This is a genomic window from Pseudomonas sp. P135 (assembly GCF_020312125.1).
Taxonomy (GTDB): domain Bacteria; phylum Pseudomonadota; class Gammaproteobacteria; order Pseudomonadales; family Pseudomonadaceae; genus Aquipseudomonas; species Aquipseudomonas fragariae.
Map to the genome: position 1 here is coordinate 403,347 of NZ_JAGPYR010000001.1, position 114,417 is coordinate 517,763.

Annotated in this window: 107 protein-coding genes, 3 tRNA genes and 3 pseudogenes (2 of these 113 running past the window's edge); 39 read left to right on the forward strand and 74 right to left on the reverse strand. The window is 58.9% G+C overall.

Going from position 1 to position 114,417, the window contains the following annotated elements; genetic code table 11:
* A pseudogene (locus KBY08_RS01715) lies at window positions 1-53 on the reverse strand (DUF4113 domain-containing protein) (its annotated part extends 280 nt beyond the left edge of the window); the annotation flags it as partial.
* 6 nt (window positions 54-59) lie between these two features.
* Between KBY08_RS01715 and KBY08_RS01720 the strand changes: the two are divergent.
* Window positions 60-173 (forward strand): annotated as a pseudogene (locus KBY08_RS01720) (site-specific integrase); the annotation flags it as partial.
* A 199-nt stretch (window positions 174-372) separates the two neighbouring features.
* Here the strand turns inward: KBY08_RS01720 and KBY08_RS01725 are convergent.
* The 17 genes from KBY08_RS01725 to KBY08_RS01805 form a co-directional block, all read right to left on the reverse strand.
* A tRNA-Lys gene (locus KBY08_RS01725) sits at window positions 373-448 on the reverse strand.
* 63 nt (window positions 449-511) lie between these two features.
* Window positions 512-1,201 carry a 7-cyano-7-deazaguanine synthase QueC gene (queC, locus tag KBY08_RS01730; protein WP_003390955.1) on the reverse strand — a complete coding sequence of 230 codons (690 nt, stop codon included), beginning with the start codon at window positions 1,199-1,201 and terminating at the stop codon, window positions 512-514.
* 1 nt (window position 1,202) lies between these two features.
* Entirely contained in the window at window positions 1,203-1,850 is a 648-nt protein-coding gene (gene queE, locus KBY08_RS01735; RefSeq protein ID WP_004406110.1) for a 7-carboxy-7-deazaguanine synthase QueE, read from the reverse strand.
* Between the two features lie 170 nt (window positions 1,851-2,020).
* Window positions 2,021-2,839, reverse strand: coding sequence for a tol-pal system protein YbgF (gene ybgF, locus KBY08_RS01740; protein WP_057449775.1), 819 nt, complete (start codon window positions 2,837-2,839; stop codon window positions 2,021-2,023).
* A 6-nt stretch (window positions 2,840-2,845) separates the two neighbouring features.
* On the reverse strand, window positions 2,846-3,349 hold the full coding sequence (pal, locus tag KBY08_RS01745; protein WP_003314369.1) for a peptidoglycan-associated lipoprotein Pal: 504 nt from the start codon (window positions 3,347-3,349) through the stop codon (window positions 2,846-2,848).
* Between the two features lie 52 nt (window positions 3,350-3,401).
* Window positions 3,402-4,652, reverse strand: coding sequence for a Tol-Pal system beta propeller repeat protein TolB (gene tolB, locus KBY08_RS01750; protein WP_218961292.1), 1,251 nt, complete (start codon window positions 4,650-4,652; stop codon window positions 3,402-3,404).
* Window positions 4,653-4,699: 47 nt separating this feature from the next.
* Window positions 4,700-5,770 carry a cell envelope integrity protein TolA gene (gene tolA, locus KBY08_RS01755; RefSeq protein WP_004406115.1) on the reverse strand — a complete coding sequence of 357 codons (1,071 nt, stop codon included), beginning with the start codon at window positions 5,768-5,770 and terminating at the stop codon, window positions 4,700-4,702.
* Window positions 5,770-6,234 (reverse strand): protein TolR, encoded by a 465-nt coding sequence (gene tolR / locus KBY08_RS01760; protein ID WP_002554654.1) that lies wholly within the window; start codon window positions 6,232-6,234, stop codon window positions 5,770-5,772. Before tolR ends, tolA begins: the two co-directional genes overlap by 1 nt.
* A 14-nt stretch (window positions 6,235-6,248) precedes the next feature.
* The gene (gene tolQ, locus KBY08_RS01765; protein WP_002554655.1) at window positions 6,249-6,944 is read right to left on the reverse strand and encodes a protein TolQ; all 696 of its coding nucleotides are present in this window, start codon (window positions 6,942-6,944) and stop codon (window positions 6,249-6,251) included.
* Entirely contained in the window at window positions 6,934-7,401 is a 468-nt protein-coding gene (gene ybgC, locus KBY08_RS01770) for a tol-pal system-associated acyl-CoA thioesterase (protein WP_004406122.1), read from the reverse strand. Before ybgC ends, tolQ begins: the two co-directional genes overlap by 11 nt.
* Window positions 7,402-7,535: 134 nt before the next feature.
* The gene (gene ruvB, locus KBY08_RS01775) at window positions 7,536-8,597 is read right to left on the reverse strand and encodes a Holliday junction branch migration DNA helicase RuvB (RefSeq protein WP_003409396.1); all 1,062 of its coding nucleotides are present in this window, start codon (window positions 8,595-8,597) and stop codon (window positions 7,536-7,538) included.
* Window positions 8,598-9,206 (reverse strand): Holliday junction branch migration protein RuvA, encoded by a 609-nt coding sequence (ruvA, locus tag KBY08_RS01780; protein WP_004406125.1) that lies wholly within the window; start codon window positions 9,204-9,206, stop codon window positions 8,598-8,600.
* 85 nt (window positions 9,207-9,291) lie between these two features.
* Complete coding sequence (ruvC, locus tag KBY08_RS01785; RefSeq protein ID WP_011266999.1) at window positions 9,292-9,816, reverse strand: crossover junction endodeoxyribonuclease RuvC; 525 nt, start codon at window positions 9,814-9,816, stop codon at window positions 9,292-9,294.
* 130 nt (window positions 9,817-9,946) lie between these two features.
* Window positions 9,947-10,693, reverse strand: a complete 747-nt coding sequence (locus KBY08_RS01790) for a YebC/PmpR family DNA-binding transcriptional regulator (protein ID WP_003339485.1) — start codon at window positions 10,691-10,693, stop codon at window positions 9,947-9,949.
* Between the two features lie 117 nt (window positions 10,694-10,810).
* Window positions 10,811-12,586 (reverse strand): aspartate--tRNA ligase, encoded by a 1,776-nt coding sequence (aspS, locus tag KBY08_RS01795; RefSeq protein WP_002554661.1) that lies wholly within the window; start codon window positions 12,584-12,586, stop codon window positions 10,811-10,813.
* A gap of 292 nt (window positions 12,587-12,878) precedes the next feature.
* On the reverse strand, window positions 12,879-13,223 hold the full coding sequence (locus tag KBY08_RS01800) for a ribbon-helix-helix domain-containing protein (protein WP_004406139.1): 345 nt from the start codon (window positions 13,221-13,223) through the stop codon (window positions 12,879-12,881).
* 341 nt (window positions 13,224-13,564) lie between these two features.
* Window positions 13,565-14,038 carry a Dps family protein gene (locus KBY08_RS01805; RefSeq protein WP_003314356.1) on the reverse strand — a complete coding sequence of 158 codons (474 nt, stop codon included), beginning with the start codon at window positions 14,036-14,038 and terminating at the stop codon, window positions 13,565-13,567.
* Between the two features lie 458 nt (window positions 14,039-14,496).
* Between KBY08_RS01805 and KBY08_RS26470 the strand changes: the two genes are divergently transcribed.
* On the forward strand, window positions 14,497-15,105 hold the full coding sequence (locus tag KBY08_RS26470; protein WP_004406145.1) for a cold-shock protein: 609 nt from the start codon (window positions 14,497-14,499) through the stop codon (window positions 15,103-15,105).
* 64 nt (window positions 15,106-15,169) lie between these two features.
* On the opposite strand, the gene KBY08_RS01815 is transcribed toward KBY08_RS26470, so the two are convergent.
* Window positions 15,170-15,376, reverse strand: coding sequence for a SlyX family protein (locus tag KBY08_RS01815; RefSeq protein ID WP_003364741.1), 207 nt, complete (start codon window positions 15,374-15,376; stop codon window positions 15,170-15,172).
* A complete protein-coding gene (locus KBY08_RS01820; RefSeq protein WP_111522025.1) occupies window positions 15,373-15,804 on the reverse strand; it encodes an HIT domain-containing protein in 432 nt (143 codons plus the stop codon). Before KBY08_RS01820 ends, KBY08_RS01815 begins: the two co-directional genes overlap by 4 nt.
* 855 nt (window positions 15,805-16,659) lie before the next feature.
* On the opposite strand from KBY08_RS01820, the gene KBY08_RS01825 reads away from it, so the two are divergent.
* The 3 genes from KBY08_RS01825 (at window position 16,660) to KBY08_RS01835 (ending at window position 20,915) form a co-directional block, all read left to right on the forward strand.
* Entirely contained in the window at window positions 16,660-18,006 is a 1,347-nt protein-coding gene (locus tag KBY08_RS01825) for an OprD family porin (protein WP_024639923.1), read from the forward strand.
* A 171-nt stretch (window positions 18,007-18,177) separates the two neighbouring features.
* Entirely contained in the window at window positions 18,178-19,893 is a 1,716-nt protein-coding gene (locus KBY08_RS01830; protein WP_057457345.1) for a proline--tRNA ligase, read from the forward strand.
* Between the two features lie 65 nt (window positions 19,894-19,958).
* Complete coding sequence (locus tag KBY08_RS01835) at window positions 19,959-20,915, forward strand: lipoprotein (RefSeq protein WP_003390980.1); 957 nt, start codon at window positions 19,959-19,961, stop codon at window positions 20,913-20,915.
* A 45-nt stretch (window positions 20,916-20,960) separates the two neighbouring features.
* Here KBY08_RS01835 and dinB read toward each other — a convergent pair whose 3' ends face one another.
* Entirely contained in the window at window positions 20,961-22,025 is a 1,065-nt protein-coding gene (gene dinB, locus KBY08_RS01840) for a DNA polymerase IV (protein ID WP_004406165.1), read from the reverse strand.
* Window positions 22,026-22,286: 261 nt separating this feature from the next.
* Here dinB and KBY08_RS01845 point away from each other — a divergent pair.
* The 4 genes and pseudogenes from KBY08_RS01845 to KBY08_RS01860 all read left to right on the forward strand — a co-directional run bounded on the left by KBY08_RS01845 (window position 22,287) and on the right by KBY08_RS01860 (window position 26,971).
* Window positions 22,287-22,363, forward strand: a tRNA-Met gene (locus KBY08_RS01845).
* A 205-nt stretch (window positions 22,364-22,568) separates the two neighbouring features.
* Window positions 22,569-22,645 (forward strand) — tRNA-Met (locus KBY08_RS01850).
* Between the two features lie 374 nt (window positions 22,646-23,019).
* A pseudogene (gene mprF, locus KBY08_RS01855) lies at window positions 23,020-25,637 on the forward strand (bifunctional lysylphosphatidylglycerol flippase/synthetase MprF).
* A complete protein-coding gene (locus tag KBY08_RS01860) occupies window positions 25,637-26,971 on the forward strand; it encodes a virulence factor family protein (RefSeq protein WP_004406171.1) in 1,335 nt (444 codons plus the stop codon). Before mprF ends, KBY08_RS01860 begins: the two are co-directional and overlap by 1 nt.
* Window positions 26,972-27,055: 84 nt before the next feature.
* Here the strand turns inward: KBY08_RS01860 and KBY08_RS01865 are convergent, their stop codons facing one another.
* A complete protein-coding gene (locus KBY08_RS01865; RefSeq protein ID WP_004406174.1) occupies window positions 27,056-28,951 on the reverse strand; it encodes a potassium transporter Kup in 1,896 nt (631 codons plus the stop codon).
* Between the two features lie 333 nt (window positions 28,952-29,284).
* Here KBY08_RS01865 and KBY08_RS01870 point away from each other — a divergent pair, with 333 nt between their 5' ends.
* The 6 genes from KBY08_RS01870 (at window position 29,285) to tsaA (ending at window position 34,621) form a co-directional block, all read left to right on the forward strand.
* On the forward strand, window positions 29,285-30,376 hold the full coding sequence (locus KBY08_RS01870; protein WP_111522026.1) for a catalase family protein: 1,092 nt from the start codon (window positions 29,285-29,287) through the stop codon (window positions 30,374-30,376).
* 311 nt (window positions 30,377-30,687) lie between these two features.
* A complete protein-coding gene (gene rimO, locus KBY08_RS01875; RefSeq protein WP_058398526.1) occupies window positions 30,688-32,031 on the forward strand; it encodes a 30S ribosomal protein S12 methylthiotransferase RimO in 1,344 nt (447 codons plus the stop codon).
* A 102-nt stretch (window positions 32,032-32,133) separates the two neighbouring features.
* On the forward strand, window positions 32,134-32,574 hold the full coding sequence (locus KBY08_RS01880) for a GNAT family N-acetyltransferase (protein ID WP_096104200.1): 441 nt from the start codon (window positions 32,134-32,136) through the stop codon (window positions 32,572-32,574).
* Window positions 32,575-32,666: 92 nt separating this feature from the next.
* Window positions 32,667-33,377, forward strand: coding sequence for an rRNA pseudouridine synthase (locus tag KBY08_RS01885; protein ID WP_024651778.1), 711 nt, complete (start codon window positions 32,667-32,669; stop codon window positions 33,375-33,377).
* Between the two features lie 79 nt (window positions 33,378-33,456).
* A complete protein-coding gene (locus tag KBY08_RS01890; protein ID WP_003409371.1) occupies window positions 33,457-33,918 on the forward strand; it encodes a DUF1456 family protein in 462 nt (153 codons plus the stop codon).
* A gap of 10 nt (window positions 33,919-33,928) precedes the next feature.
* Window positions 33,929-34,621, forward strand: coding sequence for a tRNA (N6-threonylcarbamoyladenosine(37)-N6)-methyltransferase TrmO (gene tsaA / locus KBY08_RS01895; protein ID WP_024643240.1), 693 nt, complete (start codon window positions 33,929-33,931; stop codon window positions 34,619-34,621).
* A gap of 96 nt (window positions 34,622-34,717) precedes the next feature.
* Here the strand turns inward: tsaA and fpr are convergent, their stop codons facing one another.
* The gene (gene fpr / locus KBY08_RS01900; protein ID WP_002554680.1) at window positions 34,718-35,497 is read right to left on the reverse strand and encodes a ferredoxin-NADP reductase; all 780 of its coding nucleotides are present in this window, start codon (window positions 35,495-35,497) and stop codon (window positions 34,718-34,720) included.
* A 123-nt stretch (window positions 35,498-35,620) separates the two neighbouring features.
* Here fpr and KBY08_RS01905 point away from each other — a divergent pair, with 123 nt between their 5' ends.
* Complete coding sequence (locus tag KBY08_RS01905) at window positions 35,621-36,547, forward strand: LysR family transcriptional regulator (protein WP_003339525.1); 927 nt, start codon at window positions 35,621-35,623, stop codon at window positions 36,545-36,547.
* Window positions 36,548-36,565: 18 nt separating this feature from the next.
* Here KBY08_RS01905 and KBY08_RS01910 read toward each other — a convergent pair whose 3' ends face one another.
* The 4 genes from KBY08_RS01910 to KBY08_RS01925 all read right to left on the reverse strand — a co-directional run bounded on the left by KBY08_RS01910 (window position 36,566) and on the right by KBY08_RS01925 (window position 38,617).
* Window positions 36,566-36,931, reverse strand: a complete 366-nt coding sequence (locus tag KBY08_RS01910; protein ID WP_003364775.1) for a diacylglycerol kinase — start codon at window positions 36,929-36,931, stop codon at window positions 36,566-36,568.
* Window positions 36,932-37,014: 83 nt separating this feature from the next.
* Window positions 37,015-37,662: a response regulator transcription factor ErdR gene (gene erdR / locus KBY08_RS01915; RefSeq protein WP_003319664.1), complete on the reverse strand. Its 648-nt coding sequence runs from the start codon at window positions 37,660-37,662 to the stop codon at window positions 37,015-37,017.
* Between the two features lie 15 nt (window positions 37,663-37,677).
* The gene (locus KBY08_RS01920; protein WP_096104203.1) at window positions 37,678-37,860 is read right to left on the reverse strand and encodes a hypothetical protein; all 183 of its coding nucleotides are present in this window, start codon (window positions 37,858-37,860) and stop codon (window positions 37,678-37,680) included.
* Between the two features lie 46 nt (window positions 37,861-37,906).
* Entirely contained in the window at window positions 37,907-38,617 is a 711-nt protein-coding gene (locus KBY08_RS01925; RefSeq protein WP_096126436.1) for a tRNA-uridine aminocarboxypropyltransferase, read from the reverse strand.
* A gap of 255 nt (window positions 38,618-38,872) precedes the next feature.
* On the opposite strand from KBY08_RS01925, the gene KBY08_RS01930 reads away from it, so the two are divergent.
* The gene (locus tag KBY08_RS01930; RefSeq protein ID WP_004406195.1) at window positions 38,873-39,289 is read left to right on the forward strand and encodes a quorum-sensing-regulated virulence factor family protein; all 417 of its coding nucleotides are present in this window, start codon (window positions 38,873-38,875) and stop codon (window positions 39,287-39,289) included.
* Between the two features lie 193 nt (window positions 39,290-39,482).
* On the forward strand, window positions 39,483-40,595 hold the full coding sequence (locus KBY08_RS01935) for an LOG family protein (RefSeq protein WP_011266989.1): 1,113 nt from the start codon (window positions 39,483-39,485) through the stop codon (window positions 40,593-40,595).
* 13 nt (window positions 40,596-40,608) lie between these two features.
* On the opposite strand, the gene recX is transcribed toward KBY08_RS01935, so the two are convergent.
* The 3 genes from recX to KBY08_RS01950 all read right to left on the reverse strand — a co-directional run bounded on the left by recX (window position 40,609) and on the right by KBY08_RS01950 (window position 42,755).
* Entirely contained in the window at window positions 40,609-41,076 is a 468-nt protein-coding gene (gene recX, locus KBY08_RS01940; protein WP_004406202.1) for a recombination regulator RecX, read from the reverse strand.
* Between the two features lie 5 nt (window positions 41,077-41,081).
* Window positions 41,082-42,146 carry a recombinase RecA gene (gene recA / locus KBY08_RS01945; RefSeq protein ID WP_002554688.1) on the reverse strand — a complete coding sequence of 355 codons (1,065 nt, stop codon included), beginning with the start codon at window positions 42,144-42,146 and terminating at the stop codon, window positions 41,082-41,084.
* A 93-nt stretch (window positions 42,147-42,239) separates the two neighbouring features.
* Window positions 42,240-42,755: a CinA family protein gene (locus KBY08_RS01950; protein WP_032619601.1), complete on the reverse strand. Its 516-nt coding sequence runs from the start codon at window positions 42,753-42,755 to the stop codon at window positions 42,240-42,242.
* Between the two features lie 471 nt (window positions 42,756-43,226).
* Here KBY08_RS01950 and mutS point away from each other — a divergent pair, with 471 nt between their 5' ends.
* A complete protein-coding gene (gene mutS, locus KBY08_RS01955; RefSeq protein WP_177410916.1) occupies window positions 43,227-45,794 on the forward strand; it encodes a DNA mismatch repair protein MutS in 2,568 nt (855 codons plus the stop codon).
* A gap of 259 nt (window positions 45,795-46,053) precedes the next feature.
* Window positions 46,054-46,377, forward strand: a complete 324-nt coding sequence (gene fdxA / locus KBY08_RS01960) for a ferredoxin FdxA (protein WP_003314327.1) — start codon at window positions 46,054-46,056, stop codon at window positions 46,375-46,377.
* A 545-nt stretch (window positions 46,378-46,922) separates the two neighbouring features.
* Here the strand turns inward: fdxA and rpoS are convergent.
* From rpoS to KBY08_RS02000, 8 genes are all read right to left on the reverse strand, one after another.
* Entirely contained in the window at window positions 46,923-47,930 is a 1,008-nt protein-coding gene (gene rpoS, locus KBY08_RS01965; protein ID WP_003314325.1) for an RNA polymerase sigma factor RpoS, read from the reverse strand.
* A gap of 103 nt (window positions 47,931-48,033) precedes the next feature.
* Window positions 48,034-48,900 (reverse strand): peptidoglycan DD-metalloendopeptidase family protein, encoded by an 867-nt coding sequence (locus KBY08_RS01970; RefSeq protein ID WP_004406211.1) that lies wholly within the window; start codon window positions 48,898-48,900, stop codon window positions 48,034-48,036.
* A 208-nt stretch (window positions 48,901-49,108) separates the two neighbouring features.
* The gene (locus KBY08_RS01975; RefSeq protein WP_004406213.1) at window positions 49,109-49,744 is read right to left on the reverse strand and encodes a protein-L-isoaspartate(D-aspartate) O-methyltransferase; all 636 of its coding nucleotides are present in this window, start codon (window positions 49,742-49,744) and stop codon (window positions 49,109-49,111) included.
* A gap of 41 nt (window positions 49,745-49,785) precedes the next feature.
* Complete coding sequence (surE, locus tag KBY08_RS01980; RefSeq protein ID WP_004406214.1) at window positions 49,786-50,535, reverse strand: 5'/3'-nucleotidase SurE; 750 nt, start codon at window positions 50,533-50,535, stop codon at window positions 49,786-49,788.
* A complete protein-coding gene (gene truD, locus KBY08_RS01985) occupies window positions 50,523-51,581 on the reverse strand; it encodes a tRNA pseudouridine(13) synthase TruD (RefSeq protein WP_024659886.1) in 1,059 nt (352 codons plus the stop codon). Before truD ends, surE begins: the two co-directional genes overlap by 13 nt.
* Window positions 51,578-52,051, reverse strand: coding sequence for a 2-C-methyl-D-erythritol 2,4-cyclodiphosphate synthase (gene ispF, locus KBY08_RS01990; protein WP_024651772.1), 474 nt, complete (start codon window positions 52,049-52,051; stop codon window positions 51,578-51,580). The genes truD and ispF overlap by 4 nt, the downstream gene beginning before the upstream one ends.
* A 53-nt stretch (window positions 52,052-52,104) precedes the next feature.
* Window positions 52,105-52,950 carry an S-formylglutathione hydrolase gene (gene fghA, locus KBY08_RS01995; RefSeq protein WP_004406217.1) on the reverse strand — a complete coding sequence of 282 codons (846 nt, stop codon included), beginning with the start codon at window positions 52,948-52,950 and terminating at the stop codon, window positions 52,105-52,107.
* A 96-nt stretch (window positions 52,951-53,046) separates the two neighbouring features.
* Window positions 53,047-54,159, reverse strand: coding sequence for an S-(hydroxymethyl)glutathione dehydrogenase/class III alcohol dehydrogenase (locus KBY08_RS02000; protein WP_003314319.1), 1,113 nt, complete (start codon window positions 54,157-54,159; stop codon window positions 53,047-53,049).
* Window positions 54,160-54,263: 104 nt separating this feature from the next.
* On the opposite strand from KBY08_RS02000, the gene KBY08_RS02005 reads away from it, so the two are divergent.
* Window positions 54,264-55,160: a LysR family transcriptional regulator gene (locus KBY08_RS02005; RefSeq protein WP_004406220.1), complete on the forward strand. Its 897-nt coding sequence runs from the start codon at window positions 54,264-54,266 to the stop codon at window positions 55,158-55,160.
* 7 nt (window positions 55,161-55,167) lie between these two features.
* Here the strand turns inward: KBY08_RS02005 and ispD are convergent, their stop codons facing one another.
* The 23 genes from ispD to rpsB all read right to left on the reverse strand — a co-directional run bounded on the left by ispD (window position 55,168) and on the right by rpsB (window position 81,429).
* Entirely contained in the window at window positions 55,168-55,878 is a 711-nt protein-coding gene (gene ispD / locus KBY08_RS02010) for a 2-C-methyl-D-erythritol 4-phosphate cytidylyltransferase (RefSeq protein ID WP_004406223.1), read from the reverse strand.
* 13 nt (window positions 55,879-55,891) lie between these two features.
* Window positions 55,892-56,170, reverse strand: coding sequence for a cell division protein FtsB (gene ftsB / locus KBY08_RS02015; protein WP_003314315.1), 279 nt, complete (start codon window positions 56,168-56,170; stop codon window positions 55,892-55,894).
* A gap of 190 nt (window positions 56,171-56,360) precedes the next feature.
* Window positions 56,361-57,647 (reverse strand): phosphopyruvate hydratase, encoded by a 1,287-nt coding sequence (eno, locus tag KBY08_RS02020; RefSeq protein WP_003339565.1) that lies wholly within the window; start codon window positions 57,645-57,647, stop codon window positions 56,361-56,363.
* 138 nt (window positions 57,648-57,785) lie between these two features.
* Window positions 57,786-58,631 carry a 3-deoxy-8-phosphooctulonate synthase gene (kdsA, locus tag KBY08_RS02025; RefSeq protein ID WP_004406226.1) on the reverse strand — a complete coding sequence of 282 codons (846 nt, stop codon included), beginning with the start codon at window positions 58,629-58,631 and terminating at the stop codon, window positions 57,786-57,788.
* 14 nt (window positions 58,632-58,645) lie between these two features.
* Window positions 58,646-60,277 carry a CTP synthase gene (locus KBY08_RS02030; RefSeq protein ID WP_003364819.1) on the reverse strand — a complete coding sequence of 544 codons (1,632 nt, stop codon included), beginning with the start codon at window positions 60,275-60,277 and terminating at the stop codon, window positions 58,646-58,648.
* A gap of 263 nt (window positions 60,278-60,540) precedes the next feature.
* Entirely contained in the window at window positions 60,541-61,878 is a 1,338-nt protein-coding gene (gene tilS / locus KBY08_RS02035; protein ID WP_024659885.1) for a tRNA lysidine(34) synthetase TilS, read from the reverse strand.
* Between the two features lie 135 nt (window positions 61,879-62,013).
* The gene (gene accA, locus KBY08_RS02040) at window positions 62,014-62,961 is read right to left on the reverse strand and encodes an acetyl-CoA carboxylase carboxyl transferase subunit alpha (RefSeq protein ID WP_003364825.1); all 948 of its coding nucleotides are present in this window, start codon (window positions 62,959-62,961) and stop codon (window positions 62,014-62,016) included.
* Between the two features lie 128 nt (window positions 62,962-63,089).
* Window positions 63,090-66,611: a DNA polymerase III subunit alpha gene (gene dnaE, locus KBY08_RS02045; RefSeq protein WP_024659884.1), complete on the reverse strand. Its 3,522-nt coding sequence runs from the start codon at window positions 66,609-66,611 to the stop codon at window positions 63,090-63,092.
* 68 nt (window positions 66,612-66,679) lie between these two features.
* Window positions 66,680-67,333 (reverse strand): ribonuclease HII, encoded by a 654-nt coding sequence (gene rnhB / locus KBY08_RS02050; protein WP_024639907.1) that lies wholly within the window; start codon window positions 67,331-67,333, stop codon window positions 66,680-66,682.
* Between the two features lie 11 nt (window positions 67,334-67,344).
* Window positions 67,345-68,487: a lipid-A-disaccharide synthase gene (gene lpxB / locus KBY08_RS02055; RefSeq protein ID WP_024651769.1), complete on the reverse strand. Its 1,143-nt coding sequence runs from the start codon at window positions 68,485-68,487 to the stop codon at window positions 67,345-67,347.
* A gap of 2 nt (window positions 68,488-68,489) precedes the next feature.
* Window positions 68,490-69,266 (reverse strand): acyl-ACP--UDP-N-acetylglucosamine O-acyltransferase, encoded by a 777-nt coding sequence (lpxA, locus tag KBY08_RS02060; protein ID WP_003314305.1) that lies wholly within the window; start codon window positions 69,264-69,266, stop codon window positions 68,490-68,492.
* On the reverse strand, window positions 69,263-69,703 hold the full coding sequence (gene fabZ, locus KBY08_RS02065; RefSeq protein WP_002554719.1) for a 3-hydroxyacyl-ACP dehydratase FabZ: 441 nt from the start codon (window positions 69,701-69,703) through the stop codon (window positions 69,263-69,265). Before fabZ ends, lpxA begins: the two co-directional genes overlap by 4 nt.
* 109 nt (window positions 69,704-69,812) lie before the next feature.
* A complete protein-coding gene (lpxD, locus tag KBY08_RS02070) occupies window positions 69,813-70,868 on the reverse strand; it encodes a UDP-3-O-(3-hydroxymyristoyl)glucosamine N-acyltransferase (protein ID WP_111522028.1) in 1,056 nt (351 codons plus the stop codon).
* A gap of 2 nt (window positions 70,869-70,870) precedes the next feature.
* Window positions 70,871-71,374, reverse strand: a complete 504-nt coding sequence (locus KBY08_RS02075; RefSeq protein ID WP_003314303.1) for an OmpH family outer membrane protein — start codon at window positions 71,372-71,374, stop codon at window positions 70,871-70,873.
* A gap of 45 nt (window positions 71,375-71,419) precedes the next feature.
* On the reverse strand, window positions 71,420-73,810 hold the full coding sequence (gene bamA / locus KBY08_RS02080; RefSeq protein ID WP_096135100.1) for an outer membrane protein assembly factor BamA: 2,391 nt from the start codon (window positions 73,808-73,810) through the stop codon (window positions 71,420-71,422).
* Window positions 73,811-73,884: 74 nt separating this feature from the next.
* The gene (gene rseP, locus KBY08_RS02085) at window positions 73,885-75,237 is read right to left on the reverse strand and encodes a sigma E protease regulator RseP (protein WP_004406254.1); all 1,353 of its coding nucleotides are present in this window, start codon (window positions 75,235-75,237) and stop codon (window positions 73,885-73,887) included.
* 117 nt (window positions 75,238-75,354) lie between these two features.
* A complete protein-coding gene (ispC, locus tag KBY08_RS02090; protein WP_004406255.1) occupies window positions 75,355-76,545 on the reverse strand; it encodes a 1-deoxy-D-xylulose-5-phosphate reductoisomerase in 1,191 nt (396 codons plus the stop codon).
* Window positions 76,542-77,357, reverse strand: a complete 816-nt coding sequence (locus tag KBY08_RS02095) for a phosphatidate cytidylyltransferase (RefSeq protein ID WP_003415535.1) — start codon at window positions 77,355-77,357, stop codon at window positions 76,542-76,544. The genes ispC and KBY08_RS02095 overlap by 4 nt, the downstream gene beginning before the upstream one ends.
* Complete coding sequence (uppS, locus tag KBY08_RS02100; protein WP_003314296.1) at window positions 77,357-78,112, reverse strand: polyprenyl diphosphate synthase; 756 nt, start codon at window positions 78,110-78,112, stop codon at window positions 77,357-77,359. The genes KBY08_RS02095 and uppS overlap by 1 nt, the downstream gene beginning before the upstream one ends.
* 16 nt (window positions 78,113-78,128) lie before the next feature.
* Window positions 78,129-78,686, reverse strand: coding sequence for a ribosome recycling factor (gene frr, locus KBY08_RS02105; protein ID WP_004657953.1), 558 nt, complete (start codon window positions 78,684-78,686; stop codon window positions 78,129-78,131).
* Window positions 78,686-79,426: a UMP kinase gene (gene pyrH, locus KBY08_RS02110; RefSeq protein ID WP_003339591.1), complete on the reverse strand. Its 741-nt coding sequence runs from the start codon at window positions 79,424-79,426 to the stop codon at window positions 78,686-78,688. Before pyrH ends, frr begins: the two co-directional genes overlap by 1 nt.
* A gap of 205 nt (window positions 79,427-79,631) precedes the next feature.
* Entirely contained in the window at window positions 79,632-80,495 is an 864-nt protein-coding gene (tsf, locus tag KBY08_RS02115) for a translation elongation factor Ts (RefSeq protein WP_003415531.1), read from the reverse strand.
* A 190-nt stretch (window positions 80,496-80,685) separates the two neighbouring features.
* Window positions 80,686-81,429: a 30S ribosomal protein S2 gene (gene rpsB / locus KBY08_RS02120; protein WP_003314293.1), complete on the reverse strand. Its 744-nt coding sequence runs from the start codon at window positions 81,427-81,429 to the stop codon at window positions 80,686-80,688.
* A 313-nt stretch (window positions 81,430-81,742) separates the two neighbouring features.
* On the opposite strand from rpsB, the gene map reads away from it, so the two are divergent.
* From map to KBY08_RS02140, 4 genes are all read left to right on the forward strand, one after another.
* Window positions 81,743-82,525: a type I methionyl aminopeptidase gene (gene map, locus KBY08_RS02125; protein WP_011266973.1), complete on the forward strand. Its 783-nt coding sequence runs from the start codon at window positions 81,743-81,745 to the stop codon at window positions 82,523-82,525.
* 65 nt (window positions 82,526-82,590) lie between these two features.
* Window positions 82,591-85,287, forward strand: a complete 2,697-nt coding sequence (locus KBY08_RS02130; protein WP_058822131.1) for a [protein-PII] uridylyltransferase — start codon at window positions 82,591-82,593, stop codon at window positions 85,285-85,287.
* A 51-nt stretch (window positions 85,288-85,338) separates the two neighbouring features.
* The gene (gene dapC / locus KBY08_RS02135) at window positions 85,339-86,532 is read left to right on the forward strand and encodes a succinyldiaminopimelate transaminase (RefSeq protein ID WP_004406264.1); all 1,194 of its coding nucleotides are present in this window, start codon (window positions 85,339-85,341) and stop codon (window positions 86,530-86,532) included.
* Between the two features lie 131 nt (window positions 86,533-86,663).
* The gene (locus KBY08_RS02140) at window positions 86,664-87,512 is read left to right on the forward strand and encodes a matrixin family metalloprotease (protein ID WP_024641458.1); all 849 of its coding nucleotides are present in this window, start codon (window positions 86,664-86,666) and stop codon (window positions 87,510-87,512) included.
* 92 nt (window positions 87,513-87,604) lie between these two features.
* Here the strand turns inward: KBY08_RS02140 and KBY08_RS02145 are convergent, their stop codons facing one another.
* Entirely contained in the window at window positions 87,605-87,835 is a 231-nt protein-coding gene (locus KBY08_RS02145) for a hypothetical protein (RefSeq protein WP_024639899.1), read from the reverse strand.
* A gap of 232 nt (window positions 87,836-88,067) precedes the next feature.
* Here KBY08_RS02145 and KBY08_RS02150 point away from each other — a divergent pair, with 232 nt between their 5' ends.
* Genes KBY08_RS02150 through KBY08_RS02165 form a run of 4 tightly spaced genes read left to right on the forward strand, consistent with a single transcriptional unit; the run spans window position 88,068 to window position 91,166 of the window.
* Window positions 88,068-88,415, forward strand: a complete 348-nt coding sequence (locus KBY08_RS02150; RefSeq protein WP_003314287.1) for an ArsC family reductase — start codon at window positions 88,068-88,070, stop codon at window positions 88,413-88,415.
* Between the two features lie 47 nt (window positions 88,416-88,462).
* Window positions 88,463-89,497 carry a 2,3,4,5-tetrahydropyridine-2,6-dicarboxylate N-succinyltransferase gene (dapD, locus tag KBY08_RS02155; protein ID WP_024639898.1) on the forward strand — a complete coding sequence of 345 codons (1,035 nt, stop codon included), beginning with the start codon at window positions 88,463-88,465 and terminating at the stop codon, window positions 89,495-89,497.
* Window positions 89,498-89,556: 59 nt separating this feature from the next.
* Window positions 89,557-90,762 carry an aminotransferase class V-fold PLP-dependent enzyme gene (locus tag KBY08_RS02160; protein ID WP_024639897.1) on the forward strand — a complete coding sequence of 402 codons (1,206 nt, stop codon included), beginning with the start codon at window positions 89,557-89,559 and terminating at the stop codon, window positions 90,760-90,762.
* The gene (locus tag KBY08_RS02165; RefSeq protein ID WP_024639896.1) at window positions 90,759-91,166 is read left to right on the forward strand and encodes a SufE family protein; all 408 of its coding nucleotides are present in this window, start codon (window positions 90,759-90,761) and stop codon (window positions 91,164-91,166) included. Before KBY08_RS02160 ends, KBY08_RS02165 begins: the two co-directional genes overlap by 4 nt.
* On the opposite strand, the gene tcdA is transcribed toward KBY08_RS02165, so the two are convergent.
* Entirely contained in the window at window positions 91,157-91,987 is an 831-nt protein-coding gene (tcdA, locus tag KBY08_RS02170) for a tRNA cyclic N6-threonylcarbamoyladenosine(37) synthase TcdA (protein ID WP_004406281.1), read from the reverse strand. The genes KBY08_RS02165 and tcdA overlap by 10 nt on opposite strands.
* A gap of 301 nt (window positions 91,988-92,288) precedes the next feature.
* On the opposite strand from tcdA, the gene KBY08_RS02175 reads away from it, so the two are divergent.
* From KBY08_RS02175 to KBY08_RS02205, 7 genes are all read left to right on the forward strand, one after another.
* A complete protein-coding gene (locus KBY08_RS02175) occupies window positions 92,289-94,784 on the forward strand; it encodes a glycosyltransferase family 2 protein (RefSeq protein ID WP_080278052.1) in 2,496 nt (831 codons plus the stop codon).
* Between the two features lie 99 nt (window positions 94,785-94,883).
* Window positions 94,884-96,035: a succinyl-diaminopimelate desuccinylase gene (dapE, locus tag KBY08_RS02180; protein WP_003409292.1), complete on the forward strand. Its 1,152-nt coding sequence runs from the start codon at window positions 94,884-94,886 to the stop codon at window positions 96,033-96,035.
* Window positions 96,035-96,844, forward strand: coding sequence for a putative RNA methyltransferase (locus KBY08_RS02185; protein ID WP_004406286.1), 810 nt, complete (start codon window positions 96,035-96,037; stop codon window positions 96,842-96,844). Before dapE ends, KBY08_RS02185 begins: the two co-directional genes overlap by 1 nt.
* Before the next feature lie 19 nt (window positions 96,845-96,863).
* The gene (locus KBY08_RS02190; protein ID WP_011266966.1) at window positions 96,864-97,241 is read left to right on the forward strand and encodes a hypothetical protein; all 378 of its coding nucleotides are present in this window, start codon (window positions 96,864-96,866) and stop codon (window positions 97,239-97,241) included.
* A 178-nt stretch (window positions 97,242-97,419) separates the two neighbouring features.
* Window positions 97,420-99,921: a glycerol-3-phosphate 1-O-acyltransferase PlsB gene (gene plsB / locus KBY08_RS02195; RefSeq protein WP_004406292.1), complete on the forward strand. Its 2,502-nt coding sequence runs from the start codon at window positions 97,420-97,422 to the stop codon at window positions 99,919-99,921.
* 111 nt (window positions 99,922-100,032) lie between these two features.
* Window positions 100,033-100,383, forward strand: coding sequence for a YbaY family lipoprotein (locus tag KBY08_RS02200; RefSeq protein ID WP_004406295.1), 351 nt, complete (start codon window positions 100,033-100,035; stop codon window positions 100,381-100,383).
* Between the two features lie 204 nt (window positions 100,384-100,587).
* Entirely contained in the window at window positions 100,588-101,277 is a 690-nt protein-coding gene (locus KBY08_RS02205; RefSeq protein ID WP_024651763.1) for a DUF4197 domain-containing protein, read from the forward strand.
* Window positions 101,278-101,348: 71 nt separating this feature from the next.
* On the opposite strand, the gene KBY08_RS02210 is transcribed toward KBY08_RS02205, so the two are convergent.
* The gene (locus KBY08_RS02210) at window positions 101,349-102,158 is read right to left on the reverse strand and encodes a class I SAM-dependent methyltransferase (protein WP_011266962.1); all 810 of its coding nucleotides are present in this window, start codon (window positions 102,156-102,158) and stop codon (window positions 101,349-101,351) included.
* Window positions 102,159-102,254: 96 nt separating this feature from the next.
* On the opposite strand from KBY08_RS02210, the gene KBY08_RS02215 reads away from it, so the two are divergent.
* Window positions 102,255-102,878 (forward strand): hypothetical protein, encoded by a 624-nt coding sequence (locus tag KBY08_RS02215; RefSeq protein WP_004406299.1) that lies wholly within the window; start codon window positions 102,255-102,257, stop codon window positions 102,876-102,878.
* A gap of 36 nt (window positions 102,879-102,914) precedes the next feature.
* Here the strand turns inward: KBY08_RS02215 and KBY08_RS02220 are convergent, their stop codons facing one another.
* From KBY08_RS02220 to ppc, 6 genes are all read right to left on the reverse strand, one after another.
* Window positions 102,915-103,604 carry an extensin family protein gene (locus KBY08_RS02220; protein WP_004406300.1) on the reverse strand — a complete coding sequence of 230 codons (690 nt, stop codon included), beginning with the start codon at window positions 103,602-103,604 and terminating at the stop codon, window positions 102,915-102,917.
* Between the two features lie 133 nt (window positions 103,605-103,737).
* The gene (locus KBY08_RS02225) at window positions 103,738-104,601 is read right to left on the reverse strand and encodes a DUF72 domain-containing protein (RefSeq protein WP_032656414.1); all 864 of its coding nucleotides are present in this window, start codon (window positions 104,599-104,601) and stop codon (window positions 103,738-103,740) included.
* Between the two features lie 2 nt (window positions 104,602-104,603).
* Window positions 104,604-104,915: a hypothetical protein gene (locus KBY08_RS02230; protein ID WP_011266960.1), complete on the reverse strand. Its 312-nt coding sequence runs from the start codon at window positions 104,913-104,915 to the stop codon at window positions 104,604-104,606.
* Window positions 104,916-105,158: 243 nt separating this feature from the next.
* Window positions 105,159-105,833 (reverse strand): tRNA (adenosine(37)-N6)-threonylcarbamoyltransferase complex dimerization subunit type 1 TsaB, encoded by a 675-nt coding sequence (gene tsaB / locus KBY08_RS02235; protein WP_032656412.1) that lies wholly within the window; start codon window positions 105,831-105,833, stop codon window positions 105,159-105,161.
* 92 nt (window positions 105,834-105,925) lie between these two features.
* Window positions 105,926-106,573 (reverse strand): adenylate kinase, encoded by a 648-nt coding sequence (gene adk, locus KBY08_RS02240; protein WP_024639887.1) that lies wholly within the window; start codon window positions 106,571-106,573, stop codon window positions 105,926-105,928.
* A gap of 282 nt (window positions 106,574-106,855) precedes the next feature.
* Window positions 106,856-109,492 (reverse strand): phosphoenolpyruvate carboxylase, encoded by a 2,637-nt coding sequence (ppc, locus tag KBY08_RS02245; RefSeq protein ID WP_011266958.1) that lies wholly within the window; start codon window positions 109,490-109,492, stop codon window positions 106,856-106,858.
* A gap of 380 nt (window positions 109,493-109,872) precedes the next feature.
* Between ppc and KBY08_RS02250 the strand changes: the two genes are divergently transcribed.
* Together KBY08_RS02250 and KBY08_RS02255 are read left to right on the forward strand one after the other, a co-directional pair.
* Window positions 109,873-110,286 carry a DUF4398 domain-containing protein gene (locus KBY08_RS02250; protein ID WP_003409265.1) on the forward strand — a complete coding sequence of 138 codons (414 nt, stop codon included), beginning with the start codon at window positions 109,873-109,875 and terminating at the stop codon, window positions 110,284-110,286.
* A 59-nt stretch (window positions 110,287-110,345) separates the two neighbouring features.
* Entirely contained in the window at window positions 110,346-111,128 is a 783-nt protein-coding gene (locus KBY08_RS02255) for an OmpA family protein (RefSeq protein WP_011266956.1), read from the forward strand.
* Window positions 111,129-111,207: 79 nt separating this feature from the next.
* Here KBY08_RS02255 and KBY08_RS02260 read toward each other — a convergent pair whose 3' ends face one another.
* The 4 genes from KBY08_RS02260 to KBY08_RS02275 form a co-directional block, all read right to left on the reverse strand.
* The gene (locus KBY08_RS02260) at window positions 111,208-111,528 is read right to left on the reverse strand and encodes a hypothetical protein (RefSeq protein ID WP_024641454.1); all 321 of its coding nucleotides are present in this window, start codon (window positions 111,526-111,528) and stop codon (window positions 111,208-111,210) included.
* Window positions 111,525-112,421 (reverse strand): alpha/beta hydrolase, encoded by an 897-nt coding sequence (locus KBY08_RS02265; RefSeq protein ID WP_058398418.1) that lies wholly within the window; start codon window positions 112,419-112,421, stop codon window positions 111,525-111,527. The genes KBY08_RS02260 and KBY08_RS02265 overlap by 4 nt, the downstream gene beginning before the upstream one ends.
* Before the next feature lie 203 nt (window positions 112,422-112,624).
* The gene (locus KBY08_RS02270) at window positions 112,625-113,902 is read right to left on the reverse strand and encodes a flavohemoglobin expression-modulating QEGLA motif protein (protein ID WP_003433414.1); all 1,278 of its coding nucleotides are present in this window, start codon (window positions 113,900-113,902) and stop codon (window positions 112,625-112,627) included.
* 134 nt (window positions 113,903-114,036) lie between these two features.
* Window positions 114,037-114,417 carry the 3' portion of a TetR/AcrR family transcriptional regulator gene (locus KBY08_RS02275; RefSeq protein ID WP_011266953.1) on the reverse strand. It continues 345 nt past the right edge of the window, so 381 of the gene's 726 nt are visible here — the last part of the coding sequence; the start codon falls outside the window, past its right edge — the gene reads right to left on this strand; the stop codon is at window positions 114,037-114,039.

Consider the following 114,417-nt stretch of genomic DNA (forward strand, 5'->3'; position numbering starts at 1 on the left):
TTCACTACCTCGTTCGCCGCCCTGGTCATCAAGCGCACGTCGTTAGTGGGGTAACCTCCTACTACACGGGCATAATACTTAACGCATTGCTCTGCTTGAGGTATGAGAACGTAGATCCGAGCCAGAGAATAATCGGGGTTAGGGGCGAAACCGAAAAAACCCATCGGGAGTTCAGACGGCTGCTTGTCTGGGTGCACATCACACTCAATCGGTGCTTACTGCCTTCAGCCTCGAAAGACCTGCCAGCTGCCTTACAGATCGTCGCATCAGCCCCATGACGGAAGCCCAGAACCGCCATTCAACCATGACAATCCGCAACGCAAAAAAAAACCTGGAAATCCGCATTTTCATGGGCCTTCCAGATTTTCGAAATGGTGGGTCGTGTGGGATTCGAACCTACGACCAATTGGTTAAAAGCCAACTGCTCTACCAACTGAGCTAACGACCCTCTGTTGTGTGGCGCGTATATTACTGATTTTTATGAGTAATTCAACACCTTTTTTGAAAAACTTTAAAAATAGCGAGTCGGGTCTGCGATACCGGCAGCGGTAAAGCCCTCGGCGCGCAAGCGGCAGCTGTCGCATTTGCCACAGGCACGGCCCTGGTCGTCAGCCTGGTAGCAGGAAACCGTCAGCGAGTAATCGACCCCCAATGCAGTGCCTGCCTTGACGATGTCCGACTTGCTCAGATTCTGCAGCGGCGCCCTGATCGTGAAGCCCTGCCCTTCCACACCGGCCTTGGTCGCCAGATTGGCCATGCGCTCGAATGACTCGACAAACTCGGGACGGCAATCCGGATAACCCGAGTAATCCACGGCATTGACGCCAATGAAGATATCCCTCGCGCCAAGGACCTCTGCCCAGCCCAGGGCGAGCGACAGGAAGACGGTGTTGCGCGCCGGTACGTAGGTGACCGGAATGCCTTCAGAAGGCGACTCAGGCACGGCAATGGAGCTGTCGGTCAATGCCGAGCCACCAATACCGTTGAGGTTCAGGCCGATGACCTTGTGCTCCACGGCGCCGAGATCACCGGCAACCCGCGCAGCGGCATCCAGCTCGGCGCGATGACGCTGGCCGTAATCGAAGCTCATCGTGTAACAGACGTAACCCTCGGCGCGAGCCATGGCTACGACGGTCGCAGAGTCCAGGCCGCCAGACAGGAGGATCACGGCTCTTTTTTCAGTCTTGGTCAATTCACTCATATCAGCGCCCCGGCTCGTCATCCCAAAGAATTTTATGCAACTGCATCTGCAGGCGTACCGGCAGGTTGTCGGCCACGATCCAGTCCGCCAGATCACGGCCCTTGAGCTCGTGGTGACTGGCCGAGAACAGGACTTCGCCCGCACGACGATCAAGACCGTACTGGATCAGCTTGGAAACCGCCCAGTCATAATCCTCACGCGAGCAGATCACGAATTTGACCTGATCGTTCGCCGTCAGCAGCTCCATGTTCTCGTAGCGGTTACGCGAGACTTCTTTTGACCCTGGGGTCTTGAGGTCTACGACGCGACTGACACGAGGATCCACCGCCGAGATGTCCAAAGCACCACTGGTCTCCAGCGATACTTCATAGCCCGCGTCGCAAAGACGCCTCAGCAACGCAATGGCATTGGGCTGGGCGAGCGGTTCGCCACCGGTGACGCAGACATAACGAGGGCGATAGGAAGCCACTTGTCCAAGGATGTCGTCCAGCGTCTGAATAGTGCCGCCGCTGAACGCGTAGGCACTGTCGCAGTACTGGCAGCGCAACGGGCAGCCGGTAAGGCGGACAAATACGGTGGGCAGGCCAGCCGTACGGGTTTCACCCTGCAACGAGTGAAAGATTTCGGTGATGCGTAATGTGTCTTGCATATCAGCCACGGGCGTAACAGCTAAACAGGCCGTCCGCCTCCGTCAGGCACTTCAAGGGACTCGCAATCGCGGAATCCAGAAAAGCGTAAGGTGTACCGGAATTTCGGGTGCGAGATTCTAACGAAAAAAGCCGCGACTAGCGCGGCTTTCTTGATCAGCGGGTCAACACATCAAAGGCGCTGCAGATCTCGCTGCGCCAATTGTGCAGCTGAAGTGCCAGGATACTGGGCAACGACCTGCTGCAATATGCCTTTCACCTTGTCGGTATGACCCAGACGGCGTTCGACATCAGCCAGCTTGTACAGCGAATCAGGCACCTTGGCATGCTTCGGATACTGTTGACTGACTTTGGCGAACGCCTGACCGGCGCCCTGAAGGTCGCCTTTGGCCAGATTGACTTCACCCAGCCAGTATTGGGCATTGCCCGCATACGAACTGTTTGGGTATTTGCGCAGGAAAGCGGTGAAGGCCTGGCTGGCCTTGTCGAAATCCTTTGCCTTGATCAAATCGAAGGCGGCTTCGTAATAAAGCTTTTCCTTCGCCGGATCAGGAGGCTCGGTGCCTGCTGCCGGTGCCTGCTGAGCCGCGGGGGCCGAAGGCGTCCCGCCGGCGTCGATAGCGCCACCAGCAGGTTGGGAATTATTGGTAGCCGGAGCGGCTGAGCCACTGGCTATACGTTGATCGAGTTCCTGATAACGCTCCAGAGCTTCCTGCTTCATGCGCTGGATGTCATTTTGCTGGACCTCGACAACACCGCGCAAACGCGCGATTTCGTCCTGCATCTGCTGCAGCTGCATGAACAGCTGACCTTGTGCCGAGGCAGGGGCCGTAACCCCTCCCCCGGCATAGGCGCCGGACGTGCCATAACCCGCTGGCGGATAACTGCTGCTGCCAGAGCCAGAATTGTTATCGACCACAGGTGCCGCACCCAACGCTGAAAGCGGAAGGGCGAGGGCCAAAACGGTTAGAGCACGTCGGCACGTTCGCATGTCAAATTACTTACGCAGTTCGACGCGACGGTTCTGAGCCCAGGACTGCTCGTCGTTGCCGGTAGCAACTGGACGCTCTTCGCCGTAGGAAACCAGTTCCAGCTGGGCTGGGGAAACACCTTGCAGTACCAGGTAGCGCTGAACGGCTTTCGCACGACGCTCGCCCAGTGCCATGTTGTACTCGCGAGTACCACGTTCGTCGGTGTTGCCTTCCAGAACAACGCGAGCGCCGTTAGCTTTCAGGTCTTTGGCGTGCACGTCCAGGGAGCGCATGGCTTCTGGCTTCAGGTCCGAACTGTCGTATTCGAAGTAGAAGGTGGTGATTGCGCGCAGAGCAGCTTCTTCGCTCAGGGAGCCGTCAACAGCACCCGAGTTGGCGCCGTAACCAGCGTTAGGATCAACAGCAGCACCGCCTGCACCGGCATTGTCGCCGCCTTTGGACGAGCAACCTACAGCTACAGCCATGGCCAGAGCCAGCGCAGCAAATTTACCAAACTTCAGCATTTCCATCTTGAAACTCCTAATGAACCCCAGTGTGTTAAGCAAATCGTGTAGCGCCGCGTCAGTTCAGGTAAGGGGACCAGGAAGGTTCTCTGACTTCGCCTTGAGCGGTAGGAAGCGGGAGCCTTACGCGTCCGTTAATGGACACGAGCATCAAGACTCCCCGGCCCTGCTGGCGGGTGGCGTAGATTACCATGGTGCCGTTGGGCGCAACAGTAGGCGACTCATCAAGGTTGCTATCTGTGAGGATTTTTACGCTACCGCGGGCCAAATCCTGCACTGCCACCTTGAAATTAGTGAAGCCGTCCTGCCGGTGAATCATTACCAGCGTCTTTTCATCGGCTGACAATTTCGGGTTGGCGTTGTAGTTACCCACGAACGTCACGCGTTCGGCACCGCCGCCATTGATATTGGTCTTGTAGATCTGTGGCTTGCCGCCACGGTCCGACGTGAAGTATAGCGTAGACCCGTCCTTGCCGAAGAAAGGTTCAGTATCAATCGAAGAATCGTTGGTCACGCGGCTCAATTGACGCGACGCCAGATTGATTACATAGATCTCCGGGTTGCCGTCCTTGGACAGTACGAATGCCAGCTTGCTGCCATCCGGCGACCATGCAGGCGCGCCGTTCAGGCCTTCGAAGTTGGTAATCTGTTCGCGACGACCGGTGTCGATGTGCTGAACGAAGATGCGTGGACGCTTCTGTTCGAACGAGACATAGGCAATACGTTTGCCGTCCGGCGCAAAACGCGGCGACAGGATTGGCTCACGGGATTGCAACAGGGTTACTGCACGAGCACCGTCGTAATCCGAACGCTGCAAGGTGTAACGCGTGTTGTTTTCCGAGAAGCGTTCGGCCGTCACGTAAAGCATACGAGTGGAAAACGCACCCTTGATACCGGTGAGCTTCTCGAACGACTGGTCGGCAATGTAGTGCGCCATGTCGCGCAACTGATCATTGGTACCCGACACGTTACCGGTCAGCACCTGCTGCTCGGTGGCCACGTTGAACAGCGCGTACTGGATCTGCAGACGTCCGCCGGCAGGCGTGATGTTGCCGACCATGACGTACTGGGCACCCAGCGCTTTCCAGTCACGGAAGATGACTTCGCTGGCCTGGGTCGGCAAGCTGATCATGTTCTGCTTCGGGATCGGCGCGTAGTAACCGGAGTTGCGCAGATCGTTGCTTATGATTTCGGCCATGTCTTCAGGCAGAACGCTACCGCCCTGCCATCCGAAAGGCACAACAGCGATTGGCGCTGCGCGGTCACTGCCGCTGGTGACCAGAATGTTCTTTTCTTCTGCCGACACCATTGCGGATGCGAAACAGAGAACGACCAGCAGTCCTCGAAAAAGGTTGATCACAAGGCTAGATCTCCAGGTGTGAATGTCATCTTGAATGAACGATAGGGCGCGAAGTCAGCCGGCTTCAGACCCTGCATTTCTGTCAAACGTCCAATGTTCTTCACCGCAGCAACCGCAGAGCTGTCAAACGGTCCGTCACCACTGGATTTGGCAATCGATACAGAAGCAATCGTACCGTCCGGCAACATCCCGATCTGCAACGTTACCGACATGTTGTTACGTGCCGATGGTGGACGACTCCAGCCTTCCGAAGCCCTTACACGAATCAGGTCATCGAAACTGCCAGCCGTTTCATCGCCCCGCTCGTCAGCCAAAGCCTGTTGCCGCTCCGGTTTATCGGACAGCAAATCGGCCAGTGCCTGCGCCTTCTTGTCTTCAGCGGATTTACGGGCTGCTTCCTGCGCCTTCTTGGCGGAATCGGCAGCGGCTTTTTTCTTCGCGTCCTCGGCAGCCTTTTTCTTGGCGTCTTCTGCGGCCTTTTTCTTGGCCTCATCAGCAGCCTGTTTCTTGGCTTCCTCGGCAGCAGCTTTCTTGGCGTCTTCTTCGGCTTTTTTCTTCGCCTCGTCTTCGGCCTTCTTCTTGGCTATATCAGCCAGCTGCTTCTCTTCAAGCTTTTTGGCGTCGGCAACCTTCTTGGCTTCATCGGCTTTCTTGGCATCGTCAGCCTTTTTGGCCTCTTCTGCTTTCTGTTCGGCCTTTTTGGCTTCGTCGGCTGCTTTCTGCTCTTCGGCTTTTTGAGCAGACTCTTCTTTCTTTTGTTCCGCAGCTTTTACAGCTTCCTGTTTTTGCTGCTCGATCTTTTTCTGCTCCAGCTGTTCGACTTCTGTTTGTCGCGCAGCGGTTTTCTTCGCCTCACCGGCAATCTTCTGGTTGGTCTGGGTAGTGGCCTGGCTCTTGGACTTGAGCTGATAGAGCGTTGCCTGAACGATAGGCTTGGCTTCGGGCAGATCCGGAGTCATGGCAAAGCTGACGAACAGCATGCCGAAAATCAGAATATGCAATGCCACGGCCCAGACACTGGGCCAGAAGTAGCTTTCCGAGGCGGACGGCTCTCGAATCGGCTGCATCAGGGTGCCTCGGTAATCAAGCCAACATTCCCGACCCCAGCCTTCTGCAGCCCGCCCATCGTGCCCATGACCGAGCCGTAATCGACGGTCTTGTCACCACGAATGAAAACCTGCGTCTGCTTGCCTGCGTCACGACCGGCAGCGACGATCTTGGTCACTGCGGCAGTCAGCTGTGGCAGGGTCATTGCCTTGTCCATCTGCTTGTCGGTATCGACTTCGCTGCCAAGGTTCCAGTAATAGGTCTTGTCAGCCTTGATCGAAATGGTCAGGACCTGATTGTTGTTGTCTTGCGGCAAAGCCTCGCTGGAGACCTTGGGCAAGTCGACTTTCACGCCCTGGTTGATCATGGGAGCCGTCACCATGAAAATCACGAGCAACACCAGCATCACGTCGATGTAGGGCACTACGTTCATTTCGGCGACCGGCTTGCGTTTTCTGCGACGATCTCGAGCGATTAAAGCCATGGGGAATTACCTGCTCACTCTTCGCTGGTGTGCACTTTACGGTGCAGGATGGCCTGGAACTCGTCAGCAAACGTGTAGTAACGGCTGATCAAGGTCTCACTGCGCGCGGCGAAACGGTTGTAGGCAATAACGGCCGGAATGGCTGCAAACAGGCCGATGGCCGTTGCAATCAATGCTTCGGCAATACCCGGTGCCACGGTAGCCAGTGTTGCCTGCTGTGCAGTCGCCAGACCGCGGAAGGAGTTCATGATCCCCCAGACAGTACCGAACAGACCGACATAAGGACTGGTAGAGCCCACGGTCGCCAGATACGGCAGACCGGCTTCGAGTTTCTCTTCCTCGCGGGAGATGGCAACACGCATGGCGCGCGCCACACCTTCCATGACCGCATCAGGATCGACGCCGGACTGCTGACGCAGACGCGAGAACTCCTTGAAACCGGCACGGAAGATCTGCTCGACGCCCGAATCCGGATCGGGGTTGCTGCCCGCCTGACGGTACAGCTTGGACAGATCGATACCCGACCAGAAACGCTCTTCAAAGCTGTCCAGCGCACGTCGACCTGCGCGCAGCATGTTGCTGCGCTGAAAAATCACGATCCACGAAGTGACCGAAGCAGCTACCAGAATCAGCATTACCAACTGAACAACAATGCTGGCATTGCTGACCAAACTCCACATGGAGGAATGGTCGACGACGTTAGCTTCCACGCTTTATCTCCTGCTCTGAATGTATGCCCGCGCCGCTCTGGTCGGCGAAGGCCGCTCGCAGAGCTTCGGGAATGGCCCGGGGTTTAAAACTATCGGCGCGCACGCACGCCACCAGGAACTGCCCTTCACAGAGCAGCGTTGCATCCGACGCCCGCCTGATCTGCTGTTTAAAGCGCAGGCTGACGCGATTCAATTCGGTTACTTCTGCACTGACGAGCAACTCGTCATCCAGCCGCGCCGGCTGGTGATAACGAGCCTCACTGGAGTGCACGACAAATAAAAGGTTTTCCTGCGCCAGTTCGGATTGGGCAAAGCCCAATTCCCGTAGCCGCTCGGTACGAGCCCGCTCCATGAATTTCAGATAATTGACGTAGTAGACGATGCCGCCGGCATCGGTGTCCTCGTAATAAACGCGACAGCGATGTGCGAACGACTGAACCCCGTTTTGCGCGCGCATACTCTAGAGCTTACTCCTCAGGTTGCCAATCGGGTCAGGCAACTGTTTTTCAACGATTTGCCACTTAGTTACTGGTATCGGCGGCAGGACTGGCAATGTGACCACAGAGACCGCAAATAAATTGCAAGCCATTGCTATAAATCCACGGGCTCGTCGCCGAAATCGTCCGGTACCGGTATCTCGCCCATCCTCGACGGGATATTCAGGCCGAAATGCAGATACGCATGCCGGGTCACCACACGCCCCCGAGGTGTGCGCATGATATAGCCTTGCTGGATCAAATAGGGCTCGAGTACGTCTTCGATCGTATGACGCTCTTCGCTGATGGCCGCCGCCAGGCTGTCCACGCCCACCGGACCACCGTCGAACTTCTCGATCATGGTCAGCAGCAAACGCCGGTCCTGATGATCGAAGCCGTGCTCGTCGACGTCCAGCAGGTTTAGGGCCTTGTCGGCTGTCTGCCGGGTGATCTGCCCGTTGCCACGAACTTCGGCAAAATCCCGCACCCGACGCAACAGGCGGTTGGCGATACGCGGCGTGCCACGGGCGCGCCTGGCGATCTCGAAAGCGCCTTGCGGCTCGATGACCAACCCCAGAATGCCTGCCGAGCGCGACACGATCGTGGAAAGATCGGCGATGTTGTAAAACTCGAGTCGCTGCACGATGCCGAAGCGGTCGCGCAGCGGATTGGTCAGCATGCCGGCTCGAGTGGTCGCACCGACCAGCGTGAACGGCGGCAGATCAAGCTTGATCGAGCGCGCTGCCGGGCCTTCACCGATCATGATGTCGAGCTGGAAGTCTTCCATTGCCGGGTACAGCACTTCCTCGACGATCGGCGACAGACGATGGATCTCGTCGATGAACAGCACGTCATTGGGTTCAAGGTTGGTCAGGATCGCTGCCAGATCGCCGGGCCGCTCGAGGACCGGGCCGGACGTACTCTTGATCGACACGCCCATTTCCTGAGCGATGATGTTGGCGAGCGTGGTCTTGCCCAGACCGGGCGGACCGAAGATCAGCGTGTGATCCAGCGCTTCGCTGCGACCACGGGCAGCCTGGATGAACAACTCCATCTGCTCGCGTACGGTCGGCTGGCCGATGTAATCCGCAAGGCTCAGTGGCCGAATCGCGCGGTCCATCTGTTCATCACGATCACGGCCACCAGTGGCAGTTATCAGACGGTCGGCGTCTATCACTTAACCCATCCCCTTCAACGCACGGCGAATCAGATCCGCACTGCTCAAATCTTTTTCCTTGATGGCGGAGACAGCCTTGCTCGCCTCCTGAGGTTTGTAGCCCAGCGAAATCAGTGCGCTGACCGCATCGGACTCTGCCGATGCCACAGGCTCAGCCTGATTGGGACCATTGGAAACCAGCGTAAAGGTGCCTGGCAAGGCCTCCCAGGCCTTGAAACGATCCTTGAGCTCGACCAGCAGCCGCTCGGCAGTCTTCTTGCCCACACCGGGGATACGCGTCAGCGCCGACGTGTCCTGCGCCTGTACGCAACGTACCAGCTCATCGACTTCCAGACCGGACATCAGCGCCAGTGCCAGCTTGGGGCCGACGCCATTGAGCCGGATCAGCTCACGAAACAGTTCGCGCTCGCGTTTTTCGTAGAAGCCGTACAAAAGGTGCGCGTCCTCGCGGACCACCAGGTGGGTGTGCAAAGTCACCGTCTCGCCAACATGCGGCAGCCGGTACAGGGTGGTCATCGGCACTTCCACCTCATAGCCGACACCGTTGACATCCAGCACCAGATGCGGAGGCTGCTTTTCGGCGAGAGAGCCGCGTAAACGTCCAATCACGTTTCAGATCCTTTCGTGTTGCCTGTCGCTCGCGCGAAGAAGTTGAACACCGTCATCATAGAAAATAAGCGGACATATAATGCCTCTAGAGCCGCAAGCGGCCGCCGCGACTGCGCGCAGTGCCCAAGCCGTGAGGAATCAGACTGGAACGCGTATGCGCGTGGCACAGGGCGATGGCAAGGGCATCGGACGCATCGATTTGCGGCTTCTGGGTCAGCTTGAGCAGGTGCATGACCATCATCATCACCTGTTCCTTATTGGCACCGCCGGTTCCTGCAACTGCCTGCTTGACCTGGGTTGCGGTGTATTCTGCAATTTCCAGCGCCTCTTCGGCACCCGCCACGATGGCTGCGCCCCTGGCCTGCCCCAGCTTCAATGCCGAATCGGCGTTACGCGCCATGAAAACCTTTTCGATGCCCATCGTCACTGGTTCGTAGGTCTTGATGACTTCCCGCACACCGCGATAAACGATCTGCAAACGCTCATGCAGCTCGCCGCTGCCGGTGCGGATGCAGCCCGACGCGACATAGACACAGCCGCGCCCGGTGTCGCGTACCACGCCATAGCCGGTGATTCGCGAACCGGGATCGATACCAAGAATAAGAGTCATAACGCCTGCAGCTTGAGGAAGTCACGCAAAACAATAGGTGCAGCATAAAGGCAGAAGCCGGGGGCCGATAGCTGCGCGTTGCTCACAGCTTCGTTCCCCCGGCTTCCGACCTGGTGTTACCTGCAAGCGATCAGCCCAGTTGCTCCATCACTTCGTCCGGGATCTCCGCATTTGAATACACGTTCTGCACGTCATCCAGGTCTTCGAGCATATCAATCAGCTTGAGTACCTTTTCAGCGGTTTCCAGATCAAGCACGGCACTGGTGGTCGGCAGCATGACAATCTCTGCGTCTGCAGCCTTGAAACCCGCAGCCTCCAATGCGTTACGCACCGCATAAAACCCGGAGAACGATGTGAACACATCGATCGAGCCGTCTTCGTTGGTCACGACATCGTCAGCATCAGCCTCCATGGCAGCCTCGATCAGCGAATCCTCATCGACCCCGGCAGCGAAGGAGATCTGCCCCTTGCGATCGAACAGGTAGGCAACAGAGCCGTCGGTGCCGAGATTGCCGCCGCATTTGGTGAATGCATGGCGCACAGCCGCCGCGGTACGGTTGCGGTTGTCGGTCATGGTTTCGACCATGATCGCCACGCCGCCCGGACCGTAGCCCTCGTAACCCAGCTCCTCGACATCATCACCGTCGGAGGCCCCTACCCCTCGCGCCACCGCACGATCAATGGTGTCACGGGTCATGTTCGCACCAAGCGCCTTGTCCAGCGCCAGACGCAGACGCGGGTTGGAACCGGGATCACCACCGCCCTGACGCGCAGCAACGGTCAGCTCACGGATCCACTTGGTGAAAATCTTGCCTTTTTTGGCATCCTGACGCTCTTTGCGGTGCTTGATGTTCGCCCACTTAGAATGACCTGCCATTTTTCGCTCCAGATTCTTTTTGAAACACCTTCACCTTTCGCCCTGAACAGACGGGCAAAAAGCTTCACTCAATAAGGGGTAAATGCAGGGCGCATCATTGATACGCCCTGCCCGGCATCACTCGGCCTTTGGCTGCTCGCGCAGACGGATGTGCAGCTCGCGCAACGCTTTGGCATCGACAACGCCAGGCGCCTGGGTCATGACATCAGCCGCGCTCTGGGTTTTCGGGAACGCGATCACTTCACGAATCGATTGCGCGCCGGTCATCAGCATTACCAGACGGTCCAGACCGAAAGCCAGACCACCGTGCGGTGGCGCACCATATTTCAAGGCATCGAGCAGGAAGCCGAACTTCTCCTGCTGCTCGTCTTCGGCAATGCCCAGCAGACGGAAGACCGCCTGTTGCATTTCCTTGCGATGGATACGGATCGAACCGCCGCCCAGTTCGGTGCCGTTGAGCACCATGTCGTAGGCACGGGACAGCGCGGTCGCCGGGTTGGCTTCCAGCTCTTCAGGCGTGCACTTGGGTGCCGTGAAGGGGTGGTGCAAGGCGGTGAAGCTGCCGTCGTCGTTTTCTTCGAACATCGGGAAGTCAACGACCCACATCGGTGCCCACTCGCAAGTGTGCAGCTTGAGGTCATTACCGATCTTGATGCGCAGCGCGCCAAGGGCCTCGCTGACGATCTTGAACTTGTCCGCACCGAAGAAGACGATGTCGCCATCAACCGCACCAACGCGATCGAGGATGACGTTCAGGTTGTCTTCCGGGATGAACTTGACGATCGGCGACTGCAAGCCTTCCGGCCCCTTCGCGCGCTCGTTGACCTTGATGTAGGCCAGCCCCTTGGCACCATAGATGCTGACGAACTTGGTGTAGTCGTCGATCTGGCTGCGCGCCATGCTGGCGGCGCCCGGTACACGCAGTGCGGCAACGCGCCCCTTGGGGTCGTTGGCCGGGCCGCTGAACACCTTGAATTCCACGCCGGTGAGCTGATCGGCAACATCCACCAGTTCCAGCGGGTTGCGCAGGTCCGGTTTGTCGGAACCGTAGCGGCGCATGGCCTCTTCAAAGGTCATGTGCGGGAAATCACCGAACTCCAGGTCCAGGACTTCCTTGAACAACTGACGAACCATCTTCTCGGTCAGACCGATGATGTCCTCTTCATTGAGGAAGCTGGTTTCGATGTCGATCTGGGTGAATTCCGGCTGACGGTCGGCACGCAGGTCCTCGTCGCGGAAGCACTTGGCGATCTGGTAGTAACGATCGAAGCCGGCGACCATCAGCAGTTGCTTGAACAGCTGAGGCGATTGCGGCAGGGCGAAGAAGCTGCCCGGGTGTGTGCGGCTTGGAACCAGATAGTCGCGAGCGCCTTCTGGTGTGGCGCGGGTCAGGATCGGCGTCTCGACGTCGAGGAAGCCGTTGTCATCCAGATAGCGACGGATACTGGTAGTGATACGCGAACGCAGACGCAGCTTCTCGGCCATTTCCGGACGGCGCAGGTCGATGAAGCGATAGCGCAGGCGTGTTTCCTCGCCGACGTCGGAATACTCATTCAGAGGGAACGGCGGCGTTTCGGACTCGTTCAACACCTCGAGCTCGTAACCCAGAACCTCGATGGCGCCTGACGCCATGTTCGCATTCACGGCACCTGCCGGACGAGCACGAACCTTGCCCACGACCTTGACCACGTACTCGCTGCGCACGCGATCAGCGGCAGCGAAACTGTCGGCCCGATCAGGGTCGAACACGACTTGAGCCATGCCTTCACGGTCGCGGATATCGAGGAAGATAACGCCCCCGTGGTCACGACGACGGTGGACCCATCCGCAAAGGGTAATTTCCTGGCCTTCCAGACTCTCGTTCAGTTGGCCGCAATAATGGCTGCGCATCATGATGGTGTTTTCACTTCTCGTAATTCGAATTCGGTGGCGATTTCGCTCCTGGCTTGCGCTCAGAGGTACAAGGCACCGGCACAAGGCCAAAGCCAGCCCTGACCCACGCAGAGTCACGCCCGCTAGCAAGACGGAGGATTATATAGAGTTAATTGGCACCGTGCAGCCGGACGAACCTATTAACGACCGGATAAGTTCGTGACCACCCCGCGCAGCCGAGCCGTTCACTCGCGCTGCGGGGGAAAGCGCAGGCACACCTGAGCGGGCCCACAGGAATGAGGATAAAGCTATGCTAAACGTGGGAATTTTCCAGGCAGTCGCCCTTCAAAAGATGCGCCACACAGACAACACGAATCAAACCACTGAAATTCTTTACGCCCCCGTACCGCAAGTGAACCTCCCGATCAATGTAGGACAGTACCGCATTGACAGAGCACTCATTGGAACTGGCGATACCTGAAAGAATGTTCCAGTACACGTTCTCCAGACGCAGGCACGTAGCCAGACCGTTAAGCCGAACGGATTTGGAGTGTGGTTGCGCCAGCGTCATATTGAAATCCTCGACAAAAGGGTCATGGCGTATTTCCACCTCCCGATGCAGCAACTTAAGCTCTCGCTCAGCACTTCGTAACATCATAACCGTCACCTTCGAATCATTGAGTTTTAAACACCAAAAGAAATATTCAAAAACAAATAAATGTCCCGATGTATAAAACATGATTGACGATTTTATAGCCAGAAGCCCCTACACTTTGTCACTGTAGGAGATGGCTACAGGAAACAGCGGAATAGCGTTATTAACCTTGAAGGAGCCGCCAATAAAAGCGAGGAGAACTGCAGCACAACGCGCGACTGCAGGGCCTTGAATTGCCGGAGCGATTGCGCAATGAAGGCAGGTACAGGAAGTACCAGATACGGCGGGGGATCAACAGTTCAGGAGCGGGACGGGTGGCACTTGAAGCCACTCGTCCCTGGCCGTTACTTCGACTCGAGCATCGAGCGCAACATCCAGGCCGTTTTCTCATGCACCTGCATGCGTTGCGTCAGCAGATCAGCTGTCGGCTCGTCACTCACCTTGTCAAGAAGAGGAAAGATACTACGAGCAGTACGGACAACAGCCTCTTGACCCTGCACCAGACTTTTGATCATATCTTCAGCACTTGGTACGCCTTCTTCTTCCTTGATGGAAGACAGGCGCGCATACGTCGAATAAGTACCCGGTGCCGGAAAGCCCAGAGCACGAATACGCTCGGCGATGGAATCAACCGCCAGTGCCAGTTCGTTATACTGTTCTTCAAACATCAAATGCAGCGTGCGAAACATCGGCCCGCTGACATTCCAGTGAAAGTTGTGAGTCTTGAGGTAAAGCACATAAGTATCCGACAGCAGATGCGACAGACCGTCCACGATCGATTTGCGATCCTCTTCACTGATACCGATATCGATTGCCATGTTTCATGCCCTTTTGGTGAGGATTGAAAAGCAGTAAAGACCGCTACTCTATCAAGAGAACCCGAATGGCGCAGCTTTCCGTTGGTACGACGCTGGCTGCTGGCAGCGACTCACGCCAATGCCACGGCGATTCCTGCGTGTTCGCAGCGGGCTGCCAGGAGCAGAAAATTGAAGAATAATCAGCAAAATCCGCCAGAGCGCTCTGTTTCAGCATGTGCAGAGGTACTAAAGGACAACGTGATGCCAGGGACGGACAGGCACCGGCACCATTATCGATTGCTGATTTGAGTAGGATCAGGCTTTGCTGTTAAATACACGGCGTGTCGCCAACGAGTTGTCATTCAGCGCTGGCACATAGGCTGGCCCAGCGTTCGTGCATCACGCCTCATCTTGTTCAGAAGCGTACCGGACGTTACCAGCTATTTCTTGTAATCCTTCTTGCATGTGAGCTTTTTAAAATGTTGAAAATCGTCCATCTGGTAACGGGAGCAGCAGCCCTGTTGCTTTCTTTCATACCTAGCCTGCGTAGTGAAGCGGCATCTCTCTACCTGCAAAATCCTGACGCGATCTGCCTGGCTTTTCTAGGGCTGCTTAACCTGATACTCGCTCCGGTCATTCCTTACTGGAATCGAGGCCCGCGTCATAATCTGCAAAATCTGGTCAGTGCACTGCTTGTCATTGCGGTAATCGTACAAACGCTAACCTTGCTTGTTCCTCTACCCGGCATCGCAGGTCAACCCGCCATTCTGGTGAGCCTGGCTGTCGCCATCGCAGCCGTCGCCTTGCACCTGGGCGTCAGCTTTTACAGGTCTTACACGCCCTCGTCCGCGCCGCAAAGCCACGACATGGGGAATCGTGATACTGGCACCGTAAAGTGGTTCAACACCTCCAAGGGCTTCGGCTTCATCTCCCGGGATTCCGGCGACGATATTTTTGTGCATTTTCGTGCCATTCGCGGTGAGGGTCATCGCGTACTGGTCGAGGGGCAACGCGTCGAATTTTCCGTGATGAACCGCGACAAAGGCCTGCAGGCCGAAGATGTCATTGCAGCCCTGCCCCGCCGCTGATTGTTTCAAGCAACAAAAAACCGCGACCTCCTGACGGAAGTCGCGGTTTTTTTATGGCAGCCGATCAATAGTGAGGTGGCGGCGCATCTTCCTCGAAGGTCTCGAACTGACTGCCCATTTCCTCCTGACGCTTGAGCATCGCCGCCATCTGCAGTTGCAGATGATCAAGCTCGCGCCGCTGCTTTACCAGCACGTCATTGAGCGCCTGGATCGTATCGTCCTGAAAGGCCATACGGCTTTCAAGCTCCATGACTCGCTCTTCAAGGCTCATGATTGCTCCTCCTCAAATCGGAAATCATTTGTCAGTACCGGCTTCAGTTGCTGGCGGATTGCCGAGAACTGTTCGTCAGTATAAGCGATGGCAGCCTGCTTGCCCCACACGGGCGCAGGCCAGGCGGCATCGTCACGCATGCGCACGATGACGTGCATATGCAGCTGGCTCACCACGTTCCCCAAGGCGGCAACGTTGATTTTATCCGCATCGAAGAGCTCGTTCAGCACCCTGGACAGTGCAGTCGTCTCCTGCCACAACTGCACCTGATCTGCAGCGCTCAGCTGAAAGACTTCAGTGATCTCAGCCCGACGCGGCACCAGAATGAACCATGGGTAGTGACTGTCGTTGGAGAGCAGTAACCGGCACAACGGAAAGTCGCCAATCGGCAGGGTATCTTGTTGAAGACGGGAATCCAGAACGAACACGATAAAAAGCTCCTGACTGCCAGGTAAATGCACCTGCCCTGCCTGTGGCAGGGTGCTGCGATAGGCAGGCAGGATACTAGGCTTCGCGTGAGGCTTCACCTATGCACCAGAATGCACCCACCACAACGGTCGCCGCACCAATTTGACGCCACTGAATGACGGCAGATCCCGCTGCAAACAGCCACACGTTGAACCAGTGCCTTACAATTGCCTGCCTGACGTACATGAAAATGAAACATCCACTGCCTCACCATGACCGCCACCAGAGCAATGCTCCAGGTTCAGGCGAATCCGATAAGGACTGCACCAAAATCACACACTGCTGTTGCGACAGCAACAAAGCGGATTCGTTTTCTACTCAACGTGAGCCGATACCGGTAACGTTTTGGAGAATCAGGGCAGCGTTCATCCTTGGCGAGGAAAAGCCACAGGTATTTTTAAAAAATAAAAATGGCTAACAAAAACATGTAGATAGAGCAAAAATGCGATCCTGATTCTGATTTTTCACAAAATTTTTTCATTTTCGGAAACTTTGTGCACGCTTGTTGCTTTATCACCCATATGATCAAGGCACCCCTGGCGGAAAACAGGGGTGGCAGAATCAAGGGAAACAAGGCTTGCGACCCTGAGGGACGCTGTGACGGACCGCACTTTGATCAATCAGACAAGGTGCAGAATGCCACTACAGGCTAGCTCGGCTGCGCGTCGTAAAGATTCTGAAAGGATAAGGCTGTAGCTATAGCAACCCAAGTCAGCGTGATATAGATTCCGCCGACAAAAATAGAAAGAGCCGCCCAGATAAAAAAACAGGTGGGACGGCAGACAAATCTTCTAAAAACCAAAGGAGCAATCACGATGAGAGTGATGAAGTGGAGCGCAATCGCACTGGCCGTTACGGCAGCCAGCGCCCAAATGGCAACAGCCGCACCTTTCGTCAGCGATCAGGCTGATGCCAAGGGCTTTGTGGAAGGCAGCACGCTTGACCTGAAGTTGCGCAATTACTATTACAACCGTGACAAGAAAAACAACCCTGCTCCAGGCGGTCGCAGTGACAAAGACTGGACCCAAGGCATCTGGGCCAACTTCAGTACCGGCTACACTCAAGGCACCATCGGTGTAGGCGTTGAGGCATTCGGCTATGGAGGCCTCAGGCTTTGGGGTCTCGACAAATACTCAGGCTCTGGAAACCTGGTCACTGACGCCAATGGTGATAACGAGGCTACGCAGGGCAAGCTGGGCGGCGCTGTAAAATTCCGCGTATCGAAGACTGAATTGAAAATCGGCGACATGCAGCCTACCAGTCCAGTATTTGCGGTTGGCGGATCACGCCTGCTACCTCAAACCGCTAGCGGTCTAAGCCTGCAAAGCAGTGAGATTGCAGGTCTTGATCTTGAAGCAGGACACTTCTACTCGGGCACAAGCCAGGATGACACGAGTCACGACGGCAGCATCTGGGCAACTTACGCAAACGGCTTCAACGGCCTGAAAGCCAGCAGTGCAGATTTTGTTGGCGGCAAGTACGCAGTGACCGATGGTTTGGGCGTGGCTTTCTATGCAGCCAAACTCGAAGACATCTGGGATCAGTACTACGGTAACGTGAACTATGCATTGCCTTTGGGGAATGATCAGTCACTGGCTTTCGACGTCAACCTGTACCGCACCCTTGACGAAGGCAGCGCTAAAGCTGGGTCGATTAACAACACCACTTACTCGGCGTCGGCGGCTTATTCGTTCCTGGCAGCGCATACCATTACCGTTGCGTACCAGAAAGTCGACGGCGATACGCCGTTCGACTATATCGGTATAGGCGACAACAATCGTGGCGGCGACTCTATTTTCCTGGCCAACTCCGTTCAGTACTCTGACTTCAACGGCCCAGGCGAGAAATCGTGGCAAGTGCGCTACGACCTGAACATGACGCCTTACGGCGTTCCTGGCCTGAGCTTCATGACACGCTACCTCAACGGTGACAACATTGATGGCACCAAAGTAGACGCGTCCAGTGCCTATGCCAACATGTATGGAGCTGACGGCAAGCACCACGAAACCAACCTTGAAGCCAAATACGTTGTACAGACTGGCCCGGCCAAAGACCTGTCCTTCCGTATGCGTCAGGCATGGCACCGTGGTAACGATGCCCAGGCAGATGGCGACGTCAACGAGTTCCGCCTGATCGTCGATTACCCGATCTCGATCCTGTAATCACCGCTCAGCACTCGTTAATAGAAGAAGCCCGGCACATGCCGGGCTTTTTCATGCCCCCAAGAAAGCACTCCAACACCACTTGCAAGCCAGCCCCGCCCTGTACGCGACCGGCACAGCGCCGTACAATGCCAGGTCATTTCCTGTCTCAGCAACCGACAACGGCCAACCATGCGCACCAGTCAATTTTTGCTCGCCACACAGAAAGAAACCCCTTCCGATGCGGTCGTGGTCAGCCATCAGCTGATGCTGCGCGCCGGCATGATTCGCAAGCTGGCCTCCGGCCTCTACACCTGGCTGCCCATGGGCCTGCGCGTACTGCGCAAGGTCGAAGCCATCGTTCGTGAAGAAATGGACGCCGCAGGCGCACTCGAAATTCTGATGCCCGGCATTCAACCCGCAGAACTGTGGCAGGAATCCGGACGCTGGGAGCAGTATGGCCCGGAGCTGATGCGTCTGGTCGACCGCCACAACCGTGAGTTTTGCCTGGGCCCGACCCACGAAGAAGTCATCACCGATCTGGCACGCAATGAGCTCAACAGCTATAAACAGCTGCCGATCAACCTGTACCAGATCCAGACCAAATTCCGTGACGAGATCCGCCCGCGCTTCGGCCTGATGCGTGGACGCGAGTTCGTCATGAAAGACGCCTACTCGTTCCATGCCGATCAAGAATCGCTGCAGGTCACCTACGACCGCATGCATCTGGCGTACAGCAACATCTTTACCCGACTGGGCCTGAAGTTTCGCCCGGTCGAAGCGGATAACGGCTCGATTGGTGGCGCAGGCTCGCACGAATTCCACGTACTGGCCGAATCCGGCGAAGACGATATCGTGTTCAGCGACGGCTCCGATTACGCAGCCAACATCGAAAAGGCCGAGGCGATTCCTCGCGAGAAGACGCGCCCTGCCGCGACCGAAGAGCTGCGTCTGATCGACACGCCGAACACCAAGACCATCGCCCAACTGGTCGAAGGTTTCGGTCTGCCAATCGAGAAAACCGTCAAGACGCTGGTGGTGCATGCTGCCGAAGAGGGCAAGCTGATCGCCCTGATCATCCGCGGCGATCACGAGCTCAATGAAATCAAGGCCAGTCAGCTGGAACAGGTCGCCAACCCGCTGGTCATGGCGTCCGAAGCCGAACTGCGCGACGCCATCGGCGCAGGCGCGGGCTCACTGGGCCCATTGAACCTGCCACTGCCGTGCATCATCGACCGCTCTGTCGAGCTGATGAGCGACTTCAGCGTCGGTGCCAACATCGACGACAAACACTATTTCGGCGTCAACTGGGAGCGCGATCTGCCGGTTCCGACCGTTGCCGACCTGCGCAACGTGGTTGCGGGCGACCCAAGCCCGGACGGCAAGGGCACGCTGGAAATCAAGCGCGGCATCGAAGTGGGTCACATCTTCCAGCTGGGCACCAAGTACAGCGAAGCGATGAAGTGCCAGGTGCTGGGTGAAAACGGCAAGCCGGTCAATCTGGCGATGGGTTGCTACGGCATCGGTGTTTCCCGAGTGGTTGCCGCTGCCATCGAACAGAACAGCGACGAAAACGGCATCATCTGGAACGACACCCTCGCGCCGTTCCAGATTGCGCTGGTCCCGCTGCGCTACGAGACGGACGCCGTTCGTGAAGCGACGGACAAACTCTACGCCGACCTGACGGCTGCCGGTTTTGAAGTACTGCTCGACGACCGCGACAAGAAGACCAGCCCGGGCATCAAGTTCGCCGACATGGAACTGATCGGTATCCCGCACCGTATCGTGGTCAGCGACCGAGGCCTGGCCGAAGGTAATCTGGAATACAAGAGCCGTACCGAATCGCAACCGCAAGCCATTGCGGTTGCGGACGTGCTGTCGTTCATCCAGGGCAAAGTGAACCGCTGAGTCAACGTGCGCACCTGCTCGCAGGTGCGCCGCTCTTCACTCGCCCAATCCGCATCAGAGATCCCATGCTCAAACGAAGCACCCTAAGCCTCGGCAGCGCCGTTCTGTGCGGCTCATTTCTCGTCGGCGGCTGTGCCAACCAGCTCTCTCAGCGCAGCGAGCACGAGGAGCGAGTCGAACGCAAACTGCTCGAACACACCCTGCAAGTCGATATCGGCGAACCCAAGACACTGGAGTTGCCGCAACGCCGCGTGCGGATTCACGAGCACAAATCGTTCGAGGTCACCGACTTTGAAGTCACCCGCCACTATGACCGCTATACGCCTTACCAACCGTGGCGGGAGGTCTACGAGATCCCGCTCGGCGCAGTCGCTGTTGTCGCAGGTGTCGGGGCTAACGTGGTCAACGTGTTTGCACTGGGTAATCTGCCGGAAAGCATGACCAAGGACTGGATTCACTATGGCGTTGCAGGTCTCAACCCGTTCATGAACGCCCCGTCCCACGGTCGCGCCGAGCAGAATCTGGCGAGCATCGACGAGGTTCAGAAGGACAAGCGGATCGAGAACTCCACCCTGCCCTGGAATGAACGCCCAGTGATGGTCAAGGCTGGCAATGAAACTCACGAAATGAGCACCGACCGCAACGGCATCCTGCGCCTGAACCTGCTGGACAGTCCGTTTGCCGAACAGGACCTGAGCCGCATCACGCGCATCTATATCAATGTCGAAGACGATCAGGACAGCGCGCACACGAGCGCCAGTTTGCCAATCAGCCATTCGCTACGCGGCAAGTTGCTGGAGGCGCACGCCCTGATCTACGATGACCTTGAAGATGATGAGGTCAGCCAGTGGGTGCATCGCGTCAAACGTCTTTCTGACATGGGGCTGGAAGAAGAAGCCAGCGAGCTGGAACAGAACCTGATCGAACTGACGCGCAACGACCCGCAACTGCAGGGTGAATTTCTCAAATCGCTCGCCAGAGACGCTGGCCGCCTGGTCGCCGTTCCTGCCCAGAGCCAGTAAAAAAATCCCGCAACATGAAAGGCCGCGGCGTTTAACCGCGGCCAGTCATTGTCGAGAGAACAATTCCAGCTGCTCATGGGCTGCACGCAGGTCGTGCAGGCGCACGCCTATGCCCAGCAACCTGACCGGCTTGCCACCGCGGGCGAACGCCTGAGCCAGCAACTGTTCATAACTGCCCAGATCCCTTCCGGCTCCGGACTGCTCCAGAGTCGTCTGCGTAAAGTCATGAAACTTCACCTTGACGAACGGCTTGCCGGGCCGGTACTGCCCTTCCATTCTGGCCATCCGGCCACTCAAGGTTTCCAGCAGGTCGGGCAGCTTTTCCAGGCAGGCCGCCAGATCAGGCAGATCCGTGTCGTAGGTATTTTCAACGCTGACTGACTGACGTCGGCTGTCATTCTGCACCGGTCGGTCATCAATGCCGTGCGCCAGACTCCAGAGGCGCTCACCGAAGCTGCCGAACTCCCGGACCAGCGCGAGCTTGCTGCGGCTTCGCAGGTCGGCGCAGTCGACGATACCCAGCCGGCCGAGTTTGTCTGCGGTGACTTTGCCTACGCCATGAAGCTTGGTGACTGGCAGGGAAGCGACGAATTCCTCGACCTGATCCGGCGTAATGACGAACAACCCGTTGGGCTTTTTCCAGTCGCTGGCGATCTTGGCGAGAAACTTGTTGGGCGCAACGCCCGCCGACACGGTGATGTGCAATTGATTCGAGACCCGACGACGGATGTCCTGCGCGATGCGCGTGGCGCTGCCGGAAAAGTGCCCGGCCTCGGACACATCCAGAAAGGCCTCATCCAGAGACAGCGGCTCTATAAGGTCGGTGTAATCGCGAAAGATCGTGTGGATTTCCCGCGACGCTTCTTTATAGGCATCCATGCGCGGCTTGACGATGGTCAGGTCCGGGCAGAGCTTGAGCGCATGCCGGGACGACATGGCCGAACGCACGCCATAGGCGCGCGCCTCGTAATTACAGGTCGCAATCACCCCGCGCCGCTCCGCAGAGCCGCCTACCGCCAACGGTTTGCCGGCGAGGTCGGGCTCGTCACGCATTTCAATGGCTGCATAAAAGCAGTCACAGTCGATGTGGATGATTTTGCGCTGCGTCATGACCTGATGGGATTTTGCAATCAATGGCCGGGCAGTATCTCATTCGTGCCGCCAAGTAACATCCAATGATGCGAAAGGCCGCCACGAAAAGTAGTCAAAAGCCCATCACGCATGACCGAAACAGCTGCAAAGCCCCGTCATGCAAGCGCCGATGCCGTGCAGATCGATCATTTGGATCCGCTAAGCGTTTGAAGAAAAAGCACTTTTTTAAAACTAACCATTGACACCTCGTCATCTCTCTGTAGAATGCCGCCACACAGACGCGGGATGGAGCAGTCTGGTAGCTCGTCGGGCTCATAACCCGAAGGTCGTCGGTTCAAATCCGGCTCCCGCAACCAAACATCAGAAAAGGCTACTCGAAAGAGTGGCCTTTTTTGTGCGTGCCTGAAAAGCCCTCTTCTCAAGCCCTGACCTGCACGCCGCCGTGGCCCTCTGCCTTGGCTATAGAGCGTGCACAATGTGCACAATCTGCTATTCATTTGCATGCTTTGCCGATTAAGGGTTGACACTTCAGCGTTCGGCTGTAGAATGCCGCCACACAGACGCGGGATGGAGCAGTCTGGTAGCTCGTCGGGCTCATAACCCGAAGGTCGTCGGTTCAAATCCGGCTCCCGCAACCAAACATCAAGAAAGGCTACTCGAAAGAGTGGCCTTTTTTGTTTCCGGTAAAAAAGTAGCGCGGGCAACGGCTAACTGTCTGACAAAAAAGACTATTTCCAAAGCCCTTTGAAACCCTATCATCACATCTGTAACGTAATGCGTGCATTTACGACAGTTTTTGCGTGCGCTGCCGATAGGTGTTACTAAGCTGAATCACGACTGAACCGTAGCTGAACAGCATCACCCGGCTCGATTCGCCATTCGCTCGTTAGACGTTGACGCGCTAACATCCTGAAATATTTTCTGCGTAGGGATTGGTAACTTGGCTGCATACCTCCATCCTGTCGCGCACGATCCAAGGAGTGATTGATGCGCGACAACATGTCCGATTCCAATGAAACCATTGATGCAGAGCAACCCGTCAGCCCACCGCGCCATAACTGGCGGGAGCTGCTGAGCAAATACCGACAGCCCATCGGGCTGGCGGTGATGCTGCTGTTGTTCAGCCTGGCCCTTATAGCCTGCCGCCACATGCTGGTCGAAATGGACTGGTATGCGCTGCACGACTCGCTGTTCGCAGTCCCCCTGCCCGCCTTGGGCGGTGCGCTGCTCGCGGCAATCGTCGGCTATATCATTCTGATGGGCTATGAACTGTCCGCCAGTCGATACGCCAATGTCGACCTGCCTATCAAGACGCTGCTTCTCGGCGGCTTCACCTCATTTGCCATCGGCAATGCGGTCGGCCTGTCGATGCTGTCCGGTGGCTCGGTGCGCTACAGGCTTTATTCACGCCATGGCGTAGGCGCAATTGAAATCGCCCGCATGACCGTGTTCGCCAGCCTGTCACTGGGCTGTGCGCTGCCGCCGCTGGCTGCACTGGCCACGCTGAGCAACCTGTCAGGCGCGTCACTGGCCCTCAAGCTTCCCGTCGACGTGCTGGCTGTAGTCGCTACAGCGGTGTTGATCGGCAGCCTGCTGCTGGCGGTGTTAATCTACCGTCGACGCCTGCCGGAACAGGACATCCCGCACAATATTCTGGTTCGTCTCGGTCGTCGCACCTTGCGCCTGCCGGATTTGAAGCTGACGCTGATTCAGCTGGTGATCACCGCGCTGGACGTCGCCGCCGCAGCGATGGTGCTGTACCTGCTGCTGCCGCATGCGCCGCCGCTGGGTGCATTCATCCTTATCTACCTGCTGGCGCTCGCTGCTGGCGTGCTCAGCCATGTGCCTGGTGGCGTCGGCGTGTTCGAGGCGATTCTGCTCGCAGCCTTTGCCAACGAACTGGGTGCCGCCCCGCTCGCCGCTGCACTGCTGCTGTACCGCCTGATCTACGTGATCCTGCCGCTGCTGCTGGCCTGCCTTACCCTGCTGTTCACCGAGGCTCAGCGCCTGCTGCCGACCAGGCAGGCCATGCGCGTCGCCTCAGGACTGGCGGCACCGATTCTGGCACTACTGGTTTTCTTGTCGGGGGTGGTGCTGCTCTTCTCTGGTGCCACCCCTGAAATCGATACCCGTCTGGAAAACGTCGGCTTCATGATCCCGCATCGACTGATCGATGCGTCGCACTTTGGAGCCAGTCTGGTGGGCGTGCTGTGCCTGCTGCTCGCCCAGGGCCTGCGTCGCCGGCTGTCGGCTGCCTGGATGCTGACCTCTATCCTGCTGCTGGTAGGTGCAGTGCTGTCGATACTCAAGGGCTTCGACTGGGAAGAAGCCAGCATGCTGCTGCTGACCGCCTGCCTGCTGCTGACCTTCCGCCGTTCGTTCTACCGTCCAAGCCGCCTGCTAGAGCTGCCGTTCTCGCCGGTCTACCTGATTGCCAGCATCTGTGTGGTCGGCGCCTCGATCTGGCTGCTGCTGTTCGCCTATCAGGACGTGCCCTACAGTCACCAGTTGTGGTGGCAGTTCACCCTCGATGCAGACGCCCCGCGCGGCCTGCGTTCGGCGCTCGGCAGCGCCGTGCTGCTGGTAGTGGTTTCGCTGACCTGGTTACTGCGTACTGCCAGACCGGTCATCAAGCTGCCCGACGCCGAGGATCTGGACAAGGCGGCCGAGATCCTCAAGGCCTCCAAACAGCCCGATGGCGGCCTGGTGCTCACCGGCGACAAGGCGATCCTGTTCCATCCGGCCGGCAATGCGTTCCTGATGTACTCGCATCGCGGCCGCAGTCTGGTAGCACTTTACGACCCGATCGGCCCCACACAACAGCGTGCCGAGCTGATCTGGCAGTTCCGCGACCTGTGCGACGTGCACCATGCGCGCCCGGTGTTCTATCAGGTACGTGCAGAAAACCTGCCGTTCTACATGGACATCGGTCTCACGGCCATCAAGCTGGGTGAAGAAGCGCGCGTCGACCTGCATCGCTTCGACATCGACGCCAAGGGCAAGGAGATGAAAGACTTGCGTTACACCTGGAACCGGGGTGGCCGCGACGGTCTTTCGCTGGAGATCTACGAACCGGGCCAGGCACCGATCGACGAGCTGAAAGTGATTTCCGACGCCTGGCTGACGGGCAAGAATGTCCGCGAAAAAGGCTTCTCGCTGGGCCGTTTCAGCACTGAGTACCTGAAGTACTTCCGTATTGCCATCGTGCACTTCCAGGGCAAGCCGGTCGCGTTCTCCAACCTGCTGGAAACCACCAGCCCGGAACTGGCCAGCCTGGACCTGATGCGCTCTCACCCGGATGCACCCAAGCTGACCATGGAGTTCATGATGGTCGGTCTGATTCTGCATTACAAAGCCCAGGGCTACGCGCGCTTCAGCCTGGGCATGGTGCCTTTGTCGGGCCTGCAGCCGCGACGTGGCGCACCCATCACCCAGCGTCTGGGTTCGATGATTTTCCGCCGTGGCGAACAGCTGTACAACTTCCAGGGGCTGCGTCGCTTCAAGGACAAATTCCAGCCCGATTGGGAACCTCGTTATATGGCCGTGCCTGCCGGACTCGATCCGCTCGTGGCACTGGCTGACACCGCCGCCCTGATTGCGGGCGGCCTGACTGGATTGGTGAAACGCTGATGATTCGACGCTCCTGGCGCCTTTTGCTCGCAGCTCTGGTAATTGTTCTTTTAATCGTGGCGCTGGGAGTCTGGGTCTGGACCCGCCCCGCTCCGCCCGCATCACTGGAACACTCGAACCTTGACGGTGGCGCGCCGCTGACCAGCGTAACGCCGGCCACCAGCATCAAGACCCGTATCGCACTGGCCGTTACTGCTGAAGACATGCTGAGCGACAAGCAATTGCTGGCGATCAGCAAGGATGCGTCGGCACGCATCATTCAGGTGGTGCTGCCCAAGGACGACTGCGTCCTGCAACAGAAGACCTTTCAGGACGCTCTGACGAAGCTCGACGGCCCGGCAAAGGTCGTCGGTGGCATAGGCCCGGGCGCAACCCTGGCCTGGCGCTGGCTGGCCGGGCAGACCGATGACCAGGCGCAGGCCATTTCGGTAGGTTTTGCGCTCGAGCACGTGTCTAATCCGCCGCCCGTTGTGGAAGAGGACGAAAAGCCGCCGCAGATCTGCGACGTGCCGCTGCCGCAGAAGGCTGCGCACGGTCACTGGCTGGCCGCCTGGAACGACGCGCCGGATGATCCGAGCGCAGCCTTCGTGCGCGATCAGAGCAACGCCGACACCAGCATCAGCGACTACGACATCCCGTTGCCTCAGGTGCTCAATACCGAACTTCGTCATCTGTTGCTCGGCGAGAATGACAGTGGCGGACTGGGCATACCGACGGTCGAAGTTCCGGCCAGCCAGCCTTCCGACACCGTGACGCTGTTCATGTCCGGTGACGGCGGATGGCGCGACCTGGACAAGGTCGTGGCCGGCGACATGGCCAAGATGGGCTACCCGGTGGTGGGCATCGACGTACTGCGCTACTACTGGGAACACAAGACGCCGGAACAGACCGCCGTCGACCTCACCGACCTGATGAACCACTACCGTCAGAAGTGGGGCACCAAGCGCTTCATTCTGGCGGGCTACTCGTTCGGTGCTGACGTCATGCCGGCTATCTACAATCGCCTGGCGGCAGACGATCAGAATCGGGTCGACGCGATTATTCTGCTTGCCTTCGCGCGCACTGGCAGCTTCGAGATTCACGTCGACGGCTGGCTTGGCAACGCAGGCAAGGAAGCCACCACCGGACAGGAAATGGCCAAGCTGCCAGCCGCCAAGGTGTTCTGCGTTTACGGCGTCGAAGAGAAGAAAGACAGTGGTTGCACTGACACCACCGCCGTCGGCGAGGCGGTTCAATTGCCAGGCGGTCACCACTTCGATGAGGACTATCCGGCACTGGCCAAACGTCTGATCGACGCGATCAACAAGCGTCAGGGCAAGACTGCCGCTCAGTAACGCCACAGTCTGCGACAAAAAATCCCGGCACCGTGAGGTGGCCGGGATTTTTTTATCTGCGCTGCCGGGCAACCCGGCCAACGTTTACATCTCCACTTGGGTACCCAACTCGATCACCCGGTTGAATGGCAGCTTGAAGAAGCGCAGGTTGCCGTTGGCGTTCTTGAGCATGAAGGCGAACAACGCTTCACGCCAGCGAGCCATGCCATCCATCTTGGACGGGATCACGGTCTCGCGGCTGAGGAAGTACGTGGTGCGCATCGGACTGAAGTCCAGCTCCGGCAAGTGACACAAGGCCAGCGCAGCCGGTACGTCAGGCTCATCGATAAAGCCGAAGTGCAGGATCACTCGATAGAAGCCTTCGCCATAGGATTCGACTTCGAAGCGCTGAGCGGACGGCACACGCGGCGAATCTTCATACACCACCGTCAACAGCACCACTTGCTCGTGCAACACCTGGTTGTGCAGCATGTTATGCAACAGCGCATGGGGTACGGCATCCGAACGTGCAGTCAGGAACACTGCCGTGCCCTGTACCCGGTGCGGCGGTTGGACGCGAATGCTGCCGATGAAGATCGGCAATGGCAGGCCGCCCTCGTCGATTCGCTCCGCGAGCAACTGCTTGCCGCGCTTCCAGGTGGTCATGAGGATAAACAACACCGCGCCCGCCAGTACCGGGAAGGCCCCGCCCTGGAAGATCTTCGGCACGTTGGCCGCAAAGAACAGACCGTCCACCAGCAGCAGGCAGATCAGCAACGGAACAGCCAGCAATGGCGGCCATTTCCAGAGCATCAGCATGACCGTCGACACCAGAATGGTGGTGCAGAGCATGGTTCCGGTCACCGCGACGCCGTAGGCAGACGCCAGCGCGCCAGACGATTCGAAGCCGATCACCAGCAGAATGACACCCGCCATCAGCGCCCAGTTGACGGCACCAATGTAGATCTGGCCTTGCGCGTCGCTGGAGGTGTGCTGGATGTGCATGCGCGGAATGTAGCCCAGCTGGATCGCCTGCAGCGTCATCGAGAAGGCGCCGGAGATCACCGCTTGCGAGGCAATGATGGTCGCCATCGTCGACAGGCCGATCAGGGGCAGCAGCGCCCAGCCCGGCGCCAGCAGGTAGAACGGGTTACGAACCGTTTCAGGATTGCCCAGCACCAGCGCACCCTGACCGAAATAGTTGAGCAGCAGCGCAGGCAGCACAAGGATGAACCACGCGCGTGAAATCGGCTTGCGACCGAAGTGGCCCATGTCGGCATACAGCGCTTCGGCACCGGTCAGGGCAAGCACCACAGCCCCCAGAATGGCCACACCAATGCCCGGATGGATAATGAAGAAATTCACGCCCCATGCCGGGTTGACCGCTTTCAGCACTTCCGGCGACTGCATGATGCCGTAGACCCCCAGCGCACCGAGCACCAGAAACCAGGTCACCATGACCGGGCCGAACAGCACACCGATACGCGCGGTGCCATGACGCTGAATCAGAAACAGCCCCACCAGCACAATCAGCGCCATGGGCACGATCCAGTGATCGAGGCCATCGAACGCCAGCTCCAGCCCTTCCATCGCCGACAACACCGAAACCGCCGGGGTGATCATGCTGTCACCGTAGAACAATGCGGCGCCGAACAGGCCGAATACCACCATCATCATTTGCAGCCGGGGATGCTTGGCCGAAGCGCGCCGCGCCAGGGCCATCAGCGCCATGATGCCGCCCTCACCCTGGTTATCGGCACGCAGGACGAACGCCATGTACTTGAACGAAACCACCCAGATCAGCGACCAGAAGATCAGCGACAGCACGCCGAGAATCGCGTCATGGGTCACGTCCACACCGTAACCACCCTGAAACACCTCCTTGAGGGTGTACAGCGGACTGGTGCCAATGTCGCCGTAAACCACCCCTACCGCGGCGATCAGCAGCCCGATGGGCTTGGCAGCGCCTCCGGCCTCCGCATGACTGTTTGCTTGACTCATCCACTACTCCCGGAAACCAGACATGAGGTTCAACACTGAGAACATCACAAGGCGTAACAATTCAGATTCAGCCAGACATTGACATGCCTCGGCGCGATGGCGCGAAGCATAACGCAGCACTCGTCGTAATTCTTGGTGAAACGCAGATCGTCGCAACGATCCGACCTGCCACCACGCCTTGATCACTGCCTGTTGAAGGCGTTTTTCGAGGCAGCGTTTCTCATGGAACGACAAAAATATCGGCCGGTCATTAGTTAAGCCTGCCGCATCAGGGGTCTTCAAGAACCGCACCGACGCCCGGGCCCCCTGATTACCTCTGACCGAGATGCTCTGATGACCACACAAAACCTGACTGTCCAGCCTTTACCCTTCCAGCCCTCATTTGAAGTCGTTCCGGATGATGAAGCGCAGACCAGCAAAGAGCTGGTCGAAGCCATGCACTCCATCCTCGAGACCACTTATCAAGATACAGGGCACGCCATTCGCAGTGTGCATGCCAAGGCTCACGGCTTGCTTCACGGGCAGATTCAAGTGTACGGCGACCTGCCCGAGCCTTTGGCCCAGGGTGCCTTCGCCAGGCCCGGCAACTTCCCGGTTGTCATGAGATTCTCGACCAATCCGGGCGACATTCTCGACGACAAGGTATCAACGCCTCGAGGCCTGGCCATCAAACTGGTCGGCGTCGAAGGCCCGCGCTTGCCCGGCAGCGCAGAGGCAACCACCCAGGACTTTGTCATGCAAAACGCCAAGGCGTTTACTGCCAAGGACCCCAAAGCGTTCTTGAAGACCCTGAAGTTGCTGGCCAAGACCACCGACAAGGCGCCGAGCATGAAACGCGCGCTGTCTGCCGTCCTGCGCGGCATCGAGTCGGTGATCGAGTCTGCCGGGGGCGAAAGTGGCACGCTGAGAAGTCTCGGCGGGCACCCGATGACCCACATCCTGGGCGAGACGTTCTACACCGTCGTACCGTTTCTGTACGGCCCCTACTACGCCAAACTCAGTGTCGTGCCGGTCTGCGCCGAATTGATTGCACTGACCGACAAGGCTGTGGACCTGAAAGACAATCCGGACGGTCTGCGCGAAGCGGTCAAGGCGTTCTTTCTTGAACACGATGCCAGTTGGGAAGTCCGCGTCCAGTTGGCCACGGACCTGGAGAAAATGCCGATCGAGGACGCCTCGGCGATCTGGCCGGAAGACCTCAGCCCTTACGTAACCGTCGCTCGAATCGATGTGCCCCGCCAGTCAGCGTGGTCGGAGCAAAACGTCCAGGAAATCGACGAAGCCATGGCGTTCAGCCCATGGCATGGCCTTGAGGCGCATCGTCCGTTGGGCGGCGTGATGCGCGTGCGCAAACCGGCCTATGAACACTCGGCGGGCTTTCGCAGCCAGCACAACGGCTGCCCGATGCATGAACCGCGGCGCTGAGAGCATGTGACAGCCAGTCCAGGCCTGCGCAGTCGGGCCTGGACTTCATTCAAACTGTCACTGCCGCCCTTTGCAACATCGGCTATTTTCCTCAATACACTGCGTGTGCCGGCGTTACTGCCGGTCGTGATGCGATCGGCTCGGCAAGCGCTGGCCTTGGCTGCGTCTCGCGTACGTCGTAATTCTCATGCAAACGCTGGTCATCCTGCCCACTCGCCGCTAGAATTGCGCACTTTTTGATCAGAGGCGCAGCAAGCGCCCAGTCAGCGCCTGCGCTTCGCGTCCGGGCGCCCTTCACGCCGAGGTTTGCCATGTCCACCGTCACCACGCCGTCCGCCCCCAAGGTTGGATTCGTTTCACTGGGTTGCCCAAAGGCACTCGTTGACTCTGAACGCATCCTGACCCAGCTGCGCATGGAAGGTTACGAAGTCGTTGCGACCTACGAGGACGCCGACGTGGTCGTGGTCAACACCTGTGGCTTCATCGATACGGCCAAGGCCGAGTCGCTGGAAGTGATCGGCGAAGCCATCAAGGAAAACGGCAAGGTCATCGTGACCGGCTGCATGGGCGTCGATGCGAGTGTCATTCGCAACGTGCACCCGAGCGTGCTGTCGGTGACCGGCCCGCAGCAGTACGAGCAGGTGGTCAACGCGGTGCACGATGTGGTGCCGCCCCGCCAGGATCACAATCCGTTGATCGACCTCGTGCCGCCACAAGGCGTGAAACTGACCCCGCGCCACTACGCGTATCTGAAAATTTCCGAAGGCTGCAACCACAGTTGCAGCTTCTGCATCATCCCGTCGATGCGCGGCAAGCTGGTCAGCCGCCCGGTGGGTGATGTACTGGACGAGGCCAAGCGCCTGGTCAAATCCGGGGTGAAGGAACTGCTGGTCATTTCCCAGGACACCAGCGCCTATGGCGTTGACGTCAAATACCGCACCGGTTTCTGGGACGGTCAGCCGGTCAAAACCCGCATGACCGAGCTGTGCCAGGCGCTGGGCTCGATGGGTGTCTGGGTGCGCCTGCACTATGTCTACCCGTACCCGCACGTCGACGAACTGATCCCCTTGATGGCCGCGGGCAAGATCCTGCCGTACCTGGACATCCCGTTCCAGCACGCCAGCCCGAAAATCCTCAAGCTGATGAAGCGTCCGGCCTTTGAAGACAAGACGCTGGCGCGCATCAAGAACTGGCGCGAGCAGTGCCCGGACCTGATCATCCGCTCGACCTTCATCGTCGGTTTTCCCGGTGAAACCGAAGAAGACTTCCAGTACCTGCTGGACTGGCTGACCGAAGCGCAGCTGGACCGGGTTGGCTGCTTCCAGTACTCGCCGGTTGAAGGCGCGCCCGCCAATCTGCTGGACGCGGCCATCGTGCCGGACGACGTCAAGCAGGATCGCTGGGATCGCTTCATGGCTCATCAGCAGGCAATCAGCGCTGCGCGCCTGCAGATGAAGATCGGCAAGGAGATCGAAGTGCTGATCGACGAAGTCGACGATCGTGGTGCCGTGGGCCGCTGCTTCTTCGACGCCCCGGAAATCGACGGCAACGTGTTCATCGGCCTGGACGACGGCAGCACCGTTCAGCCCGGCGACAAGATCATGTGCCGAGTGACCGATGCCGACGAATACGACCTGTGGGCCGAAATGCTCTAAGTACTCTCCCTGGTCGCAAGCGAAAGCCCTGCCCTTTAACCGGCAGGGCTTTTTCGTCTCTGGCTGTTGTCTATCCAGGACCGGCTTAAAGGAGGACGCGATATGCAGCTATACACACCGGATACCCATGATTACCCGGAAATGACCGAGGTATGGGAACGCTCGGTGCGCGCCACCCATGACTTTCTGCCAGACGCCTACATCACCCGGCTCAAGGGGCTGCTGCCGCAGTATCTGGGCAGTGTGACCCTGTTCTGTACAAGGGATGAGCAGCTCAACATCACCGGCTTTGCGGGTGCGCACAAGGACAGTCTGGATATTCTGTTCATCGACCCGGACCATCGCGGCCAGAAGCTGGGCACGCAGTTGCTGACTCATGCAATCGAGCAGTTCAATATCCGCGAGCTGGACGTCAACGAGCAGAATACGCAGGCATTGGGGTTTTACCGCAGGCATGGTTTCGAGGTTGTCAGCCGCTCTGAAATCGATGGTCTGGGCCAGCCTTACCCCATGCTCAGAATGCGCCTGATCGGCCATCACTGACACCGATTGCAGCGCAAATGCAATGTTGCCGCGATTAACCGTCGCCGGGCGGTTACAATGGCGACTTTATTTTAGCAAACGGCTTTTTTGTCATGACAGACCCCATTCGCCTTTCCAAACGCCTTATCGAGCTGGTCGGTTGCTCCCGCCGGGAGGCCGAACTGTTTATCGAGGGTGGCTGGGTCACTGTGGACGGCGAGGTCATCGAAGAACCGCACTTCAAGGTCAGCACCCAGAAAATCGAGCTCAGCCCGGACGCCAAGGCCGACTCGCCCGAGCCGGTGACGATCATCCTGCACAAACCCGCCTCGGCAAGCGCCGAAGAAGCGTTGCAGATGATCACGCCGGGTACGCTCTCCGTAGAGCACAGCTACAGCAAGCGTCCGCTCAAGGGCCATTTCATGCGCCTTGAGGCGATTTCAAGCCTGCAGGCCAACGCCAGCGGCTTGATGGTGTTCAGCCAGGACTGGAAAATCCTGCGCAAGCTCACCGATGACCGCAGCAAGATCGAGCAGGAATACGTGGTGGAAATCTCGGGCGAGATGGCTGCTCATGGCCTCAACCGGCTGAACCACGGCCTGACCTACAAAGGCAAGGAGCTGCCAGCCGTGAAAGCCAGCTGGCAGAACGAGAACCGCCTGCGCTTTGCAATGAAAAATCCGCAGCCCGGCATCATCGCCCTGCTGTGCGAGGCCGTCGGCCTGAAGATCGTCGCCATTCGCCGCATCCGCATCGGCGGCGTATCCATGGGCAAACTGCCCGAGGGCCAGTGGCGCTACATGACGGCCAAGGAAAAATTCTGACCCTCGCGCCACCCACCTTATTACAGCGCGCATGCCCACCGTCATGCGCTGCCCTACGACTTATCAGGAAACACGCCTCATGATGAACAACGATGTACTGCGCAGCGTGCGCTACATGCTCGATATCAGCGACAGCAAGATTGTCGAGATCACCGCACTGACCGGTTTTGAAGTGTCGAAGAGCGATGTCATCGCTTTCATGAAAAAAGAGGAAGAAGAAGGCTATCTGGATTGCAGCGATGAAATCATGGCGCACTTCCTCGATGGCCTGGTCTACTTCAAGCGTGGCAAGGACGACAGCCGTCCGCCACAGGCGATCGATTTGCCGATCACCAACAATATCGTCCTGAAAAAACTGCGCGTGGCGTTCGAACTGAAAGAAGACGACATGCACGCCATCCTCAAATCGGTCGACTTCCCGGTCTCCAAGCCAGAGCTGAGCGCCCTGTTCCGCAAGGTCGGACACACCAACTACCGCGCCTGTGGCGATCAACTGCTGCGCAATTTCCTCAAGGGCCTGACCCTGCGCGTGCGTGGCTGAATCGGTCCCGATGAGCTACAACGTCTCCCCTGTCGGCTTCGTGCGCTCCTGCTTCAAGGAGAAGTTCGCCATCCCGCGCCAGCCACAGCTGGCACCGGCGGCACGCGGCGTGCTGGAGCTGGTGCCACCTTTCGATCAGGGTGAAGCGGTTCAGGGGCTGGAACAGGTCAGTCACGTCTGGCTGCTGTTTCTGTTCCACCTGACACTGGAAGACAAGCCACGCCTGAAGGTGCGCCCGCCGCGCCTGGGTGGCAACCAGTCGATGGGCGTGTTCGCTACCCGCGCAACCCATCGCCCCAATGGCATCGGCCAGTCGGTGGTCAAGCTGGACAAGGTCGAGCCCGGGCGACTCTGGCTGTCCGGCATCGACCTGCTGGATGGCACGCCGGTGCTGGACATCAAGCCCTATGTGCCCTACGCCGACGCAATCGCCGACGCGACCAACCACATCGCCAGTGCTGCGCCAGACCTGATACCGGTGCGCTGGCAGGAGGCCGCGCTGCAACAGGCTCGTGAACACGCGTTGCGCCTGAACGAGCCGCTGGTCGAACTGATCGAGCAGTGCCTGGCCCAGGACCCGCGCCCGGCCTATCAGCTGCCCACGCCGGAACGTCGCTATGGTGCTCAGTTCTGGGATCTGGACGTGCGCTGGCACTACCCGCAGGCCGGCGTGATTTGCGTGCTTGAAGTGCTGCTCGCCTGAGGCTGCTGCTGATCTGAACTGATCGGGGCAACAAATCCCGCACAACAAAAACCCGCCTGATCCACTCAAGGAAGAGGCGGGTCTTGTGCAGCCGGCTTACTTCTCGACGAACGCACGCTCGATCAGATAGTCGCCCGGCTCACGCATACGCGGCGAAACGGTCAGGCCGAAGCTGTTGAGCACTTCGCTGGTCTCGTCGAGCATGCTCGGGCTGCCGCACAACATGGCACGGTCGTCCTGCGGGTTGATCGGCGGCAGGCCGATGTCGCTGAACAGCTTGCCACTGCGCATCAGGTCGGTCAGACGACCTTCGTTCTCGAAAGGCTCGCGGGTGACCGTCGGGTAGTAGATGAGTTTGTCACGCAGCGCTTCACCGAAGAATTCATTCTGCGGCAGGTGCTCGGTGATGAATTCGCGATAGGCGACTTCGTTCACGTAACGCACGCCGTGGCAGAGGATGACCTTCTCGAAACGCTCGTAGGTTTCGGGATCCTGGATGACACTCATGAACGGCGCAAGGCCGGTACCGGTGCTCAGCAGGTAAAGATGCTTGCCCGGCTTGAGATCGTCCAGCACCAGCGTACCCGTAGGCTTCTTGCTGATGATGATCTCGTCGCCTTCCTTGAGGTGCTGCAACTGGGAAGTCAGCGGGCCGTCAGGCACCTTGATGCTGAAGAACTCCAGATGCTCTTCCCAGTTCGGGCTGGCAATCGAATAGGCGCGCATGAGCGGACGACCGTTTGGCTGCTGCAGACCGATCATCACGAACTGACCGTTCTCGAAACGCAAACCAGGGTCGCGGGTGCACTTGAAACTGAAGAGGGTGTCGTTCCAGTGGTGGACGCTGAGGACACGCTCGTGGTTCATGTTGCTCATGTACGTGAGGACTCCTGAAAAAATAGTGCGCGCAGAAGCACTGCGCTATTGCGCAACATTCTAGTGGCAGACACAATATCTGTTAAATGAATTATCAAGATATAGGTTATCGGTTATATAGATATGCGATTTACTCTCCGTCAGCTCCAGGTATTTGTGGCCGTCGCCCGGCAGGAAAGCGTCTCCAAGGCCGCAGTACTGCTTTCGCTTTCGCAGTCGGCTGCCAGCACCTCCATCACCGAGCTGGAGCGCCAATCGAGCTGCCAGCTGTTTGACCGTGCCGGCAAGCGCCTCAGCCTCAACGCCACCGGCAGACAATTGCTGCCCCAAGCCGTCGCGCTGCTCGATCAGGCCAAGGAAATCGAAGACCTGCTCAACGGCAAATCAGGCTTCGGTTCACTGGCGGTCGGGGCGACGCTGACGATCGGCAATTACCTGGCGACCCTGCTGATCGGCGGCTACATGCAGCGCCATCCGGAAAGCCAGGTCAAGCTACATGTCCAGAACACGGCGCATATCGTGCAACAGGTTGCGCACTACGAGATCGATCTGGGCCTCATCGAAGGCGATTGCAGCCACCCGGACATCGAAGTGCAATCCTGGGTCGAAGACGAACTTGTGGTGTTCTGCGCCCCGCAGCATCCGCTGGCCAAGCGCGCCCAGGTAACCCTGGAAGAGCTGACCCATGAAGCCTGGATACTTCGGGAACAGGGCTCAGGCACACGCCTGACGTTCGATCAGGCGATGCGTCATCACCGTAACGGGCTGAATGTCCGACTGGAGCTTGAGCACACCGAAGCCATCAAACGCGCAGTCGAATCCGGGCTGGGCATTGGGTGCATTTCCAGACTGGCGCTGCGTGATGCCTTTCGTCGCGGCAATCTGGTCGAACTGGCTACGCCCGAGCTGGACCTGGCCAGGCAGTTCTACTTCATCTGGCACAAACAGAAATACCAGACCTCGGCCATGCGCGAGTTTCTCGAACTGTGTCGCGCATTCACCGCCGGGGTGCAGCGCAGCGACGAGATCGTGCTGCCCAGCCTGTATTGACGATCTGTACCAAAGGCGTCAGCCCAGCAGAATGATCGCCCACACCAGACCAATCATGCTCAGGGCGATGAACTGGGCAGCACTGCCCATGTCCTTGGCGTTCTTGGACAGCGGGTGCAGGTCCAGCGAGATGCGGTCAATGGCCGCCTCTACGGCCGAATTGAGCAGCTCCACGATCAGCGCCAGCAGGCACACGGCAACCAGTAAGGCATGCTCGCCCTTGCTGACGTGCAGGAAAAACGACAGCGGGACCAGGACCACGTTGAGCAGTACCAACTGGCGGAAAGCCGCTTCACCTTTGAAGGCTGCGCACAAACCGTCCAGTGAATAACCCGCGGCATTAAGAATACGTTTCAGACCGGTTTGGCCTTTGAAGGGCGACATAGAGAGGCTGCTGTGTAAAAAAGATGAGGAAAGCTAAGGCAATAAAGGTCAAAAAAGCGTGAATGCTCGCAACCTGAAAGCCGTCAGCTGGACGAAATGGACTCAAGCTGCTGTAACAACAATGCTGCCTGGGTACGCGTGCGTACGCCAAGCTTGCGGAAAATCGCTGTGACATGTGCCTTGATGGTCGCTTCGGACACGCTGAGTTCGGAAGCGATCTGCTTGTTCAGCAAGCCTTCACAGACCATCGTCAGCACTCGAAACTGCTGAGGCGTCAGGCTGGCAAGGCCTGCGCTGGCAGCCTTTGCTTCGTCTGAAACACTGATCACTTCATTGACCTGCGGCGGCCACCAGACGTCACCGTCAAGCACCGTGCGTACCGCCTGCTGAATGACTTCCAGCGAGCTGGATTTGGGAATGAAGCCGCTGGCACCAAACTCTCTGGAGCGCACCACGATGGAGGCTTCTTCCTGCGCCGAGACCATCACCACCGGTATCTGCGGGTACTGGCCACGCAACAGGACCAGCCCGGAGAAGCCGTAGGCCCCTGGCATGTTCAGGTCCAACAGAACCAGATCCCAATCAGCCTTCTCCCCCAGGCGCGACTCAAGCTGGGCAATGCTTTCTGCCTCGACCAGCCGTGCGTCAGGCCCCAGGCCAATGCTCAGCGCCTGATGCAGCGCACTGCGAAACAGGGGATGATCATCAGCGATCAGGATGTCGTAGGTCATGTAATGATCCTGTTTTTATAGTGAGGGGCCGAAGACTCGGCCGCCCAGCAAGGCTGGCGAACGCACAGTGCGAAACCCGAAGCGGGCCCCGGCGCACTGCCAGACCAGATGAATCGGCTTCCAGGCGGCGCCAAGCATGCCCAGCATGGCCATGACGGTCAAGCGCGAAGCGTCGATACCCGGGAACATAGATGGCAATTAGCCAAACCCGTGCAGTTCGGCAGCCCCTGGTTATGAACAGCCTTCAAATGAACGCCTTCAAGTGGGTATGCGCCACGTCGTCGGGATCAATCGGGTTCTGGTACTTGGCGCCCAGGTAATGAGCGCTGAACACGTCCAGATAAGCATCCAGCACTCCGCTGGCACTGGCGTCACCGGCCAGTTCCAGACACAGGGCGGCCACTTCCGCCGTGCAGAAGTGATCGTCACGCCTCGATCGACGCAAACGGTAACGCGAGATCTGCTCGGGCTCCAGACTCAAAACCGGAAACTGCTCCAGATACGGGCTCTTGCGAAACATCTTGCGTGCTTCGGTCCAGGTGGCATCCAGCAGAATGAACAGCGGGCGCTTGCCATCCAGGCGCGAGACCCTATTGACCACGCGCTCCTCGGCGACAAATTCTCCGGGAAAGACGATGTAGGGCTGCCACTGCGGGTCGTCCAGCAAGGCGAGCAATTGCTCATCGACCTCTATCCGCGACCAGAGGAAGGCATGAGTGTCCTGGATGACATCGGCGATCAGCCAACCAGTGTTGGTCGGCTTCAAGGGCTCGGTGTCATACATCAGCAGGCAGATGCCTGAATCGGCAGCGACGCTGGGTCGCCATTCGCACAGACAATAGCTGGAGATCACCCGGCATTCCGGGCAGCGCGGCGCGCGCGAGCCTCGGGCAATAAAAGGCCTGGTACTGCGGGCCAGACGCTCATCGCGCAGGCGGGACACGGCATGGCTCATTACAGGACACACCTGCGGGGGAGATACATCGACACCACAAAGACTCGGCAGGACTAAAGTGCGCGCAGTTTATCAGAGCCCCGGCACTTCAACGCGCTTTCGGTACGGCAGCCTCTTTTCGTCCAGAGTCTAGGCCCGAGGAAGACTCCTGCTCTATACTGCTGCGCCACAGCACCCCCGCGCTATCGGTGGGCTGCCCGGAACGCACTTTGAAGTCGCTGGTCCAACGGCCAGTGACTTAATCAGGAGAGTTTAATGCTGCGCCTTATCGTACCCACCCTTACGCTTTTGCTCGTTACTCCACTGTGCGCCCAGGCGGCGTCGAAACAGGAGTTCGAACTCAGCAAGATGCTGGAAAAAGTCGCTAAGGAAAGCAGTGTCGGCACGCCGAGAGCGATCAACGAAGACATCCTCGATCAGGGCTATACCGTCAGCGGCAACCAGCTGATCAACCACCTGAGCGTTCGTGAAGGCCAGGCTCAGCAGATGCGCGCCAACCCGGACGTGATGCGCAACCAGTTGGGCAATAGCGTGTGCCACAACAATGGTTTTCGCCAGTTGATGACCAAGGGTGCCGTACTCAAGTATCAGTTCACCGAGTACAAGACCAACCGCCCGGTTGCGACGCAGACCTTTCAGGCTTCCGACTGCACTGTAAAGCCCAAGCAATAAGCCACGCCCGACATGTAGCCTCCCCCCGCGCGCCTGTTCTTCAGGCGCGTCATTCGAGCAGTACTCAAGACATCCTGCAACCAATCCACCCTGGCAATGAACAGGGAATGGGTAGCCTTTCTCTGCAAACCGGGACATCATCGATTCAACACGCCCCACCGGGCCATCGATCCTGCAGGAGGAAAAATCCCGAATGCCGTATGTACCTGACGATCTTCTATCCCGACACTTTCAAAGCGACGGTCTCGACCTGACCAGCAAGATTGAAGAGCACATCAATGAGGTGGCTCCGGGCACGAAAAACCTGCCGCTGTACCGCGACATGATGCTCACCGTGTTGCGCATGGCCCAGGATGACCGTAACCGCTGGGACGTCAAGATAACGCTGCAGACCCTGCGCGAACTGGACAAAGCCTTTCGGGTGCTAGAGCGCTTCAAGGGCCGCCGCAAAGTCACTGTCTTCGGCTCCGCTCGTACACCAATGGAACATCCGCTGTACGCCCAGGCCAGAGAGCTGGGAGAAAAACTGGCCAGCTCCAACATGATGGTCATCACCGGCGCAGGCGGCGGCATCATGGCGGCAGCCCATGCCGGTGCAGGCTTGAAACACAGCCTCGGGTTCAACATTACCCTGCCCTTCGAACAGCACGCCAACCCGACGGTAGAGGGCAGCGAAAACCTGCTGCCCTTCCACTTCTTCTTCACGCGCAAGCTGTTCTTCGTCAAGGAAGCCGACGCGCTGGTGCTATGCCCAGGCGGCTTCGGAACTCTGGACGAAGCCCTGGAAGTGCTGACGTTGATACAAACCGGCAAAAGCCCGTTGGTGCCTGTGGTATTGCTGGACACGCCTGGCGGGAGTTTCTGGCAAGGTGCGCTGGACTTCATCAAGCACCAGTTGCAGGACAATCACTACATTCTGCCAGCCGACATGAAGCTGATGAGGCTGGTTTACAGCGCCGACGAAGCGGTGCAAGAGATCAACCGGTTTTACGCCAACTTCCATTCCAGCCGCTGGCTGAAAAACAAGTTCGTGATCCGTATGCATCATGCGCTGAGCGAGCAAGCTCTGGAGCACATGCAGGAAGCGTTCGCTGACTTGTGCATCAATGAAAACTTTCACCAGCACAGTTATCAGGGCGAAGAACACGATGAAGCGCAGTTCAGTCACCTGACACGACTGGCGTTCACCTTCACAGGCCGCAATCAGGGCAGGCTTCGTGAACTGGTGGATTACATCAACCAACAGGAAAACTGGGAAGACGCTTCAGCGACCAGGGACGCAGCTCAGAAACGGGCGCCACAGTAAACGCCCCGATATATCAGTCATCTCCGCCACGGCCGCTTAACAAGCGGCCGATCATTTCCAGCGGATAGCCTCGATAACTCAAAAAACGCCCCTGTTTGGCTCGCTCGCGCGCATCGACAGGCAGAGCACCGGCAAACTTGCGCTGCCAAAGCTCGTAAAGCTTCTCCTGCCAATCAATACCGCAGTCCCTGAGCGCCTGCTCAATGTCGGCACGTTGCAAGCCACGCTGACCAAGCTCTTCGCGAATACGAACAGGACCGTAGCCCGAACGTGCCCGGTAAGACACGAAGCTTTCAAGGTAGCGGGATTCAGAGAGCAGACCTTCCTCGACCAGGCGATCAAGGGCGGCATCGATAAGCTCGGGGGGAGCGCCGCGCTGACGCAGTTTACGCGTCAGCTCGACTCGACCGTGCTCGCGACGTGCGAGCAGGTCCATTGCAGTGCGCCTGACGGCGACAGGTGTATCGAGTACGGCAGGCATGTCTATCAGATATCGACATCTGCTTCAGACATATCATCGGCAGCCACTGCTTCACGGGAGCCGACAGCCTTGGTGTCGACGCCAGGGGTCAGCAATTTGTCGCGGATCTGCTTCTCGAGCGCTTTGCAGATTTCCGGGTTATCTGCCAGGAACTTGGCCGAGTTGGCCTTGCCCTGACCAATCTTGCTGCCCTGGTAGCTGTACCAGGCACCGGACTTCTCGACAAAACCATGCAGAACGGCCAGATCGACGATTTCACCGTTCAGGTAGATACCCTTGCCGTAAAGAATCTGGAACTCGGCCTGACGGAACGGCGGAGCCACCTTGTTCTTCACAACCTTGACGCGGGTTTCGCTGCCGACAACCTCATCGCCTTCCTTGACCGCGCCCGTACGACGGATGTCCAGGCGTACCGAAGCGTAAAACTTCAGCGCGTTACCACCGGTGGTGGTTTCCGGGCTGCCGAACATCACGCCGATCTTCATGCGGATCTGGTTGATGAAGATCACCAGGCAGTTGGCGTTCTTGATGTTGCCGGTGATCTTGCGCAGCGCCTGCGACATCAGACGCGCCTGCAGACCCACGTGCATGTCACCCATTTCGCCTTCGATCTCTGCCTTCGGCACCAGCGCAGCAACGGAGTCGACCACGATCACGTCGATGGCATTGGAGCGCACCAGCATGTCGGTGATTTCCAGCGCCTGCTCACCAGTGTCCGGCTGCGAAACCAGCAGGTCGTCGACATTGACGCCCAGTTTGCCTGCGTACTCCGGATCCAGCGCGTGTTCGGCGTCGACAAAGGCACAGGTAGCGCCCATTTTCTGGGCCTGGGCGATGACCGACAGCGTCAGTGTGGTTTTACCGGAAGACTCAGGACCGTAGATTTCCACGATCCGGCCTTTTGGCAGTCCGCCAATACCGAGAGCGATATCCAGACCCAGCGAACCGGTGGAGATGGCAGGGATCGCCTGGCGATCGTGATCGCCCATGCGCATCACGGCGCCTTTACCGAACTGACGCTCGATCTGACCCAAGGCCGCAGCCAAGGCTTTCTTCTTGTTGTCGTCCATTGAAGTCCTCACGTAATCAAATTCAATTAGGGCCTTGATGGCCACAACACCTGTATAAGTAGACAGTATTATTCCACAGCAGTGAGCGCGCGCCTACCCCTGTTTTGGCATTTCTCCGCGCGCAAGCTGTATCAGCCCGTGCAGCGCGGCTTCGACCGTCTGTCGACGAACCTGATCACGGTCGCCATCGAACCGGTAACAGCGGCTGACCGACGCATCATCCTTGCCCCAGCACAGCCACACAGTACCGACCGGTTTGTCCGGCGAACCGCCGCCGGGGCCTGCGACACCGCTGACCGCGACGGCGAATCGTGCACCGCTTTCACGCTGCGCGCCTCGCACCATGGCTTCGACGACCGGCTGGCTGACCGCCCCGACCTGTTCGAACAATACCTCGGGCACCCCTAACTGACGGGTCTTCTGGGCGTTCGAATAGGTCACGTAACCGGCTTCGAACCACGCCGAGCTGCCGGCAATGCGCGTGATCGCTTCGGCGATTCCGCCCCCCGTACAGGATTCGGCAGTGGTCACTTGCGCGTTCATTGCGTCGAGAAGCCTGCCAAGCGTATCGGCAAGCCCGGTTATCTCACTCACGGTGTAATCGTTCATGCTGGAAAGCCTGTAAAGGTGAATCCTGGAGCCGCGCACCTGCCGCGCAACGGTACTGAGCATGCTGCTTTACTTGTCATTTTTCCTGCGCCCGGGCTTTTTGACCGTTTCCACCGTGGTTTCTCTCGGCCTTTTTCTGGCTTCTTCCAAAGGGATGAAGCGCCCGCTGACAGAGTCCCTTGCTCGTTTGTTCTTCATATAAAAATCCTTTTTTATAAGTTACCGCCCGGAGATCGAGTGGCAGCGATGAAAGTCTATACGGCAAATCGAGCTGCATGGCTGTCTGGAAACGCCCGGTCACCAATACGCGGGCGCCACGCTGTCACTGCACCACCCGGTCGAGCGTGATAACCTTGCCGCCATCGCACATACCCGGCAGACGCCCCTTGCTTCAGACAAGGGCTACCCGTCGCGTCTCAAGGTTGCCTCACTCCTCTCAAGAACTTGCCTAAGCCACTGATGAATAAAGCAATTTCCGACCTCTCCGCACACACTCCGATGATGCAGCAGTACTGGAAACTCAAAAACCAGCACCTGGATCAGCTGATGTTTTATCGCATGGGCGATTTCTACGAGATCTTCTACGAAGACGCGAAGAAAGCCGCCAAGCTGCTGGACATAACCCTGACCGCACGCGGCCAGTCGGCAGGTCAGAGCATTCCCATGTGCGGGATTCCCTACCACGCAGCCGAGGGTTATCTGGCCAAGCTGGTGAAACTGGGCGAATCGGTGGTGATCTGCGAGCAAATCGGCGACCCGGCCACCAGCAAGGGGCCGGTGGATCGTCAGGTGGTGCGGATCATCACGCCAGGGACCATCAGCGATGAGGCCCTGCTCGACGAGCGCCGCGATAACCTGATCGCCGCCGTGCTGGGTGACGAACGCCTGTTCGGCCTGGCGGTACTGGATATCACCAGCGGCAACTTCAGTGTGCTGGAGATCAAGGGTTGGGAGAACCTGCTGGCCGAGCTCGAGCGCATCAACCCGGTCGAGCTGTTGATTCCGGATGACTGGCCACCAGGTCTGCCCGCCGAGAAACGCCGTGGTTCTCGACGTCGCGCACCCTGGGATTTCGAGCGTGACTCAGCCCACAAAAGTCTGTGTCAGCAGTTTGCAACCCAGGACCTGAAGGGTTTCGGTTGCGAAAACCTCACGCTGGCCATTGGTGCTGCCGGCTGCCTGCTCAGTTATGCCAAGGAAACCCAGCGTACCGCCCTGCCCCATTTACGCAGCCTGCGTCACGAACGTCTCGACGATACCGTGATCCTCGATGCCGCCAGCCGCCGTAACCTGGAACTGGACACCAACCTGTCCGGGGGCCGTGACAACACCCTGCAATCGGTCATGGACCGCTGCCAGACCGCAATGGGCACGCGGCTGCTGACCCGCTGGCTGAACCGGCCACTGCGCGACCTGACCATCCTTCAGGCACGGCAGACATCGATCACCTGTTTTCTGGAACGCTATCGCTTCGAAAACCTGCAGCCACAGCTCAAGGAAATCGGCGACATCGAGCGGATTCTGGCGCGTATCGGCCTGCGTAACGCGCGGCCACGTGACCTCGCCCGCCTGCGCGACGCACTGAGCGCCCTGCCCGAACTGCAACAGGCGATGACCGATCTGGACGCGCCGCATCTGCAGCAACTTGCGCAGACTGCCGGAACCTATCCCGAGCTGGCCGACCTGCTGCAGCGCGCGATCATCGACAATCCGCCAGCCGTCATCCGTGACGGCGGCGTTTTGAAGACGGGCTACGACGCTGAACTGGATGATCTGCAGTCGCTGAGCGAAAACGCCGGTCAGTTCCTGATCGACCTGGAAGCCCGCGAAAAAGCCCGTACCGGCCTCGGCAACCTGAAAGTCGGCTACAACCGCGTGCATGGCTACTTCATCGAGCTGCCAAGCAAGCAGGCCGAGCAGGCGCCGGCTGATTACATACGCCGCCAGACCCTGAAGGGCGCCGAGCGCTTTATCACGCCCGAACTCAAGGAGTTCGAAGACAAGGCGTTGTCGGCCAAGAGCCGCGCGCTGGCTCGGGAAAAGATGCTCTACGAAACACTGCTCGAAGACCTGATCGGTCATCTTGCGCCGCTTCAGGACACAGCGGCGGCGCTGGCCGAACTGGACGTGCTGAGCAACCTTGCGGAACGCGCGCTGAATCTGGACCTCAATTGCCCACGCTTTGTCGCCGAACCGTGCATGCGCATCGAGCAGGGTCGCCATCCGGTGGTGGAACAGGTCCTGAGTACGCCTTTCGTGGCCAACGACCTGGCGCTGGACGACAGCACGCGCATGCTGGTCATCACCGGCCCGAACATGGGCGGTAAATCGACCTATATGCGTCAGACGGCGCTGATCGTACTGCTGGCCCATATCGGCAGCTTCGTCCCCGCCGCCAGCTGCGAACTGTCGCTGGTCGACCGGATCTTCACGCGCATCGGCTCCAGCGACGACCTGGCGGGCGGACGCTCGACGTTCATGGTCGAAATGAGCGAAACGGCAAACATCCTGCACAACGCCACCGATAAGAGTCTGGTGCTGATGGATGAAGTCGGGCGCGGTACCAGCACCTTCGACGGCCTATCGCTGGCCTGGGCGGCAGCCGAGTGTCTGGCGCAACTGCGTGCCTACACGCTGTTCGCCACGCACTATTTCGAACTGACGGTGTTGCCGGAAAGCGAACCGCTGGTGACCAACGTGCACCTCAATGCCACCGAGCATAACGAGCGCATCGTGTTCCTGCACCGCGTCCTGCCCGGGCCTGCGAGCCAGAGCTATGGCCTGGCCGTGGCGCAACTGGCCGGTGTGCCGGGCAAGGTCATCAGCCGCGCCAAGGAGCACTTGCAACGTCTGGAAACCACCAGCCTGCCGCACGAGCAGCCGCGCGCCAAACCCGGCAAGCCCGCTGTCCCGCAGCAGAGCGATATGTTCGCAAGTCTGCCGCACCCGGTGCTCGACGAGCTGTCGAAGGTCAAGGTCGACGATATGACCCCGCGACAGGCGCTGGATTTGCTATACACATTGCAAACTCGCCTGTGACGCGAAGCGTTACATACTGTTAGAATCCCGCGCGGTTTGGGACGCTCTCGGCTTTTAGCCTGGTCGAGGCGTTTTTCGAGCCGCGTGAAAATGCAGCGAACCGCCGGTAGGTAGCAGGGAGAGGTAGCAGACGACGCAGTCTTACTGCCTCAAGGCCACCCACCACAAGCACGTGTTTTCATAGGGCCGGGAAACCTCCCGAACCTGACATCCCTGTCTGGAAGGGCTCTGCCGCAGCCGCCTGAGGAGAAAATTAGAAATGACCTTCGTCGTCACCGACAACTGCATCAAGTGCAAGTACACCGACTGCGTAGAAGTCTGTCCGGTGGACTGCTTTTACGAAGGCCCGAATTTCCTGGTGATTCACCCGGACGAGTGCATCGACTGCGCGCTCTGCGAGCCAGAGTGCCCTGCCGTAGCCATTTACTCTGAAGACGAGATTCCTGCCGGCATGGAAAACTTCATTGAGCTCAATGCCGAGCTTGCTGAAATCTGGCCCAATATCACCGAAAAGAAAGACGCTATGCCGGATGCGGCAGAGTGGGATGGCAAAACCGGCAAGATCGCTGATCTGGAACGCTAGATTCCATACAGACAAAAGGCCCTCAAGAGGGCCTTTTTTGTTGAAGACGATTTTCTGCAGATAAAAAAAGGGGCGGTATGACCCGCCCACATTTTTCCTTGATCCCTGTATTCCCTAGTCATCATCCTGATGAATCGCATCCCGCAATATCCCGGCCTTCATCCTTGATGGCCTGTGCCTGTCCGTTGGCACAGCTTCGATATTAGAGATTTAACCCTGGAGAGCAACACCCGAAACGCTCCAGAATATTTCCTGGAAGATCGCCTTTCAAAATTAGAACCTCTTCTAAAACAAAGCCTTGCAATGGAAAAACAGGCGAGTTGGCGACAAGCCTCACTCTGCTTAACTGAATGACTTACAGCAAGCGTACGCAATGACTTACAGGCTTTGAAACTTATGAGTACAGGGACGTAGTTATCGACCAGGCAGAGCAGCGTCTGCTGGCAGCACGCGCAGCAACATTGGAATGACGGAAGACATATAAAGAGGCCGATATATACACACACGGTGTTATATCGGCCCTGGATGGTGGCTACGGAGGGGGATTACTGGAAGAGCGACTCGCTGGACAGACCGTTTTTCTCAAGGATCTCGCGCAGACGCTTGAGTCCTTCGACCTGAATCTGCCTTACACGCTCACGCGTCAGACCAATCTCAAGTCCTACATCTTCAAGCGTGCTGCTTTCATGCCCGCGCAAGCCAAAGCGACGAATCACAACCTCGCGCTGCTTCTCGGTCAGTTCAGACAGCCATTGATCGATGCTCTGTGAAAGATCGTCGTCCTGCAGCAGCTCGCAGGGGTCTGTCGGACGGTCGTCGGTCAAGGTATCGAGCAGTGTCTTGTCCGAATCCGGCCCCAGCGAAACGTCCACCGACGAAACACGCTCGTTCAGGCCCAGCATGCGCTTGACCTCGCCTACCGGTTTTTCCAGCAGGTTGGCGATCTCTTCAGGAGAAGGCTCGTGATCCAGCTTCTGGGTCAGCTCTCTGGCCGCACGCAGATAAACGTTCAGCTCCTTGACCACATGAATCGGCAGCCGGATGGTCCGCGTCTGATTCATGATCGCGCGTTCAATGGTCTGACGAATCCACCAGGTGGCGTAGGTCGAAAAACGAAAGCCGCGCTCTGGGTCGAACTTCTCAACCGCCCGGATCAACCCCAGGTTGCCCTCCTCGATCAGATCAAGCAATGAAAGCCCACGATTGACATAGCGTCTGGCAATTTTCACTACCAGCCGCAGATTGCTTTCAATCATGCGTTTGCGCCCGGCCGGATCTCCACTTTGCGACAGACGCGCAAAATGAACTTCTTCTTCCGGGGACAATAGAGGAGAAAAACCGATCTCATTGAGGTACAGCTGGGTAGCATCGAGCGCCCGCGTGTAGTCAATGTACTTGTGTTGTTTGAGCGATGTTGAATGCTTGACCTTGGTACGTCCCGAGACAGCGGCTGGCTGCTTCTCGTTTGACGCTTCCTTCAGGACAATGCCGGCTTCCATAAGGAGCACTTCATCATCGATGTCAAACTCCGGCGCTTCGTTGCCAAGAGCCATTGTTTTAGTCCTTTGGTGAGTTCGACCTCAAGCTCCAGCATCGCCTGGTTCCATGGCAACGCTTGAGCCTGTTCCTACTACGCCAGGAACAGGCTGACAACTATCAACGACGTGGCAAGAATCCTAACGGATCTACAGGTTTCCCTTGGCGGCGAATCTCAAAATGCAGTTTCACCCGGTCAGTTCCTGTTGACCCCATTTCGGCAATCGTCTGCCCTGCCTTGACCTGTTGTCCTTCCCGTACCAAAAGCCTGCGGTTATGACCGTAGGCACTGACGTAGGTATCGCTGTGTTTGATGATGATCAATTCGCCGTAGCCCCGTAATCCACTTCCGGCGTAAACAACTGAACCATCAGACGCTGCCAAAACAGGCTGTCCCAAATCACCAGCGATATCAATTCCTTTATTCAAACTGCCGTTTGAGGAAAATTTTCCTATCAAAATGCCACTCGAAGGCCAGGTCCAACCCGTCGGAGACTTGCCGGCCGGGCCTGTCCCGGTGGTCGCCGACGGAGGTATAACCACAGGTACAACCGCAACGGGTTTGGACATGACCGTGGTTTTGACGGATCCGGAACTGCCGGTACTGGTCGATGTAGACGTCACCGGACGCCCCGCACCGGACGTTGAAACCACATTCGGCGTTGAAGAGGAGCGTCCGTCAAAGCGAATTGTCTGACCGGGCTTGATGGTAAACGGCTCCGGGATCTGGTTACGGGCAGCCAGCGCCTTCCAGTCCCAGCCGTAACGAAATGCAATGGAAAAAAGTGTGTCACCGCGCCTGACCACATATTGGCCGGTGGTCACCGTCGGGCGCTGGGCGACTGCATTGCCGTTGCGATCGACCACGCGAACGCCGCCTGAAGGCGAGCTGGAGCAGCCGACCAAAAGGACACTGAGAGCAATGCCAATCACCAGACGCTGATAACTTCTTGAAGACCTGAGCTGCTGAATGACTGTGAGACTCACCCGCCACTCCCTTTACTGGTGACTGAATTCAAAAAAGATGCCTATTGTGTCGTAATAGCAACGGGCAGCCAGTGATAAGCCGCTGAAAAACGCTGTTAAGTATCAATCAGCTGCGTGGAAATGATGCCATCAGGCCATTCAACATTCCGGGCCGCGCGCTGTAGACCGATGACTGACGCCAGAATTCATTGTTTACCGCAGACAATCTTCAAGCGATGGGCCCGTTGAGCAAGGGTACGAAGCGCACAGCCCCCAGCACATGCCGGGAAAAACCGTTTTCTTCACGAATGATAAGCATCAACTGCTGAACCTCCCCAGAGCCAACAGGGATGACCAGACGGCCTCCAGGTGCCAGTTGATCGAGCAATGCCTGCGGTACATCGGTTGCCACCGCCGTGACGATGATGCCGTTATACGGCGCCAGGGCTGGCCAGCCCTCCCAGCCGTCACCCCAGCGGAAAACCACGTTGCGCAGATTGAGCTCGACCAGACGCTCCTTGGCGCGATCCTGCAGCCCCTTGATGCGCTCGACCGAAAACACTCGCTCTACCAGCTGGGCGAGCACAGCGGTCTGATAGCCGGACCCTGTACCGATCTCCATGACCTTGTCCAGCGGCCCTGCTGCCAGCAGCAGCTCGCTCATCCGCGCGACCATGTAGGGCTGGGATATCGTCTGGTTGTGGCCGATGGGCAATGCGGTGTCTTCGTAGGCGCGATGCGCCAGCGCTTCATCGACAAACAGATGCCGGGGCGTCTTGCGAATGACGTCCAGTACCCGCTGATTGGAAATGCCCTCTTCACAGAGGCGTTGAATCAGACGCTCGCGGGTACGCTGCGACGTCATTCCGATCCCTCGACGCAATAAATCATCCTGCTCGCGTGACATCAACGAAGTCCCTCCAGCCAGGTGTTCAGGCTGCTGAATCCGTCCTGACAGGTTCTATCCAGTTGCAACGGCGTGATCGATACGTAGCCTTGTACGACCGCATGAAAGTCGGTCCCGGCACCGCCGTCCTCGACATCGCCGGCAGCCGCGATCCAGTAGCCTGCACGGCCACGCGGGTCGACGACCCTGATCGGTGCTGCAGCGCGGGCACGATGCCCCAATCGGGTCAATTGAATGCCGCGGATATGCTCGAGCGGCAGGTTGGGAATATTCACGTTCAATACCGTGCGGGGTGGCAGGTCGAGTTGCTCATGGGCCTCGACCAGCAAACGCGCGTAATGCGCCGCCGTCGCCAGATTATCCGGCTGACGTGACAGAAACGAAAAGGCAAACGACGGGCGCTGCAGAAAACGCCCTTCCAGGGCTGCAGCGACCGTTCCGGAATACAGTACATCGTCGCCCAGATTGGCCCCCAGGTTGATGCCTGAAACCACCATGTCCGGTTGACGCTCCAGTAGCCCGTGAATGCCCAGATGCACGCAGTCGGTGGGCGTACCGTTGACACTGATGAAGCCATTTTCCAGGGTGTGCGGATGCAGGGGCCGGTCGAGTGTCAGAGAACTGCTGGCACCACTTTTGTCCTGATCAGGCGCAATCACCACGCAGTCGGCGTAGTCCGCCAACGCCGCATGGAGCGCGACAAGACCGGGCGCATTCACCCCGTCATCATTTGATATCAGAATACGCATGAGCTGTCCGTCTGCCCAACCGGCACCAGATCGATGAGTTCGCGGACCAAAACGGTAGCAAAGCATCCGGGCGGAAGGACGAATTCCAGTTGCAGAATGTCAGACTCGGGATAATGCCACGTCAGCCGCCCAATGGGCAGTCGCAGGATGCGACGTTCGTGCTCCATGCCCGCTCTGACCAGCCAGTCACGCAACACAGATTCGTCATCGGCAACGGTATTTTCCAGCGCTGCCGTCGCACCGCCAGCTGGCGAAGGGCCTTCACCCCACTGTGGTCCGGTGGGGTGAAGGTCGAGGATCGCCAGACGAGGATCACTGCATTCATCCACCCCGGCCGGAAAAAAGCTGCGGCTGTCGGTGAACGCGAGCAAATCACCGACCTGAGCCTTCTGCCAGCTGCCATCGGCAACCCGGGCGGCCAACACCCGATTGAACAGGTAACTGCGCGCCGTGGACAACAGTCGCGAACGCACCGCGCGTTGCTCAGGCAGCGCCTTGCGGGCGGCGTAATCGCGTGCCTCGCCAAGATTTCCGCCCTGATAACCGAAACGCTGCGCGCCGAAATAATTGGGGATGCCCTGCCGGGCGATGGTTTCAAGACGCTGATTCAAGGCGTCCTTGTGTGCATCCAGCTGGGTCAGACGCAGCGTGAAGCCATTGGCCGCATGGGCGCCGCGCTGCAGCTTGCGTTTGTGGCGGCCGCTCTTGAGAATCTGCAGCGTGTCGTCCTGCGCCGCGGACAGGTCAGGATCGGCCTTGCCCGGCAGTTGAATGCTGAACCACTGGCGGGTCAGTGCCTGGCGATCCTTGAGCCCGGCGTAGCTGACTGTGCGCAGCTGAACGCCCGCAGCCCTGGCCAGCCGACGTGCCGCCTCTTCCGTGTTCAGACCGCGCTTCTCGACCCATAGCCACAAGTGCTCGCCATCTCCGGAAAGCGGAATGTCCAGCACTTCGTCGACCTGAAAGTCTTCGGCAGTCGCCTTGAGGACTGCACGCCCCAGCGCCTCGCCGTAAGCTCGCGGGCCCAGCAGTTCAAGTTCGTTCATGCGCGCAGCAACAACGCAACGGCATGCACCGCGATGCCTTCTTCACGCCCGGTAAAGCCAAGCTTTTCGGTCGTTGTGGCCTTGACGTTGACCTGGTCCGGCTCAACCTGAAGATCTTCAGCGATCAATGCCCGCATGGCATCGATATGCGGTGCCATTTTTGGTGCCTGAGCGACGATGGTGGCGTCGACATTACCAACCTTCCAGCCTTTGCCCTGGATCAGCGTGAGGACATGACGCAGCAGCACGCGGCTGTCGGCGCCCTTGAACTGCGGATCGGTGTCGGGAAAATGCTTGCCGATATCGCCCAGCGCTGCGGCGCCCAGAAGCGCGTCGCTCAAGGCATGCAGCAGGACATCGCCATCGGAATGGGCCAGCAGGCCGAACCCGTGTGCAATCCGCACGCCGCCCAAGGTAATGAAGTCGCCTTCAGCAAAACGGTGCACATCATAGCCATGGCCAATACGCATAAAAAAACGCCCTGAAAAAAGTCAGGGCGTGATTCTACCTGCTTTGGCGCGCGTTAGCTGTTCAAGGCTGCAGCGTGATGCCTGAGATGGTCCTCAATGAAGCTGGCGATGAAGAAATAGCTGTGGTCGTAGCCTGGCTGCATGCGCAGGGTCAGCGGATAGTCCGCAGCCTTGGCCGCCTGAACCAGCGCCTCAGGCTTGAGCTGATTGACCAGAAAATCGTCACGATCGCCCTGATCGACCAGCGTCGGCAGCTTTTCGGACGCCTGCGCAATCAGCACGCTGGCATCCCATTCGCGCCAGCGGGAACGGTCTTCGCCCAGATAACGCGAGAATGCCTTTTGCCCCCATGGGCAATCGATCGGATTACTGATCGGCGAGAACGCCGACACCGACCGATAGCGACCCGGATTACGCAATGCGCAGACCAGCGCGCCGTGACCGCCCATCGAGTGCCCGCTGATACTGCGCACCTGTGACGCCGGAAAATGCCCCTCGATCAGCGCCGGCAGCTCCTTGACCACGTAATCATGCATTTGGTAATGCCGTGCATAAGGCTGCTCGGTAGCGTTGAGGTAGAAGCCCGCGCCTTGACCGAAGTCCCAGGCGCCGTCAGGGTCATCTGCCACGTCGGCACCACGCGGACTGGTATCAGGCGCCACGATGATGATGCCCAACTCGGCCGCCAGTCGATGGGCGGCGGCTTTCTGCATGAAATTTTCATCCGTACAGGTCAGGCCGGACAGCCAGTACAACACCGGCAGCTTGCCGCCCTGCTCCGCCTGCGGTGGCAGATAGACGGCAAACACCATGTCGCAGCCCAGCACCTGGGAGTGGTGCTTGTAGCGCTTGTGCCAGCCGCCGAAACTCTTTTGACAGGAAATATTTTCCAAAGGCATGTGATGTCCTCCAGCTGCAAGCTACAAGCCGCAAGTTACAAGCATGTAAGAGACCTTCGTGCTTGCCGCTTGGAGCTGACAGCTTGCCGCTGCTCCTTAAAAATGAATGACGGTGCGGATGCTTTTGCCTTCATGCATCAGGTCGAACGCCTTGTTGATGTCCTCCAGGCCCATGGTGTGGGTGATGAACGTATCGAGCGGGATTTCTCCGGTCTGCGCCATGTCCACATAGCTCGGCAATTCGGTACGGCCACGCACGCCGCCAAATGCCGAACCGCGCCAGACGCGCCCGGTCACCAGCTGGAACGGACGGGTAGCGATTTCCTGACCGGCGCCGGCCACGCCGATGATGACCGACTCGCCCCAGCCCTTGTGGCAGGATTCCAGCGCTGCACGCATCAGTTGCACATTACCGATGCACTCAAACGAGAAGTCGACGCCGCCATCGGTCATGTCGACGATGACTTCCTGGATCGGACGGTCGAAATCCTTCGGATTGACGCAATCAGTCGCGCCCAGCTGTTTGGCGATCTCGAACTTGGCCGGGTTGATGTCGATGGCGATGATTCGAGCCGCCTTGGCTTTGACCGCACCGATCAATGCCGAGAGGCCAATACCGCCCAGACCGAAGATGGCCACGGTATCACCAGGCTTGACCTTGGCGGTGTTGAGCACCGCACCGATACCGGTGGTGACGCCACATCCCAGCAGGCAGACTTTTTCCAGCGGTGCCTGCTTGTCGATTTTGGCCACCGAGATTTCCGGCAGTACGGTGTATTCGGAGAAGGTCGAGGTGCCCATGTAATGGAAAATCGGCTCGCCCTTGTAGGAAAAGCGCGTGGTGCCATCCGGCATCAGGCCTTTACCCTGCGTGGCACGAATCGCCTGGCACAGGTTGGTCTTGCCCGAGCGGCAGAACTTGCACTGACGGCATTCCGGGGTGTACAGCGGAATCACGTGGTCGCCGACCACCACCGAGGTCACGCCCTCACCCACCGCTTCGACAATCGCACCACCTTCGTGGCCGAGGATCGACGGAAAAATCCCTTCAGGGTCAGCCCCGGACAATGTGTAGGCATCGGTGTGGCAAACGCCGGAGGCTACTACTCTGAGCAGCACTTCTCCCGCCTTGGGCATGGCCACATCGACTTCAACGATCTCCAATGGCTTTTTGGCTTCAAAAGCGACAGCAGCGCGCGACTTGATCATCAATCTTCTCCGACGGGTAAAAACAAGGATTGCAGTGTAGTACAGTGCCAATTGACGAGTAATGCGGCTAAAAGCAAAACATTAATGCTGTACAGGGATAATCGATGTACACCAATCGTTGGGAAGGTCTGGATGAGTTCGTTGCTGTCGCGGAATGCGGGCAGTTCACGGCGGCGGCTCAGCGGCTCGGGGTCTCCTCGTCGCACGTCAGCCGTCAGATCGTGCGTCTTGAAGAACGCCTGCAGACCCGTCTGCTGTACCGCAGTACACGCAAGGTCGCACTCACCGAAGCCGGGCAGACCTTTCTGCATCACTGCCAGCGCCTGCAGGACGGCCGTGAAGAAGCACTGCGCGCCGTGGGCGATCTGGCCAGCGAACCGAAGGGGTTGTTGCGCATGACCTGCGCCGTGGCGTACGGGGAGCGCTTCATCACGCCGCTGGTCACGCGTTTCATGGATGTGTACCCACACCTGCGGGTCGATATCGAGCTGAGCAACGACACGCTGGATCTGGTTCATGAAGGCATGGACCTGGCGATTCGTCTGGGTCGGCTGCAGGATTCGCGTCTGGTCGCAACCCGCCTCGCGCCACGGCAGATGTACCTGTGCGCTTCGCCGTCCTACATCCAGCGTTACGGCCGGCCGCACAGCCTTTCAGAACTAAATCGCCACAATTGCCTGATCGGTGGCAGCGACACCTGGCAGCTTCAGCAGAACGGGCGTGAATTTTCCCAACGTGTGCAAGGCAACTGGCGCTGTAACAGCGGCCAGGCCGTGCTGGATGCCGCGCTGCACGGGGTCGGCTTATGCCAGTTGCCGGATTACTACGTGCAGAAACACCTCAACGACGGCACGCTGGTGTCGTTGCTGGAGGCACATCAACCGCCCAACACCGCCGTGTGGGCGCTGTATCCGCAGCAAAGGCACCTGTCACCCAAGGTGCGCAAGCTGGTGGATTATCTTAAGGAAGGGTTGGCGATGCGGGATGAATATCGCCAATAGCGAAAACCTAGCGCCCGAACTCGCTGCGGCGCTGACGTAGCCATTCCAGGTCCTCGGGGCGAGTGACCTTGATGTTATCCGAGCGCCCCTCGATCAGGCGGGGCGACTGCCCTGCCCACTCGATGGCCGATGCCTCATCGGTGATGCTGACGTTGGAGACCAGGCTGTCCGCCAGGGCGCGATGCAGGGCCCCAAGACGAAACATCTGCGGCGTGAACGCTTGCCAGACCAGGCTGCGATCCACAGTCTCAAGCACGCGACCGCTGCTGTCGGCACGCTTGAGCGTATCGCGGGCCGGCACGGCCAGCAGGCCGCCGACAGGATCATCGGCCAGCTCGCCGAGCAGATTATCCAGATCACTGCGCGCCAGATTCGGACGCGCAGCGTCATGAACCAGCACCCAGTCATTGTCACTGGCGCCCTGCGCATGCAGGTGCAGAAGCGCGTTGAGCACCGAGCCTGAGCGCTCGCTGCCGCCGTCCACGCGCTGGATGCGAGTGTCATGCGCGCAGGGCAATGCCGCCCAGTAAGGGTCGTCCACAGCCAGACTGATCACCAACCCCTTGAGACGGGGGTGATCGAGAAAACAAAGCAGGCTGTGTTCCAGAATTGTCAGGCCGCCCAGTGACAGGTATTGCTTGGGACGGTCGGCTGCCATGCGAGCACCAATGCCCGCTGCAGGTATCACCGCCCAGAAGGCAGGAAGAAAGTCTTTCATCGCACCAACTTGATTATTGCGCGAGCTGGTAAAGGGTTTCGCCGTCCTTGACCATGCCCAATTCATGTCGGGCACGCTCTTCGACGGTTTCCAGACCTTTTTTCAATTCCATGACCTCGGCATCAAGCACGCGGTTGCGCTCCAGCAGCACCTGATTTTCAGCGTGCTGGTCGGCAATCTGCTGAGTCAGGCTGGCCACTTGCGCGAGGCTTCCGTTACCGACCCAAAGGCGGTACTGCAAGCCAGCCAGCAACAGGAGCAGGACGAGGAACAACCAGTTAGGACTGCGCATTGAAATATCAGGTACCCAGTAAAAAAGACAGCAGAGCCAACGTGAACAACAAACGACTGAGGGCATTGAGCCTGACATAAGCCAGGCTCAATCACTCCAGATTACCGCGGAGCGTCAGCATCGGAGCTGCACAGGCGAGTCAGGGAACCCGAATCCGTGCAGCACTCTGCGTCTTTTTACCATCTATGGCTCAGCCGCGAAACTCGGCACGACCACGATACACAGCCTTGGAGCCCAATTGCTCCTCGATGCGCAGCAATTGGTTGTACTTGGACACGCGATCGGAGCGGCACAGCGAACCGGTTTTGATCTGACCGGCAGAGGTGCCCACCGCCAGGTCGGCAATGGTCGAATCTTCGGTCTCGCCGGAACGGTGAGAGATGATCGCAGTATAACCGGCAGCCTTGGCCATCTGAATGGCTTCCAGGGTTTCGGTCAGCGTGCCGATCTGGTTGAACTTGATCAGGATCGAGTTGGCGATCTTCTTGTCGATGCCTTCCTTGAGGATCTTGGTGTTGGTCACGAACAGGTCGTCACCTACCAGCTGGGTTTTCTCGCCGATCTTGTCGGTGAGGATTTTCCAGCCATCCCAATCGGACTCGTCCAGACCGTCTTCAATGGAAATGATCGGGTGTTTGCGAGTCAGCTCGGCAAGGTATTCGGCAAACTCGGCAGAGCTGTACTCGCCCTCTTCGCTCAGCTTGTACTTGCCGTTCTTGTAGAACTCGCTCGCTGCGCAGTCCAGCGCCAGAGTCACGTCAGTGCCCAGCGTGTAACCCGCATTGGCAACCGCCTCGGCGATGGCGTCGAGCGCTTCCTTGTTGGACGCCAGGTTAGGCGCGAAGCCACCTTCGTCGCCCACTGCGGTGTTCAGGCCACGCGCCTTGAGAACCGCCTTGAGGTGATGGAAAATCTCGGTGCCCCAGCGCAGGCCTTCAGCGAAGGACTTGGCGCCGACAGGCTGGATCATGAATTCCTGGATGTCGATGTTGTTATCGGCATGCTCGCCACCGTTGATGATGTTCATCATCGGCACTGGCATGGAATACACACCCGGTGTGCCATTGAGGTTGGCGATGTGCGCGTACAGCGGCAGGTCCTGATCCTGTGCCGCTGCCTTGGCAGCTGCCAGGGAGACCGCGAGGATGGCGTTCGCGCCCAGGCTTGCCTTGTTTTCGGTGCCGTCCAGCTCGATCATCGCGTGATCCAGCGCCTTCTGGTCAACCGGATCCTTGCCCAGCAGCAGGTCGCGGATCGGACCATTGATATTGGCAACAGCCTTCAGAACGCCCTTGCCCATGTAACGGCTCTTGTCGCCATCACGCAGCTCCAGCGCTTCGCGCGAGCCGGTTGAAGCGCCAGACGGCGCGCAGGCGCTGCCGATGATGCCGTTATCGAGGAGCACATCTGCTTCAACGGTTGGGTTGCCACGGGAGTCAAGAACTTCACGACCTTTGATGTCAACGATTTTTGCCATTGTTGTAAACACTCCAGGATTGACGAAAACGACGCAGCGGGAAAACGATGTTCACAGTCAGGCGCAAAAACCGGCAGCCCTGAATGTGACAACCCCGTCACGAATGACGGGGAACGGCACTTTACCGGAGAACCCTGCTCAAGCGGTCTCTACGATCGGAAAACTTTTGACAAGTTCATCCAGTGACTTGAGCTGGGCCAGGAACGGCTCCAGTTTGTCCAGACGCAAGGCACATGGCCCGTCGCACTTGGCGTTGTCAGGGTCCGGATGGGCTTCAAGGAACAGACCGGCCAGATTCTGACTGATACCGGCCTTGGCCAGGTCCAGCACCTGAGCGCGGCGGCCGCCGGCAGAATCGGAACGACCGCCCGGCATCTGCAGGGCGTGGGTCACGTCGAACAGGATCGGGTACTCGAACTGTTTCATGATGCCGAAGCCAAGCATGTCCACGACCAGGTTGTTGTAACCGAAGCTGGAACCCCGCTCACAGAGAATCAACTGATCGTTACCGGCCTCTTCGCACTTGGTCAGGATGTGTTTCATTTCCTGGGGTGCAAGGAACTGGGCTTTCTTGATGTTGATGATCGCGCCGGTTTTCGCCATCGCCACAACCAGATCGGTCTGCCGCGACAGGAAAGCCGGCAGTTGAATGACGTCGCAGACTTCGGCCACCACGGCAGCCTGATGAGGCTCGTGAACATCGGTGATCAGCGGCACGTTGAAGGTGCGCTTGATCTCTTCGAAAATACGCATGCCCTCTTCAAGGCCCGGCCCACGGTAGGAGTTCACCGAAGAGCGGTTGGCCTTGTCGAAGCTGGCCTTGAACACGTAAGGGATACCGAGCTTTTCGGTCACCTTTACGTATTCTTCACAGACCTGCATGGCCATATCCCGGGATTCGAGTACGTTCATGCCGCCGAACAGCACCATTGGCTTGTCGTTGGCGACCTCGATCGAACCTACGCGGATGATTTTCTGAGCCATGTCTGCAGTCCCTGTCAGGAATTTTTCTGATGTTGAGCCAGTGCCGCCTTGACGAAACCGCTGAACAGCGGATGACCGTCACGGGGCGTGGAGGTGAATTCCGGGTGGAACTGGCAAGCGACGAACCATGGATGGTCCGGAGCTTCGACCACTTCAACCAGCGCGCCGTCGCCGGAGCGACCGGAAATCTTCAGGCCGGCCTCGATCAGTTGTGGCAACAGGTTGTTGTTCACTTCGTAGCGATGACGATGACGTTCGACGATCACGTCCTTGGTGTAGCAATCGTGAACCAGCGAACCGGCTTCAAGCTGGCACTCTTGCGCACCCAGACGCATGGTGCCGCCCAGATCGGAGCTTTCGGTACGGGTTTCGACTGCGCCGGTGGCGTCTTCCCATTCGGTGATCAGCCCCACCACAGCGTGTGCGCTGGTGCGGTCGAACTCGGTGGAGTTGGCGTCTTTCCAGCCCAGCACGTTACGGGCGAACTCGATGACTGCGACCTGCATGCCCAGGCAGATGCCCAGGTACGGAACCTTGTTCTCACGGGCGAACTGAACGGCCGTGATCTTGCCTTCCACGCCGCGCAGACCGAAGCCACCCGGCACCAGGATTGCATCCACGCCTTCCAGCAGGCCGGTGCCCTGGTTTTCAATGTCTTCAGAATCGATGTAGCGCAGGTTGACCTTGGTGCGATTGGTAATACCGGCGTGGCTCATGGCTTCGATCAACGACTTGTAGGCGTCGAGCAGTTCCATGTACTTGCCGACCATCGCGATGGTCACTTCGTGTTCCGGGTTGAGCTTGGCGTCGACAACCTTGTCCCACTCGGACAGGTCGGCACCGCCACATTGCAGGCCGAAGCGCTCGACCACAAAATCGTCCAGGCCTTGCGAATGCAGAATGCCCGGGATCTTGTAGATGGTGTCCGCGTCTTCGAGGGCGATGACTGCACGCTCTTCGACGTTGGTGAACTGAGCGATCTTGCGACGCGAGGAAACGTCGATCGGGTGATCGGAACGGCAGACCAGCACATCAGGCTGCAGGCCGATGGAGCGCAATTCCTTGACCGAATGCTGGGTCGGCTTGGTCTTGGTCTCGCCGGCAGTGGCGATGTACGGCACCAGCGTCAGGTGCATCAGCATCGCGCGGCGCGCGCCGACTTCGAAACGCAACTGGCGGATGGCTTCAAGGAACGGCTGGGACTCGATGTCACCCACCGTGCCGCCGATCTCGACCAGCGCCACGTCGGCATCGCCTGCACCCTTGATGATGCGGCGCTTGATTTCATCGGTGATGTGCGGGATGACCTGAATGGTCGCGCCCAGGTAATCACCACGGCGCTCTTTGCGCAGGACGTGCTCGTACACACGGCCGGTGGTGAAGTTGTTGTTCTGGGTCATGGTGGTGCGGATGAACCGCTCATAGTGACCAAGGTCCAGGTCGGTCTCGGCGCCGTCGTGAGTGACGAACACCTCACCGTGCTGGAACGGGCTCATGGTGCCTGGGTCCACGTTGATGTAGGGATCCAGTTTGAGCATGGTGACCTTGAGTCCCCGCGCCTCCAGGATGGCCGCCAATGAAGCCGAGGCAATGCCTTTCCCCAATGAAGAAACAACACCGCCCGTGACGAAGATGTAGCGCGTCATGAAAAACCCTAGAAGTCTGCGTTAAAGCGGTCAGAGCCGCCGGGGATAGCGAAGGAAGGCCGAAGCCCCCGATTACCGACAAAATTCACGGTGCACTCCCGAAACTGCTGCGTTGAAACCGACCGGCCGAAGCCAGTGTGGTGTGCGCTACATTTTAAGAATTACCCAGTAAATACTGGTTGGTAACCGGCAACTCATGTCGTTTCAAAAGAGCCGACAGAAGCTGTATCAAGAAGGGAGCGTAGTCTACCTGAAAGGGCCTTTCAGCTCAAACTTTGGTCGCCGGTCGGCGCAACCCAGCGCAAACGCCAGTTTTCATTGGGCGAACCGTCCAGCCCTGGCAGGTTGGCGACCGCCAGCAGCACGTTATCGAGGTACAGCAGCGGCAATCTGCCGCGCAGAAACGCCGGCACTGCCTGCTCGTTGAGCAAGCGCTTGAGGTCACGGCTGCCACGCCCGTCCAGGCGTAACACTTCACCGCCCTGCCGATAGCGGACTTGCAGACACCCCGACGGCGCCTCGCCTTGCAGAACCACGCGGCCATTACCGGGAAGGAGCAGCGCCGCGCCAGGGTCTGACCAGTCCATTGTCTGATGACCGAGCGGCTCCCAGCCAGCGGGCACCCACCAGAGGCAGCCCTGCGCCCTGTGCAGCGCTCCATCGGCGAGCCGCCACAGCGGACCCGCGTCCTGCGCCGCATCGCGCAACGCCTCCCAGCCGGCCCAGTGATCGGTGTCCGGCAGGCGCGTCAGCGGTGCAAGCCAGTGACGCAGTGCATTGCGCTGCCGGGCTGCGGACAATGCGGCAATCGGCCCAAGACTCAATACCGGCAGGCCAATCCAAGCGAACGACGTTGCAGCCTGGGCATGGGCAATATCCTGCAGCGCAAGCTCGTCCAGCAATTGCTGCGCTTCGCCAAGGTGACGTGCGGTTCGCGCCAGACTGGCCGCTGCCTGTGGCCATCGGGAGGTCAGCAACGGCAGTACCTGACTGCGCAGAAAATTGCGCGAGAACTGCTGATCGTCATTGCTGGGATCTTCGATCCAGTTCAGCCCGTGCCGATGCGCGTAATCCTCCAGCTGCATTCGCGACATATCCAGGAGCGGCCTCACCAGGTGCCCACACCCCAGCACCCGCTGATCGGGCATCGCAGCCAGACCGCGTACGCCTGCGCCGCGCAGCAGACGGAACAACAGGGTCTCGGCCTGATCATCGCGATGCTGCCCCGTCAGCAGCACCTCGCCCTCACCCAGCCGCTCGCTGAACGCGCTGTATCGCGCCTGCCGGGCCGCCTGCTCGAGACTTGGACCCGGCTCGACCTGAAGACGAACCGACTCGAATGCCACCCCGAGCGTCCTGCAGACCTGCTGACAATGCTCTGGCCAGGCGTCGGCATCGGGCTGCAGACCGTGATGCACGTGGATGGCGTTTAGCGCAGGCAGGGTTTCGCGACTGGCGAGCTCAGCCAGAAGATACAAAAGCACGGTTGAGTCGAGGCCGCCGGAGAAACCGACATGCCAGACAGGCGCATTGCGCCAGGGGGCCAGGACTTGAAGAAGCCTGACAGAAAGATCATGACCGGTGCGTGAGGGGGTGGTCATGGGTGTTTTCACCGGCCTGGCGGGTTCGCACACTAACGGCTTCAGTGCTCGAACCCGCCCTTTCGCGAACAGGTTCGCTCCCACGCCCTTCGGGCAGAAGCCCGCAAGACGTGGAAACAATCGGGGCGATGCAGCTTACAGACCGTAGCTCATCAAGCGGTCATAACGGCGGGCCAGCAGTTCGTCGTTATCGAACTCCTTGAGCATCGCCAGCTGACTGCTCAGCTCTTCACGAATCAAGGCAGCGGCGGCTACCGGGTCACGATGCGCGCCACCCAGAGGTTCGGCGATGACCTTGTCGACGATACCCAGGCCTTTCAGGCGATCAGCGGTGATGCCCATGGCTTCGGCAGCATCCGGGGCCTTCTCGGCGGTTTTCCACAGAATCGACGCGCAGCCTTCCGGAGAGATCACCGCGTAGGTCGAATACTGCAGCATGTTCAACTGGTCACAGACACCAATCGCCAGCGCACCACCGGAACCGCCTTCACCGATGACGGTAGCGATGATCGGCGTCTTGAGACGGGCCATCACGCGCAGGTTCCAGGCAATGGCCTCGCTCTGGTTGCGCTCTTCCGCGTCGATACCCGGATAGGCGCCCGGCGTGTCGATAAAGGTCAGGATCGGCATCTTGAAGCGCTCGGCCATCTCCATCAGACGGCAGGCCTTGCGATAGCCTTCGGGGCGCGGCATACCGAAGTTGCGACGAACCTTCTCGCGCACTTCACGACCTTTCTGATGACCGATGACCATGACTGGCTGGTTGTCCAGACGGGCAATACCGCCGACGATCGCCGCATCATCGGAGAAATGACGATCACCGTGCAGCTCATCGAATTCGGTAAAGATGTTTTCGATGTAGTCCAGCGTGTAGGGACGACGCGGATGGCGCGCCATGCGCGCGATCTGCCAGCTGGTCAGGTTGCCGAAGATGCTTTCGGTGAGCGTCTTGCTCTTGTCTTGCAGCCGGGAGATCTCGTCGCCGATGTTCAGCGAGTTGTCGTTACCCACCAAGCGCAGTTCTTCGATTTTGGCCTGCAAGTCAGCGATAGGCTGTTCGAAATCAAGAAAATTCGGGTTCATAGGCATCCGTCTTGGGTCGACGGCCAAGAGGCCGGCCGGTTGATCCGTCTGCGCCGTTCCTGTTCGGAACCGGCGCGTTCAGGTCGAAATTAAAATTCAGGGTTGAGCGCAAGTCGAGCCTGCGGCGTTCAACGATACTGGAGAAAGACGTTCTCACGTCCGAACTGGTCACGCAGAGCTTGAATCAAGCTGTCCGCAGGATCAATCCGCCATGCTTCTCCCAATTGCAGCAATGCACGGGCGTCCTGCCCCGTGTAGTCCACCGTGATCGGACAGGCACCGCGATGGCGCTTGCACAGATCGCCCAGCCAGCGCAGCCGGTCGCCCTTGAGCGCTTCGGCACGCACCGTCACACGCAGGCTCTCGGCCAGATTGGTGCGGGCATCCTCGATACTCATGACACGCTTGGCGCGCAGGCGCAGCCCGCCGGAGAAGTCATCATTACTGACTTCGCCCTCGACCACCACCATAGCATCGGTCTGCAACAGTGACTGAGCCGAATGGAACGCTTCGGCAAACAGCGACGCCTCGATGCGCGCCGAGCGATCGTCCAGGGTAATGAACCCCATCTTGTCGCCCTTCTTGTTCTTCATGACGCGCAGGGCAATGATCAGACCTGCCACCGTCTGAGTGTCTCTTGCCGGCTTGAGATCGATGATCCGTTGCCGGGCGAACCGGCGGATCTCGCCTTCATATTCATCGATCGGATGCCCGGTCAGGTACAGCCCCAGGGTTTCCTTCTCGCCACGCAGACGATCCTTGAGGCTCAGCTCGCGGGTCTTGCGATGGTTGGCGTAGACATCGGCATCCGCTTCGACGAACAGGCCGCCGAACAGGTCCGAGTGACCACTGTCGCGACTGCGCGCCGTCTGCTCTGCTGCCTGAATGGCTTCTTCCAGTGCGGCAAGCAGCACCGAACGGTTACGGTCGATATTGGCCTGATAGGCCTTGGGCTCCAGTTCGAAGTACGGCCCGAGGCGATCCAGCGCACCGCTGCGAATCAGCCCATCCAGGGTTCGCTTGTTGACCCGCTTGAGGTCGACGCGGGCGCAGAAATCGAAAAGGTCCTTGAACGGCCCGTTCTGGCGCGCGTCGGTAATCGCCTCGACCGGCCCCTCGCCTACCCCCTTGATCGCACCGAGGCCATAAAGAATGCGGCCATCGTCGCTTACCGTGAACTTGAACTCCGAGGTGTTCACGTCCGGCGCATCGAGGCGCAGCTTCATCGTGCGCACTTCTTCGATCAAGGTCACGACCTTGTCGGTGTTGTGCATATCCGCCGACAATACCGCCGCCATGAACGGCGCCGGGTAGTGAGTCTTCAGCCAGGCAGTCTGGTACGACACCAGCCCGTAGGCCGCGGAGTGGGACTTGTTGAAACCGTAACCGGCGAACTTTTCCACCAGGTCGAAGATGTTACCGGCCAGGTCCGGGTCGATGTTATTGGTCTTGCAGCCATCGATGAAACCACCGCGCTGCTTGGCCATTTCCTCGGGCTTTTTCTTACCCATGGCACGACGCAGCATGTCCGCACCGCCAAGGGTGTAACCGGCCATGACCTGGGCGATCTGCATCACCTGTTCCTGATACAGGATGATGCCGTAGGTCGGTGCCAGTACCGGCTTGAGGCCTTCGTACTGGTAATCGACGTGCGGATAGGACAGCTCGGCGCGACCGTGTTTACGGTTGATGAAGTCGTCGACCATGCCCGATTGCAAAGGGCCGGGACGGAACAGTGCCACCAGTGCGATCAGGTCTTCCAGACAGTCGGGCTTGAGCTTTTTGATCAGCTCTTTCATACCGCGCGACTCGAGCTGGAACACTGCCGTGGTCTCGGCGCGCTGCAGCAACTGATAGGTCGGCATGTCATCGAGCGGAATGAACGCGATGTCCAGCGGTTCTTCGTTGACCTTGGCGCGGTCGCGGTTGATGGTCTTGAGTGCCCAGTCGATGATGGTCAGGGTACGCAGACCGAGGAAGTCGAACTTCACCAGCCCCGCAGCCTCGACATCGTCCTTGTCGAACTGGGTCACCAGACCGTCACCGGCCTCGTCGCAATAGATCGGCGAGAAGTCGGTCAGCTTGGTCGGGGCAATAACCACACCGCCGGCGTGCTTGCCGACGTTACGTACAATGCCTTCGAGCTTGAGCGCCATCTCCCAGATTTCTGCAGCTTCCTCATCGACCTTGAGGAAATCGCGAAGAATCTCTTCCTGCTCGTAGGCTTTTTCGAGGGTCATGCCGACCTCGAACGGGATCATCTTCGACAGACGATCAGCCAGCCCGTAAGACTTGCCCTGCACCCGCGCCACGTCACGCACCACCGCCTTGGCGGCCATGGAACCGAAGGTGATGATCTGGCTGACCGCGTTGCGACCGTACTTCTCGGCCACATATTCGATCACCCGGTCACGACCATCCATGCAGAAGTCGACGTCGAAGTCAGGCATGGAAACCCGTTCCGGGTTCAGGAAGCGTTCGAACAGCAGGTCATATTCCAGCGGGTCGAGGTCGGTGATCTTCTGCACATAGGCAACCAGCGACCCGGCACCCGAACCACGACCCGGCCCCACCGGTACGCCGTTGCTCTTGGCCCACTGGATGAAGTCCATCACGATCAGGAAGTAACCGGGGAAGCCCATCTGGATAATGATATCCAGCTCGAAATTCAGCCGGTCGACATACACCTGACGCTTGGCTTCGTAATCTTCGGTCGTGTCCTTGGGCAACAGGACTGCAAGACGCTCTTCGAGGCCGTCGAAGGAGACCTTACGGAAATACTCATCAATGGTCATGCCATCGGGAATCGGGAAGTTGGGCAAGAAGTGCGTGCCCAGCTTGACGTCGATGTTGCAGCGCTTGGCAATCTCGACGGTGTTTTCCAGCGCCTCCGGCAGATCGCTGAACAGTTCGGCCATTTCTTCCGGACTTTTCAGGTATTGCTGATCGCTGTAGTTGTGCGAGCGACGCGGGTCGTCCAGCGCACGCCCTTCACCGATGCACACACGGGTTTCGTGAGCTTCGAAATCGGCCTGTTTGACGAAGCGCACATCGTTGGTCGCCACCAGCGGTGCACCGTGACGCTCGGCCAGGGCCACAGCAGCGTGCAGATGTTCTTCGTCATTGGCGCGGTTGGTGCGCTGCACTTCGATATAGAAGCGGTCAGGAAAGACTTCCAGCCACTCGCGCAGCAGTTCGTCAGCCTCCCCCGGATTGCCGCCGAGCAAGGCCATGCCGATCTCGCCTTCCTTGGCCGCAGAAAGCGCAATCACGCCTTCACTGGCCTGCGCGACCCACTGACGCTGAATGACGATCTGACCGTTGCGCTGGCCTTCGATAAAGCCTCGGGAAATCAACTCGGTCAGGTTGCGGTAGCCCTGGGCATTCATGGCCAGCAGGCTGATGCGGCTGAGCGCGGCATCTTCGTCCCTGCCCGCCAGCCACAGGTCGACACCGCAGATCGGCTTGATGCCGGAGCCCTGGGCGGCCTTGTAGAACTTGACCAGCGAGCACATGTTGTTCTGGTCGGTCACCGCCACGGCGGGCATGTTCATGCCGGTCAGCGCCTTGATCAACGGTTTGACCCGGACCAGACCGTCAACCAGCGAATATTCGGTGTGCAGGCGTAGATGAACGAAAGAAGCCGGCATGGTGATCCTATAAAACGCGAAAATACAAAAAACGAAGGGCAGGATTGTAGCTGGCCCGGAGTGAAACGTCAGTCCTGCAGCAACCCGACTGAAGGCGAAATCGAGCCGCCCATCATTATCGTTGCGCGCGCTTCATGGGCTGCACGCACCGGAGCGAAGGAACGCCGATGAATGGGCGTCGGCCCGAGCCGGGCCAGTGCTTCCAGATGCACCGGGGTAGGATAACCCTTGTGCCCACCGATGCCATAACCCGGATAGATGAGTTCGAACGCTGCCATTTCCCGATCCCGACTCACCTTGGCAAGAATCGAGGCGGCAGCGATGGCAGGCACCTTGGAGTCACCCTTTACCACCGGCGCCGAGGGCACCGACAACTGCGGGCAGCGGTTGCCGTCGATAAGCGCCAGTCTGGGCGTGATACTCAACCCCTCAACGGCGCGCTGCATGGCCAGCATCGTGGCGTGGAGGATATTCAGCTGGTCGATCTCTTCGACTTCAGCCCTGGCAATGAACCAGCACAGGGCTTTCTCCTGAATTTCGACGTAGAGCTTTTCGCGCCTGGCTTCGGTCAGTTTCTTCGAATCATTGAGACCGAGAATGGGCCTGGTCGGGTCGAGAATGACGGCGGCGGTTACCACGGCACCGCACAGCGGGCCGCGACCCACTTCATCAACACCCGCCACCAGGTCCTCGACGAGGGTAAAATCCAGACCTGTTTGCATCATGGGCGACCTCACAGTGAAGGCGACCGTCCGAGCAGGCTCAATACCGCATCGGCGGCCTGATTGGACGCATCGCGGCGCAGGATCCGGTGAATGGCATCAAAACCGGCGGTCTGCTCGCGACCGTCGTCGATCAATGGCAGCAGCGTACGCGCCAGGGCTTCTGGCGTAGCGTCGTCCTGCAGCAGCTCAGGCACCAGCAGACGCTGGGCCAGCAGGTTCGGCAGCGACACGTAAGGGCTTTTGACCATTCGCTTGAGTATCCAGAAGGTCAGCGGCGCCAGGCGATAGGCAACTACCATGGGGCGCTTGTAAAGCAGCGCCTCCAGGGTCGCGGTGCCGGAGGCGATCAGTACCGCATCGCACGCGGCCAGAGCAACATGCGACTGGCCGTCGAGCAGCGTGACGGGCAGATCACGCCCCTGCAGCAACTGCTCCACCTGAGCCCGTCGCTGCGGGCTGGCGCAGGGCAGTACGAAGCGCAGCTCTGGGCGCCGGGCAAGCAGCCGCTCGGCCGTGTCGAAAAACAACCCGCCCAGACGCCCCACTTCACCGCCCCGGCTGCCCGGCATCAGCGCGACAACCGGCGTCTCCTGCGCCAATCCCAGGCCTGCGCGAGCACCTGCACGATCAGACTCCAGAGGGATGGTGTCTGCCAGCGGATGACCGACAAAACGCACCGGCACGCCCTGCTCTTCGTAGAAACGCGCTTCGAATGGCAACAGGGTCAGCATCAGGTCACAGCCTTCACGAATCTTCAGCACACGCTTCTGACGCCAGGCCCAGACCGACGGGCTGACATAGTGCACAGTCTTGATCCCGGCGCGACGTAGCTGAAGTTCGATATTGAGCGTAAAGTCAGGCGCGTCAATGCCGATGAAGACGTCCGGCTTTTCATTGATCAGGGTCTGGACCAACAGCTTGCGCCGGGCCAGCAGCTCGCGCAGTCGCCCGAGCACTTCAACCAGCCCCATCACCGACAGGCGCTCCATCGGGAAGGAGGACTGCATGCCTTCGGCTTCCATCAACGGACCGCCGACACCAATGAAGCGGATATCGGGATGGCGCACCTTGAGGGCACGCATCAGACCGGATCCGAGGATATCGCCGGATGCTTCACCCGCGACCAGAGCGATACAGAGTGGACTGGTCATGGTTAGCGAATGATGCCGCGGGTCGACGTCTGAATGGACTGAAGAAATACGGCCACTTCAGGAAACTGCGCCGCAGGCTCTGCCAGATCGGCCAGCGCCTGACCGATGGTCAGCCCCTGGCGATAAACTGTCTTGTAGGCTCTGCGCAGCGCATGAATGGCTTCTTCGGAGAAACCGCGGCGGCGCATGCCCTCGAAGTTCATGCTGCGCGCCTCGGCCGGGTTGCCAAAGACCGTGACGAACGCCGGTACATCCTTGCCGATCGCAGTGCCCATGCCGGAGAAGCTGTGCGCACCGATGTGGCAGAACTGATGGACCAGGGTAAAGCCGGACAGGATCGCCCAGTCATCCACGTGCACGTGACCTGCCAGGGCGGTGTTGTTGACCAGAATCACGTGGTTGCCGATCACGCTGTCATGCCCGATATGGGCATAGGCCATGATCAGGTTGTGATCGCCCAGCGTGGTTTCGGCACGGTCCTGGACGGTCCCGCGGTGAATGGTCACGCCTTCGCGGATCACGTTGTGATCGCCGATGACAAGACGGGTTTCCTCGCCCTTGTATTTCAGATCAGGCGTGTCCTCACCCACCGATGAAAACTGGTAGATGCGGTTGTGCTTGCCGATTCTGGTTGGCCCCTTGAGGACAACGTGAGGACCGACGACTGTACCCTCGCCAATTTCCACACCGGGTCCGATGATCGACCAGGGGCCGACCTCAACATTGTCGGCCAGAACGGCCGTCGGATCGATGATTGCGCGAGGGTCAATCAAACTCATAGTTTGCGTTCCGCACAAATGATTTCGGCAGAGCAGACTGCCTTGCCATCAACGGTAGCCTTGCATTCGAACTTCCAGATCTGACGCTTGCTGCTCAGGAATTTCGCCTCGAGAACCAGTTGGTCGCCCGGCAGAACCGGCTGACGGAAACGCAGTTTGTCCGAACCGACGAAATAATAGAGCGTACCGTCCGACGGCTTGGAATCGAGCATCTTGAACGCGAGGATACCGGCAGCCTGTGCCATCGCTTCGATGATCAGCACGCCCGGCATGATGGGATGCTCAGGGAAGTGACCGTTGAAAAAAGGCTCATTGACGCTGACATTCTTGTAGGCGCGAATGTTCTTGTTCTCGATATCCAGCTCGGTCACGCGATCCACCAGCAGGAACGGGTAACGATGAGGCAGGTATTCGCGAATTTCTTTGATGTCCATCATTTCGAGGGGAAGCCTGTAGTAAAGATTAGGAGTGCGTCGCGACTGCGCAGCACCCCTCTACATCAAGGAGGCAGTTTATCGACTGAGCACGCTTGATATTAAAAAGGTATCAGCCATCAGATGAGCGATTATCAGCGCAGGTCACCGTCTCTATGGCCTTTTCAAGCTTTTGCAGACGTCGCGCCATATCATCGATTTTGCGCAGACGAGCTGCACTCTTGCGCCACTCGGCGGCCGGCTGCATGGCCGTACCGGACGAGTACGAACCCGGCTCGGTGATGGAATGCGTCACCATCGTCATGCCGGTGATGAAAACGCCATCACAAATCTCGATATGCCCCACCAGACCGACACCTCCAGCCAGCATGCAATGCTTGCCGATTTTGGTGCTTCCGGAAATGCCGACACACGCAGCCATCGCCGTGTGGTCGCCAATCTGAACGTTATGAGCAATCTGAATCTGGTTATCCAGTTTCACGCCATTGCCGATGCGTGTGTCAGCCAGTGCACCGCGATCGATCGCCGTATTGACGCCGATCTCGACGTCGTCACCCAGGGTGACGCCACCGATTTGTGCGATTTTCTGCCAGACACCCTTCTCGCTGGCAAAGCCGAAGCCTTCGCCGCCCAACACTGCACCCGACTGAATCACCACACGCTTGCCGATGCGCACATCGTGATAAAGCGTCACACGCGGTGCCAGCCAGCCGCCTTCACCGATTTCACAACGAGCGCCGATGAAGCAGTGAGCACCGATGGTGACACCTGCTGCAATGCGCACACCGCTCTCGATCACAGCAAAAGCGCCAACGCTGGCAGCAGGATCAATGAATGCATCCTCGGCAATCACTGCCGTCGGATGAACGCCGGCTACGCTTTTGGGCTTGGGGTCGAACAAATGCGAAATGCGGGCATAAGCCAGATAAGGATCCGGGACCAATAGCGCATCCCCGGCGTAGCTGTCGGCATCTGCGGGCTTGAGCAGCACGGCAGCAGCCTGGGCATCGGCCAGGAATTGACGGTATTTGGATTTTGCCAGGAAACTGATTTGACCAGGGCCGGCCTCTTGTAAAGAGGCCAGCCCGGTGATGTCCTTGTCCTTGTCGCCACGTAACGTGGCACCAAGGAACTCGGCCAACTGGCCGAGCTTGATGGTTATGCTCATGGTTACTTCAGCTGGTTCATGCGCTCGATGACCTGGCGAGTCACGTCATACTGTGGCTTGACGTCGATCACCGCACCTCGCTCGAAGACCAGGTCGAAACCACCTTTCTTGATGACTTCTTCTACAGCCTGATCCAGCTTGGGCTTCAACTGCTTGAGCATTTCACGGTCAGCAACGGCCTTGGCTTCGTTCAGCTCCTTGGACTGGAACTGGAAATCACGAGCCTTTTGCTTGAACTCAAGCTCCAGACGCTCGCGCTCAGGCTGAGCCATCTTGTCGCCACCGCTGACCAGACGATCCTGAATACCCTTGGCGCTGCTTTCCAGGCTTTTCAGCTTGGTCAGTTGCGGGCCGAACTTCTTCTCGGCGTCCACTGCGTAACGCTTGGCAGCGTCCGATTCCAGCAGGGCCATCTGATAGTTAAGTACCGCAATTTTCATGTCGGCGAATGCAGGGCTGGCGACCAGTACGGTGGCCAGCATTACCAGTTGAGTCAACTTACGCACAATACAACTCCTACAAAATTCGTTGCGTTATCAAAGATCAGACGCTTAGAAGGTCTGACCCAGGGAGAATTGGAAAACCTGAGTTTCGGCTTCGTCGTCCGGCTTCTTGATCGGCATCGCCAGCGCGAAGCTCAACGGGCCGAGTGCTGTGATCCAGGTGACGCCGATACCCACAGAGCTGGCCATGCCGGAAAGGTCGATGTTGTTGCACTCTACGGTCTTGTTGCTGGCAGTGGTCTTTTTCGAGTCACAATTGGTGTCGAACACGTTACCCACGTCCCAGAAAACAGACGTACGCAGCGAGCGCTGATCCTTGACGAATGGCAGCGGGAACATGACTTCTACGCCACCCTGAACCAGAGCGTTGCCACCGAACGGCAGTGGATCCTGGTCCGGATCGGCTATCGTTCCAGGCTTGCCACCTGGATTGCCCTCTCCGCGGCTTGGCGTACTGCGCGGACCAAGGGTGCTGTCCTTGAAGCCACGTACCGAGTTGAAGCCACCGGCGTAGTAGTTCTCGTAGAACGGCAGACCCGAGGTCGAACCATAGCCGTCGCCATAACCCAGCTCGGTGTGCAGGCGCAGAGTGTAGTTATCAGTGATCGGGTGGAAGTACTGAGCACGGTAATCCAGCTTGAAGAACGACAGGTCGCTACCCGGCAAGGTGGATTCGAACACCAGACTTTGCGAGTGACCACGGGTCGCCAGAACACCCTTGTTCAGAGTCGATTCAGACCAGCCAACCGAGCCCTTGAAGTTCAGGTACTTGTCGCCTTCCTTCTCGACGAAGTCGAAAATCTCGTCAACGGTGTACTTGCCGGTCTTGATTTCGTCCTGCTGCACGGTCAGACCGTAGGTCAGGCGCGAAGTCTCGCTGATCGGGTAGCCAAGGTTGATACCGGCACCCAGGCTGTCAACCGCATAGCTTGCAACATCAACGTCGAGGTCATCGTAGTTGGTGGTGCGATAGAACGCGCTGTAACCCAGGCTGACACCGTCCGGCGTGTAGTACGGATCGACGTAGCTGAAGTTGTAACGGCTCTGGTATTCGCTGCGGGTCAGGCCGATGCTGACCTTGTTACCGGTACCCAGGAAGTTGTTCTGGCTGATCGAACCACCAAGGATCAGACCGGCGCTTTGCGCAAAGCCGACGCTGGCGGTGATCGAACCGGACGCCTGCTCTTCAACGGCGTAGTTCACATCGACCTGATCGTCGGTGCCAGGAACAGGTGGCGTTTCGACGTTGACTTCCTTGAAGAAGCCCAGACGGTCCAGACGGGTTTTCGACTGGTCGATCAGGTAGGTCGATGCCCAGCCGCCTTCCATCTGGCGCATTTCGCGACGCAGCACTTCGTCTTCCGACTTGGTGTTGCCGCGGTAGTTGATACGGTTGACGTAGGCACGCTTGCCCGGGTCGACGACGAAGGTGATATCGACCGTGTGGTCTTCGTTGTTCGGTGTCGGCACGCCGTTGACGTTGGCGAAGGTATAGCCTTCGTTACCCAGACGGCGGGTGATCAGTTCGGACGTCGTGGTCATGACCTTGCGCGAGAACACCTGGCCCGGCTGCACCAGCAACAGGGATTTGACCTGATCTTCAGGGACCTTCAGGTCACCGCTGAGCTTGACCGACTTGACGCTGTACTTCTCGCCTTCATTGATGTTGACGGTGATGTACACGTTCTTCTTGTCGGGCGTGATCGACACCTGGGTCGAGGCGATATCCATGTTGATATAGCCGCGATCGAGGTAGTACGAACGCAGGCGCTCAAGGTCACCCGACAGCTTTTCACGGGCGTACTTGTCGTCATTCTTGAAGAACGACAGCCAGTTGCTGGTCTTGAGCTCGAACAGGTCGGTCAGGTCTTCGTCGGAGAAGACCTTGTTACCCACCACGTTGATGTGCTGAATGGAGGCTACGGTGCCTTCATTGATGTTGATCTTCAGGCCTACGCGGTTGCGCGGCTGAGGAACAACCTCGGCGTCAACCTCGGCAGAGTAACGGCCCTGGGCAACGTATTGACGTTGCAGCTCGTTACGCACGCCTTCGAGGGTGGCACGCTGGAAAATCTCACCTTCGGCCAGACCGGACTGTTTCAGCCCCTTCATCAGGTCCTCGGTGGAAATGGCCTTGTTACCCTCGATTTCGATACTCGCAACCGAAGGGCGCTCGACGACGTTGATGACGAGCACGTTGCCGTCGCGACCCAGCTGGATATCTTGAAAGAAACCGGTTTTAAACAGCGAACGGGTAGCATCGACCAAACGACCATCGTCCGCCTGCTCGCCTACGTTCAGCGGCAGTGCGCCAAAGACACTGCCGGCGGAAACCCGCTGCAGGCCGTTGACACGGATATCGGAGATGGTGAAGGACTCGGCGTGAACTTCAGCGATCATCAGTGCGGAAAGAACCGCAGTTAGCAGCAGACGTTTCATGAAGTCCTTTCTTATTCCAACTGGCAATAAACAAACTGCCGCAAAATGCGGCAGATTCGCAACTCGGCAACGCTTTACAGTCGGCCCAGATCGTTGACCAGCGCGAGCAACATTACGCCCACTACCAGACTGATACCGATCTGCGCCCCCCAACCTTGAACCTTTTCCGAAAGGGGACGACCACGCGCCCACTCGATCAGATAAAACAGCAAATGCCCCCCGTCCAGGACGGGAATGGGCAGCAGATTCAGAACACCCAGGCTAATACTCAGATAAGCGAGGAAGTTCAGAAAATCTCCGATGCCCGACTGGGCCGAAGCGCCCGCCACTTTAGCAATGGTTATCGGTCCACTCAAGTTTTTTACCGAGAGCTCGCCGAACAACATTTTCTTCAGCGAGTCCAGGGTCAGCACACTCATGTTCCAGGTGCGCTTCACACCCTCGGCCATCGCCGCGAAAGGCCCGTAGCTGACCTCGCGCAGCATTTCCGGTGGCCAATCGACAGCTTTCACACCAGCCCCCAGGTAACCCGCGGCAGCCTTGCCCTCGCCCTTGGCCGCCAGGGTCACCGGCACGTCCATTTGCACCCCGTCGCGCTCGATGCGCAGCGAAATCTTCGCTTCGGGACGCTCGCGGACCCGATCGACAACCTGTTGCCACTCATCGAGCGGCTGACCGTCCATCGCAACGAGACGATCACCCGTTTTGAGCCCTGCGCTCTGCGCCGGACCTTTCGGATCGATTTCCGCCAGCACCGGCAACAGCGCCGGACGCCACGGGCGAATACCCAGCGACTTGATCGGATCAGGCTCTTCTGCGCCTCTCAGCCAGTCACTCAGTACCAACTGACGAGACGTGTCGACCGTAGAACCCTGGTCCCTGACTTTCAACGCGATGGTACCGCTTTCACCCAGACGGCGGACCAGTTGCAGATTGACCCCGGCCCAACCCGAAGTAGGCTCGCCATCGACAGCAACGATTTCCTGTCCGGCCGTCAGGCCAGCCTGCTGGGCGATGCTTCCGGACTCGACTGCGCCGATAACGGGGCGCACCTGCTCGCTGCCCATCATCGCCAGCACCCAGAAAAATGCGATGGCCAGGATGAAATTGGCAGTCGGGCCGGCAATCACGATCGCGATGCGCTGCCCTACTGTCTTGCGGTTGAACGACTGGTCAGCGAGTTCGGGCGGAACATTGCCTTCGCGCTCGTCGAGCATCTTCACATAGCCGCCCAGAGGAATGGCAGCGACGACGTACTCGGTGCCCTGCCGGTCATGCCAGCGCAGCAGAGGCGTGCCGAAGCCTACCGAGAAACGCAGCACCTTGACGCCACAGCGGCGCGCCACCCAGAAGTGGCCGAATTCGTGGAAGGTCACCAGCACACCCAGAGCAATCAGGGTGCCGAGAATCATGTATAAAGCGCTCATCAGCCTTCTCCGGGTACCGACTGGTCGGCCAGTGTGTTAATCATTGCAGGCCTCCAGGCCCGCCGTTGACGCACCACATCAACCCTTTCACTCACATCCTGACGGGTTGTCAGATCGCTATCGCCCGTGTCTTTCAAGCCATTGGCCCGCCAGCAAACGCGCTTTTGCATCGGCGGCGAACACCGCTTCGAGCCCTTCGACCGCGGTGACAGGCTCATGATCCAGAACCTCTTCGATAATACCGGCGATTTCCAGGTAGCGGATACGCCCATCGAGGAATGCCGCGACGGCCACTTCATTGGCCGCGTTGAGCATGGCAGGTGCACTGCCTCCAGCCTCTGCCGCCTGTCGGGCCAGCCGCAGGCAAGGGAATCGCTCCTCGTCCGGCGCCTGAAAATCAAGCTGACCGATACGAAACAGGTCCAGTGGCGCAACGCCAGAGTCTACACGCGCAGGCCATGCCAATGCATTGGCGATGGGCGTACGCATGTCGGGATTGCCCAATTGAGCCAGCACCGAGCCATCGACATAATCGACCAGCGAGTGAATCACGCTTTGCGGGTGAATGACCACCTCGACCTGATCCGGCCGCGCATCGAACAGCCAGCAGGCTTCGATCAGCTCAAGCCCCTTGTTCATCATGGTTGCCGAATCGACGGAGATCTTGCGCCCCATCGACCAGACCGGATGGGCACAGGCCTGCTCCGGCGTGACATTCTGCAACTGCTCCAGCGGCGTTTCGCGAAACGGCCCGCCCGAGGCAGTCAACATGATCCGCCGGACGCCAACGGCACCCAGCCCGCGAGCGAAATCGCCGGGCAGGCACTGGAAGATCGCATTGTGCTCGCTGTCTATGGGCAACAGCACAGCGCCATTTTGCCGAACAGCCTGCATGAACAGGGCGCCGGACATGACCAGCGCTTCCTTGTTGGCCAGCAATACTTTCTTGCCCGCCTCTACCGCAGCCAAGGTCGGGCGCAAGCCGGCAGCCCCGACAATGGCGGCCATGACTGCATCGACCCGAGGGTCTGCGGCCACTTCGCACAGACCGCCCTCGCCGACCAGCACCCGGGTATCGAGCCCGGCCGCTGCCAGGTCGTCCTGCAGTTTGCGAGCGACCACCTGATCCGGCACTACGGCGTACTGCGGTGTGTGCCTGATGCACAAGGCCAGCAATTCATCCAGACGACTGTAACCGGTGAGCGCGAACACTTGATAAAGCGCTGGATGACGGGCGACCACATCCAGAGTGCTCAGCCCTATGGAACCGGTTGCGCCCAGAATGGTGATTTGTTGCGGACCACTCACATGACACCCCAGTCAGCGGCCCAGAGCAGAACGGCAAATACCGGAATGGCCGCCGTCAGGCTGTCGATGCGGTCCAGTACTCCGCCGTGTCCAGGCAGCAGATTGCTGCTGTCCTTGACCCCGGACTGGCGCTTGAACATGCTTTCGGTCAGGTCGCCAATCACCGAGATGAATACGATCACCGCCGCACCAAAGAGCGCCGCGATGAACTGCGCAACCGTCCAGTCGCGGGAAAAACCTACTGCTGCGGTGATGCCCAGACTGACCACCAGACCGCCATATACGCCCTCCCAGCTCTTGCCAGGGCTCACCTTGGGCGCCAGCTTGCGCTTGCCAAAAGCCTTGCCGGAAAAATAAGCGCCGATGTCGGCGGCCCAGACCAGCACCATCACCGACAGAATCAGCCAGTTACCCAGTGGCCACTGCTTGATCAGGACCAGACCCTGCCATGCAGGCAGCAGAATCAGAAGGCCGATGACCAGCTTGCACGCTGCACTTGCCCAGTGACTGCTGGAGTCCGGATAGGTAAGGACCAGAAAGGTCGCCACACCCCACCAGATGACGGCAGCAACCAGCACCCAGGGCTCCAGCCCTGGCAGCAGGTACATGAGGAAAAGCAGAACAGCGACCACAGCCGCATAGCCGATACGCATCGACTGCGCGGCAAAACCTGCGAGCCGCGCCCATTCCCAGGCACCCAGAACGACGACCACCCCGATGAACAGGGCGAAGTACATGCCGGTCAGCAGGAAAAACCCGCACAAGGCGATCGGCAACAGAATGAGTGCCGTGATGATCCGTTGTTTCAGCATTAAGCCCGGGCTCCAGCTTCTACCTGTTCGCTGGTTTTACCGAAGCGACGTTGGCGAGAAGCGAAATCTGCCAGCGCGGCGCGCATGGCATCGTGTTTGAAGTCCGGCCAGAACAGGTCGGAGAAGTACAGCTCGGCGTAGGCCAGCTGCCAAAGCAGAAAATTGCTGATGCGGTGTTCGCCGCCGGTGCGGATGCACAGATCCGGCAACGGCAGGTCGCCGGTGGCCAGGCAGGTCTGCAACAACTGGGGAGTAATGTCCTCCGGCTGCAAGTGCCCGGCCTGAACCTCACGCGCCAGCCGCTGGGCAGCCTGCGCGATGTCCCACTGCCCACCGTAGTTGGCAGCGATCTGCAGCACGAAACGGCTGTTGCCGGAGGTGCGCACTTCCGCCTCGCGCATGGCAGCCTGAAGCTCAGGATGAAAGCGTGAGCGGTCGCCGATAATTCGCAGGCTGATCTCGTTTTCGTTCAGGCGCTTGGTTTCACGGCGCAGCGCCGTGAAAAACAGCTCCATCAACGCACCCACCTCTTCGGCCGGGCGCTGCCAGTTTTCACTGGAGAACGCGAACAGTGTCAGCACTTCGACCCGCGCTTCGGCGCAGACCTCGATAACGGCCCGCACGGCATCGACGCCGGCCTTATGGCCTGCAACGCCTGGCAGCAGGCGCTTCTTGGCCCAGCGATTATTACCATCCATGATAATCGCGACATGGCGCGGCACCGAAGACGGCACGGCCGGTTTTATCTTTTCCATGAAAGCGTCCGAAACCTTAAACAGCCATCAGATCGGCTTCTTTCTGCTTGACCGCAACTTCGATTTCCGCCACGAACTTGTCAGTCAGCTTCTGTACGTCGTCAGCCGCACGGCGCTCTTCGTCTTCGCTGATTTCCTTCTCCTTGACCAGGTCTTTCAACTGGCTCAAGGCGTCACGGCGGATGTTACGGACGGCCACACGGGCATCTTCTGCAGCATCGCGCGCCTGCTTGGTGAAGCCCTTGCGGGTTTCTTCGGTCAGCGCCGGCATGGAGATCAGCAGCAACTCACCCAGGTTGGTCGGATTGAAGCCCAGACCGGAGCTCTGGATGGCCTTGTCGACAGCCGCCAGCATGTTGCGCTCGAACGCCACGACCTGAAGGGTACGCGAGTCCTTGACGGTCACGTTGGCCACCTGGCTCAGCGGGGTATCGGCGCCGTAGTAAGGAACCATCACACCGCCCAGGATGCTCGGATGCGCCTTGCCGGTACGGATACGGGTGAAGGCATGGGTCAGCGACTCCAGACTCTTCTGCATACGGGTCTGAGCATCTTTCTTGATTTCGTTGATCATTATTGTGCTTCCTCGATCAGGGTCCCTTCAGCGCCACCATGGACGATATTCAGAAGGGCACCCGGCTTGTTCATGTTGAAGACGCGCAATGGCATCTTGTGATCGCGACACAGGCAGATTGCGGTCAGATCCATCACACCCAGCTTGCGATCCAGCACTTCATCGTAGGTCAGATGATCGAACTTCTCGGCATTCGGGTCCTTGAACGGATCTGCGGTGTACACACCATCCACCTTGGTGGCCTTGAGCACTACATCGGCGTCGATCTCGATCGCGCGCAGGCAGGCAGCCGAATCGGTGGTAAAGAACGGATTACCGGTGCCGGCGGCAAAAATCACCACTTCCTTGGCGCTGAGATGGCGCATGGCCTTACGGCGATCATAATGATCGGTCACACCCACCATGGAAATGGCCGACATCACGATGGCAGTGATATTAGCGCGCTCCAGCGCATCGCGCATTGCCAGGGCGTTCATCACAGTGGCCAGCATGCCCATGTGATCGCCTGTCACCCGATCCATGCCCGCAGCACTCAAGGCCGCGCCACGGAACAGGTTGCCGCCGCCAATCACCAGACCGACCTGAACGCCGATACCGACCAGCTGGCCGACTTCCAGCGCCATGCGATCCAGCACCTTCGGGTCGATGCCGAACTCTTCCGAGCCCATGAGGGCCTCACCGCTAAGCTTGAGTAGAATGCGTTTATAGCGAGCCTGATAACCACTGCCCTGCTGAGCCATTGCGAATCTCTCCTGCGGCGTTTTCTGAAAAAAATCTGTGCGGGCTATTTCAAGCCTGCGCTTACTTTAGCTTGACGCTTTGCGCGCGTCGGGAGAATGCAGCCTTGTGAGCACAATCTCCAAGGAAAATTTCCTTTTCCCTTTCGACAAAGAGGCCGCACGCGTGAGCGGGCAGCCTCTTTGGGGCGACAGTTGAAAAACCGTCTTACTGCTTGGCGGCAGCCAGTTGAGCAGCCACTTCGTCAGCGAAGTTATCAACTGGCTTCTCGATGCCGTCGCCTACTTTGAAGTAGGTGAAGGAAACGATTTCAGCGCCGGCTTTCTTGGCCAGATCACCGACCTTGACTTCCGGGTTCTTGACGAAGGCTTGCTCGACCAGACTGGCTTCTGCCAGGAACTTGGTGATACGACCGCCAACCATTTTTTCAACGATTTCAGCTGGCTTGCCTTTGATCTTGTCTTCGTTCAGTTGCAGGAAGACATTCTTCTCGCGCTCGATCGCTTCGGCAGAAACTTCCGAAGGGAACAGGAACTCGGGGTTGCTTGCCGCGACGTGCATGGCGATATCCTTGGCCAGCTCGACATCGCCACCTTTAAGGGTAACAACCACGCCGATCTTGTTGCCGTGCAGGTAAGTACCTACGACGTCACCTTCGATACGCTTCAAGCGACGGATGTTGACGTTTTCGCCAACCTTGCCGACCAGTACCAGACGTGCAGCTTCCTGAGCTTCGATCAACGGAGCGACATCAGTCAGCTTGTCAGCGAAGGCTTTTTCGACGCTTGCAGCAACGAAAGCCTTGAAGTCGTCCTGCAGGGCCAGGAAGTCGGTCTGCGAGTTGACTTCGATGATGACAGCAGCCTTGCCGTCGTCCTTGATGGCGATAGCGCCTTCAGCAGCCACGTTGCCTGCTTTCTTGGCGGCCTTGATGGCGCCGGAAGCACGCATGTCGTCGATTGCTTTTTCGATGTCGCCGCCAGCCTTGGTCAAGGCCTTTTTGCAATCCATCATGCCTTCGCCGGTACGCTCGCGCAGTTCTTTGACCAACGCTGCAGTAATCTCTGCCATTTCAAAATCCTCTTGGATAGGTCTTCAACCATTCCACCCGACAGGCCGGGCGTGCAATTCTTGAAAAATCAGGGTGGCAGCAACACATGACAGCAAGGTCATGGCTACAGACCGACAAATCATTTCCTAGGTGGCAAAAAGGGGGCTAAGCCCCCTTTTCGCGTACTGAGTAAACGCCAGGCGTTTGTACTCAGCCTTCTACAGCAGCTGCAGCTGGAGCTTCTTCGACAAAGACGTCGGTGCCGCCAGCAACATTGTTACGACCACGGATAACAGCATCAGCCATCGAACCCATGTACAGCTGGATGGCGCGGATTGCGTCATCGTTGCCAGGGATGATGTAGTCAACGCCTTCCGGGCTGCTGTTGGTATCGACGACGCCGATAACCGGGATGCCCAGCTTGTTGGCTTCGGTGATCGCGATGCGCTCGTGATCAACGTCGATAACGAACAGAGCGTCCGGCAGACCGCCCATGTCCTTGATACCACCCAGGCTGCGATCCAGTTTTTCCAGATCACGGGTACGCATCAGGGCTTCTTTCTTGGTCAGCTTGGCGAAAGTACCGTCTTCAGCCTGTACTTCCAGCTCGCGCAGACGCTTGATCGACTGACGGATGGTCTTGAAGTTGGTCAGCATGCCGCCCAACCAGCGATGGTCGACGTACGGCGAACCGCAACGTGCTGCTTCTTCAGCAACGATCTTGCCAGCGGAACGCTTGGTGCCGACGAACAGAATCTTGTTTTTGCCCGAAGCCAGGCGCTCAACGAAAGTCAGCGCTTCGTTGAACATAGGCAGGGTTTTTTCAAGGTTGATGATGTGAATCTTGTTACGCGCGCCGAAAATGTATTTACCCATTTTCGGATTCCAGTAACGGGTCTGGTGACCGAAGTGGCAACCAGCCTTCAGCATATCGCGCATATTGACTTGGGACATAAATAGTTCCTTGATAAGTCGGGTTAGGCCTCCACGTATCCCAATGACCAACCAATGGCATCTGCCAAGGGCACCCAGGTCATCGTGTCGACACGTGTGTGGGTTTGTGCTTCAAGGACGGACCTTGGAAAGCGGCGCATTTTATATCATAAAAGGGAAGAGAACGGAACTCCCATCAAGTGCTTGTTTTGCGGTGACTTTGCAGTTGCATGGACGGCCTATAGAAGGAAGCGATGATTACCCGGCACCGGTGGTCTGATAGAATTGCGCCTTTGCGCACCCACCGCGTGCCTGCCACGCCGAGAGAATTCGTATGACCATCACCCTCAAAACCCCGGAAGACATCGAGAAGATGCGCATCGCCGGTCGCCTGGCCGCCGATGTTCTGGAAATGATAGCGCCGTACGTCAAGCCCGGTGTGACCACCGAAGAGCTGGACCGCCTTTGCCATGACTATATTGTCAACGAACAGAAGGCGATCCCGGCCCCGCTGAACTACAAGGGCTTTCCCAAATCGATCTGCACCTCGATCAACCAGGTGGTCTGCCACGGTATCCCGAGCGACAAGAAGCTGAAGGACGGTGACTCGCTGAACATCGACGTTACCGTCATCAAGGACGGCTACCATGGCGACACCAGCAGGATGTTCCATGTCGGCACCGTTCCGGTATGGGCCGAGCGCCTGTCGAAGGTAACTCAGGAGTGCCTGTACAAGGCCATCGAAATCGTCAAACCCGGCACTCGCCTGGGTGACATCGGTGCCGTCATCCAGAAACACGCTGAAAAGAACGGCTTCTCCGTGGTTCGTGAGTTCTGCGGCCATGGCATCGGCAAGGTGTTTCATGAAGAGCCGCAGGTGATGCACTTTGGCGAGGCCGGAACCGGTATCGAGTTGCAGGAAGGCATGACCTTCACCATCGAACCGATGATCAACCAGGGTCGCCCTGAAACCAAGATTCTCGGCGATGGCTGGACGGCGATCACCAAGGACCGCAAGCTCTCGGCGCAATGGGAGCACACGCTGCTGGTGACCGCTGACGGTTACGAAATCTTCACCTTGCGCAGCGATGACACCATTGCCCAAAAGGCTCCCTGACCCGATCATGCCCGGCTGAACGCCCGCCCGTCACTTGCACAGCCCGACACGAGGAATACTGCTCAATGCCGCAAGTAGATCCAGACTTGTTCGATCGAGGCCAGTTCCAGGCCGAACTGGCCTTGAAAGCCAGCCCCATCGCTGCGTTCAAGAAGGCCATCCGCCGAGCGAGAGACGTCCTTGATGAGCGCTTCAGGTCGGGCCGTGACATTCGACGACTGATCGAGGACCGGGCATGGTTTGTCGATAACATCCTGCAAAAGGCCTGGGATCAGTTCGAATGGAGTGAAGACGCCGATATCGCGCTTCTGGCAGTGGGTGGCTACGGGCGCGGCGAGCTGCATCCTTACTCGGACATCGATCTGCTGATCCTGCTGGACAGCGATGACCACGAAGTTTTCCGCGAGCCTATCGAGCGGTTTCTGACCCTGCTGTGGGACATCGGCCTGGAAGTCGGACAAAGCGTACGCTCGGTCAACGAGTGCGCACAGGAAGGCCGCGCCGACCTGACCGTGATCACCAATCTGATGGAAAGTCGCACCATCGCCGGCCCCGAACACCTGCGCCAGCGCATGCTGGAGGTCACCAGCACCGAGCATATGTGGCCGAGCAAGGAGTTTTTCCTCGCCAAACACGCGGAACAGAAAAAACGCCACCACAAGTACAACGACACCGAATACAACCTGGAACCCAACGTCAAGGGCTCTCCGGGTGGCCTGCGCGATATTCAGACCATCCTCTGGGTCGCGCGGCGTCAGTACGGCACGCTGAACCTGCACGCACTGGCAGGCGAAGGCTTCCTGCTGGGCAGCGAAAACGCCCTGCTCGCCTCCTCCCAAGAGTTTTTGTGGAAAGTGCGTTACGCGCTGCACATGCTGGCCGGACGCTCCGAGGACCGGCTTCTGTTCGATTATCAGGTACGCATCGCCGGGTTGCTGGGCTATGAAGACAATGATGCCAAGCTGGCCATAGAGCGCTTCATGCAGAAGTACTACCGGGTGGTCATGAGCATCGCCGAACTCAGCGATCTGATCATCCAGCATTTCGAAGAAGTGATTCTTTCCGACGACAGCGGCACACCACAGCCGATCAATTCACGCTTTCAGCTGCACGATGGCTATATAGAAGCCACCCACCCGAACGTCTTCAAGCGCACCCCGTTTGCCATGATCGAAATCTTCGTGCTCATGGCCCAGCATCCGGAAATAAAGGGTGTACGTGCCGATACCATTCGCTTGCTGCGTGAACATCGGCACCTGATCAACGATGACTTCCGCAACGATATTCGTAACACCAGCCTGTTCATCGAGTTGTTCAAGTGCGAAATCGGTATCCACCGCAACCTGCGGCGGATGAACCGCTACGGCATTCTCGGCCTGTACCTGCCGGAGTTCGGCCATATCGTCGGCCAGATGCAACATGACCTGTTTCACATTTATACCGTCGATGCGCACACGCTGAATCTGATCAAGCACCTGCGCAAGCTGCAGTACACCGAAGTGTCCGAGAAATTTCCGCTGGCCAGCAAGATCATGGGCCGCCTGCCCAAGCCGGAGCTGATTTACCTGGCCGGGCTTTATCACGACATCGGCAAGGGTCGTGGCGGTGATCACTCGGAGCTGGGCGCCATCGATGCGCAGGCGTTCGGTGCGCGCCATCATCTGCCTGCCTGGGACATCCGGCTTATTGTCTGGCTGGTGAGCAACCACCTGGTGATGTCGACCACCGCCCAGCGCAAGGACCTTTCCGATCCGCAGGTCATCCACGACTTTGCCCAGTTCGTGGGCGACGAAGTGCATCTGGATTATCTGTATGTGCTGACCGTCGCCGACATCAACGCGACCAATCCGACGCTCTGGAACTCATGGCGCGCCAGCCTGTTGCGTCAGCTGTACACCGAGACCAAGCGGGCCTTGCGCCGCGGCCTGGAAAACCCGGTCGACCGCGAAGAACAGATTCGCCGCACACAGACTGCCGCACTGGATATTCTGGTACGCAACGGCACCGATCCTGATGACGTCGAGCAACTCTGGTCAGCACTGGGCGATGATTACTTCCTGCGCCACACCGCCGGCGACGTGGCCTGGCATAGCGATGCGATTCTGCAGCAACCAGCCGACGGCGGTCCGCTGGTGCTGATCAAGGAAACCACGCAGCGTGAATTCGAGGGCGGCACGCAGATCTTCATTTACGCCCCGGATCAGCATGACTTCTTCGCGGTTACCGTGGCGGCGATGGACCAGCTGAACCTGAACATTCACGACGCACGCATTATTACTTCCAGCAGCAAATTCACACTCGACACCTACATCGTCCTCGACCATGAGGGCGGTTCGATCGGCAACAACCCGGAGCGCATTCAGGACATCCGCGAAGGCCTGACCGAAGCCCTGCGCAACCCGGATGATTACCCGACAATCATCAAGCGCCGCGTGCCACGTCAGCTCAAGCACTTTGCCTTCGCACCGCAAGTCACCATTCATAACGACGCCCAGCGTCCGGTGACGGTACTCGAGTTGCTGGCACCGGACCGTCCAGGCCTGCTGGCGCGCATCGGCAAGATCTTCCTGGAGTTCGACCTGTCCCTGCAGAACGCCAAGATTGCAACGCTGGGCGAGCGCGTGGAAGACGTGTTCTTCATCACCGACGCCAACAATCACCCGCTGTCCGATCCACAACTGTGCCGCCAGTTGCAGGATGCGATCGTCAAGCAACTGAGCGTCAACTCAGAGCCGGGCAACGATTTGCGGATCAGCATATGAATACTCGGCCATACGAATCGACTCAACGCAGCTCATTGAGGAACACGTTCCATGAATAACGCCATGCAACTGCTTCAGCCTTACCCTTTCGAGAAGCTGCGCGCCTTGCTGGCCGGCGTGACACCCAACCCGGAAAAGCGTCCGGTAGCACTGTCCATCGGCGAACCGAAGCACCGCTCTCCCGATTTCGTTGCCAAAGCACTGGCAGACAACCTCGATCAGATGGCGGTTTACCCGACCACGCTGGGTATTCCTGCGCTGCGCGAAGCCATTGCCGGCTGGTGCAGCCGTCGATTCGGCGTGCCACAGGGCTGGATCGATCCGGCGCGCAATGTATTACCGGTCAACGGCACGCGCGAAGCGCTGTTCGCCTTCACCCAGACCGTAGTCAATCGCAGTGATGACGGCCTGGTGATCAGCCCGAATCCGTTTTACCAGATCTATGAAGGCGCCGCGTTTCTGGCCGGAGCCCAACCGCACTACCTGCCCTGCCTGAGCGATAACGGGTTCAATCCCGATTTCGATGCCGTCAGCCCGGACATCTGGAAGCGTTGCCAGATCCTCTTTCTGTGCTCACCAGGCAACCCGACCGGGGCGCTGATTCCGGTTGAAACCCTGAAAAAGCTCATCGCCCTGGCCGACGAACATGACTTTGTCATTGCTGCGGACGAGTGCTACAGCGAGCTGTACTTCGATGAGCAGACCCCGCCGCCGGGCCTGCTCAGCGCCTGCGTCGAGCTGGGCCGCGAGGATTTCAAACGCTGCGTGGTCTTCCACAGCCTGTCCAAGCGCTCCAATCTGCCGGGCCTGCGCTCAGGTTTTGTGGCGGGTGACGCCCAGATCCTCAAGGCCTTCCTGCTGTATCGCACCTATCACGGCTGCGCCATGCCGGTTCAGACTCAACTGGCCAGCATCGCCGCCTGGAATGATGAGGAGCACGTACGCGCCAACCGTGATCTGTACCGGGAAAAGTTCGCTGCGGTGCTCGACATCCTGACCCCGGTGCTCGACGTTCAGCGCCCGGACGGCGGCTTTTACCTGTGGCCGAACGTCGGTACCGATGACGCTGCATTTTGCCGCGATCTGTTCGTCGATCAGCACGTCACTGCAGTACCGGGCTCGTACCTTTCCCGCGAAGTGGATGGCGTTAACCCTGGCGCAGGCCGGGTGCGTCTTGCGCTCGTGGCCCCGTTGGCCGAATGCATCGAAGCGGCCGAACGTATCCGCGCATTCCTGAGCAAGTAAAAGCTGAATCCAAAAAAATCGTCCCGCCGCATGCAATGTGCGGCGGGGTAATTAGTTACCACCTCCCGCCCCCTGCGTGAACGTACCCTCACCCTTCATTTTTAATGCTTCCAGACACGAAGCGAACTACCATGAAGGCCACTCCCATGACCGCACCCGCTGTTACCCAAGGCGTAAAACTGCCCGCATCCTGCTGCATGCGCAGCGCTGGAAATCACCAGGCTTCGTATGATGCAGCGATTCGCGAAAACCCCGCCAACGCGCCGATCCCCCCTGCTTACCCATCGGAAACCGGCGCCGACACCAGCCAGTCAGGTCGCCAGGCGCGCCTGCTGGTTTCGTTCAGCAAATACTGGGCTCGCGGGCGAACCCTGAAAGTTCTTTTTTTGAAGAATCCTCCTGCCAGCCTGACAGCACCCATCGTCGAGGCCGCCCGCAAGTGGCTGCCGCACATAAACCTGAAATTCGAGTTCGTGACGGACGGGGCGAGTGATATCCGAATTGGCTTCAATGAACACCTGAACTGGAGCGCCATAGGCACCGATACCCTGCTGGCCGGACCTGATGAGGCTACGATGGAGTTCAACCTCAAAGAGCTGTACACGGCGGACCTGAAGCCGATGCCGGAATTGACGCGCATCGTACTGCATGAATTCGGGCACGCCTTGGGCGCGGTTCACGAGCATCAGCATCCGCAGGCAAACATCCCCTGGAACGAGCCGCTCTTGCGCTCACTGCTTTCGCAAACCGGGTTGAGTGACGAAGAGATCAATACCAATTTTTTCGACAGGTACGAGGCCGCAGACTTCCACCACTCGGCTTACGACCGTGATTCGGTCATGCATTTCGATATCCCCAACGGCCTGACCCTCGGCGACTTCGAGATCATCAATGTGGGCAAGACACTCAGCAGCAATGACATCGCCGTGATGGGCGCTATCTACGCGGACCGTGGCAACTCGAAATTTGAAACGCTCTGACGGAGAGCGTCCTGACACGTGTTGATCATGCGGCAATCAACAGCGCGCCATACGTCCCCAACGTGTGGCGTGACCGCCCGAAAAAGTGCTGACTACTGTCGGGTCCGCAGCTTTTCAGCCACCCAGCCGACTGCCCAGCTGACGGGGTCATGAGACTGCATGGGCAGCAACGGCTTTCCTTCACGGGCAGCCAGCCGGCCCTGAGCTTCGGCTTCACCGTGAATCCAGATGGTACTTTGCTTGAATCCCTCGGCACGTTGACGCTCCCTGTAATAACGTTGCCGGACAAGCGCATCCTGACGCTTCTTCTCTTGCTCAGACATAACGCACCCAAACTTCAAATGAAGGGTAATAATTGCCCGCAGCGGCCAGCCACTCAAGCATGAGCGGGTGAAGTTTTCTTAATGATGGTTAGCCTTATTATCTAGTTTTCGTTCAGTCACCGTACCGGCGCTGTCACGACACTGAACGGACTGACGTGGCATAATAGCCGGCTAAATTGCGCGGAGAGGACGTGGGGAGTATCGAGCAAGATCAGCCACCCCACCTTAAACAATGACTTACACTCTATTTGGCATCAAAGCCTGCGACACGATGAAAAAGGCTCGTACCTGGCTCGATGAGCATTCGGCGAGCTACGAATTTCACGACTACAAGACCCAGGGCATCGACCGTGAGCACCTCGAGCAGTGGTGCAATGAACACGGATGGCAGGTTGTGCTGAACCGCGCAGGCACGACCTTTCGCAAGCTCGAAGACGGACAAAAGGCCGATCTCGACCAGGCGAAAGCCATAGAACTGATGCTCGCGCAGCCGTCCATGATCAAGCGCCCGGTGCTTGATCTGGGCGATAAAACCCTGATCGGCTTCAAGCCTGACCTGTATGCAGCGGCTTTACAGTAAGCCAGAGCGCTACTGAAAGCCCCTTGATAAAGCCACGAGGTATTTACATGTCCACCACCCTGTTCAGCCTGGCCTTCGGCGTCGGCACCCAAAATCGTCAAGGCGCATGGCTTGAAGTATTTTATGCTCAGCCTCTGATCAATCCTTCTGCGGAGCTGGTCGCGGCTATCGCACCGGTTCTGGGTTACACCGGCGGCAACCAGGCGATCACCTTTAATGTCGACATGGCCTACAAGCTGGCCGAAGCGGCCAAATCCGTGGACGCGACTCAAGCCGCACTGCTGACTCGTCTGGCCGAAAGCCAGAAGCCACTGGTCGCGACCCTGCTGGCTGAAGACGCCACACTGACGTCGACTCCCGAGGCGTACCTCAAGCTGCATCTGCTGTCGCACCGTCTGGTCAAGCCGCACGGTCTGAACCTGGCAGGTATCTTCCCGCTGCTGCCAAACGTGGCCTGGACCAGCCAGGGCGCGGTCGATCTGGCCGAACTGGCCGAACGTCAGCTCGAAGCACGCCTCAAGGGCGAGCTGCTGGAAGTGTTCTCGGTCGACAAATTCCCGAAAATGACCGATTACGTCGTGCCGAGCGGCGTCCGTATCGCTGACAGCGCTCGCGTGCGCCTTGGCGCCTACATCGGCGAAGGCACCACGGTCATGCACGAAGGCTTCGTCAACTTCAATGGCGGCACCGAAGGCCCGGGCATGATCGAAGGCCGCGTTTCCGCTGGCGTATTCGTCGGCAAGGGCTCGGATCTGGGCGGCGGCTGCTCGACCATGGGTACGCTGTCCGGTGGTGGCAACATCATCATCAAGGTCGGTGAAGGCTGCCTGATCGGTGCCAACGCCGGCATCGGCATCCCGCTGGGTGATCGCAACACCGTTGAGTCGGGCCTGTACGTGACCGCAGGTACCAAAGTCGCGCTGCTCGACGAAAACAATGAGCTGGTCAAGATCGTCAAGGCCCGCGAGCTGGCGGGTCAGACCGACCTGTTGTTCCGTCGCAACTCTCAGACCGGCGCGGTGGAATGCAAAACCCACAAGTCGGCCGTCGAGCTGAACGAAGCACTGCACGCTCATAACTGATGCTGTGTGCGGGTTCAAGGCTGCTGGCTTTGAACCCGCCTCCACACGCTGGACGAACAATGCCCCTCTTCTCTCCCTGGCGTGGCGACTTCCCCGCCATCGCCGCCCTGCAACGGCAAGGCCAGACTTATCTGGACAACGCCGCCACGACGCAAAAGCCCCAGGCGCTGATCGACGCCCTGACTCATTACTATGCCAACGGTGCCGCCAATGTGCATCGTGCCCAGCATCTGCCCGGCGCACACGCCACTCAAGCGTTCGAGGCCAGCCGTGGCAAGGCCGCCCGCTGGCTGAATGCCGGCGAGAACGGCCAGATCATCTTCACTCACGGCGCGACGTCTGCGCTGAACCTGCTGGCCTACGGGCTGGAACATGAATTCGCGGCGGGCGACGAAATCGCCATCAGCGCGCTGGAACATCACGCCAATCTGCTGCCATGGCAGCAACTGGCTCAGCGTCGCGGCCTGAAACTGGTGGTTCTGCCGCTGGATATCGATGGCGTGATCGACTGCGACGCGGCAGCCAACCTGATCGGACCGCGCACACGTCTGCTCGCCGTCACCCAGCTCTCCAACGTGCTCGGCACCTGGCAACCGCTCGCTCGTCTTATCGCACTGGCCAAGACCCAAGGCGCCATTACCGTCGTGGACGGCTCACAGGGCGTGGTGCACGGACGCCACGATGTGCAGGCGCTGGGCTGCGATTTTTATGTGTTTTCCAGCCACAAACTGTATGGCCCGGAAGGACTCGGCGTGCTTTACGGGTGCAACGAGGCGCTGCCCAGCCTCGCGCACTGGCAGTTCGGCGGCGAGATGGTGCTGACAGCCGATTATCAGCACGCGAAATTTCGTCCGGCACCCCTGGGTTTCGAGGCCGGCACCCCGCCCATCGCCAGTGTGATCGGTCTGGGCGCTACGCTGGCCTATCTGGACAGCCTCGATCATCAGGCGGTCGCAGAACATGAAGCCAGACTGCACCGTCGCCTGCTTGAGGGCCTGCAACAGCGTGATGGCATCCAGGTTCTGGGCTCGCCGGATCTGGCACTGGTCAGCTTCGTCGTCGACGATGTTCACAATGCTGATGTGGCTCACCTGCTGACCGAACAGGGCATTGCCGTACGTGCCGGTCATCATTGCGCGATGCCGCTGTTCAAGACCCTTGGCCTACCCGGCGCGATTCGCGTGTCACTGGCGCTGTACAACGATTCGGACGATCTGCTGCAGTTCTTCAGCGCACTGGATCAGGCACTGGAGCTGCTTCGATGAGTCTGCCGCCATTGGCGCAAACTGCGCTCGACAGTTTCTCCCGGCCACAAGGCTGGGAACAGCGCGCACGCCTGCTGATGCAATGGGGTGATCAACTTGCGCCGCTGAGTGACGAAGAAAGGACCGACGACAACCTGGTACACGGTTGTGAAAGCAAGGTCTGGCTGACCGGTGAAGTCAGCGACAATGCCTGGCTGTTTCGGGCCGGCAGTGACGCGCGACTGATTCGCGGTCTGGTGGCGCTGCTGCTGGCGCGGGTCAACGGCCTGTCGGACCGGGAGCTGGCAGCCGTGGATTTACCTGGCTGGTTCAATCAGTTGGGCCTCGCCCGCCAGCTCTCACCCTCGCGCAGCAACGGCCTGAATGCCGTACTGCAGAAGATGCGCCAGCTGACTCAAGCCTGATCGGGTGTTACAAGCGCTGGCTTGATCCGCTCCGAAGGCCGTCGCGTGCCCGCCACCAGCTTGTCTACCGCACGGGTAGCGGCAACCATGCCAAAGGTCGCAGTCACCATCATCACTGCACCGAAACCACCGGCGCAATCGAGCTTTACGCCCTCGCCGACGAATTTCTTTTCCAGACAAATACTGCCATCCGGCTTGGGGTAGCGCAGTTGTTCAGTAGAAAACACGCAAGGCACGCTGTAGTGACGGTTCGGCGTGCGTGAAAAACCATAATCCCGACGCAGGGTCGAGCGCACCTTGGAGGCCAGCGGGTCATTGAACGTGCGGTTCAGGTCGGCGATCTGAATCAGGGTCGGGTCGATCTGCCCCCCCGCCCCGCCGGTGGTGACCATCTGAATCTTGCGCCGCTTGCACCAGGAAATCAGCGCAGCCTTGGCGTTGACGCTGTCGATACAGTCGATGACGAAGTCCATGTCCGGGGTGATGCACTCGGCCATGGTGTCGCGGGTGACGAAATCAGCCACCGCGTGCACGATGCAATCGGGGTTGATCGCGCGGATACGCTCAGCCATCACCTCGACTTTCGACTGGCCAACCGTACTGCTGAGCGCATGCAACTGACGGTTGCTGTTACTGACACAGACATCGTCCATGTCGAACAGCGAAATCTCGCCCACACCACTGCGCGCCATGGCTTCCGCCGCCCAGGAGCCCACCCCGCCGATACCCACCACCGCCACATGGGCCGCGCGCAGGCGTGCCAGCCCTTCGATGCCATATAGACGGGCGATACCAGCGAACCGCGGATCTTCTGCGCTCATGATCAATACCTCAAAAACCGGCGCGCATTATAGGGGTTTGTCGACGGCAAGACACCTGACTTGTTCCCGGCAGGCAAGGTCCTGGTCCGTTGACGAACTGACCCAGAGACTCAAGGGAAGTAAAAAATAATGATTTTAGAACGCGATCAACGCCCACTGCCTAAACGCCATTCCGTTTTTGGAAACGCCCGAGGAAAAGAGTCTAAGCATTGCAAACGGCAATGAACGAGGGCGACTAAGGTTAACCAACGCGAAGGGAACTCGCGGCACCAGTGCAACAAGCATGGAGCACGTTTCACACATGGATGAATATTCAAACAAGGCAGGCACGTGGCTGAAAAACCTGTTCAAAACCAGGTTCAATTATCCGCCCAACTGGCCTGCAATGATCTCTGGCGTGGCCTACGCCCCTTTTCGACCGGGCCAAAGCCCCTACAAACAGATTTTTCCGACGCGTGATCAGATAAGAGAAGACCTGCTGCTACTTCGAAGCATTACACGGAATATAAGAACTTACTCGGTGGAAGGGACATTGATGCATATCCCCGAACTCGCCGAAGCACTGGGCATGAATGTCACGCTTGGCGTGTGGATAACAGAGGATGAAACGCACAATATCGAGGAAATAAATGCAGGGATCGAACTCGCCAACCGTTACTCCAGCGTGCAACGCCTGGTCTTGGGAAATGAAGTCCTGTTTCGTGATGATGTTCCCATCGATCTGCTTATTCACTATCTGCAGACCGCACGACGCGCCGTCAATGTGCCTGTTTCGACCTCCGAGATATGGACACAATGGTACGAGACGCCGGACCTCGTCAGGCATGTCGACTTCATTGCCGCCCATATTTTGCCTTTCTGGGAAGGCGTTTCAGCGCTGGACGCGAGCGCGATCGTTCTGGCACACGCGAACGAACTGAGAACGAGATTCCCCGACAAGCCCCTCATACTTTCGGAGATTGGCTGGCCGAGCAAGGCCATCGCCAAGAGGCGGATGACGACCTTTGACGCAGAGCACTCGATATACCTGCGCAACCAGATTCCATTACTGGATCAGCACGGCCATGACTATTTCGTGATAGAAGCCTTCGACCAGCACTGGAAGACTGAAGAAGGTCTGCCCGGGCCTAATTGGGGTTTGTTCGATGCAAAGCGCAGATTAAAACTGCACGTCAACGGCCCGGTAAAAATGCCGGTCAACATGCTCTCGGAAATACTCAGGCTTATCACCCGCCTTAAACCGGAGTCGTGGCCTGCAGGCGCCTTGATAATCGTGCTGGCTTATTGCGCATTGTCAGGGTTCGGCATGCACTACTCACAGCCACTGCCCGCCTGGCTCGCGCTGCCTGTCGTCTTTATCTGGGCTGCCAGCGTGCTGACTTACATGGGTATCGAAACGCACGAATTCCTCGAAGCCTGCTGGGGACCGGACACCCCACGCTCTTTCAGCCCCGTCCATCGTCCTGTTGGTCCCGCCCCGAAAGTTTCCCTGCATGTTCCGTGCTACAACGAACCTCCGGACATGGTGAAACGGACTCTCGACTCGTTGCAAACGCTGGACTACCCGGACTTCGAGGTGCTGGTTATCGACAACAATACTCAGGACCCGGCCATCTGGAAGCCTATCGAGCGATACTGTCAGCAGCTCGGCCCTCGGTTCCGGTTTTTTCATGTCAGTCCACTTCCCGGATTCAAAGCGGGTGCGCTCAACTACCTCCTGAGACATACCGCTGAAGACGCAGAGGTAGTGGCAGTCATCGACGCTGATTACTGCGTCCATCGACAGTGGCTCAAACATATGGTGCCCCACTTCACGGACCCGAAGGTTGCAGTCATTCAATCGCCGCAGGATTATCGCGACGGTCACGAAAGCCTGTTCAAGTGTTGCTGTCAGGCCGAGTACCGAGGTTTTTTTAACATCGGCATGGTGATCCGTAACAATCACGATGCAATTATCCAGCACGGCACCATGACACTGATCCGCCGATCAGCACTGGACCGACTGGGCTGGGCGGAATGGTGCATATGCGAAGACGCCGAACTTGGCCTGCGTATGCTTGAAAGTGGTTTCTCCACTGGTTACGCCGCTATCAGCTATGGCAAAGGGCTGACTCCCGATACGTTCATGGACTTCAAGAAACAACGATATCGCTGGGCATATGGAGCTATGCAGATCGTCAAGCGGCACGCCGGAAGCCTGATTGCAGGAAATTGCGCGTCCCTGAGCGCGATGCAACGCTACCATTTCATCGCGGGGTGGATGCCGTGGGTGGCAGAAGGAATGAATTATCTGTTAACGCTGGCTGCGTTGGCCTGGTCGATGGCAATGATCCTTAAGCCCGAGACTTTCGGGCCGCTGCCATGGATATTTTCCACGTCGTTGATACTGATGTTTGCCCTGCGCTCGTTCAAGATGATTGTGCTTTACCGGCGGTTGGTCAGCACACACATCAAAGAGGCACTGGCGGCGATACTGGCCGGCATGGCGCTTTATCCGACCTTGGGCAAGGCAGTGCTGGCGGGGCTTTTCACCTCGGCGATGCCTTTCTACAGAACGCCCAAACATACCTCTGCAAACCGGATCGGACAAAACCTGCTCGATGTAAGGGAAGAACTGTCTACCTTGGCGATCTCCTGGATCGCGATTGTGCTTTTGCTCACAGGCAGGGCATCCATCGATACGAATTCCGGTTTCTGGATAACCATGCTGTTCGCACAATCACTCCCTTATCTTGCAGCCATAACCATGGCTATCTTGTCGGCACGCGCAAACCGCCCGGCACTGCCGACAACCTGACATATCCACCGGGCACGATAAACGACGGCCTCAGGTCGTCGTTTTGCTTTAAGATATCCGCCTTTTCGCGCCCAAAGTCTTGCTACCGGAGTTCTGTACATGACGGCCCCAGCCGACCTCTCGCCCACCCTCCAACTCGCCTGCGATCTGATCCGCCGTCCGTCAGTGACGCCGGTCGATGCCGATTGCCAGACCGTGATGATGCAGCGCCTGGGCGATGCCGGCTTCAAGCTGGAGCCAATGCGTATCGAAGACGTCGACAACTTCTGGGCCACCCACGGCACTACCGACGGCCCGGTACTGTGTTTCGCCGGGCATACCGACGTGGTGCCGACCGGGCCGCTGCAGAACTGGCAGAACGACCCGTTCGATGCGTTGATCGACGAGCACGGCATGCTCTGCGGACGCGGCGCGGCAGACATGAAAGGCAGTCTGGCGGCCATGCTGGTGGCGGCCGAACGCTTTGTCGCCGACCACCCTGATCACAAGGGCTCGGTGGCATTTCTGATCACCAGCGACGAAGAAGGCCCGGCGCATCACGGCACCAAAGCCGTGGTCGAACGCCTCGCAGCGCGTAACGAGCGTCTGGACTGGTGCATCGTCGGCGAGCCGTCGAGCACCACGCTGGTCGGCGATGTGGTCAAGAACGGTCGGCGCGGTTCGCTGGGCGCCACGCTGACGGTACGCGGCAAGCAGGGCCATGTCGCTTACCCGCATCTGGCGAAGAATCCGATTCACCTGGCCGCGCCGGCCCTGGCCGAACTGGCCGCCGAGCACTGGGACCACGGTAACGACTTCTTCCCGCCGACCAGCTTCCAGATCTCCAACCTGAACGCTGGCACCGGCGCCACCAATGTCATCCCCGGCGATCTGGTGGCGGTCTTCAATTTCCGTTTTTCCACCGAGTCGACCGTCGAAGGTCTGCAGCAGCGCGTTGCCGATATCCTCGACAGGCATGAACTGGACTGGCACGTGGACTGGGCATTGTCCGGCCTGCCGTTCCTCACCGAACCGGGCGCGTTGCTGGACGCCGTGTCTTCCAGCATCAAAAGCGTCACCGGCCGTGAGACTAAAGCCTCGACCAGCGGCGGAACCTCCGACGGTCGTTTCATCGCCACCCTCGGCACCCAAGTGGTCGAGCTGGGGCCGGTCAACGCAACGATCCATCAGGTCAACGAACGTATTCTGGCCAGCGACCTCGATGTGCTGACCGAGATCTACTACCAGACTCTGGTCAAGTTGCTCGCCTGATGCTGACCTGCCCGATCTGCTCAGCGCCGCTCAGCACTGCCGACAACGGCGTGGTGTGCCCGGCCAATCATCGTTTCGACCGAGCCCGTCAGGGTTATCTGAACCTGTTGCCGGTGCAGCACAAGAACAGCCGCGACCCGGGCGACAATCAGGCCATGGTCGAGGCGCGACGCGATTTTCTCAACGCCGGGCACTACGCGCCGGTAGCCCGGCGACTGGCTGAACTGGCCGCCGAGCGATCCCCCGCGCATTGGCTGGACATCGGTTGTGGCGAAGGTTATTACACCGCGCAGATTGCCGAAGCCTTGCCGCATGCCGATGGCTATGCGCTGGACATCTCCCGCGAGGCGGTCAAACGCGCCTGTCGTCGTGATCCGGCGCTGACCTGGATGGTCGCCAGCATGGCCCGTGTGCCACTTGCGGATGCCAGCTGCCAGTTTCTGGCCAGCGTGTTCAGCCCGCTGGACTGGCAGGAAGCCAAGCGCTTGCTGACCCCAGGCGGCGGGCTGATGCGGGTCGGCCCGACCAATGAGCATCTGATGGAGCTGCGTCAGCGGCTCTATGATGAAGTGCGCGATTACGCCGACGACAAGCACCTGTCGCTGGTGCCGCAAGGCATGCAGTTGCAACACAGCGAAACCCTGCGCTACACGCTGAAGCTGATCGACGGCCAGTCCCGCGCCGATCTGCTGGCCATGACACCGCACGGCTGGCGCGCCAGCGCCGAACGTCGGGCAGCGGTCATCGAGCAACCAGGACCTTTCAAGGTCACCGTTTCCATGCGCTACGATTATTTCGTGCTGCAATAAGCATTCAACAGAGGCCCCCATGCGCCAACCCGATATCGAGATTTACCTGAAAGACGAAGACGTCGATCACAAGGCAATCGCCCAGTGGCTCGGCAAAGCGCTGGGCTTTTGCAGCGAATGGAAGCAGAAAGGCCAGACCTGGAAATGCACCGCGGGCACTGTCGCCGTGACCTGGTTGCCCAGAGCGGTCGGCAAATGGAACAGTCTGCACCTGGACAGCGATCAGACCCCGTGGGAAGACGACATCGCCTGTGCTCGCGCCGCATTCAAGGCATTGAACGTCGAAGTACGTTGCGCCCCGGGCACCTGGGTTGAAGAAGAAAGCGACGAGACGGCCGACCGCTGGATACGCGTGAGTGCCGACGGCGAGGAAGAGATTACCTGGCGAACCGCGTAGGATTTTTCGCCGCGACGCTCCTGATATGTGCCGTCGTCAGGTGAGCCCGGCTCGGCAAGCGGTCATTCAGACGTGATCCGTTCAGCGCGCGCACCGGCGCTTTTGCCGATCGCTTCGGGATACGTCACACTGGCGCCCATCCAGGGCAGCCTCCCGCCCCTCACTCAGCAGAAGCCGTATGACCCGTTCTCCGTTCCGTCGCCTTGTGTTCGGCACCCTGCGCCGTTTGTTGTATCTCTGGGTTCGCTCGGAAACCATCAATCAATCGTCTTTTACGCTGAATCTGGACCGCAGCCGCCCGGTGTTCTATGCGCTGCAATCGCCGTCGATCAGCGATCTGGCAGTGATCGACACAGAATGCCGCAAGGCTGGTCTGCCTCGTCCGGTGCTGTCGGTAGCGGTCGGCAACCTGATCGAGCCGGCCGCATTCTTTTACCTGACCCCCTCCCCCGACTGGCTCGGTCGCCAGGACAAGCGTGGTGCGCCTCCGACGCTGGAGCGTGTGGTCGCAGCCGTCAGCCAGAACCCCGGCGAAGACGCGCAGATCATCCCGGTGAGCGTGTTCTGGGGCCAGTCGCCTGACCGCGAGTCCAGTGCCTGGAAGCTGCTGTTTGCCGACAGCTGGGCGGTGACCGGCCGCTTACGTCGCCTGGTCAGCATTCTGATTCTGGGCCGCAAGACCCGCGTGCAGTTTTCCGCGCCTATCCACATGCGCGAACTGGTGGGTGAAAACAAAGGTTACGAACTGACCCTGCGCATGACCCAACGTCTGCTGCGCGTGCACTTTCGCAACCTGAAAAGTGCCGTGATCGGTCCCGACGTTTCGCACCGGCGCACGGTGGTCAAAGGTCTGCTGGACGAGCCGCTGGTCAAGCAGGCGATCATCGAAGAAGCCGAGCGTGAACACATCACCCAGGAAAAGGCGCGGGAACGGGCGCTGAGCTACGGCAACGAGATCGCCTCGGACTACACCTATTCAGTGATCCGCTTCATGGAAGTGGTGCTCAGCTGGTTCTGGAACAAGATCTACGACGGCATCAAGGTCAGCCACATCGAAGGCGTTCAGGAAGTCGCGCCGGGACATGAGGTCATTTATGTCCCCTGCCACCGCAGCCATATCGATTACCTGCTGCTGTCTTACCTGCTGTTTCGCAACGGCCTCACGCCGCCGCACATTGCTGCGGGCATCAACCTGAATATGCCTGTGGTCGGCGGCCTGCTGCGACGTGGCGGGGCATTTTTCATGCGCCGCACGTTCAAGGGCAACCCGCTGTATACGGCGGTGTTCACCGAATACCTGCACACGCTGTTCATCAAGGGCTTTCCGGTCGAATACTTTGTCGAAGGCGGTCGCTCGCGCACCGGGCGCATGCTGCAACCGAAAACCGGCATGCTTGCCATTACCCTGCGCAGCTTTCTGCGCAACTCGCGGATGCCTATCGTCTTCATCCCGGTGTACATCGGTTACGAGCGCGTACTGGAAGGCCGTACTTATCTGGGCGAACTGCGCGGAGCAACCAAGAAGAAAGAGTCGATCTTCGATATCTTCAAAGTCATCGGCGCGCTGAAGCAGCGCTTCGGCCAGGTCTCGGTGAACTTCGGTGCGCCGATCAAACTGGCCGAGTTTCTCGATGGCGAACAACCGGACTGGCGCGAACAGCAACTGGACCCGCAATTTCGCCCCGAATGGCTGAGCGAGACCACGCACCGTCTGGGCGAGCGTGTGGCTCAGCACCTGAACGAAGCCGCTGCCGTCAACCCGATGAACCTGGTTGCCGTGGCGTTATTGTCGACGCAAAGACTGGCGCTGGACGATCAGGCCATGGAGCGGGTTCTCGACCTGTACCTGACCCTGCTGCGCGCCGTGCCTTATTCTCCGCACACGACGTTGCCGGAAGGTGATGGCCGCTCATTGATCGAGCATGTCAAAGGCATGGACCTGCTCGCCGAGCAAAAAGACGCGCTGGGCAAAATTCTGTACCTGAACGAACAGAATGCGGTGCTGATGACCTATTACCGCAACAACGTCCTGCACATCTTCGCCCTGCCCTCGCTGCTGGCGAGCTTTTTCCAGAGCTCGTCGCGCATGACCCGTGAACAGATCCTGCGCTACACACGTGCGCTGTATCCGTTCCTGCAATCGGAATTGTTCATTCGCTGGCCGCTGAACGAGCTGGATGACGTGGTCGATCAGTGGCTGGCCGCGTTCGTGGAACAAGGTCTGTTGCGCTTCAAAAAGGACGCCTACGTGCGCCCGGAGCCCAGTTCCCGCGAGTTCGTACTGCTGACGCTGTTGTCGCGCGCCATCGCCCAGACCCTGCAGCGCTTCTACATGGCGATTGCCTTGTTGCTCAACAGCGGGCAGAACACGCTGAGCCCCGAGCAGCTTGAGGACCTGTGCACGGTCATGGCCCAGCGCCTGTCGATTCTGCATGGCCTCAATGCGCCAGAGTTCTTCGACAAGAGCCTGTTCCGGCACTTCATCCAGACCCTGCTGGACCTGGGCGTACTGCGCAAGGACAGTGCCGGCAAGCTGAGCTATCACCCGATGCTGGGCGAACTGGCAGAAGGTGCGGCCAAGCGGGTATTGCCTGCCGAAATCCGTCTTTCGATACGGCAAGTAGCCTTGCACAGCAATGAAGAGGAGCAGGAAGCGGGAACCGATCAAGGCGCAGCGTAGGGATTTTCCGCAATTAGCCGGGGATCTTTAGACGAGTGTTTTATGCTCCCCGGCAGTTGCTAAGGTGTGGTTTGTGCCAATGACTGACCCACACTCAATAAGGAAATTGAAATGTCCAGCGAACCCCTAGTACGCCTTCAGGGTGAAGTTTATTACCTGCCACGCATCCTGCTGCCAGCGGGCTGCAAACTGACTGTCACCCTGAGTGACATCAGCCTTGCTGATGTTCTGGCCCCTGTCATCGACGTCAGCGAAACACACATTACCAGCCAGGTGCCATTGCCGTTTGAACTGGGCTATGCCGCAGATCGCTACCCCATTCAGGGTCGCAGCTACGCACTGTCGGCACGCATCGAACATGACGGCAAACTTATCTGGATCAACGACACTGTTCATCCTGTTGAACTGACCAACCAGGACCAGAGCGGCCTGAAGATCAAGGTCATTCAGGCAGCCGGCTAATCCGTTCAACACTGCTTGCTCCCTTCAACGGCGCGCCTTCACGCGCCGTTGTCGTTTCACAAGGCTTCATCACCCCCGACATCGATTGACGTGCATCGCTCACGGGCGCAAGTGCCTGTTGCGACTTCCTGATACGCTTGATCACGCACCGCACCACTATCGACCCGGGTTCAGGTCAGAACCCACTTCAACAAGGAAGCTCTCATGCCTCGTTTTTCCTTCACCCTGGCCGGCCTGTGCGCTGGCCTTCTGCTGTCGGCCAACGTCTTCGCCCTGTCGCTGAGCGACCTCTCGCAATCGGACGCGACCGGAGGACTCAAAGATGCCCTGACTCAAGGCGCACAGGTCGCCGTCAAACAGCTCGGCGTGCCCGGTGGCTTCAGCAAAAATGAAGAGGTACGTATCGAGCTGCCGGGCAAACTCGGCCAGATCGCGAAAAAAATGAAAATGCTCGGCATGGGCACTCAGGTCGATCAGCTGGAAACCAGCATGAATCAGGCCGCCGAAGCTGCCGTGCCTCAAGCTCAGGCCCTGCTTGTAGACGCAGTGAAAAAGATGAGCGTAACCGACGCCAAGGCCATTCTCGGCGGTGGCAAGGACTCGGCCACCCAGTACCTGAGCAGCACCAGCCGCGAGCAGATCCGCGCCAAGTTCCTGCCTATCGTCAAGAAGTCCACCGATCAGGTGGGCCTGGCCCAGAAGTACAACGCCTTTGCCGGCAAAGCGGCAGCACTTGGCGCGCTTGACAGCAAAAATGCCAACCTTGAAGGCTACGTGACCGAGCAAGCGCTGAACGGGCTGTTCGAAATGATCGCCAAACAGGAAGAAAGCATTCGCGCCAACCCTGCTGCCGCCGCTACGGGCCTGGCGAAGAAAGTGTTTGGCGCACTTTGAGTGCGGGATTCGCGCCTGTATTTACAGGCGCATCTGCGTTTGATTCGGGCTCAGGCCGTCGACGATAGGCGCTATGCACCGCTCTCGTCTGTGGCTGCCTTGGGCTTCAAGGCTTTCTTCGGGTAAATGTCGTAGCGGCTGGATTTGCCGTCCAGCGCATAGCCCGGCTTAAGGCCGTCGATGCAGGGGGCCTTGCGCGGGCGTTTGACCACCACGCGGTGGGTGGCAAGCGCCAGCGCGGCTTCCAGCAAGGCTGGCGCGTCCATGTCATCACCGACCAGCGGCCGGAACAGGCGCATTTCCTTTTTCACCAGGGCGGTCTTCTCCCGATGCGGGAACATCGGGTCCAGGTAGATCACCTGGGGCGGCTCGCCTGTCCAGGCGCGGATGAGGTCGATCGAGTTGCCGGTCAACAGGCGCATCCGGGCAATGATCGAACCGACGTCACGATCACCGCGCCCGCGGGCCAGACCATCCTCCAGCAATGCAGCGATGATCGGCTGACGCTCGATCAGGCTCATGTCGCAACCGAGACTTGCCAGCACGAACGCATCCTTGCCAAGCCCTGCCGTTGCATCCAGCACGCTGGGGCGAATGCCTGGCTGAATACCAACCGCCTTGGCAATCATCTGCCCGGTCCCACCACCGAACAGTCGCCGATGAGCCACTGCGCCCTCGACAAAATCGACACGTACCGCGCCTGGCGCATCATCGCCCAATTGCTGCAACTGCAGCCCTTCGTCAGTAAGCTGCAGTGCAAAATCAGCGTGCGCATCGGTCAACGGCAGGCCCAGGCGCTGCGCCCATTGCGCCGCCTGCTCCTGTCCGCCAACGGCCAGGGCTTCGACCCGGATACGACTGCCTGCTTGCTGCTCAATCATTGCGTTTACACACTCAAAAATTGTTAATGTTCGGCAAAGCCTGCCGATAACCAAGTATCCGGCATTTTGCCAGACCCAAGGCCAGTACTGATCGCTATGTCAGAGATTGTTCAATCATCCATCGGCTATTTGTCGCACTCAGGCGACTTTAGCGTACGCAACAGCCGCACACTGGGTGGTGTGACGCAGCTGTGGTCGGATGCATTTGCCCGGGCGATGGCGGATCAGGTCAGTGAAAGCGCTTCAGTCCCCGTGCACCCGACGGCCGTTGAGGTGGATGTAGAAACAGGCGAACCGGTCGCTGGCGCAAAAACCCTGAGCAAGATCGTCGAGCAACGTACCTGCCCGGTCACCGACACCGAGGTCAAGCCTCCAGAGCCGCTGTTCCTGCCGATTGCCGAGTTTGACCTCGATCTTCTGCCTCCACCTGCAGAACCGTTCAGCATGGCTGAAATGATCGAACAGCAACGCCATCTGGAGTTCGAGAGCCACTGGGTACGCCCTACCGTTCTGAATCCTTATGACGATAGCGTCAAACCAGGCCCTGGCCCGCAGCCACGCCCGCTGCATCTGCCGATTGCCGAATTCGAATGGGAACTGGCCGACAAGCCTGCCCTGCCCCTGGATGAGCAGACCATCGCCGCCCAACAACGCCAGTTCGACTACGAGAACGGCTGGGCACGCCCGCTGATCCTGCAAAACCTGCGGATGGCGGCATAAGCCCCGAACGCTTCCTGCCGGCAGCTTACCGCGGCTTTACCTGCACACCGACCAGCGCCCCATGTCGACGTGAAAATGATCGCGATGCGCCGCGTTGTACTCAGGCCCGAGCACCGTACTGAAATTTTTGCAGGCACCGTCACGCAACAGCCTCAGAAAACGCCCCTTGTCCCCATCATCGTTCCAGTCCTTTAGAACACCGATGCGCTGACCGTCTGCCAGGCGAAAACCTGCCATGTCCAGCGCATTGGCCGTGGCATGCTGGCTGAGCCGAGCGTTGGTGCGGTTATAGATATTGCGGCAGGCAAAGCTGCCCAAGTGATCGATCCGCGCTACCCGCTGGCCGAAAACGGCCTGGGCGGCAGGCTGCAACGTGTGGATATCAAATAGCGCATAGGCGACCGCCAATGGGCAACTGGCCAGAAAGCTGCTGCTCAGCGCCACGTCGCCACCCTGGATACGCAGGGTATTTTGCAGAGGGCAACGAGCAGACGGATCACTGTCGGCCTGGCGACTGAAACGCAACCCCGACGAACTCAGCACCTGATCGCACAGTGCGGGATCGTTCTGCAATCGCGATAGCTTGTAAGCCGTCAGAAAGTTGGGCTCGGCCCGCACATCCAGTGGCGCCCATGGGTTCCAGCGCTCGGGGACATCGACCCAGCCACGCCAGACTGCCAACGCAGCCATTGCACAGAGCAACAGGAATACCAGAAGCACGCGCATGCTCAACCCTTGACCAGGGCAACAGAGGCGAACCGCAAGAGGCGTTTGTAAACAGGGGCAACACAGCGCAGTTGCGCATCCATAAGCGTGCTCTCCGCAAGGCCAGGCTTTTTCAGCCCACACCTGGAAGACCTCAGAGCAAGCCCAACTGTTCCACCTGAGGCCCGCGATCCAGTTCGAACAATGCCGGCAAGCCCGGCAATCGCGCCATCAGTTGCTGGTGAAAGCGCATGGCCTGCTCGGCAGCCCTGATGTTGTCCGGAGTGTGCAGGAAGACATACGGCGTGCGCCCCTCTTCAATCCACACGGCGACCTTTTCCACCCACTGCAGCAGAAACTGATCGTTGGCCTCCAGGTCCGGACCGCCGATGAAGCGCACTTGGGGAAACAGCGTCAGCGCAGCCGGACGAGGCGGCACCTTGGGCTTTTTCGATTGGGCGTGCAGGACTGCAGGATCACTCGAGACACAGCTGAACAATGCCCGCGAATCGAGGCAGATGCGCTCGACGCCTCGGTCCAGCAACAGGCGATTGAGCATGCGCTCTTCGTCACCTTTCATGAAGAAAGCCATGTTGCGCACTTCCACTGCTACAGACACCTTGAGCTCGTCAAGAAAACCGGCCAGTTCGGCCAGGCGCTGCGGTGTGAAGCTGGCGGGCAACTGCAGCCAGAACGGCGCGACCCGTCTGCCCAGAGGCGCAAGCAGGCGAATGAATTCCCCAGCGGCGCCCACCTGCTCACGAAGGTCGCCGTTGTGACTGATGTCTTTATGGAATTTGGCGGTGAAGCGAAAATCGTCGGGCATTATTTCTGCCCAGCGCTGCACCGTAGTGGCGGCGGGACGGGCATAGAACGTGGTGTTGCCTTCGACAGCGTTGAACACCTGAGTGTAGAGGTTCAGGAAATCATTGGGGCGGGCATCTTCGGGGTACAGCGAATCTCGCCAGGCGTTTTCACTCCATGACGGACAACCGAGGTAGTAAGGCAGACGAAACACAATCAGACGTGCAGATCGAGCCCCGATACTTCAAGGTCCCAATCGACAAAACTGGCAGTGGCCATATAACTGGCCAGCGCGTGGGCGACACGAGAGCTCATGGAGCGCGGGAAAATGATGTCTTGCGGACGCGCAGGTACGTTGGCAGTGCTGCCAATCGTTGGATCACCCGTTTCACGGCGAGCGCGCGCTGGTGGCGGCGGCAGCTCGGCATCAACCACGACTTCCTCAAAAGAACCTTCGACCGTCGAAGGTGTTTTCTGCGGCTTTCGCTTGATGGGGTACGAGCGTGATGAGGTTCCGTCTATGCGCATCGATTATGTACTCGGCGTCGATAGTAGCAATTTAGCGTTACTGCCTTGTAGTTCGCAAATCGCGTAACGATAACTAGACCACATATCTTGCAACTTGTTATCGCCAAATGAGATTAAAGACCATTCAGACGATAAACGGTAGATGGCAAACTGATATTTTTCCAGCATTGGCTGATGCTGGCGAGTATTGAAAGACGTGTTCATGACGAATCAGACGATTGCGCGGGTCCTGAACTCATTCAATCAACGTGCTTTAGGTGTAGCGACCTTGTCGCGCAGGTAGACCGGCTGAGCGTCATCCGCAGGCAGGGCTTCGCCGCGGTGCCAGGCGAAGGTCGCCAGTGTCAACAGATCCTGCGCGTGCGGCAGCATGGCCGCATCATGGCCTGCCAGGCTGAGCGGAATACGCTCTGCATAGCCCCAGCCCGTACCGGCACCAAACCATTGCCCGCTGGCGTGCGCAGGCAGCGTGGCCAATTCGGGCGCCATGACAGCTTCGTCGCCCAACAGACGCATCTCTCCGGCGCGCTCGTGATAGCAACCCCAGTACACCTCGTCCATGCGTGCATCGATGGCCGAGGCCACTTGCGACACGCCGTGCTCGCGCAAGGCGCGCTGCGCCAGCACGGCGAGGTTCGACACGGGCAGCACCGGACGCTCAAGGGCGAATGCCAGGCCTTGCACGACGCCGATGGCAATACGCACACCGGTGAACGCACCGGGACCGCGGCCGAAAGCAATGGCGTCCAGCGCCGACATGGCAATGCCCGCCTCGGCCAGCAGGCTTTTGATCATGGGCAGCAGCCGCTGGGCGTGCAGGCGCGGGATCACCTCGTAGTGGCTCAGTACTTTGCCGTCATGCAGCAAAGCGACCGAGCAGGCTTCAGTGGCGGTGTCCAGGGCCAGCAAGGTGGTCATCGGTGTTTCCGTCGTGGTCAATGTGAAAAAGTGCAGCAGTATAAATGACAAATGGCCCGCAAGCGGGCCATTTATTGTTCAGCCTGCGAGCCTCAGCTCAAGGCTTTCAGTACTTTTGCAGTGATGTCCTCAACCGAGCCGACGCCCGGGATATGGCTGCACTTGGGCTTGCCGTTCTTCGCTTCCAGCTGGCTGTAGAACTCGACCAGCGGCTTGGTCTGCGCGTGGTACACGGACAGGCGATGACGCACGGTCTCTTCGACGTCGTCCTTGCGCTGCAGCAGCGGTTCGCCGGTCACATCATCGATACCTTCGACCTTCGGCGGATTGAAGATAGTGTGGTAGATGCGCCCGGAACCTTCGTGAACCCGGCGGCCGGACATGCGCTTGACGATTTCTTCGTCATCGACCGCGATTTCCAGCACATGGTCGATTTCCAGACCGGCGTTCAACAGGGCTTCGGCCTGTGGAATGGTGCGCGGGAAGCCATCGAACAGCACGCCGTTCGCGCAGTCCGGCTCAGCCAGACGGTCCTTGATCAGGCCGATGATCAGGTCATCGGAAACCAGACCGCCTGAGTCCATGACGCTCTTGGCCTTCAGGCCCAGCTCGGTTTCAGCCTTGACTGCAGCGCGCAGCATGTCGCCTGTCGAAACCTGCGGGATGCCGAACTTTTCAGTGATGAATTTTGCCTGAGTACCTTTACCGGCCCCGGGAGCTCCCAGCAGAATCACGCGCATCGTCATGCTCCTCAAATTTTTTATAGTGAAATCATCGGATTCGCCTCGGGGGCCAATCTAAAAAATGAATCAGGCCAATAGGCCGAAAGGCTGATCAAGATACACAGCAGACCGAGGCCGCACAAGCCGCCGAAAGTCGCAGTAACCGCAGGCGTACCGGCTTGCCGGCCTTGATTTCAGAGTGACATGACCTATATCAACGTTTCAGGCAGACCCGCCTGGAAAACCCGCGCTGGCCATCGCCGGACCGAAAAGGCCCGACGATGACATTGGCCGGATCCATCAGCCCGTGTTGCGCAGACCGGCAGCAATCCCCGCTACAGACACCAGCAGCGCCAGTTCCAGAGGACTGTCCAGACTGGCTTCACGATTACGCGAGCGCGACAGCAGCTCCGCCTGAAGCAAATGCAACGGGTCAAGGTAGGTGTTGCGCAGACTGATGAATTCCAGCGTTTCAGGGCTGTGGGCCAGCAGTTGCGTCTGCCCGGTCAGCCCCAGAACCACATTGCACGCCTGCGACAATAGGTCGCGTAAATGTGCGCCCAAATGTTGCAGCTCAGCACTGACCAGACGTTCGTCGTAGAGTCGGGCGATGTCCGCATCGGCTTTGGCAAGGACCATTTCCAGCATGTCGATGCGCGTTCTGAAGAACGGCCACTGCTCACGCATCTGCGCCAGCACCTCGCCTTCGCCGCGCTCCAGCGCCTTGCTCAGTGCGGCCTCCCAACCCAGCCAGGCGGGCAGCATCAGACGCGTCTGCGTCCAGGCGAAGATCCACGGAATGGCACGAAGACTTTCTACACCGCCCTCGCGGCGCTTGGCCGGACGACTGCCAAGTGGCAAGCGCCCCAGCTCCTGCTCGGGCGTCGCCTGACGGAAATACTCGACGAATTCGGGATTCTCGCGCACCACCGCTCGGTAGGCACTGACCCCGTCGTCGGCCATCTGGTCCATCATCGTCCGCCACGCTGGCTGCGGAGGTGGCGGTGGCAACAGGGTCGCTTCCAGCACGGCAGCCAGATACAGATTGAGGTTCTGCTCGGCGATGTCCGGCAGACCGAATTTGAAACGAATCATTTCCCCTTGCTCGGTGGTCCGGAAACGCCCGGCCACAGAACCCGGCGGCTGCGACAGAATCGCCGCGTGCGCGGGACCGCCTCCACGACCGACTGTACCGCCGCGACCGTGGAACAGCAGCAATTCGACCTGCTGCTCGCGGCAGATCTCCACCAGCCTTTCCTGAGCGCGGTACTGCGCCCAGGCCGCCGCAGTGGTGCCGGCATCCTTGGCCGAGTCGGAATAGCCGATCATCACCTCTTGCGGGCCGTGCAGACGCGAGCGATAGCCCGGCAGCCCGAGCAGCGTCTCGATCACCGGCCCGGCGTTATCCAGGTCGGCCAGGGTCTCGAACAGCGGCACCACACGCATGGGCCGCTGCAGCCCGGATTCCTTGAGCAGCAGTTGCACGGCCAGCACATCCGAAGCCGAGCCGGCCATCGAGATGACATAGGACCCCAGCGACGCGGCCGGGGCGGCCGCCACCTCGCGGCAGGTTGCGAGAACCTCTGCGGTATCGGCGGCCGGTTTGAAGTAGCTCGGCAGCAGCGGCCTGCGGTTATTCAATTCACGCAATAGAAAGTCGATGCGGGTCTGCTCATCCCACTCTTCGTAGCGCCCCAGCCCCAGATAATCAGTGATTTCGGTCATCGCTGCGCAGTGACGGCTGGAATCCTGGCGAACATCCAGACGCACCAGGAACAGGCCGAATGTGACCGCACGACGCAGGCAATCCAGAAGCGGGCCGTCGGCGATGACACCCATGCCGCATTCGTGCAGCGACTGGAAGCACAGCAGCAGCGGGTCGAGCAGTTCACGGTTGTCTCGCAGCACCGCTTCCGGCGCAGGCAGGGTTTCGCTCAGTGAGGCATTGGCCCAGTTGCGCGTCGCGCGCAAGCGCTCGCGCAGGCGTTTGAGTTCTGCCCGATAGGGTTCGGCGCTGTCACCCACGCTGGCACGCAGAGCGTCGCTGGCCTGCTGCATCGACAGTTCTGCGGCGAGATTGTCCACGTCACGCAGGTACAGGTCAGCGGCCATCCAGCGCGCCAGCAATAGCACTTCGCGGGTGACAGCGGCGGTGACATTCGGGTTGCCGTCGCGGTCGCCGCCCATCCAGGAGGCAAAACGGATCGGCGCGGCTTCCAGGGGCAGATGCAGACCGGTGGCCGCATGCAGCGCATGGTCTGCCTTGCGCAGGTAGTTTGGAATGGCGTGCCAGAGGGAATGTTCGATGACCGCGAAACCCCATTTGGCTTCATCGACCGGGGTGGGTCGGATGCGCCGGATCTCTTCGGTATGCCAGGCCTCGGCAATCAGCCGCTGCAGGCGCGAAGTAATCTGTGTGCGCTCGATGCTATTGAGATCGCGATGATCAAGTGCAGCCAGCTGCGCTGCGATGGCGTCGTATTTCTGAATCAGCGTGCGACGTGCCACTTCGGTCGGGTGCGCAGTCAGCACCAGGTCGATTTCCAGCTTGCTGAGCTGGCGTGCCAGGGCATCAGGTGAGTGGCCTTCGGCCTTGAGGCGATCAAGCAGTTCGGGCAGTACTCGCGACTCGAATGGCAGCGGCTGTTTATCATCGCGGCGGTGCATGAGCTGATATTGCTCGGCAATATTGGCCAGGTTGAGAAACTGGTTGAACGCACGCGCCACCGGCAGCAGCTCATCATCACCCAGCCCGTCGACGCTGGAGCTGAGTTGCTCGGCCCCTTCTGCGGAACCGCGCCTGCCCGCTTTGGCACCTTTGCGAATACGCTCGATCTTGTCGAGAAATTCCGCACCTCGCTGCTCGCGAATCGTATTCCCCAACAGCTCACCCAACAGGTGAACGTCTTCGCGCAGACGCGCATCGATATCGGCCATCGTTCCTCTCCCGTTTTTTATCTGGGCTCAGTTGCGTACCCGCTCGGTAGCACGGGCGTACGTGAATTCGAATCCGCTATGCCAACAGTGCACCAAAAGTCTGCAGTTGGACAAATGCTTCAGCAAAAACCTGAACGCGATCAGGGTTATTGAACGGGGTTCGACGCGCCTTCATATGATGATCAACATATTGGCACTCGTCTGAATGCCTCTGAAAATTCCTGACCGGTCAGTAGATATTTATCTGAACTATTCAAAAACCGCGAAGGTCGGAACCATTAACCATTACAGGAAAGCCCGAAAGGCAGTAGGCGGTTGTAGAACCTGATGCCCGGACTTGATGCAACGACTGTCATGGATAACCACGTTGGAGTCAGACATTGGAGTTGATCAACATGAACACCCTAACTGCCAAAACCAAATTCAAAGGCCTGCGCGGTCTCAAGCTGGCTGCGCTGGCACTCGGTAGCACCTTTATCCTGGCCGGCTGTGCCGGTAACCCGCCCTCCGAGCAGTACGCGGTTTCGCAATCGGCAGTCAACAGCGCTGTCAGCGCTGGCGGTACCGAGTTCGCGGCGGTAGAAATGAAGTCGGCTCAGGACAAGCTCAAGGCTGCTGATCTGGCCATGCAGGATCACAAATATGATGAAGCACGCCGTCTGGCTGAACAGGCCGAGTGGGACGCTCGCGTAGCAGAACGCAAATCTCAGGCCGCCAAAGCTGCCAAGGCCGTGCAGGACGCTCGTCAAGGCGTCAACGAACTCCGTGAAGAAGGCCTGCGTCAGGTGCAGTGATTGTCCTGTACACCCTTCTGTTTTCATGAATTCGTAACTGATTAAAGGACGACCCTATTATGCGTAAACAATTGATGATCCCTGCTCTGCTGGCCATGAGCGTTGCCCTGGCAGCCTGTGCAACCAAGCCGAACCCTAACCTGGAACAGGCTCGCAGCAACTTCACCGCGCTGCAGACCAACCCTCAGGCCACTCAAGTCGCAGCCCTTGAAACCAAGGACGCCAGCGAATGGCTGACCAAGGCAGAACAGGCCTTCCGCAACGATGAGGACGTGCAGAAAGTCGACCAACTGTCGTATCTGACCAACCAGCGCGTCGAGCTGGCCAAGCAGACCATCGCCCTGCGCACTTCTGAAGCAGCGCTGCAAAATGCTTCTGCCGACCGCGCCAAGGCCCGTCTGGAAGCACGTGACGCGCAGATCGCTGCACTGAAAAACAGCCTGAACGCCAAGCAGACCGAACGCGGTACGCTGGTGACCTTCGGTGACGTGCTGTTCGACTACAACAAGGCCGAACTGAAGCCAACCGCCCAGGGCGACATTGGCAAGCTGGCTGCCTTCCTGCAGGAAAACCCTGATCGCAAAGTGATTGTCGAAGGCTACACCGACAGCACCGGTTCGGCTTCCTACAACCAGTCGCTGTCCGAGCGTCGCGCCAACTCGGTGCGTATGGCTCTGGTACGCATGGGTGTAGACCCAGCGCGCGTTGTGACCATGGGTTATGGCAAGGAATACCCGGTTGCTGACAACACCAGCAACTCGGGCCGCGCCATGAACCGTCGTGTGGAAGTGACTATCTCCAACGACAACCAGCCTGTTGCACCACGCTCTTCGATGAAATAAGCGACTGAGCTGCTGCACCGAAGCCCCGCCTGCGCATACAGGCGGGGCTTTTTCATGGGCGCTGTTTTTTACCGGTGTCTTATGGCCGAGGCGTTTGCTGGCCAAGGCAGCGCACGGCCTGCCTGTGATCATCGATCAACACGCCTGACAGACCTTTTCGCGACGTATCGAACAACACCAGTACGCCATCAACGCACTGCGCGACCTCGGCGGCTGGCGTGGCAGCGACCTTGTAATCCTCGCCGGGCACGGTTTTGAGCAGGGTGAATTCACCGAGCAACAGTGCATCCTCTGGCTTGGCGAAGTGCAGGTAGCCGTAAAACCACAGACAGCCCACTGTGCCGATGACCGCACCAACAGCGCTGAGGATCATGCCGTTGAGGTTACGATCGCGGCTCATTGCGCTGGAAGTGTTGCGGGGGTCGGGTAATTGGGCACTTCCGCAAGGCGACGCAGACCGTTGAAATGCGTCGGGTCGTCCAGATAGCGCAGCATCACCTGACGCCAGAGAGGGTCTGCGAACGTCTGCACGTGTTCACCACGGGTCAATTGCAACACGCGCGGCGGCGGCGCGGCCTTGTACAGTTCGATGCCGTTGGCGAGCGGCACCAGCGTGTCGTCCATGCTGTGAAAGATCAGCATCGGCGTGCCGGCCAGTCGTGGCAGGCCGTTGACCGCGCTGTCGGCTTCCGGGATTAGCCAGGACAAGGGCGTTTTCAATGGCCAGGTCAGCCACGATTTGCTCAGCGAGTTTCGCGCGACGCTGCGGTAGCTGGCCGGCACACTGTCCAGCACCAGCGCCTTGAGACGCGAACGCTCTTGCGGGTGTTCGGAAAGATAATGCACCGCCAGCGCCCCGCCAATGCTTTGCCCCAGGACCACAAGCGGTTTGCCTTGCACCTGCGGTGCAGTGTTCAACCAGTCGAAAGCGGCCTGAACATCCTCATAGACCGCCGGCAGGCTCGGCTCGCCCTGCGACTCGCCATAGCCACGGTAATCCAGCATCAACACCTGATAACCCTGCTCGGGCAGCCACCAGACGCCGCCAAGATGCCAGGACAGGTTGCCACCGTTGCCGTGCAGATGCAGCACCGTACCCTTGACCGGCACGCCTTCTTTCGCTGGCAACCACCAGCCGTGCAGGCGCGTACCGTCGGCAGCCGTGAGGTTCACGTCCTGATACTGCAGGCGCGCCTTGTCGGGCGTGAACGGAACCCCTTGCTCGGGGTAGAACAACATCGAACTGCAGCCGGTGAGCGCAAGGACCAGGGTGAAGATGCCGAGCAGTTTCAAATGAGGGTTCCTTGTTGTTTTCAGCGCCACATCACTGCCGTGCTGGCGCGAGACTCAGATTCTCGTTCCCATGTTCTGCGAGCATTGGCCGATAGGCATAATCATGAGCTTTCGGAGAATGTACCTCTCCTTCGCGAACAAGTTCGCTCCTACGGCCTTCGGCCAGAGTCAAAAACAGGCTGGCGTACAGCGAAGATCGCTGCCTACAAAATATTCGAGTAATCCGCTTCGATACGGTCCAGGCTCAGGTGGTTGAGGAAGTTGGAGAAGCACATCCAGGCCGACAGGGCGTTCATGTCACGGAACTGCTCGGGCAGGTACTTGGGTGCAACCACCAGCCCTTCGTCCACCAGTTGACGCAGGGTACGCATGTCTTCCAGGGTGGTCTTGCCGCAGAACAGCAGCGGCACCTGTTCGAGCTTGCCCTTGCGCACGGCGAGCTGAATGTAGTTGTAGACCATGATGAAGCCTTTCAGGTAGGACAGGTCCTTGGTGAACGGCAGGCCGTTGGGCACCGAGCCGCGGAAAACGCGACTGGCATTGCCGTAGCTCTCGGACATGCCGAAGCCCTGCTCGCGATAGAACTCGAACACCTGGAGAAAATCAGCGCCCTGCTCGGCCATGTGAATGGCCCGCGTGCGATTGGTCAGCTTGCGCAGGCGGCTGGGATAGGATGCAAAGGCGATGACTTCCATGAGAATCGCCAGGCCTTCCTGCGTCACCGTCGAGGATGGCGGGCCTTTGGACAGGAACGTACAGATCGGCTGGTTTTGCCCGTTCAGCGTGGTGCCCACGTGCACCAGCCCTTCGTGCACTTCCAGCGCGCGTACATCGCGTTCGTTGAACATCGCGTCGGTGCGGATCTTGATGTAGTCGGCACCCGCAGCCGCATCGGCGACGATCCCGTCGGATTCGAAAACCCGGATGGTCTCCTCGGCCTCACCGAACACGCGGTTCAAACGCGATTGCAGCAGCGAAACGGCGTCTTTGGCGGTGAGCGTTTTCGGCTCGTCCTTCAGGTCGCCGCGCCCGGCAATGTTGTTCAGGTAATCAGAGAGCATCAAGCCAAGATCGGCCAGCGTCGGATCACCCGCATGAAAGGCATCGGATGCCGCGCCGTACAGCTCCTGAGAAATCAGCCCGAAGTCGGACGTGCCGCGCGCTTCAAGCATACGCACCACCATGCGGTACTCACGGCACATGCGGCGCATGATCTGCCCGACCGGGTTGAACTGACCCAGTTGACGCGTCACGTCCCGCTCGATGTTCTGGAACTCTTGCTTCAAGGCCGAAGAGTCGAAACCCAGCGGACGGTTTTCGTAATAGGCGCGGTCCACGGCAGGCAGCGCCTTGCCCTTGGCGGCCAGAAACTCCTTGCGGACGTTCTCATCCCATTTAACTGCATCCAGAATGCGAATCGGCGTCTGTGCAACGACGATCCGATCCGATAAAGCACGAATAGTCTGTTGATACTCGTCCACCGGTACTCCTTGGCTGGTTGTCACGCTACTGCTTGGCGGCGCGGAACAACACGCCATCGCTGGTAAATATCGAAACTGGCAGGATCGTCAAGCCGTCTGAATGGCCGATCCGCGACACCCGCGCAGCAGTATAGTCACCCTCGAACCGGCTGCGGGGTGCCCAGGACCAGACGCATCTGCCGGGTCAGGATACAGAGCATTTCTTCGTCCGCCTGACGCTGCGGCCCGTGAAGCAGGCCTTGATACTCAATGCGCCGGATAAGCCCCGTCAACACCTGAGCATCCTGATAGGGATGCAGGGAGCCGATTACCTGGAAGAACTGACAACTGCCCTGCAGCAAAATTTCCTGATGGGCCATGACCAATGGCGTCAGGCGCGGGTTGATCAGTGCTTCATGGTAGAACGCCTGCTCGGCAATCAGATAGTCACGCCGGGTCAGCAACTGATGACGGATATGCTCCATCACCATACGCGCAATGTCGTCCGCCAGACGAAAACGGTCGGTCGGACTCCC

What these genes read in the sequence shown, in the direction of transcription:
- queC (WP_003390955.1), bottom strand. Translation starts at nt 1,201, where the DNA reads ATGAGTGAATTGACCAAGACTGAAAAAAGAGCCGTGATCCTCCTGTCT.
- queE (WP_004406110.1), bottom strand. Translation starts at nt 1,850, where the DNA reads ATGCAAGACACATTACGCATCACCGAAATCTTTCACTCGTTGCAGGGT.
- ybgF (WP_057449775.1), bottom strand. Translation starts at nt 2,839, where the DNA reads ATGCGAACGTGCCGACGTGCTCTAACCGTTTTGGCCCTCGCCCTTCCG.
- pal (WP_003314369.1), bottom strand. Translation starts at nt 3,349, where the DNA reads ATGGAAATGCTGAAGTTTGGTAAATTTGCTGCGCTGGCTCTGGCCATG.
- tolB (WP_218961292.1), bottom strand. Translation starts at nt 4,652, where the DNA reads ATGGTGTCGGCAGAAGAAAAGAACATTCTGGTCACCAGCGGCAGTGAC.
- tolA (WP_004406115.1), bottom strand. Translation starts at nt 5,770, where the DNA reads ATGCAGCCGATTCGAGAGCCGTCCGCCTCGGAAAGCTACTTCTGGCCC.
- tolR (WP_002554654.1), bottom strand. Translation starts at nt 6,234, where the DNA reads ATGGCTTTAATCGCTCGAGATCGTCGCAGAAAACGCAAGCCGGTCGCC.
- ybgC (WP_004406122.1), bottom strand. Translation starts at nt 7,401, where the DNA reads ATGCGCGCGCAAAACGGGGTTCAGTCGTTCGCACATCGCTGTCGCGTT.
- ruvC (WP_011266999.1), bottom strand. Translation starts at nt 9,816, where the DNA reads ATGACTCTTATTCTTGGTATCGATCCCGGTTCGCGAATCACCGGCTAT.
- KBY08_RS01790 (WP_003339485.1), bottom strand. Translation starts at nt 10,693, where the DNA reads ATGGCAGGTCATTCTAAGTGGGCGAACATCAAGCACCGCAAAGAGCGT.
- aspS (WP_002554661.1), bottom strand. Translation starts at nt 12,586, where the DNA reads ATGATGCGCAGCCATTATTGCGGCCAACTGAACGAGAGTCTGGAAGGC.
- KBY08_RS01800 (WP_004406139.1), bottom strand. Translation starts at nt 13,223, where the DNA reads ATGATGTTACGAAGTGCTGAGCGAGAGCTTAAGTTGCTGCATCGGGAG.
- KBY08_RS01805 (WP_003314356.1), bottom strand. Translation starts at nt 14,038, where the DNA reads ATGGCAATCGATATCGGTATCAGTGAAGAGGATCGCAAATCGATCGTG.
- KBY08_RS26470 (WP_004406145.1), top strand. Translation starts at nt 14,497, where the DNA reads ATGTTGAAAATCGTCCATCTGGTAACGGGAGCAGCAGCCCTGTTGCTT.
- KBY08_RS01815 (WP_003364741.1), bottom strand. Translation starts at nt 15,376, where the DNA reads ATGAGCCTTGAAGAGCGAGTCATGGAGCTTGAAAGCCGTATGGCCTTT.
- KBY08_RS01825 (WP_024639923.1), top strand. Translation starts at nt 16,660, where the DNA reads ATGAGAGTGATGAAGTGGAGCGCAATCGCACTGGCCGTTACGGCAGCC.
- KBY08_RS01830 (WP_057457345.1), top strand. Translation starts at nt 18,178, where the DNA reads ATGCGCACCAGTCAATTTTTGCTCGCCACACAGAAAGAAACCCCTTCC.
- KBY08_RS01835 (WP_003390980.1), top strand. Translation starts at nt 19,959, where the DNA reads ATGCTCAAACGAAGCACCCTAAGCCTCGGCAGCGCCGTTCTGTGCGGC.
- dinB (WP_004406165.1), bottom strand. Translation starts at nt 22,025, where the DNA reads ATGACGCAGCGCAAAATCATCCACATCGACTGTGACTGCTTTTATGCA.
- KBY08_RS01860 (WP_004406171.1), top strand. Translation starts at nt 25,637, where the DNA reads ATGATTCGACGCTCCTGGCGCCTTTTGCTCGCAGCTCTGGTAATTGTT.
- KBY08_RS01865 (WP_004406174.1), bottom strand. Translation starts at nt 28,951, where the DNA reads ATGAGTCAAGCAAACAGTCATGCGGAGGCCGGAGGCGCTGCCAAGCCC.
- KBY08_RS01870 (WP_111522026.1), top strand. Translation starts at nt 29,285, where the DNA reads ATGACCACACAAAACCTGACTGTCCAGCCTTTACCCTTCCAGCCCTCA.
- rimO (WP_058398526.1), top strand. Translation starts at nt 30,688, where the DNA reads ATGTCCACCGTCACCACGCCGTCCGCCCCCAAGGTTGGATTCGTTTCA.
- KBY08_RS01880 (WP_096104200.1), top strand. Translation starts at nt 32,134, where the DNA reads ATGCAGCTATACACACCGGATACCCATGATTACCCGGAAATGACCGAG.
- KBY08_RS01885 (WP_024651778.1), top strand. Translation starts at nt 32,667, where the DNA reads ATGACAGACCCCATTCGCCTTTCCAAACGCCTTATCGAGCTGGTCGGT.
- KBY08_RS01890 (WP_003409371.1), top strand. Translation starts at nt 33,457, where the DNA reads ATGATGAACAACGATGTACTGCGCAGCGTGCGCTACATGCTCGATATC.
- tsaA (WP_024643240.1), top strand. Translation starts at nt 33,929, where the DNA reads ATGAGCTACAACGTCTCCCCTGTCGGCTTCGTGCGCTCCTGCTTCAAG.
- fpr (WP_002554680.1), bottom strand. Translation starts at nt 35,497, where the DNA reads ATGAGCAACATGAACCACGAGCGTGTCCTCAGCGTCCACCACTGGAAC.
- KBY08_RS01905 (WP_003339525.1), top strand. Translation starts at nt 35,621, where the DNA reads ATGCGATTTACTCTCCGTCAGCTCCAGGTATTTGTGGCCGTCGCCCGG.
- KBY08_RS01910 (WP_003364775.1), bottom strand. Translation starts at nt 36,931, where the DNA reads ATGTCGCCCTTCAAAGGCCAAACCGGTCTGAAACGTATTCTTAATGCC.
- erdR (WP_003319664.1), bottom strand. Translation starts at nt 37,662, where the DNA reads ATGACCTACGACATCCTGATCGCTGATGATCATCCCCTGTTTCGCAGT.
- KBY08_RS01925 (WP_096126436.1), bottom strand. Translation starts at nt 38,617, where the DNA reads ATGAGCCATGCCGTGTCCCGCCTGCGCGATGAGCGTCTGGCCCGCAGT.
- KBY08_RS01930 (WP_004406195.1), top strand. Translation starts at nt 38,873, where the DNA reads ATGCTGCGCCTTATCGTACCCACCCTTACGCTTTTGCTCGTTACTCCA.
- KBY08_RS01935 (WP_011266989.1), top strand. Translation starts at nt 39,483, where the DNA reads ATGCCGTATGTACCTGACGATCTTCTATCCCGACACTTTCAAAGCGAC.
- recX (WP_004406202.1), bottom strand. Translation starts at nt 41,076, where the DNA reads ATGCCTGCCGTACTCGATACACCTGTCGCCGTCAGGCGCACTGCAATG.
- recA (WP_002554688.1), bottom strand. Translation starts at nt 42,146, where the DNA reads ATGGACGACAACAAGAAGAAAGCCTTGGCTGCGGCCTTGGGTCAGATC.
- KBY08_RS01950 (WP_032619601.1), bottom strand. Translation starts at nt 42,755, where the DNA reads ATGAACGATTACACCGTGAGTGAGATAACCGGGCTTGCCGATACGCTT.
- fdxA (WP_003314327.1), top strand. Translation starts at nt 46,054, where the DNA reads ATGACCTTCGTCGTCACCGACAACTGCATCAAGTGCAAGTACACCGAC.
- rpoS (WP_003314325.1), bottom strand. Translation starts at nt 47,930, where the DNA reads ATGGCTCTTGGCAACGAAGCGCCGGAGTTTGACATCGATGATGAAGTG.
- KBY08_RS01975 (WP_004406213.1), bottom strand. Translation starts at nt 49,744, where the DNA reads ATGACGTCGCAGCGTACCCGCGAGCGTCTGATTCAACGCCTCTGTGAA.
- surE (WP_004406214.1), bottom strand. Translation starts at nt 50,535, where the DNA reads ATGCGTATTCTGATATCAAATGATGACGGGGTGAATGCGCCCGGTCTT.
- truD (WP_024659886.1), bottom strand. Translation starts at nt 51,581, where the DNA reads ATGAACGAACTTGAACTGCTGGGCCCGCGAGCTTACGGCGAGGCGCTG.
- ispF (WP_024651772.1), bottom strand. Translation starts at nt 52,051, where the DNA reads ATGCGTATTGGCCATGGCTATGATGTGCACCGTTTTGCTGAAGGCGAC.
- fghA (WP_004406217.1), bottom strand. Translation starts at nt 52,950, where the DNA reads ATGCCTTTGGAAAATATTTCCTGTCAAAAGAGTTTCGGCGGCTGGCAC.
- KBY08_RS02000 (WP_003314319.1), bottom strand. Translation starts at nt 54,159, where the DNA reads ATGATCAAGTCGCGCGCTGCTGTCGCTTTTGAAGCCAAAAAGCCATTG.
- KBY08_RS02005 (WP_004406220.1), top strand. Translation starts at nt 54,264, where the DNA reads ATGTACACCAATCGTTGGGAAGGTCTGGATGAGTTCGTTGCTGTCGCG.
- ispD (WP_004406223.1), bottom strand. Translation starts at nt 55,878, where the DNA reads ATGAAAGACTTTCTTCCTGCCTTCTGGGCGGTGATACCTGCAGCGGGC.
- ftsB (WP_003314315.1), bottom strand. Translation starts at nt 56,170, where the DNA reads ATGCGCAGTCCTAACTGGTTGTTCCTCGTCCTGCTCCTGTTGCTGGCT.
- eno (WP_003339565.1), bottom strand. Translation starts at nt 57,647, where the DNA reads ATGGCAAAAATCGTTGACATCAAAGGTCGTGAAGTTCTTGACTCCCGT.
- kdsA (WP_004406226.1), bottom strand. Translation starts at nt 58,631, where the DNA reads ATGGCTCAGAAAATCATCCGCGTAGGTTCGATCGAGGTCGCCAACGAC.
- KBY08_RS02030 (WP_003364819.1), bottom strand. Translation starts at nt 60,277, where the DNA reads ATGACGCGCTACATCTTCGTCACGGGCGGTGTTGTTTCTTCATTGGGG.
- tilS (WP_024659885.1), bottom strand. Translation starts at nt 61,878, where the DNA reads ATGACCACCCCCTCACGCACCGGTCATGATCTTTCTGTCAGGCTTCTT.
- accA (WP_003364825.1), bottom strand. Translation starts at nt 62,961, where the DNA reads ATGAACCCGAATTTTCTTGATTTCGAACAGCCTATCGCTGACTTGCAG.
- dnaE (WP_024659884.1), bottom strand. Translation starts at nt 66,611, where the DNA reads ATGCCGGCTTCTTTCGTTCATCTACGCCTGCACACCGAATATTCGCTG.
- rnhB (WP_024639907.1), bottom strand. Translation starts at nt 67,333, where the DNA reads ATGCAAACAGGTCTGGATTTTACCCTCGTCGAGGACCTGGTGGCGGGT.
- lpxB (WP_024651769.1), bottom strand. Translation starts at nt 68,487, where the DNA reads ATGACCAGTCCACTCTGTATCGCTCTGGTCGCGGGTGAAGCATCCGGC.
- lpxA (WP_003314305.1), bottom strand. Translation starts at nt 69,266, where the DNA reads ATGAGTTTGATTGACCCTCGCGCAATCATCGATCCGACGGCCGTTCTG.
- fabZ (WP_002554719.1), bottom strand. Translation starts at nt 69,703, where the DNA reads ATGATGGACATCAAAGAAATTCGCGAATACCTGCCTCATCGTTACCCG.
- lpxD (WP_111522028.1), bottom strand. Translation starts at nt 70,868, where the DNA reads ATGAGCATAACCATCAAGCTCGGCCAGTTGGCCGAGTTCCTTGGTGCC.
- bamA (WP_096135100.1), bottom strand. Translation starts at nt 73,810, where the DNA reads ATGAAACGTCTGCTGCTAACTGCGGTTCTTTCCGCACTGATGATCGCT.
- rseP (WP_004406254.1), bottom strand. Translation starts at nt 75,237, where the DNA reads ATGAGCGCTTTATACATGATTCTCGGCACCCTGATTGCTCTGGGTGTG.
- KBY08_RS02095 (WP_003415535.1), bottom strand. Translation starts at nt 77,357, where the DNA reads ATGCTGAAACAACGGATCATCACGGCACTCATTCTGTTGCCGATCGCC.
- uppS (WP_003314296.1), bottom strand. Translation starts at nt 78,112, where the DNA reads ATGGAAAAGATAAAACCGGCCGTGCCGTCTTCGGTGCCGCGCCATGTC.
- frr (WP_004657953.1), bottom strand. Translation starts at nt 78,686, where the DNA reads ATGATCAACGAAATCAAGAAAGATGCTCAGACCCGTATGCAGAAGAGT.
- pyrH (WP_003339591.1), bottom strand. Translation starts at nt 79,426, where the DNA reads ATGGCTCAGCAGGGCAGTGGTTATCAGGCTCGCTATAAACGCATTCTA.
- tsf (WP_003415531.1), bottom strand. Translation starts at nt 80,495, where the DNA reads ATGGCAGAGATTACTGCAGCGTTGGTCAAAGAACTGCGCGAGCGTACC.
- rpsB (WP_003314293.1), bottom strand. Translation starts at nt 81,429, where the DNA reads ATGTCCCAAGTCAATATGCGCGATATGCTGAAGGCTGGTTGCCACTTC.
- map (WP_011266973.1), top strand. Translation starts at nt 81,743, where the DNA reads ATGACCATCACCCTCAAAACCCCGGAAGACATCGAGAAGATGCGCATC.
- KBY08_RS02130 (WP_058822131.1), top strand. Translation starts at nt 82,591, where the DNA reads ATGCCGCAAGTAGATCCAGACTTGTTCGATCGAGGCCAGTTCCAGGCC.
- dapC (WP_004406264.1), top strand. Translation starts at nt 85,339, where the DNA reads ATGAATAACGCCATGCAACTGCTTCAGCCTTACCCTTTCGAGAAGCTG.
- KBY08_RS02140 (WP_024641458.1), top strand. Translation starts at nt 86,664, where the DNA reads ATGAAGGCCACTCCCATGACCGCACCCGCTGTTACCCAAGGCGTAAAA.
- KBY08_RS02145 (WP_024639899.1), bottom strand. Translation starts at nt 87,835, where the DNA reads ATGTCTGAGCAAGAGAAGAAGCGTCAGGATGCGCTTGTCCGGCAACGT.
- KBY08_RS02150 (WP_003314287.1), top strand. Translation starts at nt 88,068, where the DNA reads ATGACTTACACTCTATTTGGCATCAAAGCCTGCGACACGATGAAAAAG.
- dapD (WP_024639898.1), top strand. Translation starts at nt 88,463, where the DNA reads ATGTCCACCACCCTGTTCAGCCTGGCCTTCGGCGTCGGCACCCAAAAT.
- KBY08_RS02160 (WP_024639897.1), top strand. Translation starts at nt 89,557, where the DNA reads ATGCCCCTCTTCTCTCCCTGGCGTGGCGACTTCCCCGCCATCGCCGCC.
- KBY08_RS02165 (WP_024639896.1), top strand. Translation starts at nt 90,759, where the DNA reads ATGAGTCTGCCGCCATTGGCGCAAACTGCGCTCGACAGTTTCTCCCGG.
- tcdA (WP_004406281.1), bottom strand. Translation starts at nt 91,987, where the DNA reads ATGAGCGCAGAAGATCCGCGGTTCGCTGGTATCGCCCGTCTATATGGC.
- KBY08_RS02175 (WP_080278052.1), top strand. Translation starts at nt 92,289, where the DNA reads ATGGATGAATATTCAAACAAGGCAGGCACGTGGCTGAAAAACCTGTTC.
- dapE (WP_003409292.1), top strand. Translation starts at nt 94,884, where the DNA reads ATGACGGCCCCAGCCGACCTCTCGCCCACCCTCCAACTCGCCTGCGAT.
- KBY08_RS02185 (WP_004406286.1), top strand. Translation starts at nt 96,035, where the DNA reads ATGCTGACCTGCCCGATCTGCTCAGCGCCGCTCAGCACTGCCGACAAC.
- KBY08_RS02190 (WP_011266966.1), top strand. Translation starts at nt 96,864, where the DNA reads ATGCGCCAACCCGATATCGAGATTTACCTGAAAGACGAAGACGTCGAT.
- plsB (WP_004406292.1), top strand. Translation starts at nt 97,420, where the DNA reads ATGACCCGTTCTCCGTTCCGTCGCCTTGTGTTCGGCACCCTGCGCCGT.
- KBY08_RS02200 (WP_004406295.1), top strand. Translation starts at nt 100,033, where the DNA reads ATGTCCAGCGAACCCCTAGTACGCCTTCAGGGTGAAGTTTATTACCTG.
- KBY08_RS02205 (WP_024651763.1), top strand. Translation starts at nt 100,588, where the DNA reads ATGCCTCGTTTTTCCTTCACCCTGGCCGGCCTGTGCGCTGGCCTTCTG.
- KBY08_RS02210 (WP_011266962.1), bottom strand. Translation starts at nt 102,158, where the DNA reads ATGATTGAGCAGCAAGCAGGCAGTCGTATCCGGGTCGAAGCCCTGGCC.
- KBY08_RS02215 (WP_004406299.1), top strand. Translation starts at nt 102,255, where the DNA reads ATGTCAGAGATTGTTCAATCATCCATCGGCTATTTGTCGCACTCAGGC.
- KBY08_RS02220 (WP_004406300.1), bottom strand. Translation starts at nt 103,604, where the DNA reads ATGCGCGTGCTTCTGGTATTCCTGTTGCTCTGTGCAATGGCTGCGTTG.
- KBY08_RS02230 (WP_011266960.1), bottom strand. Translation starts at nt 104,915, where the DNA reads ATGCGCATAGACGGAACCTCATCACGCTCGTACCCCATCAAGCGAAAG.
- tsaB (WP_032656412.1), bottom strand. Translation starts at nt 105,833, where the DNA reads ATGACCACCTTGCTGGCCCTGGACACCGCCACTGAAGCCTGCTCGGTC.
- adk (WP_024639887.1), bottom strand. Translation starts at nt 106,573, where the DNA reads ATGCGCGTGATTCTGCTGGGAGCTCCCGGGGCCGGTAAAGGTACTCAG.
- ppc (WP_011266958.1), bottom strand. Translation starts at nt 109,492, where the DNA reads ATGGCCGATATCGATGCGCGTCTGCGCGAAGACGTTCACCTGTTGGGT.
- KBY08_RS02255 (WP_011266956.1), top strand. Translation starts at nt 110,346, where the DNA reads ATGCGTAAACAATTGATGATCCCTGCTCTGCTGGCCATGAGCGTTGCC.
- KBY08_RS02260 (WP_024641454.1), bottom strand. Translation starts at nt 111,528, where the DNA reads ATGAGCCGCGATCGTAACCTCAACGGCATGATCCTCAGCGCTGTTGGT.